This is a genomic window from Curtobacterium sp. MCBA15_013, assembly GCF_001865095.1.
Classification (GTDB): domain Bacteria; phylum Actinomycetota; class Actinomycetes; order Actinomycetales; family Microbacteriaceae; genus Curtobacterium.
The window spans coordinates 493,624-590,631 of the sequence record NZ_MJGQ01000045.1 but is presented as its reverse complement, the minus strand read 5'-3'; the positions used below and the strand labels follow the sequence as shown (position 1 = coordinate 590,631).

Below are 97,008 nucleotides of genomic sequence, written 5' to 3'. Positions count from 1 at the left end.
CCCGCTGCGCAGCGGGTACAGGAGCAGGTGGAGCGCGGCGTAGGGCTCGGCCGACTCGGCGAGGGTCCCCGCGGTCGAGAGCCGTCGGACGCCGAGGTCGGTCGCGTGGCGGACCAGGTCGGCGACCAGCGTCGACTTGCCGATCCCGGCCTCACCGTCGATGACGAACGCGGAGCCGCCGTCGTGGACGTCGCGGAGGGCGTCCCGCAGGGCGGAGCCCTCCCGCTCGCGCCCGATGACGGGCTGCGCCATCGTCATGCCGCCAGTATGGCAGCGGTGGGGCCGCCGGCGAAGGGCCCGGCATCGGACGGGAGGCGCGGTGCGGGCCGGCACCGCGCCTCCCGTCCGACGCGGTGCCGGACCACGGCACGGCGCGAGCGGGTCAGCGCGTCGCGTCGCGCGTGATCGCCCGTGCGCACGCGTGCAACGCGGGCACGACGGTGCTCGGCTCGGCGTGCCCGGTCGGCATCACGATCGAGAGGGCCGCGACGACGCCCGAGGCGTCCCGGATCGGCGCACCCGCCGCGACGAGGGCACGCGGGGACCGCTGCGAGCCGACGGCGGCACCCGTCCGACGGACGGCCGACAGGTACCGGCGGAGCTCGACCGCCGACGTCACCTCGTCGACCGAGGTCCGCACGTCGAACGTCGTGATCGCACGCTCCTGGACCTCGTCGGGCGCGAACGCGAGCAGGACGAGTCCGCCGCCGGTCGCCGCGAGGGGCATCCGGCCGCCGACCCGGTAGTCGACGCTCCGGGTCCCGCGCTTGGGCGAGACGCGCTCGACGAGGACCGCCTCGTCCCCCTCACGGACGCTGAGCATGGCGTGCTGTCCCGTCAGGTCGTGCAGGTCCTGGAGGTACGGCAGGGAGGCCTGGCGGAGCCCCACGCCCCGCAGGGCGAGGGACGACAGTTCGTACAGGCGCAGCCCGATCGTGAACCGGCCGTCAGCCCGGCGTTCGAGGGCGCCCTCGGCGACCAGGCTCCGCGCGATCCGGAGCGTCGAGTTGACGGGCAGGCCACAGCGACGCGCGAGTTCGCTCAGTGTCAGCATCGGGTGGCGGTCGTCGAAGCACCCCAGGATCGCGAATGCCCGACCGACCGTCCCCGTGCGAGTGTCGCCCACCGCTGCACCCTACCGCCGACGTCGTCTTCCGCTGAGTGGAAACCCACGCCGAACCGCTCTCGCGCCGTCCTACGCTCGGCCCCCGGACGAAGGAGCAGATCGTGGACGACGTCACCGACATCAGTCAGCTCGTGCTGCGCGAACGCCAGGGGCGGGACCGCGGGCTGTGGGACCGCATGCGTGACGCGTGGGAGCCGGACGGCCGCGTGCGCATCAGCTGGTTCGACGGCAACGCGCGGGACTTCGTCGCGGGGTCGATCGCGATGGCCGCCGGTGGGACGGCCGCCACACACCGGATGAGCCCGCCGGTCGTCGACCTCCTCGGTGACCGCGCGATCGTCGCCGCACCGGCGGTCATCGAGGTCCGCGCCGGACTGGGCGGCGCCGAGGTCGACCTGGCCTCGCGCGTCCGGCTGCTGTACCGCGCACGCCGGACCGGCACCGGCTGGCGGCTGGCCGCGATGACGTGCGTCTACGAATCCGACACGGTGACACCGACCGTTCCCGGCACCGTGCCGGACCTGTCCTCCGTCGCGGTCGACGACCGTCGGCCGTCGTACCGATGGCTCGCGACGGTCCTCGGGGCGAGCGGTCACCGCATCGCCGACGACCTGCCCGGCCCGGACCGGCCCGGGTCCGTCGAGGCGGTGGAAGCCGCCGAACAGGACTGGCTCGACGGCCACGATCGCGACGACCGGGACGGAGACCGCGCATGAGCCGCTACGTCACCGCACCCACCGCCGACCACGACGTCGTCATCCGCGACGTCACCGTCGTCGACCCGCTCGACGGGACCGCCACGGCCGGGCAGGACGTGCGGTTCACCGGCACGACCATCGCGTCGGTGTCCGCCACGTCGCAGACCGGGACGGCCGCGGGCCAGCAGGTCGTCGACGGACGCGGCCGGTTCCTGGTGCCGGGCTTCGCGGACATGCACGCCCACCCGCTCAACTCCCCGGACGACGTCGACGGCGCCTACGCACTGATGCTCGCGAACGGGGTGGTCGGGTTCCGCCAGATGTCCGGCTCGCCCGCCCTGCTGGCAGCCCGTGCCGCGGGTGCACTGCCCGCACCGCTCGGCGCTCCGGCACTCCTCGCCACGCCGGGGGACCTCCTCACCCCGGTGAACGCGTCGACCGCGGAGGCCGCCGTCGCGACCGTCCGTGACCAGCACGCCCAGGGTGCCGACTTCATCAAGGCGGCCCTCGTCGGGCGCGATGCGTTCCTCGCAGCACTCGCTGAGGCAGGTCGGCTCGGTGTCCCGCTCGCAGGACACCTCCCGAACGACGTGGACCCGCGCGAAGCGTCCCGAGGCGGCATGCGAGCGATCGAGCACCTCGGGCCCGGCGCGACCGTGTTCGCCGCGACGTCGTCCCGCGAGGCCGAGGTGCGATCCGCGGTCGGAGCGGCTCGCACGCCGAAGATCCCAACGGTCAGGCTGCCGGGCATGGACCGCGTCATCGGTCGCGTGATCCGCGGCATCGTGGTGAACCCGGCCACGAGGACCTCGGACTCGTCCGCCCGCGCGCTCACCCTCGCCGACGACACGTTCGACGAGGAGGCCGCCCAGGAGTTGGCAGCGCTCTTCGTCGAGCACGAGACCTGGCAGTGCCCGACCCTGGTCCGCCTGCACACGCAGCAGTTCCCGAACGCGCCGGAGCACCGACACGACCACCGTCGCCGCTACATCGCACCCGGGGAGCTCCGCTCGTGGGACCGGTCCGGCCGGAAGTTCGCCGGCCTCCCGACGGAGACCCGGGACGCCCTCGAGTCGCACTGGGCAGCGCAACTGCGCCTCGTCGGGCTCATGGCCGGTGCGGGCGTCCCGATGCTCGCCGGGACGGATGCCGACGGTGCCGCGGGGGTGATCCCGGGTTTCGCGCTCCACGACGAGTTCGGGTACCTCGCCGACGCCGGTCTGGGACCCCTGCAGATCCTCCGGACGGCGACGTCCGACGCGGCGCGGTTCCTCGGGCTCGAGACCGAGACCGGACGCCTGGCGCCCGGGTCACGGGCGGATGCGGTGCTGCTCGCCGCCGATCCGATGACGAGTCACACGGCGCTGGGACGCATCGACGGAGTGGTCCGGGCGGGGTCGTTCTGGGATCGATCGGCGCTGGACGGGATCCTCGAGCGGGTGGCGGGGGCGCCGGGGGCGCGCTGAGCCGACACCGCACGGCCGTGCGGCCGTGCGGCCGCCGAAGCGTGTCCCCGACAGAGGCACGCATCAGCGCGCGCGCTCCGTCAGGGTGATGGCATCGCCCGTCAGGAGTCTCAGTGCCGCGTCACGTTCTCGTTCACCCAGTCGCGCAGGTGCGCGAGCGGCGCGGCAGCACCGCGACCGAGCGGTGTGAGCGCGTACTCGACCCGCAGCGGGACCTCGGCGAACACGGTGCGGTCGACCAGGCCGGCCTCCTCCATGCGCTTCAGGGACGCCGAGAGGACCTTCGGGCTCACACCCTGCAGCTGGCGCCGGAGTTCCCCGAACCGCTGCGGGCCGTCCTCGAGCACACCGATCGCGAGCGCCGTCCACTTGTTGGCGAGCAGGTCGAGCATCTCGCGGCAGGGGCAAGCGGCTGCGTACACGTCGTTCCGGTCGCAGGCGTCGAGCACGTGCGCCGCTTCGAGAGGGTGGCTCGTCGAGGGGGTCACACCGGAACGGTAACGCGCGCCGCGGCCTTCGACAAGGGGTCGATTCCCTATGGGTACCGCCGCCCATCAGGTGTTCCATGGTTACCGTGGGGTTACCAGGGGCCCTTGCGGGTAACCACAGCACCGGGTGCAGAGTGCTGACATGACCACGACGAACGAGGTCCGAGCGATCGGACAGACCGCAGCTCTCCCGGTGACCAGCGCGCGCAGCCTGGTGCCGACGACCATCCCCGAACCGGTTCCCGGGCCCCACGACCTGCTCGTCGAGGTCCGCGCCGTCTCGGTCAACCCGGTCGACGTGAAGCTCCGGGGCGGTGCCGAACCCGACGGCGGCGTCCGTGTGCTCGGTTTCGACGCATCCGGCACGGTCCGCGCCGTCGGAGACGCCGTGACCCTGTTCGCTCCGGGCGACGACGTGTTCTACGCCGGGGCCATCGACCGTCCCGGGAGCAACGCCGAGCTGCAGGTCGTGGACGAGCGCATCGTCGGGCGGCGACCCCGCACCCTGTCGCACACCGAGGCCGCAGCGCTTCCCCTCACCGCGATCACCGCCTGGGAGAGCCTGTTCGAGAAGCTCCGCATCGGTGCTGACGCCACCGGGACCCTGCTCGTCGTCGGCGGCGCTGGTGGCGTCGGCTCGATGGCCATCCAGCTCGCCCGGACGCTGCTGCCCGGCGTGCGGGTCATCGCGACCGCGTCACGTCCGGCGAGCGAGTCCTGGGTCCGGGACCTCGGCGCACACGACGTCGTCGACCACCACGCGGACCTGGCCGCACAGGTCCTCGAGGTCGCGCCGGACGGGATCGAGTGGATCCTGACCACGAACTCGGCAGGACAGCTCCCCGTGTACGAGCGCGTGCTGCGTCCCTTCGGGGAGATCGTCGCGATCGACGATCCCGAACAGGTCGACGTCGTAGCACTGAAGTCGAAGGCACTGAGCTGGCACTGGGAGTTCATGTTCGCCCGTTCGCTGCACCAGGCCAACGACATGCATCGTCAGCACGAGCTCCTGGACACCGTCGCGGACCTCGTCGACTCCGGCCGGGTCCGGCACACGGCGACCACCGTGCTCCGACCGATCTCGGCCGAGACCCTGCGGGAGGCACACGCCCTCGTCGAGAGCGGTCGCGTGATCGGCAAGGTCGTCGTGACCGACGAGCCGGGGCTCTGACCCCGAGTCCCCCACCACCGAGTACGGAACAACGAAAGGAACCAGCATGACCATCACTCTCGCGCAGGCACAGGAGATCATCGCCGCCGCGGACGCCAAGGCCACCGAACTCGGCGTCCCGTCGTCGATCACCGTCCTCGATCGCGGTGCCCGCATGGTCGCCTCGGTCCGCCAGGACGGCGCCCCGCTCGTGTCCGTCGACTCGAGCTTCGCGAAGGCCCGGACGTCGGTGTACTTTGGTGGCGCGGCGACCGGGGACCTCGCAGCTGCGATCCAGCCCGGCGCCCCGCTCTACACGCTCGGCTCAGCGAGCACCGAGCCCCTCGCCTTCCTCGCCGGTGGACTCCCCATCACGGACGCGACCGGGACCGTCATCGGTGCTGTCGGTTCCGGCGGCGGTACGCCCGACGAGGACGCCGTCATCGCGCAGGCCGGCCTCGACGCCATCCGATGAGCACGCAGGGGTTGGACGGCACGACCGTCCTCGTCGTGGGCGCCGGATCAGGCATCGGCACCGCGATCGCGGAGGCGGCCGCGGGTGCCGGCGCGCGGGTCGTCGCTGCCAGCCGACGACTCGACACCGCGGAACAGGTCGCCGAGATCGTCGGACGCGGGACGGCGGCCGTCCGCCTCGATCTCGGCGACGAGGAGAGCATCATCGCCGCTGCCGACGTGCTCGGACCGGTGGACCACGTCGTGACGGTCGCGGCCGACCACGCCAACGGCCCCGTCACGACCCTGGCGGCAGCCGACATCGAGGAGGCGTTCCGGGCGAAGGTCCTCGGCCCGCTCCTGCTGACCAAGCACTTCGCGCCGCGCATGTCACCGCGGGGCTCGTTCGTGCTCTTCTCCGGGTACGTCTCCGCCCGGCCGCAGGGAGGGCTCGCCGTCATGGCGACGACGAACGGCGCGGTGGACGCGCTCGTCCCGGCCCTCGCGGTGGACATCGCCCCGATCCGGGTCGTCGGGATCTCACCCGGCATCGTGGACTCCGGGTCCTGGGACGGACTGGACGACAAGTCGGCGTTCTTCGACGAGGTCGCCCGGACGAACCCCGCCCGGCGCGTCGGAACACCGGCGGACATCGGGGACGCGGTCGTGTTCGCGCTCACCAACCCGTTCCTGACGGCGACCACCGTGCACGTCGACGGTGGCCAGCGCGTCGCCTGAGCCGAGGAGGAAGTCATGAGCATCGTCGTCATCGCGGAGATCGAACCCGCGCCGTACAACGAACCGGCCGTCGAGGAGGCCCTGCTCGCCGCGGTCGCGCGGGTCCGGTCCGAGGATCTCGGCTGCGAACAGTACGACCTCCACCACGACGCCCGAACGGGTCGGTTCGTGATGGTCGAGCGTTGGGCCGACCAGTCCGCCCTCGAGAGCCACGCAGCGGGCGCCGCGTTCGCGGCCCTCGGCTCGGCTCTCGAGGGGCGCCTGGCGGTCCCCATCGCGCTCCGGACGCTCCAACCGCTGGACGTGTGAGACGACGAACGGCCCGCGCGGACCCGATCAGGGTCCCCGCGGGCCGTTCCGTCGTTCACCGGAGGGCGTCGTAGCGTTCGTGGACCGGGGCAGCGAGGGATGACCGTGCCGCGCGCGTGAGGTCGTCGGCGAGGACCTCGTGCGCCCCTGCCTCGACGCCGTCCAGGATCGCGGCGACGACGTCTGCCGGGTCGTTCTTCGGCATGTCCCCCGGTGTCATCGGCGTGTCCGTGAACGCCAGGTACGCGCCGAGCACCTGGACGTCGTCGGGGGCGAGGTCCAGGCGCATGGAGTCCGTCGCCGACCACAGCGCAGCCTTGGACGCGCTGTACCCGTTGCCGATCGCGAGCCAGCTGAGCGCGGACGCGACGTTCACGACCGCACCGTGTGCGCGACGCAGTGCCGGCGCGAACGCCCTGGTGACCTGCACCGGTCCGAAGAAGTTGGTCTCCATCTGCTCCCGGACAGTGGCGATGTCGCCGTCCACCAGAGATCCGCTGCGCAGCACTCCGGCGTTGTTGACGACGATCGTCGCGTCCGGAACCGCGTCCGCGGCGGCCCGCACCGATGCCGGATCCGTCACGTCGAGCCGCATCGGGACCACGCGGTCGCCGACCTGAGCGCGTGGAGTCCGTGCTGCGGCGTACACCGTGGCCGCCCCGCGGTCGAGCAGTTGTCGGACGAACTCCTGTCCCAGGCCGCCGTTCGCACCGGTCACCACGACCACTGCTCCTGTGATCTCCGTCATGTCTGGCCTTCCTGTCGTCGTGCCGTCGATCGGGGGTGTGCGGGCATCAACCGACCGCGACGTCCGCGGCACGGAGCGCGGCACGGAGCGGCAGGTCGCCGGTGGTGATCTCGAGCTGCACCCGGCCCGGGTCCTGGCCGACGGCGACGTCGCACAACGCCGCTGCGACGTCCTCGCGAGCGATCCCGCGCCGCTCGACCCGGACTCCGGCCGAGAACCGTGCCGTGCCGGCGCCGTCGTGCAGCGCGTCGGGGCGGAGGATCACCCAGTCGAGGTCGAGCGTCCGGACGGCGGCGTCCGCGTCCGCCTTGGCCCGCAGGTAGACCTGGAACGGCTCGGTGGAGCCGCGTTCGTAGTCGTCGGCACCGGCGCCGGAGAGCACCACGAACCGCCGGACGCCGGCGACCACCGCGGCCTGGGCGAGGAGGATCGCTCCGTCCCGGTCCATCGCCAGCGAACGGCTGCTGGGACTGTTCTCCCCGGAGCCCGCTGCGAAGACGACGGCGTCCGCACCGGTGAGCACCGCCGCGACGTCGCTGACCGAGGCGTGTTCGAGGTCCAGCACGATCGGGATCACGCCCGCACGTGCGAGCTCCCCGCGCTGGTCGGGATTCCGGATGAGGCCGACGGGCACGTGCCCGCCGGCCCGCAGCTGCGCGGAGAGCAGCCGTGCGACCTTGCCGTGTGCGCCGGCGACGACGACTCGCATGGTGGGCCCGGTCACCCGACGACGACGTCGTCGATGCCGATGGAGACGATGAGCGGCTCCGGGAGCGCGTGGCCGTCTCCGTCGCGGACGAAGATGTTGCGCTCGGTGGCGAGCAGGAGGCCGTCGACCCAGGTCTGGCCGGTCATGTACTCGACGCTCGGCGAGGCACCGGCGATGTCGACCTCGTAGTCACGGCGACGCAGGACGCCGTCCGCATCGGCGTAGAGGGTCTGCGTGGGGGTGTGGGTCGCGATGCTGTCGGGGTAGGTGACGCGCAGGCGGTCCCACGTGGCTCCGTCCGGCTCGGTCCACGGGCCGACTTCCTCGACGCGGACGCCGGGGAACGTGAACGACCACGGCTCGGTGTTGTACGTCCACATGGCGTAGCCGGTGAAGTAGGCGAGCTGCAGCCGGTTCCACGGCGTCTCGAGCACGTGCCCGCGGAACGACGATCGCGGATCGGCGAGTTCCTCGACGACCTCGTCGCCGTGCGCGGTCGTGCGGACGACCGCGACGTGGTCGCCGGTGAACTCCGTACGGAGGTCGTCGGCGCCGAAGTGTTCGAGCGACGTGCGCTGGCGGCGGAGGTCGACGGTGAACCGACCTTCCTCGGCGATCCCCGGAACCTGCTTGAGGCCCCAGAAGGCGCCTCCGAAGTGTCGGTTCGCCGAGATGGTGGAGACGTCGGCCCAGCGGCTGCCGCCGTGGGCGTCGAGGATGCGGTCGAGCAGGGTCGTGGTGGTGGTCATGATCGCTCCGGGTCAGGCGGCGGTGGCCGCGGTGAGGAAGTCCTCGACGATGGCAGCGGCCTCGTCGGGGTACTGGAAGATCGACGCGTGGGCGGCGTCGGGGAACACGTGCAGGCGCGCGTCCGGGATGAGTCCGGCCAGCGTGTGGCTCCCGGGCGTCCGGATCATCAGGTCGTCGTCCCCCTGGAGCACCAGCGTCGGCTGCCGGATCCCGGTCAAGCGCTCGAGCTTCGAGATGTCCGGGACGCCCCAGGCGAGCACGGCGTCGTACTGCGCGTCGCGCACAGCGGGGGTGGTCGGCGCATCGCGGTCCTCGGTCCGAGCGCCCAACCGCCGGAGGAAGTCGACGCCACGAGCCCGGCTCGTGTCCGTGTGCGCGAAGAAGATGTACAGGAGGCTCTCCGCCGTGGGGACGTCGTGCCGTGATTCGCGCTCGATGTCCTCCCGCCATCCGTGCATCGACGGTGCACCGGCGGGGCCCGTCCCGGCGAGGACGAGCCTGCGGACCGCCCACGGTCGGAGGAGGGCCAGGTCCTGGGCGACGAACCCGCCGAGCGAGAACCCGAAGACGTCGAACCGACGGATGCCGAGGGCGTCGGTGAAGGCCAGCAGGTCGGTGGCCATCTGCCCCACGGTGGTCGGGACCGTCCCGGTCGACGCGCCGACGCCGGCGTTGTCCACGAGGACGACCTCGCGCCGAGCCGCGATCGGGTCGATGAGCGCCGGGTCCCAGTTGTCGAGGTTGCCGCGGAAGTGCATGAGGAAGACGAGTGGGACGCCGTCGGTGCTGCTCCCGAACCGGCGGTAGGCGTAGGTCGTGCCGTTCGCCGCGGTCACGGTGCTGGTCGGGACGGTGGTGGCGGTGTGACCGGCCGTGGTCTCCGTGGTGCTCATCGATGACTCCCTGGGTTCGACCGACCCGGGTGGTCGGTGGCGAGGTCGACGCTAGGAGCGGTGCGGACAGCGCCGCGTGCTCCCGTCAGGGACATGGTCCGGACACGGTCAGACACCGGCCGGCCGTCAGTCCACGTCGCCGGCGAGCGTCGCGCGGACCGCGGCTTCCTCGATGTCGAGGACGGTCAGCACCGCACGGACGGCGGTCTCCGCGTAGCGCCCCTCCCGGCGCGCGCGCAGGACCGCTCGACGTTCTTCGGCGATCGTGCGCATCCGCAGCTCCGCGTAGGAGGCCGCACGGTCGGCTCGGACCCCGTCGTCCCCGACGAACGTCTCGCCCAGCAGGGCGGCGTCGATCCGCACGCGTTCGACGGCCCGGTCGTCGTAGGCACCGTCGTCGAGGCCGTCGACGAGCTGCAGGCTCTCGGCGCGGGCCTCGGCGAGGAGCAGCTGGGTCTCCATCCGTTCCTGGTCGAGGTTCGGTGGTGGCAGCGCGACCCGGCGGATCACCCACGGCAGCGAGAGCCCGAGCAGGAGCGTCGCGACGACGACCACGAACGCGAGGAACTGCAGGAACGCCCGGTGCGGCGTCTGCTCGGGCAGCAGGAACACCGCGGCGAGGGTGACGACCCCCCGGACGCCCGCGACGGTGACCGGCAGGTCCAGGCGCCACTGCCAGCTCCGGCGTCGGAGCCGCGCCGGCCCCCATCGGTAGACCGCCGTCACGGCGAGGCTCCAGCCGAGCCGCGCGGCCACCAGCGTCACGAGGACCACGCTGATCACGAGCAGCGCGCGACCCAGCCCGATCCCGGACGACAAGGCCCCGCGCAGGATCGCCGGCAGGCTGAGTCCGATGAGCAGGAACACCGCGTTCTCGAGCAGGAACTGCACGGTGCGCCAGTTGAGCGACTCGGCCAGGCGGGCTTCGGCCGACTGCAGGACCGGCGCCCGGTACCCGAGGAAGAGTCCGGTGACGACGACGGCGAGTGGACCCGATGCACCGATGCCGTGCGCGAGCAGGAACGCGACGTAGGGCGTGACGAGGGACAGGCTCGTGTCGAGCACCGCGACGGAGAGCCGCCTCCGGACGGCGCCCATGACGAACGCGACCGACAACCCGATGCCGATGCCGCCGACCACCGCGAGGACGAACTCGCCCGCGGCGCGGACCGGGTCGAACACGGCGACGATGGCCACCACTGCGGTGTTCAACGCGACGAGCGCCGTCGCGTCGTTGAGCAGGCTCTCCCCGTCCAGGACCGAGGCGAGCAGCCTCGGCAGCGGTGCGCGCCGGGTGACGGCTGAGACGGCCACCGCGTCGGTCGGCGCCACGACGGCACCGAAGGCGAACGCCGCCGCCAGCGTCAGCGTCGGGACCACGGCCCACGTCACGACGCCGACGACCAGCGTGGTGAACGCGACGAGCCCGACGGACAGCAGCAACAGCGATTCCCGCCGGGCACGGACGTCCGACAGCGAGGTCTGCAGCGCCGCCGCGAACAGCAGGGGCGGGAGCAGGACCGACAGGACGAAGTCCGGTTCGACGTCCACGCGCGGCACACCCGGCACGTAGGACACGGCGACCCCGATGACGACGAGGGCCAGCGGGGCCGACCACCCCACGCGCCGTGCGGCTGCACTGACGGCGACCGTCACGACGAGGAACGCGACGACCCAGGTGAGGGTCTCGTCGATGCTCACGGCGCCGGCTCCAGGGTGACCGTGGCGCGGCCACGCGGCCCGGCACGGCGGGTGCCTAGCCTTCCTCCATGCGCAGCCGCCGTCGCGACCCCTCCGCCCCGGACACGCCGCCCGCGACCGGGCTGGTGTCGATCCCCCTCGCCCGGATCCTCGCGGATCCCGTCGTCCGGATCGGGGAACCGCACGGCGAGAGCGTCGTCGAGCAGGTCCGCTGACGACGGGCACGCCGTCACAGCTCCGCCAGGACTTCGGGGACCGGAGCGCCGAGTGCGATGAGCAGCTCCGCGAACTCGCGGTCCAGACCGTGGGCCACGGCGGTGATGCGCCCGACACCGAAGGAGCCGAACGACGCGCTCGGCACGTCGGCGGTGAGCAGGACCGGGTCCCCGGGCCGCTGCGAGATGGTCACGCGGAACGGCGCGAGCCCCATCACGCGCGGGTCGAACCGGTACATCCGTTCCGCGACGACGTGGTTCCCCACCAGGTACGAGACACACGACGACCGGTGCCCGGCGATGGCCATCAACGCGGTCGGTTCGTTCCGCCAGTACCGGATGAAGCCACGGGGTGCGTGCTGCTCGGTCCAGGTCTCGACCGTGTCCCAGTCGCGGTGCCGCGCCAGTGCTTCGGTCAGGCTCGTCTGGTCGAGCGGCGGCACGGCCAGCTCGAACGCCGCGACGACCTCGTCGAAGGGCTGCGCCATGGGGATGGAGAATCGGTCGGCGGTGTACTCGGTGATCTCGGTGTGCATGTCGGGACGGTAGATCGGCCGCCCCCGGACGTGCGTGTCCCCGCCCGGGCCAGTCAGCGCGGGCGGGGACACCGGTGGTTCAGAGCGCGGCGACCGCGGCTTCCGCGATCACGAGGTCCTGGTCCGGGGACCCGCCGCTCGACCCCACGGCACCGATGACGGAACCGGCTGCGTCGGTCACCGGGACACCGCCCGCGACGAACGTGAGCGGCTCGTGGCTGGCCGCCCCGAGCGAGTAGAGCGGTGCACCGGGCTGGACGGCGCCGGCCAGGTCGCCGGACGCGGCACCGAACGACACCGCGGTGCGGGCCTTCGCGGCACTGGCGTCGACGGACACCAGCGGTGCGCCGTCCTGCCGGGCGACCGCGACGACGCGTGCGCCCCGGTCCAGGACGGTGACGGTCGAGGGGACGCCGAGTTCGGCGGCCTTCGCCTCGGCGGCGGCGATGGCGGCGTGCGCCTGGGTGAGGGTGAGATCGGTCATGGGCTGGTTCCCTTCGTCGTGGACGCAGCCGACGCTAGGGACCGCGCACCGTCGCAGCGTGTCCCCGCCCGGGTCACCCGTGCGGTCGCACCGGAGGCCGTGGGTGGTCCCGACGGGGACACGCCCTGCCGCGCGCACCGCTCCTAGCGTGACGATCGCCGACGACCTTCGTCCGGCACCAGACCACGACGCAAGGAGCCTGCAATGCCCACGTTCACCACTCCCGACGGCATCGAGATGTACTACACCGAGCAGGGCGAGGGACAGCCCATCGTCTTCGCGCACGGCTGGCCGCTCAGCTCCGACGCCTGGCAGCCGGAACTGAAGTTCTTCAGCGACAACGGCTACCGCACCATCGCCCACGACCGCCGCGGCCACGGCCGTTCCGAGAAGACCGCCGTCGGCCACACCATCGACCAGTACGCGAAGGACCTCGCCGCGCTCATCGAGCACCTCGACCTGCACGACGTGATCGTCTTCGGACACTCCACCGGCGGCGGCGAGGTCGTCCGCTACGCCGCGCAGTACGCGAACGGCCGCGTCGCGAAGGTCGTCACGGCCGGCGCGATCCCGCCGATCATGGTGAAGTCCGACAGCAACCCCGAGGGCTCCCCGATCGACGTGTTCGACGGCATCCGTGCCGGCGTCCTCGAGGACGCGTCGCAGTTCTGGCTCGACCTCTCCGAGAGCTTCTTCGGCGCCAACCACGGCCGGGACGTCTCGTACGGCGCGAAGCTCGACTTCTGGCGCCAGGGCCAGAACGTGAACCTGTCCGCCGCGTACGACTGCGTCAAGGCCTTCTCCGAGACCGAGCAGAGCGAGGACCTGAGGGCGCTCACCGTGCCGATCCTCATCAACCACGGCGAGGACGACCAGATCGTCCCCATCGACGACGCCGCACGCAAGGCCATCGAGCTCGTCGCCGACGGCACCCTCAAGACCTACCCCGGCGCCCCCCACGGCATCCACGGCGACTACCGCGCGGTCCTGCAGCAGGACGTCCTCGCCTGGATCAAGGGCTGACGCGACCCACCACCGGACTGGAGGCGCGGCGCCAGCCCGCACCGCGCCTCCAGTCCGTCACCGCTCGCGCCACGGAATACGCAACCACTCTGGATGGTTACAGCGGCACCGCCACAGGAGGCATGATGAACACCACGGCCACGCACCACCCCCGGCTCCCCCTGAACACCTTCGGCATCGCGTTCGGCACCGCCGGACTCGCCGGTACCTGGACGGCCGCCGGCAGCCTGCTCGGTGCGCCCACGGCGATCGGCGAGGTCCTGTGGGCCGCCGCCGCGATCGCCTGGGCCGTCACGATCGTCCGGTACCTCCACCGCCCCGGCGGGCTCCGTGCCATCGGCGCCGACCTCCGACACCCCGTGCTCGGGCCGTTCGCCGCGCTCGTCCCCGCCGTCGGCTCGCTGCTCGCCGCCCACCTCGCGACCTGGGCGCCCGTCGCCGGTGCCGTCGGCGTCTGGACGATGCTGGCGCTCACGACCGCCTTCGGCGCCTGGTTCGTCACCGATCTCCTCACGTCTCCCCGCGAAGCCGCCTCCCTGCACGGCGGCTACCTGCTCCCGACCGTGGCCGGCTCGCTGCTCAGTGCGCAGTCACTCGCCGTGATCGGACACCCCGACCTGGCGATGGGGTACTTCGCGACCGGGGTGCTGTTCTGGTTGCTCGTGGGCGCGGTGCTCATCGCACGGTTCGCCACCGGCCCCGCCGTACCGCCGCCGCTCCTGCCGACGCTCGCCATCCTGTCCGCGCCGCCGGCGGTCGCCGGCAACGCCTGGTGGACCATGACGGGAGGCGCGGGTTCCGTCGTCGACACCGCCCTCGCGGGCACCATGGTCGCCTTCCTGCTCCCACACGCCTTCCTCGTGCGCCGGTACGTCCGGAGCGGGTTCGCGATCGGGTTCTGGGCGATGACGTTCACGACGGCGGCGAGCGCCACGTACGCGGTGCGACTGCTCTCCACCGCCGGCCTGGGCACCCTGGGGACCGTCCTCGCCTGGGTCGTCGTCGCGGTCGCGACCGGCATCGTCGGCAGCATCGCGGTCCGCTCGCTGGGGCTGCTCCGCAGGTCCGAGTCGAGTGGCTCCCGCCGCACCTCGGCCCCGTACCGACGCCTCGCCCTGATCGGCGTCGTCGTCGCGTCCGTCGCGGTGGCGTTCGGAGCGGGTGCCGGCAGCCCGCTGTTCGTCGTGTACCAGTCGGCGTGGGGCTTCCCCGACTGGCAGCTGACGACGGCGTTCACGGTGTACGCGGTCACCCTGCTCGGGACACTGCTCGTGGCCGGACGGCTGTCCGACCACATCGGGCGTCGTCCCGTCCTCATCGGGGCGCTCGTGCTCATGCTCATCGCGAGCGTCCTGTTCCTGCTCGCCGACTCGATCGGGTGGGTGATCGCCGCGCGGGCCGTGCAGGGGATCGCGACGGGAGCCGCCACCAGTACGTTCACGGCGGCCATCATCGAGCTGTCGAGCGAACGACACCGTCGCACGATGACCGTGCTGACCAGTGCCGCTCCCGTCGGCGGGCTCGCGCTCGGGGCGTTCGGAGGCGGGATCGCGGCACAGTTCACCCCGGACCCCACCGCCGCCGTCTTCCTGACCCTCGGGGTCGTCCTGCTCGTCGGCATCGCCGCGGTCCTCGCGGCCGACGAGACCGCCGACCGGCACGCCGGCGCACTCATGTCCCTGCGGCCGGTGCTCGCGGTGCCCGGTGCAGCGCGAGCGTGGTTCGCCGTGCTCGCCCCGCTGACGGTCGCCGGCTGGATGTTCTCCGGGCTGTTCCTCGGACTCGGCCCACGTCTCGACGACGGCGTGTTCGGCATCGACGGCGGGACCGCCAGCGCGGCCGTCGTCGCGCTGCAACCGGCGGCCGCCGCGGTGGCCGGCATGCTCTTCTCACGCGCCACCGCCCGGATCGCGACCGCGGTCGGCGCCGCGCTGCTGCTGCTCGGCGCAATCGGCGCCGGGTCGGCGATCCTCTCCGCGGACCTCCCGCTGCTCGTCGTGGCCGCCGTCGTCGGCGGGTCGGGCCAGGGCGCCGCGTTCGGCTCCTCCCTGCGGATCCTCGGACCACTCGCCGACAACGCGACCCGCGGCGGCCTCTTCGCCGCCGTCTACCTCGTCGCGTACGCCGCCTACGGGATCCCGGTGCTCGTCGCCGGGTTCTTCACCGGCGCCGTCGGACTCGCGGGCGTCGGCGCCGCGTACGCCGCGCTCGTGGCGATCGCGGCCGTCGCCGCCGGGATCGGTCTGACCGCGCGGTCCCGCAGGGAGCGCGCGGCAGTCCACACCGCGTGACCCCCCTCCCGATCACTCCACGGAAACGAACAGGACCACCATGACCACCACCACCGATCTCCACGGCGTCTCAGCCGCCGCCGCCGGTACCTTCCTGATCGGCGGGGACCTGCCCGTCGCCCGACTCGGGTTCGGCTCGATGCAGCTCGCCGGCCGGAACGCCTTCGGCCCGTCCCGCGACCCGGAGGGCGCCCGCGCCGTGCTCCGGCGCGCCGTCGAGCTGGGCGTGACGCTCGTCGACACCGCGGACGCCTACGGCCCCGAGGTCGCGGAAGGACTCATCGGCGAGGCGCTGGCCCCGTACCGATCGGACGTCGTCATCGCGACGAAGGGCGGGTTCGTCCGGGGACCACGGGGCGAATGGGTCGTCGACGGTCGCCCGGAGCACCTGCGAGCCGCCGTGCAGGGCAGCCTCCGTCGACTGCGACTCGAGCGGATCGACCTGTACCAGTTGCACCGCATCGACCAGCGGGTGCCGCTCGACGAGCAGCTCGGGACCCTCGCGGCACTCCGCGCCGAGGGACTCATCCGGCACGTCGGCCTCAGCGAGGTGAGCGTCCCGGAGCTCCTCGCCGCGCAGCGGATCCTGCCGATCGCCACGGTGCAGAACCTGTACAACCTGGTCGAGCGTTCCTCCGAGGACCTGGTCCGGGTCACCGCGGAACTCGGCATCGGCTTCATCCCGTGGTTCCCGTTGGCGACCGGCGGCCTCACGCGCGGCGCCGGAGCACTCGGGGCGATGGCGGCACGGGCCGGCGCCTCACCGTCGCAGGTGGCCCTCGCGTGGTTGCTGCAGCACGCTCCGAACGTGCTGCCGATCCCCGGGACGTCCAGCGTGGACCACCTCGAGGAGAACGTCGCGGCGGCGTCGGTCGTCCTGTCCCCGAGGGACGTCGCGGTGCTCGACGGCGCAGCCTGACGCCCGGTACGTCGGACGGCCCGGCCCCTCGGGGCCGGGCCGTCCGCCGTGCGCCCGGGTCACGGGGACGGGACGAAGAAGTCCCGGTACGACGGATCGTCGGGGAGCGACCGCTCCGCCACCAGCACGGCGATCTCGCGCGGGGACCGGAGTCCGCGTCGACGCCACTGGTCCGGGTCCGCCCTGAGCACGTGCAGGACCGCCCGCAGCGGGTTCACCGCCGGACTCCCGGCCGTTCGGTCGCGGGCGTCGGCACGGGCAGGAGCAGGGTCTGCACGGCAGGGGTGGCGGCTCCCGCTCCCACGTGCAGCACGGCGGGAAGGGGCGGGAACGAGATCGTCATCGCAGGTCTCCTCGGTCGGGGTCACGTCGTCGCGACACCGAGGACGCTACGGCCGGTGGGGTGCTCCGCACGTGTCCCCCCGAGGACCATCCCCTCGCAGGGACAGGCGGCGCGAGTGTGTCCCCGACGGAGCCACGCCGACCGGCCACGTGCGGACGTACCGTGCCAGCACGAGGCGATCCGCGCCTCCGGTCGGTCACCCGCCGACGCGACCCGCACGGAGGACCGCCATGACCGACACCGCCACACACCGAACCGGACGGGACGTCCCGACCACGACCCGTGCGTTCCTCGCCCAGGGCGGACGCTCGGTCCGCGACGAGGACGCGTTCGTCGTCCGCGACGTCCCCCTCCACCCGATCCGCCCGCGCGACCTGCTCGTCCGGGTCGAGGCGGTGTCGGTGAACCCGGTGGACACGAAGACCCGGCAGGGCCTGCGGTCCGGGACGAAGCAACTGGGCTGGGACGCCTCCGGCGTCGTCGAGGCGGTCGGCTCGGAGGTCACCCGGTTCTCCGTCGGTGACGCCGTGTGGTACGCCGGCACCCTCGACCGCCCGGGGACGAACGCCGAGCTGCACCTCGTCGACGAACGCCTCGTCGGTCGCCGCCCCGCGACGCTGGACCACGCCGAGGCCGCGGCGCTCCCGCTCACGGGGATCACCGCCTGGGAGACGCTGTTCGACCGGTTCCGCCTGACGGAGTCGAGTACCGGCACCCTGCTCGTCGTCGGAGCACCCGGCGGTGTCGGGTCGGTGCTCGTCCAGCTCGCGAAGGCGCGCACCGGCCTCACGGTGCTCGGGACCGCCGGCCGCTCCGAGAGCCGCGACTGGGTGTCGTCGATGGGAGCCGACCACGTCGTGGACCACCACGACCTCGTCGGCGGCGTGCGGGCGGTCGCGCCGGACGGGGTCGACTACGTCTTCACCGCGCACTCGGCGGGCAACGTCACCGCCTTCGCCGATCTGGTCCGCCCGTTCGGCCAGATCACCGCGATCGACGACCCGCGCGGACTCGACCTCTACCCGCTCAAGCGGAAGTCGATCGCCTGGCACTGGGAGCTCATGTTCACCCGATCGGCGTTCGGGACGCCGGACATGGGCGAGCAGGGCCTGCTCCTCGATGCGCTGGCGGACCTCGTGGACGCGGGTCGCGTGCGGACCACCGCGACGTCGGTCGTCCGGGGGCTCGACCCGGCCGGCCTCCGCGAGGCGCACCGTCAGGTGGCGGGCGGGACCGCGATCGGAAAGGTCGTCGTCGCGCGCTGAGGCGTGTGCGGTGGGCCGGGTCCGGCCGGCCGGACGGGACCGGTCAGCCGGGCCGGGTGGGGTGGCCGCGGCGGGGACTGTCAGTCGGCGAGGCTGTCAGTCGGCGAGGCTGTCGGCGAGGCTCGAGAGGCGGCGGGCGGACGGCTCGTCCGCACCACGCCACAGCAGCAGCGTGTCGCCGTCCGGGCCGGGCACCGCGAACCGGTGGTAGGCGAGGGCCAGGTGACCGACCACGGGGTTGTCGAAACCGACGACCCCGTCCGGATCCGCAGCGTCCGGCCCAGCCCAGAGTCGAGCGAAGGCCTCGCTCCGGGCCGCGAGCTCCCCGACCAGTTCGACGTACCCGCGGTCCTCCTCGTGCTCGTCGAGGGAGCGCCGCAGCTCCGCGACGACGCGGGCGCCGAGCGGCACCGCCTCCGCCGTCTCCGACGACGCGCGGAAGGCCTCGTCGCCCTCAGGCCGCAGGAACGTCGCCCGCGCGAGGTTCGCACCGGACCGGAACGTCGGGTGCACGGCCCCGGCCAACGCGTTCGCCACCCGGACGGTCAGGTGTCGGTCGTAGACGACCGCGGGGACCGTCCGCCACGGCAGCACGAGCCTGCCGAGCAGTGCTCGTGGGTGGTCGACCCCGTCGTCCGTGCTCACGGACGGAGCGTACGGCCCGGTCGTCGACGGCATCGTGTCCCCGGCGGGGACACCATCGGCGCGATCCGGTCGAGCCGCCGACATGTGGTCATTCGACCGATGCCCGGAGGGGACGACCAGCGGCAACGTGGAGCACGGTTGCCGGACGTCCCGGGAACGCTCGCCACGACCCGGGAGACACGATGCCCGCTCAGACCTCCTTCCTCGGCGAGTACCTCCGCGCACGCCGGGCCCTCGTCCGACCGGCCGACGTTGGCATCGACTCCTCACGGGCCCGGCGGGTGCCGGGACTCCGCCGCAGCGAGGTGGCGGGACTGGCCGGGATCAGCCAGGAGTACTACCTCCGGCTCGAGCAGGGCCGGGACCGGAGGCCCTCGCACCAGGTGCTCGGCGCGATCGTGCGGGCCCTGCGCCTCGACGACGTCGCGCTCGAGCACATGCACCGGCTCGCCCGACTCGACGAGGGCGGCCCGACCGGGAGCACCACCGACGACGGGGCGGGACCGCCCGCACCGGTCGAGCCCGCACTGCTCGAGCTCGTCGACGGGCTGTCCGGCGTGCCCGCGATGCTCATGAGCGCCGAGCAGGACGTCCTGGCATCGAACACGTTGGCCCGGGCGATCAGGCCGCGGCTGCTGCCAGGGACGAACTTCCTGTTCCACCTGTTCACCGACCGCGCGCGCGCCGAGGTCATCGACTGGGAGGACGACGCCCGACGGGCGGTCGCCAACCTGCGGTTCCACGGTGATCCGAGGAACGCCCGTCACCGCGAGGTCGTCGGGACCCTGGCGATCCGGGACGCGACCTTCCGAGAGCTGTGGGCCCGGCACGACGTCGAGCAGCAGGTCACGTGGGTCGCTCGGATCCGACTCGGCACCGCCGAACCGGTCGAGCTCACGTGCCACTCGCTGGCCGTTCCGGGCGGCAGCGGGCGGTCGGTGATGACCCTGACCGCCGAACCGGGGACGGCGGCGGCCCTGGCGTTGCAGCGGTTCACCGCGATGCGCCGCGGTCTCGGCGCTCACTCGGCCGCCAGCGAGGTCGGACGCGTGGCGTGACCGTCTGCTCGCGCCCTCAGTCGGAACGGTCCGAGGGCCGCAGCGCACCGGCCAGCTGGGACCGTCTGCTGATGCCGAGCTTCGTGAACGCCCGGGACAGGTGCGCCGCGACCGTCCGGTGCGAGAGGTAGACCTCGTCCGCGATCTCCTTGTTGGTGCGCCCGGTCGCCGCCATGCGCGACACGAGGAGCTCCTGCGCGGTGAGGAGTCGAGCCGGCGCCCGGTCCGTCGACGTCCGGTCCGTCGACTGTCCACCGGTCGCCCGGAGTTCGGACGCGGCGCGCGCGGCCCAGTTGCGGGCGCCGATGCGGTCGAACAGCCGGGCCGCCTCGGACAGGTGCTGACGTGCATCGACGATCCGGCGGACGCGCCGCAGCCGTTCACCCAGGTGCAGTCGCGCGACCGCGAGGTCGAACGGTGTGTCGATCGCCGAACCGAGGTCGACCGCCGCGGCGAGGTGCCCGAGGGCCGTCTCATCGTCCGGTGCCAGGAGACCGCGCGTCCGCTCGACGAGCAGCGCGAGGTGCGGCGAGCCGGTCGTGGCGGCCGCCGCGGCGGCGTCCGTCAGCCAGGCGCGGACCGAGTCGGTGTCGCCCGCGCGGACCGCCGACTCGACCACGTCGGCGCCCGCCCACAGCGCCACCGCGCCGTTCGCCCGCGTGCGCACATGGTGTGCCACGGCGTCCTCGTGGCGTCCCTCGTCGACGGCGATGAGTGCTGCCGCCCACGCGGCGGTCGCGACGATGCGCGCGAAGGCGCCGGCCACCGGGATCTCGTCCAGGGCCGCGAGTCGTGTCCGGGCCGTGGCCGTGTCCCCGGCGCGCACGAGGGCCCGCGCCGCCTCGGAGAGCGCCATCCCGGCGACCACCGGGAGGTCGAGCTCGCGGCTGAGACGCTCCGCGCGATCGGCGTCGGCGAGTCCGTCGGTGAGGTGGCCCGCCGTGACGCGGGGTGAGGCACGTCCACACAGAGCGGTGGTCTCGTCGCTCGTGCGTGCCGCGTCGTGGAACAGCCGGACGCCAGCGGTCCAGCACCGGTCCGACGTGGCCATGTCGCCGGACTCCTCGGCGGCGAACGCCAGGCAGTTCACGATGACGCCGTCGGTCGCCTGTGCACGGGCGAGGAACCGGTCCACGGTGCGCTCGTCGAGACGCTGCCCGGGACGGACGAGGGCGAGTGCCACCTCGGCGAGCACCGCGTCGTCGGCGTCCCCGCGTCCGCCCGGAGCGTGGTCGACGTCCTCCACCGTGTCGGCCACGAGCGCTCGGACGGCGTCCGCCTCCTGGTGGATGTAGCACTTCGCCGCCGCCCACAGCAGGACCTCGGCACGCTCGGTCGGATCTGCCCGGGTCGTCGCGAACGCCACGAGCTCCTCGGCCGTCCGACCGCGGTGGTCCGCGGTCATGCTCAGCATCCACTCCGCGCGCGCGAACCGGTGCTGTGCGCGGCCGTCCGACAGATCGGTGAGCGGCTTGGCACGTTCGAGCAAGGCGGACGCCTCACCCGAGGCGCCGGCGCGTCGGGCTGCCTCGGCGGCCTCCACCAACCGGTTCGCCTGCTGGGTCGGGTCGGGCGAGAGGTCGGCGGCTCGCCGCCACGCCGATGCCGCCTCGGCGGGGGCGCCTTGCCGGAGCGCAGCACTCGCCACGGCGTCGAGTTCGGCGGCGACCGCCTCGTCGAGGCCGGTCGTCGCCTCGGCCCGGTGGATCGCACGGCGACTGGGCGAACGGACCGCCAGTGCCAGGGCGTGGTGGACCTCGCGCCGACGGATCGGATCGGCGGCGTCGTAGTGCGCCGACCCCACCAGCGGGTGCCGTGGCACGAACCGGTCGCCGTCACGCCGCAGCAGACCCTCGCGCTCGAGGGTCGCCAACTCGCCCGCGCCGAGTCCGACCCCCACGAGTGCCTGCTCGAGCTCCCGAGCGGTGGCGTCCTCTCCGGCGACCGCGACGAGCAACGCCCGCTGGGTCGTCTCCGGGAGCAGCAGGACACCGGCGAGGAACGTCCGCTCGAGTCGGGCGGACATGCGTTCGGACAGTGGTCCGCGCGCGGTGCCGGCGACGGGCGCGGAGAACTCGAGCAGGGCGAGCGGGTTGCCGTACGACTCCCGACGCACCCGTGCCCGTTCCCCGGTCGGCAGGTGGTCCGCGACGTCGGTGAGCAGCCGGTCCGCCGCGGCGTCGTCGAGCGGACCGACGTGGAGCACGGTCGGGAACGCGTCCTCGTGGTCACCGACAGGGGTACCGCTCCGGGTCGTCGCGACGAGGAGGACGGGGAGTCCGCGGACCCGCGATGCGACGAAGACGAGCGCCTCGAGCGAGGTCCGGTCCGTCCAGTGCAGATCGTCGACGAGTGCCACCACGGTCCCGTGGCTGCTCGCCTCCTCGAGCAGCCCGAGCACGGCGATGCCGAGCAGGAGCCGGTCGGGGGCCGGTCCGTCACGACGGCCGAAGGCGACGTCGAGGGCCGAAGCCTGACGATCGGGGAGGGCAGCCGCGAAGGGCAGGAGTGGGTGGAGCAGTTCGTGCAGGCCGCCGAACGGGATCTCGGTCCCGCTGCGCACCCCACGGGCACGGAGGACGAACCGGACGTCCGCGGTGGCGTCCGCGGCGACGGTCTCGAGCAAGGCGCTCTTGCCGATGCCGGGATCGCCGTCGACCAGGACCGCGGTACCGTGCCCCCGCCGGGCGTGGTCCAGGGCACCGGCCAGGACGAGGAGTTCGGCGTCGCGGCCGACCAGTTGCGAGGCGCGTTCGGGCACGGTGTGAGCATACGTTGCCGTCAGTCGCCCGGCGAGGTCCTCCTCCGTGTCCGCCCCGGCACGGCCGGCAGGAGGGACGACAGCACGACGAGAGCCGTGCACAGCGCGCCGATCGCCACCAGGACCGCGACGGGGACGATCGGCCTGGTCGACGGGTACCGCCCGACGAGCACCGCCCACTCCGCGATGACGGAGACGCCCACGGTGGCCGCGGCGATGAGCGTGCCGCTCACCCCGAGGACGACACCCTCGAGTGCCGCGACGGCCACCGGCAGGGCCGGGGTCGCGCCGACGGCCAGGAGCTGCTCGCGCTCCTGCGCGCGGTCCCGAGCCGCCATCGCCGCCGTCGCCGCGGCCCCGACGGCGGCGAGCAGGACCGGGCCGCTGAGGACGAGGACGGTCGTCACCGCTGAGCCGCTCCTGGTCGCGTCGTCTCCGATCGCTGTCGCCGCCGTCCGCTGACCCCCGACGAGCGCCGTGGGCAGGGCCACGGCCACCAGGAGCGCCGCGAGCGTCGTGTCGCTCCGAGCCGCAGCCCGCCGGACAGCTGCGCGCGCGAGAGCGAAGGACACCGACGCGCTCGCCGGCACCGCCGCCGTCCAGAGCCGGACGACGGGTGCACCGACCGACCTGCCGAGGACGGCGACCGCCGCGACCAGCACCGGACCGATGAGGAGTGCCGACGCCGCGCCGTCCGGTACGGACGCCGGGAGTCCGGCGAGCATGCTCGCCGCGAGCGCCGTCAGCAGTGCCGCGACCAAGGCACGGAGGATCGGCGGTCGACGTCCGCGCACACCCGGTCCGACACCGAGCAGCGGCGGGGTCGTGGCGGCGCGGCGGCTCCCCGAGAGCCCGGCGACGACCGCGGCGGTGACCGTCACCCCGACGACGACGACGGCCTCGGCCCAGGAAGCGGCCACCCGGACCCCGTCGAGTCCGGAGGCTCCGGCCAGGGCGGCGTCGACGGCGGCCGGGACGACGACGCCAGCCGCGGCCGCTCCGACCACGGCGCCGAGCACGGCGACGAGTGCGGTCTGGACGAGCACGGTCACACGGACCCCTCGAGGAGTGACGCCGGCCAGCTGCCAGAGGGCGTACGTCCGCTCCAGGAGCCCCGCGGTGAGCCGCACCACGGCGGACACCACCACGAGGATCGCGATGAGCCCGAACGCGGCGGTCGTGCCCGCGATCGACAGCAGCGCCAGCCCCCGGACCCCGGGTGTCCGCAGGCCGCCGACCACGAGCACACCGGGGACGCTGCCGGCCAGTGCGGCGACCGCGGACACCGCGCACAGGCCGGCCCAGACGCGCCACGACGTGCGGAGATCGGCTGTCGCCAGGCGGACGAGGATCATGCGCGTACCGACGCACGCTCGATCGAGTCGAAGAGCGCGTCGACGTCCGGTGCGACCAGCTCCGCGTGGACGACGCCGTCCCGCAGGACGATCGCGCGGTCGGCCCGCGCCGCGGCCGCGAGGTCGTGCGTCACCATGACGACCGAACGCTGCCCCGAGGCGGTGTGCCGCAGCAGGTCGAGCACCGCGCCGCCGGCCACCGTGTCGAGCGCCCCGGTCGGTTCGTCGGCGAACACCACCTGCGGCCGTGCGACGAGCGTCCGGGCGATCGCCACGCGCTGCTGCTGTCCGCCGGACATCGAATCCGGGTACCGGTGTGCGGAGTCGAGCATGCCGACGGCGTCCAGGGCGGCGTCGACCGTCCGGCGATCAGCGGGGCGTTTCGCCAGGCGTGCCGGCAGCGCCACGTTCTCCCGGGCGGTGAGTGCCGGGAGCAGGTTGTACGACTGGAAGACGAAGCCGACCCGACCGCGTCGGAACCGGGCCGACCGCTGCCGCGAGAGCGGGCCGATGTCGGTGCCGTCGATCTCCACGGTGCCCCGGAGCGGGCGTTCCAGACCCGACAGGCACGCGAGCAGCGTGCTCTTGCCGGAGCCGCTCGGGCCGACGACCGCCAGCATCTCGCCGCGCTGGACGTCGAGCGACACCCCGCGCAGGACCGGCTCGGCCGCGCGACCGGGATAGGCGTGCTCGACGTCGCGGGCGCGCACGATGGGTCGGTCATCAGGGTCTCGCTGCACCGTCGCAGGCTAGCCAGCGAGGAAGGCCGTGCGCCTGTCTCTGCCGGGGACAGGCTCCGCTCAGGGCGCGCGGCCGTCGATCCGCTCGAGCAGCGCGCGGAGCTCGCCGAGCACCGCACCCGCCTGGGCGTCCGCCCGATCGGCGTCGACCAGGGCGATCCCCCGCTCGGCGTCGCGTCGGGCTCCATCGGCCTCCCCGGAACCGAGCAGCGCCTCGGCACGCTGTCGGAGCGCGCGAGCAGCACCCGTGTCCCACGACAGCGCCGACGCCGCACCGAACCCCGCGTCCGCCGCGTCCCGGGCGTCGTCCCATCGCCCCAGCGCGTTGGCCGACTTCGCGATCTCCTCCAGCGCGACCACCCGGGTGAACACCGCCCCTGGGTCGCCCTCCCCGACCCGCTCGAGGTCGCGGAGGACCGCTCGGAAGGACGCGATCGCCTCGGCGTGCCGGCCGAGCAGGTGGAGTGCTGCGCCCGCCATCGAGCGACACTGGACGAGCGCGGCGTCGTCCCCGGTCCTCGTGTTCCCGTCGATCGCGGCGTCGATGTGCGGCAGCGCGAGCTCCGGCTGTCGGAGCGCCAGGTGTGCCCACGCAACGTGGTACTCGGCGCTCGCGGACACGGCGTCGTCGTCTGCCGCACGGGCGTCCGCCAGACCCCTCGTGGCGAGCTCGAGCGCACCGGTCCGGTCGCCGCGCTCCATGAGGGCAGCCCACGTCTGCAGACCGAGGAGCCGCGCTGCCGACGCTCGGTCGTCGGCCGCGTGCGCGGCGTCGACCGCGTCGCCGAACAGCTCGTACCAGTGCCCCCATGCCGGCCACAGGTTGGAGAACCACTCGAGACCGGCCGCGGTCCGGATCACGTCGCCGTGCAGCCCGTCCGACACCGCGGCGCGGAACGCCGCCCACCAGTGGTCGACCTCACCGGTGATCCACCGCTTCGCCGCTGCCGGGTCGGCGAACTCCGGATCGGCCTGGTCACGGCGGGCGGACTCGGGAGCGAACCGCCGTGCCGCTCGATCGAGGGACGAGAGGACCGACCGGTGCAGTCGCTCCCGCAGCGCACGGGACGCGCCGGGACCGTCCTCGGCGTCGATCCGATCGGCGCCGAACGCCCGGAGCAGGTCATGCACGTGGTACCGGTTCCCACCGCGTGGCTCGACGAGACCGAGGTCCACCAACTCCTCGAGGGCGTCCTCGGCGGTCACGTCGTCGAGTCCGAGGGGAGCGCCGCCGGTCCGTGCATCGAAGCTCGTCCCGTCGATCACCGCGAGCGAGCGGAACACCTGCGCCGTGACGGACGGGAGCCGCTCGTAGGAGACGGCGAACGCGGCCTCGACCGAGCGGTCACCGTGCCGGAGGGCGCCGAGCCGTTGCTCCTCGGCGCGCATGGCACCGAGGAAGCCGTCGACGTCGTCCGTCCGTGCCGCGATGCGGCTCCCGGCGATCCGCAGCGCCAGCGGGATCCCCGCGCAGTGCTCGGCCACCGCCGCCAGGGCCGGCTCGCTCGCCGCGTCGGGCACGATCCGCTCGAGCAACGCGAGGCCATCGGCGAGCGGCATCGGCTCGACCTGGAGGCGGAGTCCGGCGTCGAGTCCGGCCAGCGGACTCCGGCTCGTCACGACCACCGGCACCCCCGGTCCCGCCGCGTCGACCACCGGACGCACCTGCGCCTCGCTGCCGGCATCGTCGAGCAGGACCGCGTGCCGGTGGTCGGCGCTGAGTTCGCGCCACCGTGCTGCCGCCGCGTCGAAGACCGCCGGTGCCTCTTCCGCGCCGTCGGTGGCGAGGGAGACGAGACGGCGGAGGACGTCGAGCGCCGACAGCGGGGCGGCTGTCTGCCCACCGAGGTCGACGTGGATCCACGGGACACCGCGGACGCGGAGCGCCTCGGCAGCGAAGGTGCTCTTGCCGACACCGGGGCCGCCGGACACGATCACCGCTCCCGTGTGTGCGCCCCGGAGGCGGTCGAGCACCCTGCCGAGTTCGCGGTCGCGTCCGGTGAAGTCGCCGACGAGGTCCGGGGCGCTCGCCGGCGTCGACGGACGGGCCCGACCGATCGACAGCAGCGCGTCCCGTTCTGCCGACGTCACGCCGAGTGCCGCCGCGATCGCCTCGATCGTCGCGCGCTGCGGGCGCCGCGCGACCCCTCGCTCGATGTCGCTGAGGGTCCGCACGCCGACGTGGGCGGCGTCGGCGAGGTCGGCCAGCGTCCGGCCCGCCGTGGTGCGCAGCCGCCGGAGGAGCTCGCCGTCGGGTCGTTCCTGCACGTGCTCCTCGATTCCTGCCTGCGTTCTGCATGGTGCCGACGCCGGGTGCCTGGTGGGCTGGTACCCGACATCATGCAGCACCGTTCACGACGGTGCAGCGAGGACGAGCGGGAGCGATGCCATGCCGACTGCGATCACGCCTCTGGGTGAGTACCTCCGCGCACGACGAGCACTCGTGCAGCCGCAGGACGTCGGCATCGTGTCGTCGACGCCGAGGCGGGTCGTCGGGCTGCGACGGGACGAGGTGGCCCGCCGCGCCGGGATCAGTCAGGAGTACTACCTCCGACTCGAGCAGGGCCGCGACCGCCAACCGTCGGACCAGGTGCTGCACGCCCTCGGCCGTGCGCTCCGCCTGGACCAGGACGCGGTGGACCACATGGACCGCCTCGTCCGGATCCAGACCGGCGAGGCTCGTTCCGACGACCACACGACGCCGGCTCGCGTCATGGACACGCTGAGCGGCCTCCTCGACCAGTGGACCGGGACGCCGGCGTACATCATGGACGGCAACCAGGACGTCCTGGTCGTGAACCCGCTGGCACGGGCGATGACGGGCGGCGGGCTGACACCCGGGGTGAACCTGCCGCTGGCGGTGTTCTCGCCGTTCGGCCGCGCGGTGATGGAGGACTGGCCGGAGGCCGCCGCCCGGACCGCGGCGACGCTGCGGTACGGGAGCGATCCCCGCGATCGGCGGCTGCAGGAGATCATCGGCACCCTGTCCGTCCGGGACCCGGATTTCCGGCGGCTCTGGGCACGGCACGACGCCCGCCCGTACCTCAACGGCTCGATCGACCAGGACGTGCACGGCCACGGCCGGGTGACCCTCACGTGCCAGACGCTCGAGGTCCCGGGCCCGCAGCGGTACGTGCTCACCGCCTTCCACGCGGCGGACGGCACGGACGGTGCGCGGGCGCTGGCGGCGCTGCGAGACGAGGTCACGACCGCTCCTGGACGACGCGCCGTCGAGGTCTGACCGCCGGGCGACGCCCTCGTCCCGCGGGCCCTCAGCCGCTCGGGCCGGTGAGCGAGTCGCGGAGCGCCGCCAACTCCCGTTGCAGGGCGTCCAGGCGGGCGGGACGAACGCGTGCCGGCAAGGCACGGAGCGCGCGGTCCACGTCGGCCAGCGCCTCGGTGGGTCGTCCGAGCTCCACCAGCACCGCCGCCCGCGAACGGAGCAGCAGCCCGATGGACGTCCCGGTGTCGTCCGGCAGCGTCCGGAGCCCGGCGTCGAGGACGTCGAGCGCTTCGCTCGGCGCACCGGACTCGAGGAGCGTGGTGGCGAGCGCCGCGCGGGCCAGCGCCTGCGCGTACCGAACGCGTTCGTCGACGGGGTCGAGCCCCTCCACGATGCCGTCGACCGCCGCTCGGAGCGCGGCGACCGCTTCGTCGTACCGACCCTGTGCCTGCAGGGCGAGGCCCAACATGCCCCGCGCCTGGTGCAGGAAGACCGGGTCGTCCTCGCTCTCGAACCCCGCGACCGCAGCGAGTGCGTGTACTTCGGCGGTGACCGGATCCCCGCGGTCGAGTGCGCTCCAGGCGACGTGGTAGTGCCCCCATGCGATCAGATCGACGGCACCGGTACGTTCCGCCGCGGCGAGCGCCTCGTCCGCGTGCTGCGTGGCCAGTCCGTGGTCGGCTCGTTCGACGTGCGCGGCCCAGGCGAGATGTCCCGCCACTCGTGAACGCGCGGCATCGTCCGCGAGCTCGTCCGCTGCTCGCTGTGCCACGAGGTCGAGCTCGTACCACCGTCCCCAGTCCGGCCAGAGGTTCCCGAACCACTGCAGCACGGTCGTGAGTGCGACCACGATCTCGTGCCACCCGAGCGCGGCGGCCCGACGGAAGGCCGGCCACCAGTGGTCGACCTCTCCGATGATCCAGTCGCGGGCGATGTCCTGATCGGCGTCCGGTTGTGCGACGGGGGCACGGCCGGGCACCACGAACGCGGACCCGGCCGCGAGGAGCCGGTCGAGCAACCACCGGGTGAGCCGCTCGCGTGCAGCTGCCTCGGTCCGGGCGTCTTCGCGGAGCCGCTCGAGCGCGAACAGCCGGATGATGTCGTGCACGCGGTACCGCGTGCCCCGGGGTTCGACCAGGCCGAGGTCGACCAGTCCCTCGAGTCGGGCCTCCGTCTCGTCTGGGCTCGCGCCGACCGCCGCCGCGACGACGTCGGCGCCGAACGTGACGCCGTCGAGTGCCGCGGTCGCCCGGAACACGGCGGCCGTCGCCGGGTCGAGGTCGTCGTAGGAAACCGCGATCGCCGCCGCGACCGAGACATCGCCGGCCACGAGCAGCGTGAGTCGGCGATCGGTCGACCGCATGCGGGCGACGAGGTCCGCCACGCTCGTGGCCGGACGGCTCGCGATGCGGTTGGCGGCGACGCGGAGCGCGAGGGGGAATCCGTCGCACAGCGCGATGAGCTCGTCGACCGCAGCAGGATCGCGCTGCTCGGCCGGCACGATGCGTTCGAGCAGGCGACGACCGTCCTCCGGTCCGAGCACGTCGAGGACGATCCGGTCCGCGTCGAGACCCGCGAGCGTCCGACGCGAGGTCGCGACGACGGTCGACCGTCCTTCGACGAGCACGGGTCGGACCTGGTCCTCGCCTGAGACGTTGTCGAGGTGCACCAGCACCCGTTCAGCCGAGCACAGCTCCGACCACCGCGCCCTCGCTGCCGCCAACGTGCCGGGCGGATCGTCCGGGTCGCACTGTCGGAGGACGCGTTGGAGCACCTCCAACGCGGTCGTCGCCGGTCGGCCGTGTCCGGCGAGGTCCACGAACACGCGGCGCTCGGCGGCGGACGCTCGTCCGATCGCCTCCGTCACGAGCGCGGTCTTCCCGATGCCGGGTGGTCCGGAGACGACGACGACCGGCGGGCCCGACGGCCGGTCGAGGTCCGCGACGAGCCGGTCGAGTTCACCCGAGCGCCCGGTGAAGTCCGCCACGCGCGGCGGGCGGAAATCGGTGCGTCCGGTGTCCGGCCCCGCGCCCACCAGCGGCGCCCGGAGCCATCGGCGTGCCGCGTCGTCGAGCCCGAGTCCGGAGACCAGCGCCTCGATCGTGCGGGGCTGCGGGTGGCGACTGCGGCCGCGCTCGATGTCGCTGATGCCCCGGACGCTCACGCCCGATCGTTCCGCGAGGGTCTCGAGCGTCATGCCGGCTGCGAGCCGGAGTGTCCGGAGCCGCGCTGCGAGGTCCGTGTCGCCCACGACGCTCCTCCCGGTCGGGGACAGCGTAACCTGAGTCGCGTCTCAGACGAGGTCCGTCGGCTCGTCCGCCTCGTCCTGCGGACGACGCGGGAGCAGGTCCGGCAACTCGGCCTCCGATGGCGGGGGGCCCATCGTGTACAGGGCCACCGCGGAGGCCTCCAGCGTCGATCGGTTGCCGAACCGCGGCCACCGCCGGAGCATCTCACCGACGAACCCACCGGCATCACCGTGGTCCGCGAGCACCGTCTCGACGTCGCCGAGGTACCTGCGGAGCGCGGCGACCTGCGGTCGAGCGGCGTCGGAACGGGAAGCCGGGTGCCGGTGACTCGCGATCACCCATGCCGGACGCAGCGCCTCGACGAGGTCGAGTGCCCGTGCCCAGCTCCGTCGGGAATCCGCGTCCGTGCCGACGAGCCACGGGTGCACGCGGTTGTAGACGAGGTCGCCGCCGATCACCGCGTCGAGGTGCCGGACCGACACCAGGCTCGTCGGCCGGTCGCCGATCCGTCCCACGTCGAACAGCTGCAGTGCATGGCCCTCGAGGTCGACGACCCCGGCCGGGTCGGGGGTCGGAGCGGTGAGGGATCCGGGGAGCCGTCCGGGGAACAACGACTCCCACCGGGAACGGTGTGCGGGCGCCGTCTGGTCGAGCGCACGCGTGGCGACGTCGGCGACGGCCGTCGCGACCGCGTCGGGGAACGCCCGCAGGACGCGACCGAGGCCGAAGAAGTGGTCTGCCTGGCCCTGGGTGACCACGACGGTCCGGAGCCGTTTCCCGCTGCCTCGGATCCACTCGACCAGGGCGTCGGCCTCGTCCGCCGTCATCAGGGCGTCGACGAGGACGGCGTCGTGTTCGCCGGAGACCAGGGTCGCCGTCGTGGGCGACCACGTCGCGGTGCCCGTGCCGTCGAGACCGGTGCGGGCGACGTCCCGGTAGCCGCCGAGCCACACGTCCATGGTGAGGGGGGCGAGGACCGTGCCCCCCGCGGTCCGGAGCCGATCCGCCAGCCACTGCCGGACGCGCTCGCGCTCGGACGCGGACGGGGCGGTGACCGCCTCGGTCGTCCACGTGACGAGGCTCCCCTCTGCCTCCTGGGACACGCGGACGACGCCGTCCACGTCGTCGACCGCCGAACCGCCGGGGACGCGAGCGCGATAGGCGACGACGCCGTCCTCGGTGCGGGAACGCTCCTCGACGACGCCCAGGTCGCCAGGGAGCCGCCGGATCCAGCGACTCGTACCGGGCGCGAGGAGCTCGGTCGCACCGTCGGGACCGACGTGCCCGTCGGCGAAGTCGACGAAGCGGGACCACGTCGCGCTCGGCGAGCAGTCGAAACGGGCGGCGACGGTGACGTGCGCCCGGCGGACCGGTGGATCGTGCACGGCACTCCCTTCGCACTGCGCCGACGGTACGGGTCCGAGCAGGCGCGAGGGTGTCCCCGTCGGGGACACCTGGCGCATCCCGGGACCGGGACTGCGCCAGGATGGAGGAACCACGGCGCCGGACGCGCCGGCAGGGAGGGAGGACGGGTCGTGATCGCGACAGGGACACCGCTCGGCGACTACCTCCGAGCGCGTCGGGCGGCGACCCGCCCCGAGGACGTCGACGTACGGTCGCACACGCGCCGCCGGGTCCCGGGGCTCCGTCGCGACGAGGTCGCCGGGCTCGCGGGGATCAGCCAGGAGTACTACCTGCGGCTGGAGCAGGGTCGCGACCGCGCACCGTCCGAACAGGTCCTCCACGCGTTGGCCCGGGCACTGCGGCTCGACGATGCCGGCGTCCAGCACCTGCTGCGGCTCAGCACGGTGCAGCCGCTGGACGTGGCGGCGGCCGAGGCCGCGGTCTCGATCGAGGCGATGTCCGCCATCCTCGACTCCTGGCCGAACACACCCGCGTACATCATCAACTCCCGCCACGAGGTCGTGCTCTCGAACGCCCTCGCGCGTTGGGTGGTCCCGCTCGGGCTCGAGGTCGGCAGGAGCATCCCCGAGGTGGTCTTCACCTTCCCGGAGGTCCGAGCGCTGCCGACCTGGCCGGCGCTCGCCGACCGGACCGCACGCCGCATGCGGTTCTACGGGCACCCGTACGACCCCCGGCTCCACGAGACCGCGGCGAGGCTCGCCGAGGCGGACCCGGTGTTCCGCCGGCTCTGGGAGCGCCACGAGGTCGACCCGTACTACGACGGGGATGTCCGGCCCTCGGTCGACGGGTACGGACAGATCACGCTCCGCCACCAGACGTTCGTGGTCCCGAACACACCGGGGTACCTGCTCTGCGCGTACCACGCCGTGCCGGGGTCCGACAGCGCCGCCGCGCTCGCGGACCTCGCGGACCGCATCGCGGGCGCCGTCGCCCTCAGCTGAGCTCCGCGGATGTCCGCGACACGTCGAAGTTCTGGTCGAACAGGTCGTCGGGGTCCCACCGGGCCTTGAGGTCCCGCAGCCGCGCGAGCGTCGCCGGCGGGAACGCCTCGGCCACGGCGCTCGGTGCGTGATCGGTCTCGAAGCTCAGGTACATGCCGTCCATCCGAGGGTGCACGGACTCCCACGCGTCGTGGAACGCGTCGCCGCCCCGGACCGACACCGCAGTCACCGAGAAGTTCTGGTGCCGGTGCGCGTAGGCGGTCGCCGCCGGGTCGACGTCGTTGATCGCGCCGCCGACCGAGCGGATCTGGACCATGTCCACGCCGGCGCTGCGGAGCAACACCGCGATCCGGTCGGACAGGTCTTGGTCGAGGTGCACGGCCAGCCCGGTGTGGGTGGCAGCACGCTGCTGCCCGGTGTGCGGCGCACCGCTCGTCAGCGGTACCGCCGCGTACGGCGTCACGGCGGCCCGCTGCCCGGCCAGGCCCGGGATCCGCAGGAAGCGTTCGATCTCCGGGGCCGCCGCCTCCAGGTCGTCGCCGGCGTACACGATGGTCGCCTGCGCGAACGGCGTCGGCCCCGCCCCCAGGTAGAGGAAGGCTGACACCGGACGCGCCGCGGTCTCCACCGTCCGGCCCCAGGCTTGCAGGAACGCAGCGAGGTCGATCGGCTGGTACACCGCGGTGGTCTGCACGACGTCGGCGGTCTCCGAGGCCTCGAAGTCGAACGCCGTGACGATCCCGAAGTTCGCGCCGGCGCCACGGATCGCCCAGAACAGGTCTGGTTCCTCGTCGCCGGAGACGCGCCGTGCGGTCCCGTCCGCCGTGACGATCTCCGCGCCTCGCAGGCGGTCGATGGTGAGGCCGTGCGCACGGCCCATCAGGCCGATGCCACCGGTCGTGGCGAGACCGCCGACCCCGACGTCACCGGAATCGCCGGAGCTGATCGCGAGGCCGTGCGGGGCGAGCGCCCACGCCACGGCGCCCCAGCGCGCGCCGGGCCCGATGCGGACCGACCGGCCTCCCCGGGGCTCGACGGACGCGAGGGCACGGAGGTCGATCACGTCGCCACCGGTGTTGGTGGCGATGCTGCTGATGCCGTGCCCGCCGCTGCGCACCGCGAACGGGCGCCCCGACGCGCGCACGATCGCGAGCGCCTCGGCGACCTCGGTCGTCGTGCGCGGGAGCAGGATCGATCCCGGTCGGCCGGTGCTCGAGTAGACGTGCTGCAGTGCGGCGTACCCGGTGTCGCTGGGTCGGACGATGTCCATGGTTCCTCGGTTCAGCGCACGGTGGACCCGGGACGCGGGCCCTCGGCTCGATCGGTGAAGTACTGCAGGGCGGTGCGGGCGAGCGGGCTGCTCCCGGCGACCAGGTGCGCGACGTGGTCGCCGACCTGGGTCGCGTCGATCCACCGCGGGTCGTCGATCCCGGCGGCCTGCCGGGCGCGGGTCCGGACCACCCCGAGCACGAGCTGCGCGACGCGTGGACCGCGTCCGCCGAGCTCGGCGTCCAGCGTCAGGGAGAGGGACTTCGTCGCCGCGGCGCTCAGCGCGACCCCGGCACTCCCGGGGAACGGGATGTCCGCGCTCATGCCGTTCAACTGCATGAGCACTCCGGTCCCGGTGATCCGCGGCAGGAACGCCCGGAAGACCCGGAAGACACTCGTCAGGTTGCCGTCCAGCAGGCGCTGCCACTCGTCGTCGTCGAGCGCCAGCGCCGGCTTCCGGCCCTGGTCGCCCCAGGATGCGAGCGACACGACCACCCCGTCGAACGCCCCGAACTCCTGCGCCATCGCGGTCACGTCGTCGTCCAGCCCGGGGTTCATCGCGTCGAGCACCCTCGTGTGCAGGGTGCCGGGGAGCCCGGCCGTCGCGAGCCGTGCCGCGACGGCATCGAGTCGCGCGACGTCCCGTCCGGTCGCGATCACGGTCGCGCCCGCGGCGAGCATCGACCGGACCACGCCCTCCCCCACGCCGCCGCTGCCGCCGACCACGACGACCGTCCGTCCTGTCAGGTCCGCAGTGGGTGTCGTCCATGTGTCGATGGTGCTCATCGTCCGTGCTCCTCGTGTTCGTCTGCTTCCGGACGTCCGTCGTCCGGTCCGTCGCCGTCCAATCGGCGCATGTGCTCCTCGAGCGCGCGCAGTGCGCCGTCGAGCCCTGCCAGTGCTGCGTCGTCGAGCGCGTCGCCGAACCACGTCGCCGCAGCACGGAGGTGCGACCCGACGGCGGCCCGGTGGGCGGACCGCCCGGAGTCGGTGATCACGATCGACGATCCGCGCGCGTCCCGGAGGCCTCCGCGCCGTTCGACCAGTCCTCGTCGCTCGAGCCGGCGCAGCTGGTGGGCGAGGCGACTGGAGTCCCAGCCGATCGCTGCGGCGCACGTCGTCGGCCGGGCGTCGCCGCCCATGTCGACCAGGTGCGCGAGCACCGTGAACTCCGCCTCCGACAGGTCGGCTCCGTCGCGCAGGTCGGCGCCGACACGGCGGCGCAGCCGCTCCGTCACCACCTGGAGCCGTTGCCACGTGGCCAGTTGTCGCTCGCTCAGTCGCTGTTGCACAGCGGCTACAACTACCTGACGCGTCAGGTATTCCCGTCACGACCGCAGATCGGACGGGAGGCGCGGGTCGGGCCCGCACCGCGCCTCCCGTCCGCCGTCTCACGCGTCGGCGACCCGACGTCGAGCGGCCGCTCCGATGAACTCACCGAGTTCGAGTTCCAGGGCGAGCAGCTGGTCGTCGTCGAGACGCGCAGCACCGGCCGCCGCCCGTGCGCGGTACGACGGGCTCGCCACGCGTTCCTCGAAGGTGCGGTAGGCGGACTCGAGGTCGGCCTTCGGCGGGAGGGTGGCACGGTTGACCATCGCCTTCGCGGTCGCGAGCGCGTCGCCGTCGAAGGAAGCGAGGCGCCCGATGACGCCGGCCACGTACTCGTCGAGCTGGTCGTCGTCGAGCGCACGCGTCACCCACCCCCAGCGCTCGGCGGTGTCTGCGTCGTAGTCCGCGCTGGTCAGGATGACCTCCAGCGCGCGGTCACGTCCGATCTGACGGGGTAGTCGCTCCGTCCCGCCACCACCAGGGACGACCGCCGTGCCGACCTCGGGCTGTCCGAAGCGGGCGCGCTGCCGGCTCGCGTACCGCAGATCCAGTGCGAGCGCGAGCTCGTTGCCGCCGCCGCGCGTGCGCCCACGGATCACCGCGATCGTGATGTACCGGGCCTCCGACAGCGCGACGACGAGATCGAGCCAGGCCGCACCTCCGGGGAAGTCGTCGATCCGCGCGAGGTCGAAGTGGTTGAGGAAGAAGTCGTCGGTGCTGCTCTCGAAGACGAGCACCTTGAGGTCCGAGTCGCCCGCGAGCCCCGCGACGACGTCGGCCAGGCCGTGAACGGTCGCCCCCGTCATCAGGCCGACGGGTGGATCGGAGACGACCACGCGTCCGACCTCGGGTGACTCGCGGGTGAACTGCACAGCGGGCATCGGATCTCCGTTCGGTTGGTGCCAGCGACCGTACGGAGGCGACGGCCCGGGAGCGTGTCCCGGTCGGGGGCAGGCTGCCGGGCCGCGCGACCGGCGAAGATCTGGTCAGCGGAACGCAGAGGGCGCATCGCGGAGAGGAACACCCATGTCGACCGCCGAGAACACCGAGACCGTGGTGGGCTTCTACACGCAGTCGTTCAACGACGGCGAGCCCGAGGCCGCGGCATCGCGCGCCCTCGGCACGAGCTACGTGCAGCACAACCCCTCGGCCCCTGACGGTGCGGAGGCATTCATCGCCTACGTGCACTCCATGCGCACACGGTTCCCCGGACTCCACGTGGACGTCAAGCGGACCGTCGCCGAGGGCGACCTCGTCGTCACCCACAGTGCGTTCCACCTCGCACCGGGCGACCGCGGCATGGCCGTCGCGGACGTGTGGCGGCTCGAGGACGGACGCATCGTCGAGCACTGGGACGTGATGCAGCAGGTACCGGAGCAAGCGGCCAACGCGAACACGATGTTCTGATCGAGCCGAGCTCCGCCTCCAGGATTCGAACCCGGACCTAACGGCACCAAAGGCCGTCGTGCTGCCATTACACCAAGGCGGAACGCGCACGGAGGCGCCCGGCCATCCTCCCACGACCGACGAGTCCGACGGCGCACTCCTGGGCAGGGTGTCCGCGCCATGGACACGCTCGGCCTCCCGAGAACTGCCTACGGTGCAGGGACGGGGAAGCAGTCCTCGCCGGCCACAGGAACGGAAGCACCATGTCGAACGCGATCGTGATCTCAGCCTTCGGAGGTCCGGAGGTCCTGCAGTGGCGCTCAGTGCAGCCGCCGGTGGTCCGGCCGGGCGAGGTCCTCCTCCGTGTCCGGACGGCGGCGGTCGGCCCGACCGACCTGCACATCCGCGCCGGCAACCTCACGTCGGTCTTCCCGCAGCGCCCCGGCGACGTCCTGGGATTCGAGGCGGCCGGTGTCGTGGAGGAGGTCGGAGCCGGGGCCGATGCGCGCGTCGGGGACGAGGTCGCCGCGCTGTTGCCGGCCCAGGGCGGGTACGGCGAGCTCGTCGCCACCCCGGTCTGGTACCCGAAGCCCGCTTCGGTGCCGTGGGACGCCGCGGCCGCCTTGCCCGCCTCGGCCGACGCCGCCGTCGGCACGATGCGCGCCGTCGGGATCGAGCCCGGAGGGACGCTCGTCGTGCTCGGTGCCGCCGGCGCGGTCGGGAGCATGGTCGTGCAACTGGCGCGGACCCGGGGCATCCGGGTGATCGGCGTCGCGAGGGAACCCGATGCCGCGCTCGTCCGCGACCTCGGCGGCGAGTTCGTCGCGTCCGGTCCCGGTGTCTTCGACCACGTCGACACGACGGTGGACGCGGTCATCGACGCGGCCGGTCGCGGCGGCCTGGCCGAGGCGGTGTCCGTGGTCGGTGACCCCGGCAGGGTCGTCACCCTCGTCGGGGGCCCGGAGGTCGCCTCGTCCGGAGCGCTCCTGTCCCACCCGAGCCCCGACCGTGCGCCGGACGCGCTGGCGGTCACGATGCCGTTGCTCGCGTCCGGAGCGCTCCGCCTCAAGCGACGCCTGACGCTGCCGGTCCGGGAAGCCCGCGAGGCGCACCGGCTCCTCGAGTCGGGCGAGACCCGGGACAAGATCGTGCTCGCGTTCGACTGATCCCCGGGCACGGGCCGCGGCGGCTGGCCGTGCAGCCCCTGCTTCCGCCAAGATGGTGGGATGCCGCAGGAGGACGAGGTCGACCGCATCGTCGCGGCGTGGGGTCGCGAGCGCGCCGACCTGGACTTCGGCCCGCTCGAGGTCCTGTCCCGCGTCGACCGGCTCGCCCGACACCTCGACCGTGCACGACGGGCGGCGTTCGACGCGAGCGACGTCGAGCCGTGGGAGTTCGACGTCCTGTCGGCACTGCGGCGGGCGGGTGAGCCGTACGAGCTGAGCCCGAAGACGCTCCTCCAGCAGACGCTGGTGTCGAGCGGCACGATGACGAACCGGGTGGACCGGCTGGCTGCCCGCGGGCTCGTCGCGCGTCGGACCGACCCGAAGGACGGCCGGGGCATCCTCGTGTCGTTGACCGCCGACGGGCGCGCAGCGGTCGACGCCGCGATCGCGGACCTGCTCGCCGCCGAGCGGGCCATCCTCGCGGGGGTGTCCGACACCGAGCAGGACCAGCTGTCGGGGTTGCTCCGACGCCTCATCCTCGGGCTCGGCGACTGACCCGACCGCCGCGCGGCTTCATCCGTTCGGCCGAGTCCACGGGCCGGGCTTCGGTCGTCGGGTCGATGTGCGACGAAGCCGGCTCCGGCGACGATGATCGACGTGCCCAGACTCCGCGCCCTCATCCGTCACCGCCGCTCCACCCTGCTCTTCGTGCTGGTGCTCCTGCTGCTGGCGGCGGGCATCACGGCCACGACCTCGGCCATCGGTGCGCAGCGCCAGGCGAAGGCGGCGGGCGAGCTCTGCACCGCGGACGACCTCGCCGCCCGCTGGCACCACGGTGCGCTGTTCCTCGACGCGCGATCGGTCCGGACGGGGAAGACGGTCCTGACGCACCGTGGTGACGAGCCGACGCAGACCGGCAGCACGATGAAGGTCGTCACGGCAGCCGCGGCGGTGTCCGCGCTGGGACCCGACCACCGGTTCACGACCCGGGTCGTCGCCGGCACCGATCCGGGCGCGGTCGTGCTGGTCGGCGGCGGTGACCCGACCCTGAGCCGGCTGCCGTCCGGTCAGGACAGCGTCTACCCGCACGCACCGCACCTCGACGACCTCGCGCGGCAGGTGCTCGAAGCTCGTGCAGGGCAGCCGGTGACCTCGGTGCAGGTCGACACCAGCCTGTTCGACGGGCCGGCGTGGCACCCGAGCTGGCCGGAGAGCGCCCGGACCAGCGGCAGCGTCTCGAACATCACGTCGCTCATGGTCGACGGCGACCGCGACGACCCGACCGAGTCGTACTCGCTGCGGAGCGCCGGGGCGGTCGGGCGCGCTGCGACGGCGTTCGCGGCACTCCTCGGGCCGGACGTCCGGGTGGACACGACCTCGGTGCCGGCGCCGTCCGGCGCGCAGGTGCTCGGGACCGTGCGGTCGGCGACGGTGTCGGAACTGGTCGGGATGCTGCTCACGGACTCCGACGACACCCTCGCCGAGGTGCTCGCCCGCCACGTCGCCATCGCCGAGGGTGCCGGCCGCTCCTTCGACGCCGTGCAGGCCGGGAGCACGAAGGCCCTGGTGCGCTACGGGGTGCCGACCGGAGGCTTGCGCCTCGTCGACGGCTCGGGCCTCAGCCCCGACAACCGGGTACCCGCCTCGGCGCTCACCACGCTGATGCGCGCCGTCGCTGCGAAGCAGGACGGCCTCGGTCCGGTCGACGCCGGGCTCGCGGTCGCGGGACGGACGGGCACGCTCGGCGACGACGGCCGCTTCACCGGTGCCGCGGCGGACGCCCGCGGGCACGTCCGCGGCAAGACCGGGACGCTCGACGACATGTACGGCCTGACCGGGGTGACCGACGAGGTCGGCGGGGACCGCGTCGTGTTCACGGTCTTCGCCGAGGGCACGAGCGACCCGGGCGCCCGGAAGGAGATCGACGCCCTGGCAGCGGCGTTGTGGCGGTGCGGCGGACACGCTCCGGTGCTGCGGGGGTAGCCTCCGGCCCATGCACGCGATCACCCTGGCCGTCGCCGACGTCGCACGCTCGGCGGAGTTCTACCGCGCCCTGCTCGGGATCGACGGCAGCGGGGTGATCGGCACCGAGTACCCCGCGACCGACACCGAGGCGGGCGGCACCACGGCGATGTTCACGCTCGACGACGGACTCATCGTCAGCGTGTACGGCCGCGACGACATGGCGAAGGACTCCGGGGTCGCCCTCGCGACCGCGCCGAGCAGCACGATCGGGCACTTCGTGGACAGCCAGGCCGACGCCGAGGCGTTCCTCGACCGCGCGCGGGCCGCCGGTGCGACGATGCTCGCGCCGCCGTACACACGCCCGTGGGGCATGTGGTCCGGGTTCTTCCAGGACCCGGACGGACACCTGTGGGAGGTCGTCGCGAACCCCGGCGGCGGGGCCCCCGAGGACGCGAAGCCAGTCGAGTAGACCCCCGGAGACCGCTCAGACTCCGAGCTGCTCCGCGACCTCGAGCCAGCGCTCCTCGAGCTGGTCCACCTCGGCCTCCAGACCGGCCAGGCGAGCCTGCAGCTCGCCGAGCCCGGCGTAGTCCGACTGGTCGTGCGTCGCGAACTGGTCGAGCAGCTGCTTCCGGTCGGCACCGACCTTCGCGATCTTGCGGTCGAGCGCCGACATCTCCTTCTCGGCCGTCCGACGCTCCGCGCCCGACAAGCCCGAGGCGGCCGCGGCCGACGCGCCGGGACCGGCCGTGGCGGTGGACCCGGCCACGGCGCCGGCCGAGCCGGTCCCGCCAGCCGTGTCGGGCCTCCCGGCAGACGCGGCGGCAGCCGCTGACGCGGTCCCGCCACCGGTGCCGGCCGCACGGAGCCGCATGTACTCGTCGACGCCGCCGGGCAGGTGCCGCAGGTGCCCGCCGAGCACGGCGTACTGCTGGTCGGTCACGCGCTCGAGCAGGTACCGGTCGTGGCTCACGACGAGGAGGGTGCCGGGCCAGGTGTCGAGCAGGTCCTCCATGGCGGCGAGCATGTCGGTGTCGAGGTCGTTCGTGGGCTCGTCGAGGATCAGGACGTTCGGCTCGTCGAGCAGGATGAGCATGAGCTGCAGGCGGCGCTTCTGGCCACCACTGAGGTCCTTCACCGGCGTGGAGAGCTGCGCCGAGGTGAAACCGAGCCGCTCGAGCAGCTGGGACGGCGTCATCTCCTTGCCGTCGGCGACGTAGCTCGTCTTCTTGCGGGCGACCACCTCGCGGACGCGGTCGTCGGCGAACTGCGCGAGGTCGGCGAGCTGCTGGTCGAGGACGGCGACCTGCACGGTCTTGCCGGTCTTCACGCGGCCGCTCGTGGGCTGCAGGCGTCCGGACACGAGGCTGAGGAGCGTCGACTTGCCGGCGCCGTTCGGGCCGAGGATGCCGGTGCGCTCCCCCGGCGCGATCCGCCACTCGATGCGGTCGAGGATCTCGGTGCCGTCGAACGAGACGCTGACGTCGAGCAGGTCGACGACGTCCTTGCCGAGGCGGGCGGTCGCGGTCTTCGCGAGGGCGACCGTGTCGCGGATCGGCGGCACGTCGTCGATGAGGGCGTTCGCCGCGTCGATGCGGAACTTCGGCTTGCTCGTGCGGGCCGGGGCGCCGCGGCGGAGCCATGCGAGCTCCTTGCGGGCCAGGTTCTGCCGACGCTGCTCGCTCGCGGCGGCCTGCCGGTCACGCTCGACGCGTTGGAGGATGTACGCCGCGTAGCCGCCCTCGAAGGGGTCGACGACGCCGTCGTGGACCTCCCACGTGTCGGTCGACACCGCGTCGAGGAACCACCGGTCGTGCGTCACGACCACCATGCCGCCCTGGTTCGCGGACCACCGGCGGTTGATGTGCTCGGCGAGCCACTGGATGCCCTCGACGTCGAGGTGGTTCGTGGGCTCGTCGAGGAACAGGACGTCCCAGTCGCCGACGAGCAGGCGCGCGAGGGCGACACGGCGGCGCTGGCCACCGCTCAGCTCGTCCACCGACACGTCCCACGGGATGTCCGACACGAGGCCGCCGATGATGTCGCGGATCTTCGGGTCGCCGGCCCACTCGTGCTCGGCGAGGTCGCCCACGACGACGGTGCCGACCGTCTCGCCCGCAGGCAGGATGTCGCGCTGGTCGAGGTACCCGACGGTCAGGCCACGGCGGTGCGTGACGCGGCCGCCGTCCGGTTCGAGGCGCTGGGACAGCAGGGCGAGGAGGGTCGACTTGCCGTCGCCGTTCCGGCCGACGACGCCGATGCGGTCGCCCTCGTCGATGCCGAGGGTGACGTTGTCGAAGACGACCTTGGTGGGGAACTCGAGATGCAGGTTCTCGGCGCCGAGGAGATGAGCCACCCGTCAAGGGTAGGCGGCGTGGCCGGGTGGTCGGTGCGGGGGGTCCGCAGTGTGCGAGGTTCCGCGCTCCGTGGGACGGGCTGCGGATCGCACGGCGGGCGGGACCTCGCACCGTGCGTCCGTCAGGGGTGCGGCGCGGGTCGGGAGGCGCGGGTCAGGTCCCGGTGGTCGGCTCGCCCTCGCCTGCGGCTTCCTTCGCCCGCTTGAGGCGCGCCTGGGCCTCCCAGTACTCGATCTCGCGCTCGAGCTCGGCGAGCTCCTGCTCCGTGCCGCTCACCCGCTTGTCGCCGTGGGCGTTGCGGGCATCGCCGAGCGTGGCGTACCGGTCTTCGTGGCGAGCCGGCTCGAGGTACCGGCCGTGGTTCCGCTCGCCCGGCGCCCAGTCGTGTCCGACGGCGAACCAGACGATGCTGCCGACGACGGGGACGAGGACCACGAGGAGCACCCAGGCGAACTTCGGGAGCCCACGGATCTGGTCGTCGGTCTTCGTCAGGATGTCGATCAGGGCGAAGACCAGCAGGACCACGCCGGCCCCGTACAACAGCACGCTCATGGTCTCGGATTCTATGGATCGGCTAGGAACCGGCGCTACGCCCCGAACGCGTGCCGCGGTTGCGATCCGGCAACGGTCCGCTGCGGGGATCCACAGGGTCGTCCGTCAGAGGGCAGCGACCCACTCGTCGGAGCCGTCGGTGAAGCGCTGGTGCTTCCAGATCGGCACCCGCTCCTTCACGAGGTCGACGAGCGCACCGCAGGCAGCGAACGCCTCGGCCCGGTGCGGGGACGACACGGCTGCGGCGAGCGCCACGTCCCCGATGCCGAGCGCTCCCACGCGGTGCAGCACGGCGATGCGGACCTCGGGGTGGGCGACCGCGATGGTCCGGGCCACCTCGGCGATGACGTCGCCGGCGCTCGGGTGCCGTTCGTACTCGAGCGCGGTCACGCCCTTGCCGCCGTCGTGGTCGCGGACGACCCCGGCGAAGGTGACGACGGCGCCGTCCTGGTCGGTGGCGACGACGGCCGAGACCTCGTCGACGGTGATCGAGCGGTTCACGACGTCAGCCACCACGACCCGGTCGCCGGCCGTCGCAGCGTCCGTCACGAGGCGCTCCGCGGGGCGTGGCCCTCGCCCGAGACCTGGGCGAGGACGTGGTCGAGCAGGCCGTCGAGGACCGCGAGTCCGTCGGCGACACCGCCGCGGGACCCGGGGAGCGTGACGATCAGGGTGCCGCCGCCGGCGATCCCCGCGATGCCACGACTGAGCAGCGCGGTCGGTCCTGCTCCGGCGAGTCCGCGGCGCCGGATCTCCTCGGTGATGCCGGGGAGCTCGAGGTCGATGAGCGGTGCGATCGCCTCGGGCGTGCGGTCGGTCGGGGTGACGCCGGTCCCGCCCGTGGTGATCACGACCCGGGCGTCCGACAGGAGTTCGGCGGAGACCGTCTCGGCGATCGGGCCGCCGTCGGGCACGATGACCGGCTCGGCCACGGTGAAGGCTCGCTCGCGGAGCCAGCCCGCGATGACGGGACCGGTCCGGTCGAGCGCGGGGTCGACGGACGCCTGGGTCGACACCACCACGACGGCCGCCCGGCCCCTGGTCGGCTGCGAGGTCATCGGTTGCTCCAGTCCCCCGAGCGTCCGCCGTGCTTCTCGAGCACCCGGACGTCCGTGATCGTGGCCGTGCGGTCGACGGCCTTCACCATGTCGTACACGGTCAGGGCCGCGATGCTCGCGCCGGTCAGCGCTTCCATCTCGACGCCGGTCCGTGAGGTCGTCCGCACGGACACCTCGACGACGACGCGGTCGTCGTCGCCGGTGATGTCGACCTCGACCCCGGCGATCGGCAGCGGGTGGCAGAGCGGGATGAGGTCGGAGGTCTTCTTCACCGCCATGATCGCCGCGATGCGGGCGGTGCCGATCACCTCGCCCTTGGGCAGCGAGCCGTCGAGGATGCGGGCGACGACGTCGGGGCGGGTGACGAGGGTCGCGGTCGCGGTGGCGGACCGCGCGGTGACGTCCTTCTCGGAGACGTCGACCATGTGGGCGGTGCCGTCGGCGCGGACGTGCGAGAGTTCGTCGCCGCCGGGCAGAGTCGGGTCGGTCATCGGAGGCTCCAGACGGTCAGCGGGTCACCGGGCGCCACCGTGGCGGTGCCGATCGGGACGTGGACGAGGTGCGTGGCGGTGGCGTAGTGCGCGAGCAGGTGCGAGCTGGGGCCCCCGACGAAGTGCACGCGGCCGTCCTCGACCCGGCCGCGCCGGACCTGGTGCTTGCCCTCGGGCGAGGTGGCGGTGTCCGCAGCGGGCAGCACCGCGGCGACGCGGTCGTCGGGGATCCCGGCGTCCGCCGCCAGGAGCGGGCGGAGGAAGACCTCGAACGAGACGAGCGCCGACACGGGGTTGCCGGGGAAGGACACCACGGGGACCGGACGCCCGGCGAGTTCGACGGTGCCGAACGCCTGCGGGCCGCCGGGCTGCATCGCGACGGGGGTGACGGCGAGACTCCGCGGTTCGAGGGCCTGCCGCACGACCTCGTACGCCCCGGCGCTGATGCCACCCGTGGTGAGCACGAGGTCGGCCCAGTCCCCCACCGCATCGTCGAGGGCCGCGACGAAGGTCGATTCGTCGTCCGGCACCCGCACCGACCGCGAGGCCACTCCGACCTCGGCGAGCGCCGCCCGCAGTGCGATCCCGTTGGCGTCGCCGATCGTGGCGTCACCGGCGCCCTGGAGTTCGGAGCCGGTGGACACGACGAGGACGCGGAGCTGCCGGACGACGTCGACCGTCGAGACCCCGGCCGCGGCGAGCGTCCCGAGCACCGCGGGTGTCACGGCAGCACCGGCAGGAGCCAGCTCGCCCCCGCTCGGCAGGTCGGTGCCCGTCGCCCGGACGAAGGTCCCGGGGGCGAGGTCGTCCGGCACCGTGACCTCGGCCAAGGCCAGCGCCGCGGGGAACGCCCCGGGGTCGGTGGCCTCGACCGGGAACACCGCGTCGGCGCCGAGCGGGATGCGCGCCCCCGTCATGATCGGCGCAGCGGTCCCGGGGTCCAGCGCCGGTGGCATCGTCCCCGCCGGGATCGGGGCGACCACCCGCAGCACGCGACCGGCGTCGGCGGCACGGACGGCGAAGCCGTCCATCTGGCTGTTGTCGAACGGTGGGAGCGGCACGGGTGCGACGACGGCACGTGCGAGCACGCGGTGCCCCCGTCCGCCGCCGGCACCGGTGGCGAGGTCGTCGATGTCCCGTGCCTCCGGAGCCGCGGAGCGCCTGGCGGACAGGACCGGCGCGACCAGGGCCGCGATCTCGTCGCGGTGCTGACCGATCGTTCGCACGTGCGCCTCCGAACAGGTGAGAAGTGTGCCCGCTCCCGGTCCGGCCGGGGGCGGTCCCAGTAGCGTAACGAGCGCGCAGAACGCGCCGAGGACCATTCGGAGGACCTGTGGATAACGACGTGACCACGACCGGGGCTGTGGACGAGACGCGCATCGGGGTGATCGGCGGTTCGGGCCTCTACGAGCTGTTCGAACCCGGCACCGCGGACGAGGTCGACGTCGACACCCCGTTCGGCGCCACGTCGAGCCCGATCAGCATCGGCACGATGGCCGGCAAGCGCGTCGCGTTCCTCACCCGGCACGGCCGCGCGCACTCCGTCGCCCCGCACCGCATCAACCACCGCGCGAACCTGTGGGCGCTGCGGTCGCTCGGGGTCCGCGCCGTGGTGTCGTCGAGCGCCGTCGGCGGGCTGCACCCCGACTACGCCCCGGGGACCTTCGTCGTGACCGACCAGCTCATCGACCGCACGTGGGGCCGCGCGGACACGTTCTTCGAGGACGCCGTGCAGCACCTCTCCTTCGCGGACCCGTTCGACCCGGTGCTCCGACGCGTCGCGATCGGTGCGATCGAGGGCCTCGACGTGCCGTTCCGCCCGACGGGCACGTGCGTGGTGATCCAGGGGCCGCGGTTCTCGACGCGTGCGGAGTCCATCTGGATGCGCGAGGCCGGCGGCCACACGATCAACATGACGATGACGCCGGAGGTGCCGCTCGCGGCCGAGCTCGGCATCGGGACGGTGAACCTCTCGTTCGTGACCGACGCCGACGCCGGCCTGGCCCCGTCCGAGGCCGAGGCGGAAGCGCAGGCAGCCGCCGGAACCGGCGAGGCCCCGGTCACGCACGGCATGGTGATGGAGCGCCTGGCCCGCGCGAACGAGGTGATCGTCCGCGCGATCGGCTCGATCGTGGCGGCGATCCCGGACGACTACACCCCGCGCGAGCTCGTCCCGGCCGAGGCGAGCGCAAGCGCCATGACGAGCGCACGGCCCGCAGCAGCGACCACGGGAGCCACCGCGTGACCCGCCTGCTCGTCACCGGCGGCGCCGGCTTCATCGGCTCCGCCATCGTCCGCCGCGCCCGGGCCGAGGGCCACGAGGTGCGCGTGCTCGACTCCCTCCGCGACGACGTGCACGGCGACCCCGCCGAGGTCGTCACCGCCCACCAGCAGCAGGGCATCGAGTTCGTGCACGGCGACGTCCGCGACCGGGTCGCCCTCGACGCGGCCCTCGACGGCGTGGACGTGGTGTGCCACCAGGCCGCCAAGGTCGGCCTCGGCGTCGACTTCCAGGACGCCCCGGACTACGTCTCGACGAACGACGCGGGCACGGCCCACGTCCTCGCCGGCATGGACCGCCACGGCATCGGCCGCCTCGTGGTCGCGAGCTCGATGGTCGTCTACGGCGAGGGGGCGTACACGACCGCCGCCGGCGAGCCCGTGCGCCCGCCCGCCCGTCGCCGCGCCGACCTCGACGCCGGTGAGTTCGACCCGATCGGGCCGGACGGCACGCCGCTCCTGCCCGGCCTGATCGACGAGTCCGCCGCGCTCGACCCCCGCAACGTGTACGCGCAGACGAAGGTCGCGCAGGAGCACCTCGCGTCGTCGTGGGCCCGTGCCACCGGAGGCCGCGCGGTCGCCCTGCGGTACCACAACGTCTACGGGCCGGGCATGCCCGCGAACACGCCGTACGCCGGGGTCGCCTCGCTGTTCCGCTCGGCGCTCGCACGCGGCGAGGCCCCCCGCGTCTTCGAGGACGGCCGCCAGCGTCGCGACTTCGTGCACGTCGACGACGTCGCCGGCGCGAACGCCGCGTCGATCGCCGCGACGGCGGAGCTCCCGGCGGAGACCTTCCGTGCGTACAACGTCGGCTCCGGCGTCGTGCACACCATCGGCGAGATGGCGGCCGCGATCGCCGGTCCCGAGGGGCCGCGACCGGTCGTCACGGGCGAGTACCGCCTCGGGGACGTCCGGCACGTGACGGCGTCGTCGGACCGGATCGCCGCCGAGCTCGGGTGGCGTGCCGAGGTCGACTTCGAGCGCGGCATGCGGGAGTTCGCGACGGCGCCGCTGCGCGCCGCGGTGCAGTAGGCCGCGGGCCACTCGCCGGCGCCGCCGCGAGCGGGCGCGGCCGCGAGCGGGCGCGGCCGCGAGCGGGCGGAATGCGTCGCCCGGGCTGAGCGGCCGAGGGGGCACGACTCGCCGCTCGCGTTCGGCGAGCGGGCGGAACCGGCCGCACAGCGGCCGCGAACGCGACGTTTCGTGCCCGCTCGGCGACCAGGCAGGCAGGCAGGCGGGCCGGCAGGCGGGCAGGCGGGCGGGCAGGCAGGCGGGCAGGAGCGCGACCGCCTGGAGGCGCGGCGCCGGTCCCCGAAACCGGCACCGCGCCTCCAGGCCGACACCTCCACCGCGTGACGCGTCCGCCGGACGCCCCACCGGCGTGTCCCCCGATCAGGGGTGACCCGCCACCGAGAGTGCGCGGAACGTCCATCGGGGGACGCCGATCCTGTACCCCGACCGCTCATCACGTGTTGTGTCGTAGGCATGGAACGACAGCCGGCCCACGAGACCGACCGCCCCGCCCCGCCGACGCGCGCGGCGGGAGCCGACACCAGTCGTTCCGACGCTCCGCACCGAATGGGCGACATGAACGTCGACGTCATCCTCCCCTGTCTCGACGAGGCCGATGCCCTCCCCGAGGTCCTGGGCCGACTCCCGCGCGGCTACCGCGCGATCGTCGTCGACAACGGCTCGACCGACGGCTCCGCCGACGTCGCCCGTGCCCACGGCGCCCTGGTCGTGACCGAACCGGTGAAGGGCTTCGGCTCGGCCTGCTCCGCCGGGGTCGCCGCCGCCACGGCCGAGTACGTCGCCTTCTGCGACGCCGACGCCTCGATGGACCCGGCCGAGCTCGTCCCGCTCGTCGCCCGCGTGGCCACGGGACACACCGACCTCGCCCTCGGACGCCGCGTGCCGACCACGCCCGGCGCCTGGGCACCGCACGCCCGGTTCGCGAACCGCGTGCTCGCGGTCCTCATGCGTCGCGCGACCGGGTACCGGCTGCGCGACCTCGGCCCGATGCGCGTGATGCGTCGCGCGGACCTGGTGTCCCTCGACCTGCGGGACCGCCGCAGCGGCTACCCGCTCGAGATGGTCCTCGCGGCGCACGCCGCCGGGTGGCGCGTCGACGAGTCCGACATCGGGTACGCGCAGCGCATCGGCGACAGCAAGGTCACCGGCACGCTCCGCGGCACCGTCAACGCCGTCAAGGACATGTCGCGTCTGCTGCGCGAGTACCGCCGGGAGGCGCGACCCACCGTCGTCGCACCCGCTCCGGTCCGCCACGTGGCTGGCCCCACCCACTCCGAGGAGGTCCACTCATGACGACCGACATCACCGTCGCGGTGGTCGCGAAGGAGTGCCTGCCCGGCCGGGTCAAGACCCGCCTGACGCCGGCGCTCACCCCAGAGGGTGCCGCACGGGTCGCCGCCGCGAGCCTCGCGGACACGCTGGCGACCGTCCGTGCGCTGCCCGCCGCCCGACGGGTGCTGTTCTACGACGGCACGGTGCTGCCGACCGGCGCCGAGGGCTTCGACGTCATCCACCAGACCACGGGCGGCCTCGACGAGCGGCTCGGTGCACTGTTCGACACCGTCGAGGGCCCGACGCTGCTCGTCGGCATGGACACGCCGCAGTTCGGGCCGGCCGACGTCGCACCGGTGTTCGACGAGCCGCAGCGCGACGCCTGGTTCGGCCCGGCCGAGGACGGCGGCTTCTGGTCCCTCTACCTGCGCGACCCGGACGGCGACCTGCTCCGCGGCGTGCCGATGTCGCAGGACGACACCGGTGCGGTCCAGTTCGAACGCCTGACCGACGCCGGGCTCGACGCGGGCACCCTCGGGGTCCTGCTCGACGTCGACACCGTGCCGGATGCCGAGCGCGTCGCCGACCTCGTACCAGACTCCGCGTTCGCCGCCGCACTGCAGGCCGAGACCACGGGGGCACTCCGATGACCATGGAAGCACCCGTCTCCTTCGGGGCCGGCGGTGGCGAACCGTACGCGCGTGCGCTCCGCACCGACGGTCGCATCCGGCTGACGGACACCTCCCGACCGGACCGGGCGGTCACGCTCGACGTCGGCCGCTGGAGCGCCGCGGCGGACCGCATCGACCGGTCGCTCCTCGACGGTGCGGACGGCCCGGTGATCGACATCGGCTGCGGGCCGGGGCGGATGCTCGTCGCCGCGCGCACCCTCGGCATCCCGTCGCTCGGCGTGGACGTCTCCGCCGACGCCGTGGCGATCGCCCGACGCTCCGGCGGGACGGCGATCCAGGGCTCGGTCTTCGACCCGGTCCCCGACGAGGGGCACTGGGACACGGCGCTCGTGATCGACGGGAACATCGGCATCGGCGGCGACCCGGCGGCCCTGCTCGCCCGGTGCCGCGAGATCGTGCGCGTCGGCGGCCGCGTGGTCGTCGAGACCCACGTCGACCGCACCGCCGACCGGGTGTACACCGCCCGCGTGGTGGACGCCGACGGCCACCAGAGCGCGGGCTTCCCGTGGGCCGAGGTGGGCGTCGACGCCCTGCTCGACCACGCCGAGACGGTCGGCCTCGTGGCGAAGCAGAGCTGGACCGCCGAGGGCCGGACCTTCTGCGAGCTGCTCGCCTGAGCATTCCTTCTTTTGTGTCATGCAAAAGAAGGAGGTAGTGTGGTGGTCATCAAGCCGACGGCGTCGCGGTCGCCGGCCCGGTGACCGACGACCCTCGGCACGACGACGAGGAGCATCCATGCAGAACCGTCAGAACCCCCTGGGCGGCGCGTACGTGACCGGCCTCGAGAACCGTGACGAGCTCGGCGCCTACGCGGTGGACGCCGCCTGGCGACCGATCGGCACCTACACCGGAACCGGGATCGGTCGCGCGCTCGGCCGCTTCGTCGACACGCAGTCCCGTCGGCCCGGTACCGCGACGTCCTCGACGCGCACGGCCACCGGTTCGCTGCGGACCGCGACGGGCTCGTTCCGCACGGCCTGACGCCGTCCCCGTACCGCGAGCGGTCGTCCACCCGGGGTGTCCCCCTTTCTCCCCGGTGCGGACGGCCGCTCGCTCCTCGTCCACAGGCGCGCTCGTCGTCCACAGGCGCGACGTTCCTGGGCGTGCCGACCCGTGCGATGCCAGGATGGACGCATGAACGACCGCGCCGGCACCCCCGCCACTGCAGACGACCTCGTCGACCTCGACGCCCTCATCGCCGCGTACCACGAGCGCGTCCCGGACGTCTCCGTCCCCGAGCAGAAGGTCGTCTTCGGCACCTCGGGCCACCGCGGCTCCTCGCTGGACTCCGCGTTCAACGACACCCACATCGCCGCGATCACGCAGGCGATCGTCGAGTACCGCACGTCGCAGGGCACCGACGGCCCGCTCTTCATCGGCCGTGACACGCACGCGCTGTCCGGCCCCGCCGAACGCACCGCGCTCGAGGTCCTCGCCGCCAACGGCGTGCACGTGCTCGCCGACAGCGAGAACGGCTACGTCCCCACCCCGGCGCTCAGCCACGCGATCATCGCGTACAACCGTGCCGGCAACGCGGACACGGCGGACGGCATCGTCATCACGCCCAGCCACAACCCGCCCCGCGACGGCGGCTTCAAGTACAACCCGCCGCACGGTGGCCCGGCGGACAGTGACGCGACGAGCTGGATCGCCGAGCGCGCGAACGCGATCATCGCCGGCGGCAACGCCGAGGTCCAGCGCACCGAGCACGCCTCGCCCGACCGCTACGACTTCCTCGGCGCCTACGTCGCCGACCTCGAGAACATCATCGACATCGACGCGATCAAGCGTGCCGGCGTGAAGATCGGCGCCGACCCGCTCGGTGGCGCGTCGCTCCCCTACTGGAACCGCATCCGCGACCACTACGGGCTCGACCTCACGGTGGTCAACCCCGACGTCGACCCCACCTGGTCCTTCATGACCCTCGACTGGGACGGCAAGATCCGGATGGACCCGTCGAGCCCGAGCGCGATGGCCTCGGTCGTCGCGCGCAAGGACGACTACGACGTCCTCACCGGCAACGACGCCGACTCCGATCGGCACGGCATCGTCACGCCCGACGGCGGCCTGATGAACCCGAACCACTACCTCGCCGTGGCGATCGAGTACCTCTACGCGCACCGTCCCGCCTGGCGCGACGACGCCGCGGTCGGCAAGACCCTCGTGTCGTCGAGCATCATCGACCGCGTGGCCGAGTCCCTCGGTCGTCGCCTGTGGGAGGTCCCGGTCGGCTTCAAGTGGTTCGTCCCGGGCCTGATCGACGGTTCCGTGGCCTTCGGCGGCGAGGAGTCGGCGGGCGCGTCGTTCCTCCGCAAGGACGGTACCGCGTGGACCACCGACAAGGACGGCATCATCCTGGCGCTCCTGGCGTCGGAGATCATCGCGGTCACCGGCAAGACCCCGTCGCAGCTCTACGACGAGCTGACCGAACGCTTCGGCGCCCCGGTCTACCAGCGTGTCGACGCCGCCGCGAGCAAGGAGCAGAAGGCCCGCCTGTCGAAGCTCGACGGTGACGCCATCACCGCCGAGACCCTCGCGGGCGACCCGATCACGGCGAAGCTGTCGAAGGCTCCGGGCAACGACGCAGCCGTCGGCGGCGTGAAGGTCGTCACCGACAAGGCGTGGTTCGCGGCCCGCCCGTCCGGCACCGAGGACGTCTACAAGATCTACGCCGAGAGCTTCGTCGGGCAGGAGCACCTCGAACAGGTGCAGCGCGAAGCCAAGGAGATCGTCGACGCCGCACTCGGGGCCTGAGGTCCCGCGCGGATGGGGTGGTTCGGCCGGAAGCAGGACGATCGGCACGACGAGCCCGCCCCGACGCTCGTGGTGCTCGCGCAACGAGCCCTCGCCGAGCGCGGCATGGAGACCACGGTCGAGGTGCCGGCCGGTGAGCAGGCTCGCCTGGTCGGTACCGACGGCCGGGTCTTCCTGCTCGAGAACCTCGCGGCGCAGGTGCACGGCGAGACCCCGGACGTGCAGGCCGACATGGTCGCCGAGCACTTCGACCGGATGATCCAGGCGTACAGCGAGCCGGCACCCGAGGAGCTCGGCGCCGACGAGCTGCGGCAGCGCATCCGACTGCGGATCCTGCCGGACCCCAGCGCGGACGGCGGCACGGGCCTCGGCGCCGGCCCGTCCGACCCCACCGACCTCGACTACGCCCGACCGTTCGCTCCCGGGTTGGTGCTCGGGCTGTGCGTCGACTACCCGACGATGGTGAGCACGCTGTCGGGTCCGACCCTGCCGCGGCTCGCCCTCGGCATCGACGAACTCTTCGCCTTCGGGCAGCTGGGCACCGACGACGAACCGGTGGACGAGCACGCCGAGATCGCCCCCGGGGTGTTCATCGTGGAGGGCGAGTCCCTGTTCGTCGCGTCGAAGGCGGTCAACCTCCCGGCGCTCTTCGGCGCCGCCGGGTTCGGCACGGTGTTCGCGATCCCGCACCGGCACCTCCTGCTCGCCGTCCCGATCCGTGACGAGTCGAGCATCACCTCGGTGCAGATGCTCGCCGGCCTGGTCGTGCAGGTACTCACGGACGGCGAGCACGGCCTGCCCGGCGGGGTGCTGAGCCCCCTGCTGTACTTCTCGCGCAACGGCCGGGTCAGCGCGGTGTCCGGCTTCGACGACGAGACGGGTGCGATGCGCATCGAGGTGGACGAGCGGTTCCAAGAAGCCCTCGAACAGGCCGCCGCAGCGTCCTGACGCACCGCTCGCCACGCTCGGGCGTACTGTGACGGCGTCGGGAGCGCTCACGAGGGCGTTCCGACAGGCACCACCGAAACCGGTGCCGGTGCTGCCGATCCACTCAGGAACCCACTCCGGCGCGACCCTTCACCTTGCGGCAGATGTAACTTTGCAGCCAGCGCAAAGTTTCCGGGAGACCCTGCACATGACCCAGACCGCGACCGCACCCGCGGCACCCACCACCTCGTCCAACGCCGTGATGAACCACCGGCAGATCCTGCTGGTCATCTACGGCCTGATGGCGGGGATGTTCCTCGGCGCCCTCGACCAGACGATCGTCGGTACCGCGATCCGCACGATCGGCGACGACCTGCACGGCCTCGACCAGCAGGCCTGGGTGACGACCGGTTACCTCATCGCGTCGACGATCACAACGCCGATCTACGGCAAGCTGTCCGACATCTTCGGCCGGCGTCCGCTGTTCCTCACCGCGATCGGCATCTTCATCGTCGGGTCGTTCGCCGCGTCGTTCTCGACCTCGATGCTCATGCTCGCCGGCTTCCGCGCGCTGCAGGGCCTCGGTGCCGGCGGTCTGATGTCCCTGCCGCTCGCCATCATGGGCGACATGCTCGCCCCGCGCGAGCGCGCCAAGTACCAGGGCTACTTCCTGGCGGTCTTCGGCATCTCGAGCGTCATCGGCCCGCTGGTCGGCGGTGTCTTCGCCGGGGCGGACCAGCTGCTGTTCATCGCCGGGTGGCGCTGGGTGTTCCTGATCAACGTGCCGATCGGCATCATCGCGCTCTTCATGGTGCTGACGTTCCTGCACCTGCCGAAGTTCGGCGACCGCGGCAAGCCCCGGATCGACTGGTGGGGCGCGACGCTCGTCATCGTGACCCTGGTGCCGCTGCTCCTCATCGCCGAGCAGGGCCGCGAGTGGGGCTGGGACTCCCCCGGCGCCTTCGCCTGCTACGCGATCGGTGCGCTCGGGCTCATCGCGTTCATCATCGTCGAACGCGCGATGGGCGACGACGCGATCCTGCCGCTGAAGCTGTTCGGCTCGCGGGTGTTCTCGATGTCCGCGATCCTGTCGGTCCTCGTCGGCTTCGGCATGTTCGGCGCGATGCTCACCATCCCGCTGTACCTGCAGATCGTGAAGGGCGTCACGCCGACCGAGTCCGGGTTCGCGATGCTCCCGATGGTGCTCGGTCTGATGATCTCGTCGATCGCCTCGGGCCAGATCATCTCGCGGACCGGCAACTACCAGGTCTTCCCGATCACCGGCACGGCGTTCACGGCCATCGGGTTCACCGTCCTGACGTTCCTCACCGCCGATCGCCCGCTCTGGTTCCTGATGCTCGGTATGTTCGGCATCGGCCTCGGGCTCGGGCAGCTCATGCAGACCCTGACCCTGGCGGCGCAGAACTCGGTCAGCCCGCGGGACATCGGCGTCGCGACGAGCGCCGCCACGTTCTTCCGCCAGATCGGCGGCACCATGGGCACCGCCGTGCTGCTGTCCGTCCTGTTCACGCTCATGCCGACGAACATCACGACGGCGATGCAGAACGAGGGAGACCTGAAGAGCGCCCTGAACGCCGCACTCACCCCGTCGGTCGCGAACGCGTCGGACAACAAGGGCGTGATGGACCAGATCTGGAACAAGATCGTCGACCCGGTGCAGCAGAACGTCCAGGACGGTCTCGACAAGGGCGCCGCCCAGGCCAAGGAGGCCGCGGACGCCGCCGTCACGAAGCAGGTCACCGCTGCCGTCCAGCAGCAGGTCGCGGCCGGCACGGTCCCCGAGGCCTCGGCGGACACGGTCATCGCCCAGCAGGTCGCCGCCGCGAAGCCCGCCGCCGAGCAGCAGGCACTCGAGACCGCCGCGTCGAAGGCGAACGCCGAGGTCGTGGACGGCACGCTGCAGGTGGACTACTCGAACGCCGACCAGCGCCAGAACGTCGTCGACGAGGTCGCTCCGACGCTCGTCAAGCAGCTCAAGAGTGGTGACTCGAGCGCGAGTTCCTCGACCAGCTCGTCGACGAGCGACACGTCGTTCCTCAACGGCGCGGACAAGCGCCTCACCCGGCCGTTCCTCGTCGGGTTCAGCGACTCCGCCGTGGTCGTCTACTACGTCGGCCTCGCCGTGATCCTGCTGGCCTTCGTGCTCACCTGGTTCTTCCGCGTGCCGCCGCTCCGCAAGGTCTCGGCGCTGCAGGAGCAGGCGAACACCGAGCGCGCGGACAACGAGCGGGCGACCGCCGACGCGGACCGCCTGACCGTGGACGCCCAGCACGCGGCCGCCCGGACGGGATCACTCGTCTCGCCGGACACCGGCTCGATGGCGGTCGTGCCGACCTCGCCGGACGTGGTGTCGCAGCCGCGCTCGGCCGGTTCCGCGGTCGGTGTCGGTGTCGGGCAGTCGACGACCCGGTCGGGCGGAGCAGCCGGCGGTGCCTCCACCGTCTCCCTCGACGGCACTCGCGCACCGCTGCCCGACGCGACCACGCACGGCGCGCACTCCGCCGCCGTGCCGGTCGACGAGCCGCCCACCACCACGGGCGCGATCCGCACCCGAGCCGCGCACGCCGCGACGGACGTGACCACGGACACCACCGGCGGCGACGCTGCGGAGGCGAGCCGCGCCTCCAGGCCCGACGAGCACGGGCACGGGCGTCACTCAGCCGAGTAGCGACGTGGTCAGCCCGTCGATGTGGTCGACGGGCTGACCACGTCGAACGACGCCCCCGGCAGCCGTCGACGCATCACGTCGACCGCGACCGGGTTGTCGTCCACGAGCACGAACCGCCGGCCGAGCGCCCGCGCCACCGCACCCGTCGTCCCGCTGCCGGCGAAGAAGTCGAGGATCCAGTCACCCTCGCGGGAGGACGCCTGCACGATGCGGCGGAGCACGCCCTCGGGCTTCTGCGTCGGGTAGCCGGTCTTCTCCTTGCCGGTCGGGGACACGATCGTGTGCCACCACACGTCCGTCGGGAGCTTGCCGCGCTCGCGCTTCTCGGGTGTGACGAGCCCCGGTGCCATGTAGGGCTCACGATCGACCGCCTCGGAGTCGAACCAGTACCGTGACGGGTCCTTCACGTAGACGAGGATCGTGTCGTGCTTCGTCGGCCACCGTGACCGGGACTTCGCACCGAAGTCGTACGCCCAGACGATCTCGTTGAGGAAGGACTCCCGGCCGAACAGGGCGTCGAGCAGGACCTTGGCGTAGTGCGACTCGCGGTAGTCGAGGTGGAGGTAGAGGGTGCCGTCCTCGGCGAGGAGCCGCCACGCCTCGAGCAGCCGCGGTTCGAGGAACGACCAGTAGTCCTCGAACCGGTCGTCGAAGCGCATGAGGTCGCCGCGGACGCGCTCGTAGGAGCTCCCCCGGAAGCCCGTCACCCGCTCACGTCGGCGATCGGCAGCTGTGGCCTCGTCGCCGACCGTCGGCTCGCGGACCGCGGCGCTCGCGTGCCGACGCTGGTAGCGGCCGGTGTTGAACGGCGGGTCGAGGTACACGAGCGTGAACGAGCCGTCCGCCAGGGTCGGCAGGACGTCGAGGTTGTCGCCGAGGACCACCCGGTCCGGGCCTCGATCGTCGCCGCTGTGCACGTGCACCATTCTGGTCCACGCGGCGTCTCGTCCCCGCGGAGCCCGCGGGCCGGGCTCAGCCGCAGGTCACCTGGGAGATCGTCGCGTCGTCGTCCGGCAGCCACGCGCCGCCGGCCCAGACGTCCACCGGTTCGCCCGCTCGCAGTGCCGTCGCCACCACGAGGTCGTGCGGACCGGGCAGCGTCGCGACCTCCTCGTCCACGGAGAACTGCACGGTCGCCGAGTCGCAGGACGCCTCGGGGGTGACCTCCCACCCGGCGCAGCCGTAGTCGACGCAGCCGTCCGGCCAGGAGCCGTCGGCGTCCTCGGCGTCGGAGTCGAGCGGGCTCCGGGTCAGCGCCACGGCGTGCTCCGGTGCGGTGGAGCAGGTGACGTCGCGGATGCCGCCCCACTCCTCGGACCCCTGCTCGGTGAGGACGAGCGGTCGCCCGGAGGTCAGCACGACCGTGCGGGTGTCGGTGCGCACGTCGTCACCGCTCTCGGTGGCGGAGAACCCGACCGTGACCTGGGCCGGCCCGTCGCACTCGCTGTCGATCTGCCACGCCCAGCAGCCGTCCGCGAAGTCGATCGCTCCGCAGGTCGCATCCCACGTCTCGTCGTCGCCGATGAACGACGCGGTGACCGTGCCGTCGTCCGAGGTCCACGGCGCCGGGTCCCCCGCGTCCGGTGCGTCCTGGTCCGGTGCGTCGTCGTCCGGGCCGCTGTCGTCCGGGACGCTGCCGTCGGGTGCGGTGTCCTGGAGTCCGTACGCGAGCGTCTGCCCGTCGCTCTGCAGCGCACGGACGACGGGGTCGACGGCCGTCGTCGCGCCGACGACGAGCAGGAGGGCGGCGGCACCCGCGGTCACGGCGACGACCGTACGGGTGCGGTGGCGCAGCGGCGAACGCTCCGGTGCTGTGTCCGCCACGGCGAACGGCCGCACGGCGGGCAGCCCCCACGCCGCCGCCTCCCAGGCGGCCACGGCTCGGTCCTCGTCGAGCTCCGGGAACGCCGCCCGTGCCCGCGCCGGGACCTCCGTCCGACGCCACTCCGCCGCATCGTCCCGGATCGAGGCCGCGGTCCGGTCAGCGAGCTCGCCCGCCCGCGCGGAGCACACCACCAGCACCGCGATCCCGGCCACGAGCGGCAGGAGTCCGACCACGGCCAGACCACCGAGCGCCGCGACGACGATGACCGCGGCGAGCGCGAGGAGCGCCACCACGAGGCCGATCCACTGCGCGACGCGGAGGCGGCGGGCGGCGGCCGGCACGAAGCCCCGGAACGACCGCGGGACCGGGGCCCAGGAGCGCCAGCCCTCGGGTGCGGGCGGGATCCCCGGTGCGGGCGACCACCCCGGTGCGGGCTCGGCGGCCTGGTGCAGTTCCACCCACTCGGCGGAGAGCGTCGGCCACCCGGGAGGCGTCCGGAAGCGGAACGGCGGGGTCGTCTCGTGCTGCACGATCAGACCCTAGCCCGGCGTCCAGCGCGCACACAGGCCCTTCTTCGGGAGGGGCGTAGCGTCTGCTCCATGGCGACACCCGAGGTCCGGAACGACACCGACAAGCAGCAGTACTCCCTCGTCGAGGACGGCGAGGTGATCGGCTTCGCGGCGTACGAGGTCGACGGCGACGAGATCCGCTTCGTCCACACTGAGGTGGACCCCGCGCACCGCGGCGGTGGTCACGCCTCGATCCTCGTCGAGCACGCGCTGGACGACGTCCGCTCGGGGTCCTCGCGCCGGGTCGTCCCGCAGTGCAGCTACGTCGCGGCCTGGATCGAGCGGCACCCGGACTACCAGGAGCTCACGACCCGCTGACGCGGCTCGCGCGTTGCCGGCTCCCGCCAGGACGAGTCGTCAGTACGACCGGTCGTGCGTCCCGGCCCGCACCGCGTGCCGACCGGCGCTGCGCACCGCCGGCACCTTGATCAGGACACTCCCGCTGAGCAGGTCGTGGTCGTCGTCCGCCGGCGTCGGTGCCTCCCTCGGGAGGCGCGACTGCCGTTCGTACTCCGCTTGCGTCTCGTGACGGGTCGGCGCGAACACCTCGTCCATCATCGAGACCACACCGCCGGATCCGCCGCTGCGCGTGGCCTTGTTCGACAGGTCGATCCACCCCACGCGATCGGCGATCCACATCACGACGGCCGCGGCGGCCACCGCCCCCAGGAGGATCAACCAGTTCACGCACACGACGCTACGTCGGCGATCGGACGGGGACATCCGCCGCGCGGAGGATTCTCACGATCCACATGGCTCGTTCTTCAGGACGACACCCACACTGGTCCTGCGGCCGCCCGGAACCCCCCTCTCCGGGCGGCCGACCACGTGCGGCAGGAACCCCACAGTGCCCCCGACCGCCCGGGCGGTCGGCCACGTTCCAGCGCTGCGTGCCAGGATGGCGACGTGCTCGACGACGCAGACCGCGACCTCATGCGGGCGTTCGCCCGCTACATCGAGAAGGCGAACGAACTCGCCGCCGCGGAACAGCAGGCGGTGACCACACCGATCGGTGAACGGATCGGCGCCCACCTCGGCGTCGACCCGCAGTCGGTCCCCGTGGTCACCGAGGAGTTCCCCGACCACCGCCTCGTCGACGCGGACATCGCCCTCGAGGAGCTCGCCGGCACCGACCCCGACGCCCTCGTCGGCATCGCGGGCGACGACAGCCGGTTCCACAGCTCCGTCAGCGAGTTCATCGCGAACCCCCACATGCGGTGGGCGCCCGGCCCCGTGAGCTACGCCACCCGGGCCACCGGTGCCGACACCACCCGTCGGGTCGTGTCGTTCGGCCTCCGGTTCCTCACCTTCGACGGCGCTCCGGTCGCGGTCGTCCAGCGGTCGGCCAAGCCGGAGTACGGCCGTGGCCGCGCCAGCCTCGAGATCCTCTCCCCCGACCAGGACGCCGCCACCGCGTTCCTGCTCCGCCTCCGTGCCCTGATGATCGAGCGGAGCGTCCTGCGCGGGCAGGTCCTCTCGTTCGTGCAGTCCGAGTACGGGTCCGATGCCGGGGCGACGTTCCTCCGCCGGCCCGAGGTCGACGCCGACGACGTCGTCCTCGGCGCGGGCGTGCTCGACGAGGTGGTCGACCACGTCGTGGGGATCGGCGAGCAGCGTGCGGCGCTCCTCGCGGCCCGACAGCACCTCAAGCGCGGTGTGCTCCTCTACGGCCCTCCCGGGACGGGCAAGACGCTCACGATCCGGCACCTCCTCACCCGGACGACCGGGGTCACCGCGATCCTGCTCACCGGCTCGAGCATCGCGGCGATCGGTGCCGCGGCCGAGATCGCCCGGACGTTCCAGCCGTCACTCGTCGTGATGGAGGACATCGACCTCGTCGCGATGGAACGCCACAGCTCCCCGCAGCCGCTGCTGTTCGAGGTGCTCGACGCCCTCGACGGGCTCGACGGCGACGCGGACGTCGCCTTCGTGATGACCACGAACCGGGTGTCCGTGCTCGAACGCGCCCTCGCGGACCGTCCCGGCCGGGTCGACCTCGCCGTGGAGATCCCGCTCCCCGCCCTGCCCGAGCGCGTCCGGCTCTTCCGTCGGTACGCCGGCTCGCTGCCCTTCTCCGAGGCCGCCCTCGCCGAGGCGGCCGAGCGTGCCGAGGGCACGACGGGCTCCTTCGCCAAGGAGCTCATGCGGCGGAGCGTCCTCGGTGCCGCCCTGCGCGGTGCCGAACCCGCCGACCTCGACCTGCGTGCAGCGCTCGACTCGCTGCTCACCGAGCGGAGCGCCCTGACCCGGAAGCTGCTCGGCACGCGCTCCGCCGACGACACCGGCGAGCCCGACGACATCGACGAGGACGACGACGCCGAGGACGAGGACGAGCACGAGGTCACCTTCAGTGGCTCGTACGTCGCGCCGGTGAACCAGGCCTTCCTCCGCCCGGGCCGGTCGTCGGGCGCCATCGACCTCGTCCTGCGCGCCCCCGCCGACGACGACGACGAGGACGAGGACGATCAGCCCAGGTCGTAGGTCCGCTGTCCGGCCTCGAACCCCTTCGGCACGACGCCCACGTACCAGTACGTCACCACGTCACCACGTCGGACCGCCTCCGGCGCATCGCTGAGCGGTCGCGCCCGGAGCGTCAGTCCGCCGGGCTCCGGCACGGTGATCGACATCCGCGTCGTGGCCCCGCACGGAGCGTCCGTCCGCCCGAGCACGTCCGCGACGTCGGCTCCGGCCGTCGCGCGGAAGTACTTGCCGTCGACACCGTTGCACGCGAGCAGCAGGTCCCAGTCGCCGGCCGGGACGTTCTCGAGGGTCACCATGCCCTCGCCGGAACCCCCGGCCCCACCGCGACCGTGCTCGGGGTCGGTGATCGCCGTCTCCATCAGCGACGTCCACCGCTGCAGCCCGGACTGTGCGTCGCTCGAGGCGTCGTCCGGAGCACCGTCCGAGCACCCCGCGAGGGCGGTCGCGACGAGGCCGACTCCGACGAGTACCGACAACGGACGGGGTGATCTGCGCACCTGCCGACCCTAGGGGGTGCCGCGCGTGGTCGACAGCCGCCCGATCAGGGGACGCGCTCGAGCCACTCCCGCGTCGCGAACTTCGACGCCACGAGCTCCTGCGCCCGCCGCCGCTCGTCCGCGGTCACGTGCCCCTCGTGCGCCCCGTACAGCTTCGTGAAGGTCGCGATGAGCCGGTCGATGATCTCCGCACGGGTGAGTCCGGTCTGCGAGCGCAGCGGATCGACGCGCTTCGCAGCCGAGGTCGTCCCCTTGTCGCTCATCTTCTCGCGACCGATGCGCAGCACCTGCACCATCTTCTCGCCGTCCATGTCGTAGCTCATGGTGGCGTGGTGCAGCAGCGATCCGGTGCCGAGCCGCTTCTGTGCTGCGCCGCCGATCTTGCCCTTGGTCGACGAGATGTCGTTGAGCGGCTGGTAGTAGGCCTCGATGCCGAGGGACTTCAGCGCCTCGATCACCCACTCGTCGAGGTACGCGTACGAGTCGGCGAAGGTCATGCCCTGCACGAGGTCGGTCGGCACGTACAGCGAGTACGAGATGATCGCGCCGGCGTCCATGAACATCGCGCCGCCGCCGGAGATCCGACGGACGACCTCGACGCCGTACTTCGCGGCACCCTCGGGGTCGACCTCGTTCTTGAGGGACTGGAACGACCCGATGACGACCGCCGGCTGGTCCCACTCCCAGATGCGGAGGGTCGGGCCGCGGCGTCCGGCCCCGACCTCTTCCGTGAGGACCTGGTCGAGCGCGAGGTGCTCGTTCGGGCTGATCGGCCCCTCGTGGATGATCTCCCAGTCGTACTCACGCCAGGTCGACGCGCGCGACAGGGCACGGCGGACGGCGACCCCGACGGACTCGGGCGTGAACCCGAGCAGGACGGCGTCCTCCGGCAGGGCGGCACGGACGGCGGCGGCGATGCCCGCCGCGTCGGTCGTGGCCGGCAGCCCGTCCACGGCGGCGTCGATGAGCGGCAGCGCGTCGTCCGGTTCGAGGAAGAAGTCCCCGGCGAGCCGGAACTGGTCGATCACCCCGTCGACGACCTCGAGGTCGACGACGACCAGCTTGCCTCCCGGGACCTTGTACTCACCGTGCACACCACGAGCCTACGCCGCGGCGGACGGGAGGCGCGGGGCGGCGCCGCCCCGCGCCTCCTGGCCGTCAGCCGGTACCGTCTCAGGACGTGCGCGCGACCGCCCGGTCCAGCCACGCGACCAGGTCCGCGACGACCTCGTCGCGGTTGGTCTCGTTGTAGACCTCGTGCCGCGCCCCCTCGTACACCCGCACGGTGACGTCGGAGAGCCCACCGCGCCGCCGGTACGCCTGCGCGAGGCGCTCGACCGATCGCGGGCCGCCGAGCGAGTCCTCGGACCCGACCTGCAGCAGCATCGGCAGGTCGTGCGCGATGCCCCGACGCGGGACCCCGAGCAGCCGGAGGGCGTCCCGCAGCCCGAAGAGGCCGATGACGTCTGCCTCGACCGCGAGCGGGTCGGCCGCGACGGCCTCGATGACCGCCCGATCCCGGGTGAGCCACTCGAACTTCGTCGGCCCCGAGCCCGCGTGCCGGGCGTTCAGGTCGCCGCTGTTCATCCACCCCGGCAACCGGTACGCGCTCGCGGAGAGGACGACCCCGTCGTAGGACCCGGACGACGTGTTCACGATCCGCTGGGCCATGAGCGAGCCCCACGAGTGGCCGAGCAGCACGAGCGGGACGCCGGGGGTGTCCTCGCGCGCGACGGCGCTCATCTGCTCGACGGCCGCGATCGCGGCGCGCAGGCCTCCGGGGCCGAGCCGTCCGAGCTTGGCGTGGTCGCCGTCCCACTGCGCGAGGCCGGTCCGACCGTGCCCGCGGTGGTCGTTCGCGTGCACGGTCCAGCCCGCGCGGACGAGGTCCTGCGCGAGCGGCTCGTACCGGAGTCCGTGCTCGCCGACCCCGTGCGCGATCTGCACGATGCCCTTCGGACGCGCCGCACGCCAGGTCGAGTAGACGATCTCGACGCCGTGCGCGTCGGTGAACGAGGCGTCGCCTCGCGCTGCGGAGAAGGTGGGCACGTGAGCATCCTCGCAGACGGGTCGGACGCAGCCAGGTGGCCGCCGGTGTTCACCCGGCGTTCACGCAGCGGGTTCGGAGCAGGCCTAGCGTCTCGCGCATGGACGTCCTCGTCACCGTGGTGCTGGTGATCGTGGTGGCCCTCGTGTTCGACTTCACGAACGGCTTCCACGACACCGCGAACGCCATGGCCACCTCGGTCGCCACGGGTGCCCTCAAGCCCCGCACCGCCGTGCTCATCTCCGCCGTCCTCAACGTGGTCGGCGCGTTCCTGTCCACCGAGGTCGCGAAGACCGTCTCGCAGGGCATCATCCGCGAGGGGCAGGACGGCATCCACATCTCGCCGACCATGATCTTCGCGGGACTCGTCGGCGCCGTCCTCTGGAACCTCGCCACGTGGTACTTCGGCCTCCCGTCGTCCTCGACCCACGCGCTCTTCGGCGGGCTCATCGGAGCGTCGATCATCGGCGCGGGCCTGAACTCGGTCGACTGGGCGACGGTCGTCTCGAAGGTCGTCCTGCCGGCCCTGCTCTCCCCCGTCATCGCGGGCGTCATCGCCCTCGTCGCGACGTACATCGCGTACACGCTGACGAAGAACGCGACCACCCACGGTGCGGCGACGGGCTTCCGGCACGGCCAGACGATCTCGGCGTCGCTCGTGTCGCTCGCCCACGGGACGAACGACGCGCAGAAGACGATGGGCGTCATCACGCTCACGCTCATCGCCGCGAACTACCAGTCCGCCGGTACCGGCCCGGCGCTCTGGGTGATCCTGGCGTGCGGCCTCGCGATCGGCCTCGGCACCTACATGGGCGGCTGGCGGATCATGCAGACCGTCGGCAAGAAGATCTCCGACGTGCAGTCCCCGCAGGGCTTCGCGGCCGAGACCAGCTCGGCGGCGACGATCCTCGTGTCCTCGCACCTCGGCTTCGCACTCTCGACCACCCACGTCACGAGCGGCTCGGTGATCGGCTCCGGCCTCGGCAAGAAGCTCGCCGACGTGCACTGGTCGGTCGTCGGTCGCATCGTCGTCGCGTGGGTGATCACGCTGCCCGCGGCCGCGGTCGTCGGTGCCCTCGCCACCTGGGTCGCGTCGACGTCCACCATCGGGCTCGTCCTGGTCGCGGTGCTCGCCCTGGCCGCCGGCCTGGCGTTCTACGCGCTGGCCAAGCGACGCCCGGTCTCGCACGAGGACATCACCGCGGACGAGGCCGAGCGCGAGCCCGTCGCGGCCCGGAACTGAAGGGGACGACGATGGACATCGACTTCACCAGCATCGGCACCGTCGCGGGGGTCGGCTTCGTGGCCGCGGTCGGCGTGGTGCTGCTCTACACGCTCGGGCTGCGGCTGCTCGGCACCGGCCAACCGGTCGACGCCGGGGGCGAGCACACCCAGTACGCGCAGGAGACCCCGAGGTCCGGCCACACGCCCCCGCTCGCGCTGGCGGGTGCCGGGCTGTGCTTCGCGGTCTGCATCGCTGCCGTGCTCTTCGGCATCTGGATGACGATCCCGCAGTTCCACTGAGCGCCGCGCGGGCGGGCGCGCGGCCGCGCGGGTGCGCGGGCGCGCGGGCGCGCGGGCGCGCGCTTGGTGAGCAGAAATGGTCGGGTCCGCACGCCGGACCCGACCGTTTCTGCTCACCATGCGTGACGGGAGGCGCGGCTCGCGTGGGCAGACCCGCTTACGCCCGCCGCGCCTCCCGTCCGACGGCCCGGGGCACGCGAACGCCCGCGCACCCCGCAGGCGCGCGCATGGTGAGCAGAAATGGTCGGGTCCGCACGCCGGACCCGACCTCTTCTGCTCACCATGCGTGACGGGAGGCGCGGCTCGCGTGTGCAGACCCGTTCACGCCCGCCGCGCCTCCCGTCCGACGGGCCCGGGCGCGCGAACGCCCGCGCACCCCGCAGGCGCGCCCAGGCGCGCACTCGGTGAGCAGAAGTGGTCGGGTCCGCACGCCGGACCCGACCATTTCTGCTCACCATGCGGCGCCGGCGCCGGCGCCGGCGCCCGCGCCCGCGCACGGACGCAGCGCCTCAGTGGGCGCTGTAGCCGCCGTCGACCAGGTGGTAGCTGCCGCTGATGAAGGACGCCTTGTCGCTGAGCAGGAACAGCACCAGGGCCGCGACCTCGGCATCGGTGCCGAGTCGCTTCGCCGCGTGCTCGGCCTCGAGCGCGGTGAGCGCGTCGGGCGAGAGCGACGCGCGCACGAGCGGCGTGTCGATGAAGCCCGGGCCGACCGCGTTCGTCCGGACGCCCTGCGCCGTGTACTCGAGGGCGGCGACCTTCGTCAGGCCGACCAGCGCGTGCTTCGACGCCACGTAGGCGGCGTTCTGCGCGATGCCGACCGAGCCGAGCACCGACGACATGTTCACGATCGCGCCACCGCCGGCGGCGACCATCGCGGGGATCTCGTAGCGGAGGCCGTAGAACACCCCGTCGAGGTCCACCCCACGCACGCGGTCCCACGCGGCGACGTCGTACTCGCCGATGGGCTGCGGTGCGGCGCCGATGCCAGCGTTGTTCACGGCGAGGTGCAGGGCTCCGTAGGTGTCCACGGCGAACTGCACCATGCGCTCGTTGTCGGCGGCGACGGCCGAGTTGGCCTCGAACGCACTCGCCGTCCCGCCAGTTTCCTCGATCGACGTCACGACCCGCTGTGCGGAATCGAGCTTGATGTCGGTGACGACGACCGTCGCGCCCGCAGCGGCGAGCTCCTTCGCGACGGCCTCGCCGATGCCGCTGCCGCCACCGGTGACGATGGCGACCTTGCCCTCGAACTCGGACATGATTCCTTCTCTCTGGACAACACCTGTTGTTCAACAGCACGATACACCCGAAAACCAGTTCGTTCGCTGAACTAATTTGCTAGGCTAACGACCTGTGACCGACGCCACCGACCTCCGCATCGCGGTGAACCGCCTCTCCCGTACGCTCCGTGCGCAGAAGGCCGACACCACCGTCAGCGATGCCCAGTTCTCCGCGCTCGCCCGACTGCACCGCGACGGCCCGATGACCCTCGCCGAACTCAGCCGGCAGGACGGCGTCACCCCACCGTCGATGACGAAGACGATCGCCGGCCTCGTCGAGCGCGGCCTCGTCTCGAAGGGCGACCACGGCGACGACCGCCGCAAGGTCCTGCTCGGGGCGACCGGCGCCGGTGCCGCGTTCGTCGAGGAGACCCGTCGTCGTCGGGACGGCTGGCTCACCCCGCGGCTCGCCGAGCTCACCGACGCAGAACGGCGGACCCTCGCGGACGCCACCGAGATCATGAGGAGGCTCGCCCAGCAGTGACCGCCATGTTCCGCTCCCTGTCCGGCCGCAACTACCGCATCTGGTTCGCCGGCGCCCTGGTGTCCAACGTCGGCACCTGGATGCAGCGCACCGCCCAGGACTGGATCGTCCTGACGAAGCTGTCCGACAACGACGCCATCGCGGTCGGCATCACGATGGCCCTGCAGTTCGGTCCGCAGCTGCTCCTCCTGCCGCTGACCGGGCTCGCCGCCGACCGGTTCGACCGGCGAAAGATGCTCATGCTGACGCAGGGGTTGATGGGCGCCCTCGGCCTGGGGCTCGGCATCATGGTGTTGACCGACACCGCCACGATCTGGTCGCTCTACGGGTTCGCCCTCGCGCTCGGCATCGTCGCCGCGTTCGACACCCCGATCCGCCAGGCCTTCGTGTCCGACGTCGTGCAGGGCGAGAACGTCGCCAACGCCGTGGCGCTCAACTCGGCCTCCTTCAACGCCGCCAGGCTCATCGGCCCCGCGGTCGCCGGCGTGCTCATCGCGGCGATCGGCTCCGGCTGGGTGTTCGTCATCAACGCCGCCTCGTTCCTGGCCGTGCTCATCGCGCTCCGCTTCGTCGATCCCGCACAGCTCGCCGAACGGATCCGGCCGAAGCGCGGCAAGGGGCAGATCCTCGCGGGCTTCCAGTACGTGCGGACGCGGCCGGACATCATCGTCGTGCTCTGCATGATCTTCGTCGTCGGGACCTTCGGCGTGAACTTCCCGATCTTCACGTCGACCATGGCCCGCGTCGAGTTCCACAAGGGGGCGGGCGAGTTCGGCCTGCTCAACTCGGTCATGGCGATCGGTTCGGTCGCCGGCGCCCTGCTCTCCGCACGCCGCGACCGCCCGCGGATGCGCACGCTCGTCATCGCCTCCGCCGGGTTCGGCCTGGCCTGCGTCGCGGCCGCCGTCGCCCCGACGTACTGGTCGTTCGCGATCGTCCTGGTCTTCGTCGGGCTCGCGTCGCTGACGTTCATGACGACCGCGAACGCCCTCGTCCAGACCACCACGAAGCCCGCGATGCGCGGACGGGTGATGGCCCTCTACATGGCGATCTTCGCGGGCGGCACCCCCATCGGCGCCCCGATCGTCGGCGCCGTCGCCGACGCGTGGGGTCCGCGCTGGGCCATCGCCGTCGGCGCGGCATCGGGGTTCGTGGCCCTGGCGATCGCGCTCGTGTGGCTCATCCGGTACGAGCGCTTCCGGGTGCGGTACGACGCGGACACCCGGCTGCACCTGGCGATCACGCACGCGGTGCCGGTCGTGGGGACCCGCGCGTCGCGCGCGGCGCTGCGGCAGGACCTGGAGCGCGACGAGGCGGTCGCGGACCGGTCCAGCGCGGTCTGACGTGACCGCCTGACGGACGGGAGGCGCGGGTCGGCCCCGCACCGCGCCTCCCGTCCGTCGTCAGGTCCGTCCAGGGCGCGGTCCGGCACACGGGTTCGGGCGCGGCTCAGCGCGCGCGTTCAGCGCGGCTCAGCGCGCAGGTTCGGGCGCGGCTCAGCGCGCGGGTTCGGGCGCGGCGAAGACGCGTTCGTCGAGGGCCTGCACCACCAGGTCCGCCGCCGCCGCGAGCCGCTCCCCCGCGGCGCGGGCTGCCAGCACCGCGCCGTCGCCGGACACCGACTCGAGGCCCGCTCGAGTGTCCGCGAACGCACGCACCTCGTCGGCGACGCACGACGGCGCCACGTCGGCGAGGCACTCGTCCGCCCGCCGCGCGAGGAACCGCAGCGACCGCGGACTGTGCTCGTCCAGGAGCAGGAACGCCGCGGCGTCCTCCGGCCCGGGCGTGTGGTGGTCGCGGCCGCGCTGGAACGCCTCGCCGGCGCCGCACGCCCGGAGCGCCGTCGTCCAGGACGCACCCGACTCCGGGTCGAGCAGCCCCGACGCGAGCAGGCGCGCCGTGGCCGAACACCGCTGCAGCGCACGGCCGAGCGTGAAGAACTCCCAGACCTCGTCGTGACTCGCATCGGCCTCGACGACCCCGATCGCCAGGGCGCTGCGCTCCCGCACCCACGCCAGGAACTCGTGGGCACGATCGGGTGCGACCTTGCGGGGCATCCGCGACCGGGTGACGTTGAGGCAGTCCCACAGTTCGGTGGAGACGACCTCACGGGCACGCCGGGCGTTGTCCCGCGCGACCGCGACGGCCGACGCGATGGACGCCGGTTCGTGCCGGTCGAGGGCGAGGGAGTCGATCGTCGAGGCCCGGTCCGGGTCGTTCGCCGGTCCCGCGGCCCCCACGACCGCCCGGAGCTCGGCGGCGACCGCCCGGTCGTGCTCGACCCCGGCGGGCTCACCGCGGGCGACGTACACGTCGAGCATGCGCGCGACGACCTCGGCCCGTTCCACGGCGCTCCCGACGTGGAACACGCTCCCCGCGAGTCGGCTCAGCACGTCGGCTCCTGCATGCCGTGAACCTACTGACCGGGGATTGCGAGGGTGTTTCGTCGCCGCGTCACGGGTGTTGCGGCTCGGCGCGGACCCCGCTGGTGCGCCCGTGTGCCGGGTCCGATCCTGGACGTCCGGCGTGCGTCCCCGGTCCACTCTCCGCGCTCGCTAGACAATCTAACTAGAGCGTCTAGCATTGTGACCATGAGTACCGAGGTGACGACGAGCGCCGCGGGGTTCTGGTACGGCGAGGATTCCCGGGTCGACGCGGTGGACGTGCTGAACGCACTCCGCAGGTACCGGAGCGCCGAGAGCGCGGCACAGCGACGCGCGCGTGAGGCACTGGGCATCGGCGAGAACGCCCTGCTCGCCCTCCGCGCACTCCTCGACGCGGAAGAGGCCGGCCGTACGGTCAACGCGAAGGACCTCGCCGAACACCTCGACATCACTCCGGCGTCGACGTCGGCACTCGTCGACCGGCTCGTCCGGAGCGGGCACGTCGAACGCCACCCGGACCCGAACGACCGTCGCGGCGTCATCCTGACCGCGTCCGGTGGCTCGATGCGCCAGGTGCTCCGGGTGATCGACCAGCTCGACTCCCGCGCGGTCGAGGCGACCGAGCACCTGTCGACCGACGACATGGCCGTCATCGTGTCGTTCCTCGACGAGATGGTCCGCGTCGTGGACGGCGTCGACGTCGCCGGTCGTGGGCACCGCGTCAGCCGGTCCGCGTAGCCTGCTGGCATGGCAGACACGGGCACCGACGGCACCGCGACGCCCGCGCCGCACGACCCCGAGGACGACATGCCCGTGGCGGAGCTCGACGCCCGGGCCCGCGCGGACGCCGCACTCCGTCGGATCCAGGCCGGGGCCGATCCCGCGCGCGAGGCGTTCGACCTCGCCAACACGATGAACGACGAGACCGTGGGGCGCCTGACGAACGCGCTCCGACGGTTCCTCGGACGGGACGGGCGCCGCACGGCCCGGCGTGACGACCTGCGCTAGAACGCCGTGCCGACGGCCGCGATGTCGTCGCCGCCGTGTCCCGCAGCGCTGGCGTCGGCGTAGACCCGGCCCAGTGCGTCGAGCAGGACCGTCGACACCCCCGTGCTGCGCGCGGCGTCGGTGATGAGGCCGATGTCCTTCCGGAGACCGTCGAGCGCGAACTGCGCCGGGAACGATCCCTCGATGATCGACCCGCCCTTGGTGTGCGCGTAGGCCGAGTCGCTGGCGCTGCCGTCGATCGCCTCGAGGAAGAGCGCCGGGTCCAGCCCGAGCGACTTCGCGACCGCGAGCGACTGCCCGGTCGCGGCCGTGATCGACGCGATCCAGGCGTTCGCCGCGAGCTTGAGCGCGGTCCCGGCACCGACCTGGTCCCCCGCACGCACGGTCTTCGCGCCGATCGCGTCGAGCACCGGGTCGATGCGGTCGAGCACGTCCGCGGGTCCGGCGGCGAGCATCGTCAGCGTGCCCTGCTCGGCGGGTGCCTTCGTGCCGAGCATCATCGCCTCGACGAGGGTGATCCCGTACTTCGCGGCGAGCTGCACGACGGTCTCGGTGCCGGCGACGCCGATCGTGGAGCACTGCACCCACACGGCGTCGGTCGGGGCGTCGCCCGCGGAGGCCTCGAGGACGTCCACCACCGCGTCCGTGTCGAAGAGCGTGAGCAGCACGACCTCGGCATCGGCCACCGCTGCGCCGGGGTCGTCCGCCACGGTCGCACCCTGCTCACCCAGCGGAGCGGCCTTGTCGGCGCTCCGGTTCCACACGGTCACCGTGTGGCCCTCGCGGAGCAGCGACCCAGCCACCCCGGCACCCATCGCCCCGGTCCCCAGTACCGTCACCCGCACGCGCGTCTCCGTCCCTGCGCCGCACCGTGCGGTCGCCCGTTCGACGGTACGCGCCGTCGATCAGAGCAGTCCGCGGTCCCGGAGCCACACCGCCGGGTCGACCGCCACCCCACCGTGGAGGACCTCGAAGTGCAGGTGCGACCCGGTCGAGACGCCGGTGTTCCCCACGGCACCGATGCGCTGCCCTGCCGTCACGGTCTGCCCCACCCGGACACCGATCTGGGAGAGGTGCCCGTACCGGGTCTGGGAGCCGTCGGCGTGCTGCAGCAGGACCTGGTTGCCGTACCCGCCGACGACCCCGGCGGACACCACGCGTCCGGACATCGCCGCCACGACGGCCGTCCCCTCACGCGCGGCGAAGTCGAGCCCCTGGTGGTTCGTCGAACAGGCACCGCAGCCGCTGACCCACCGCGAGCCGAAGCCGCCCGCTGCCGGGATCGTCCCCGCGACGGGCCTGGCTGCCGAGGCGCCCGGAGCCGGCTCGGACGACGGGGCCGCTGCCGCGCGACGCTCGGGTGCCCGGCCGATCGCGAAGCCGTCCCGCTCGGCGCGGGCGGTCGACGTCGCCGAGGTCGTGTACTCCTGCACGTCGAGCGCCGGGAGCACCGACGTCACGCTCGCTGCGGTCGCCGTCTGCGGTGTGGCGACGGTGACGAACAGGCACGCGGCGACGGCGGTCGCGGTGAGCGGGACGGCCCGTGCGGACGCGAAGGCCGAGCCGATCGAGCGGAGCGGCAGCGTGATCGCCTGGGTGACGGCATGCCCGAGGGCAGTGGGGCGGATCGCGGGCGTCTCGGTGCGCAGCGTCCGTCGCGACGGCAGGGGCTGCGGGTTCCCTGCGCTGGTGGAGACCGGGGCGGCGGGAGGGGACACCGCCGCCCCGGTGGTCGAGTGGGTGACGGCTCCGGTCGTCACGGTCGGGGACACGACCGGGACGGCCGGCGGGGCCGACGCAGCCCGCCGGGCCGACGGTCTGGCTGCCGGTGGGGTCGACGGCTCGGACGCCGGGGGTGTCGGCGCGGGCGACGCCGCGGGGAGATCGGGATGCCGGAGGCTGGCGGTGCCCGGAGTGTCGACGCCTGGCACCTCGATGCTCGGAGCAGCGGCGCGCGGCGTCGTGGTGAGAGTGTCGGTGCCGGGCGCGGTGGTCGGGTCCGCCGCCGCACGCTCTGCCGCACGGCGAGCACGACGGGTGGGCAGCGGCTCGACCCCGGCCGGGGCGTTGGCCGCGTGGCGAGCGGCGCCCCGCGGGCGCATCGGCAGGCGGTCCGTCGTCGTGGACATCGGCTTCGTCGAGGGCCGGCTCAGGCGCGGACGACGCCGTCGCGGGCGATGCGGTCGAGCTCGGTCACGACGGCGTCCACCACGGCGCGGGTGATCGCGTCGGCGACGGCCTCGACCAGGACGAGCTGCTCCGGAGCCACCGCGTGGGCGGTCGTCGCGGCGACCACGCGCGTCGGGATGGCCTCGATCGCGGCGACGAGCGACGCCGGGACGAACACGGGGCCCTGCGGCTCGGCCGGGGCGGTCATCGGCGAGGTCGGCGCGGGGGCGAACGTGGCCCGGGAGATGGTCGGCGCGCTCGGAGCTGCCGGTGCCGCCGGAGCGGGGGTCGGCCGTTCGGCACGGCGGGCGATGGAGTCGAAGAGCGGCGTGGAGGACATGCTGCTTGCCTTCCGATCAGGTGGTCGGGCGTCCCGTTCTCGGGCGGGACGCGGTCGGAGTGTGCCCCTGGGCACGACTCCATTCAACCACCAGTATTTCAGATGTGCAATAGCATGTTTCGTGTATGCGCTCGTCAGTCGGGCTCGACCGCGGCCGTCGGGTCGTCGCGTCTGAGGACCTGCCGCACCCGTTCGACGATCGTCGCCGGCGGGTTGTTGTAGGCGTTCGCGGGTTCCTGTCCGCTGAGCTCCTGGATCGCCGCCATCACGGCGTCCGTCGCGTGACGACGAGCCCGGCCGGACGAGGCCTCTCCGAAGCCGGAGAGGTCGAGCGGCGTCCCGAACTCGACCGTGACCTTCGCGAGCTTCGGGACGCGCGACCCCACCGGCTGGACGTCCTGGGTGCCGGTGAGGGCGACGGGCACCACGGGTGCACCACTCGTCAGGGCCAGCCAGGCCACTCCGGTGCGGCCCCGGTAGAGACGGCCGTCGAGGGACCGGGTGCCCTCGGGGTAGATCGCGAACGCATCGCCGGCCCGGAGCCGCTCGAGCCCGAGGTCGAGGGCCTCCTGCGCGGCCGAACCCGCACCCCGCTCGACACCGATCGCGCCGATGCCCTCGAAGAAGCCCCGCGTCACCGAGCCCCGGAAGCCCTTGCCCGTGAAGTACTCCTTCTTCGCGAGGAAGAACACCTTCCGCGGGGCGAGGAGGCCGATCGTCGGGGAGTCGATGAACGAGCGGTGGTTGCTCGCGAGGATCACCGGGCCACGCTTCGGGATGTTCTTCCGCCCGATGATCCGCGGCCGCCAGATCATGCGAGCGAGCGGCGCCACGAAGGCACGGCTCAGCGTGGTGTACTTCGACGATCCGGACACACGGGCCTCCTCGTGACGGGAGTCTCCGAGTGTAGTGATCACGACCCCGATCGCATGCCCGCCACGGAATGTGTCGCGATCACTCGGCCGCGGCGACGACGTCGAGCACCGCACGGCCGTAGCGCTCGAGCTTCGCCCCGCCGACGCCGGAGATCTCGGCGAGCTGGTCTTCGTCCGACGGCTTCACCGCCGCGATGCCCCGCAGCGTCGCGTCGTTGAAGACCACGTACGCCGGGACGCCCTGTTCGCGGGCCTGGGCCGCACGCCAGGCGCGCAGGGCCTCGAACAGCCCGAGGGCTTCCTGGGGCATGTCGGTCACGACGGTCCGACGGTTGCGGGAGGCCCGGGGAGCCTTCACCGGGTCGCGCCGCATCCGGACCTGCACGCGGCCCCCGAGGACGTCGGCGCTCGTCGGGCTCAGGACGACCGTGCCGAACCCGTCGCCGGACACCGCCGCGTAGCCCTGCGCGAGGAGCTGTCGGGCGACGGTGCGCCACTCCGCTTCGCCCAGGTCGCTGCCGATGCCGAACGTGGCGAGGGACTCGTGCCGGAGCTCCTGCACGCGGGGCGACTGCTTGCCGACGAGGATGTCCACGAGGTGCGAGACGCCGTAGCGCTGCCCGCGTTCACGGTCGAGCCGGACCACGGTGGAGAGGAACTTCTGCGCCGGGACCGTGCCGTCCCACGACTCGGGCGGGGCGATGCAGGTGTCGCAGTTGCCGCACGCCGTGCTCTCCTGCCCGAAGTACGCGAGCAGTCGAACGCGCCGGCACTCGATGGTCTCGCACAGGGCGAGCATCGCGTCGAGGTGCGCGCTGAGCTGCCGTCGGTGCGCGGCGTCGCCCTCGGACTGGTCGATCATCCGGCGCTGCTGCACGACGTCGTTCAGGCCGTACGCCAGCCAGGCGGTCGAGGGGAGCCCGTCGCGCCCGGCACGACCGGTCTCCTGGTAGTAGCCCTCGACCGACTTCGGAAGGTCGAGGTGCGCCACGAACCGGACGTCCGGCTTGTCGATCCCCATGCCGAACGCGATGGTGGCGACCATGACGACGCCGTCCTCGCGCAGGAAGGCGGACTGGTTCCGTTCCCGCACCTTGGCGTCGAGACCGGCGTGGTACGGCAGCGCCGGGATCCCCTGCTCGGACAGCGCGGCCGCGGTGCGCTCGACCGAGTTGCGGGAGAGGCAGTACACGATGCCCGCGTCGCCGCTGTGCTCGGTGCGGATGAACGTGAGGAGCTGCTGCAGCGCCCCGGTCTTCGGTTCGATGCGGTACTGGATGTTCGGCCGGTCGAAGTCGGCGACGAAGTGCGCGGCGTCGTCGAGGCCGAGCCGGGCGGAGATCTCGCGGTGGGTCTGCGGCGTCGCGGTGGCGGTCAGGGCGATGCGCGGCACGGTCGGCCAGCGCTCGTGCAGGACACTGAGCTCGAGGTAGTCCGGCCGGAAGTCGTGGCCCCACTGGGCGACGCAGTGCGCCTCGTCGATGGCGAACAGGGCGATCTGCGCGCGGTCGAGCAGTGCGCGCGTGGACTCGAGCCGGAGCCGCTCGGGCGCGAGGTAGAGCATGTCGACCTCGCCCGAGACCACGGCGCGTTCGACCCGGGCACGTTCGTCCGGCCCCTGCGTGGAGTTGAGGAACGCGGCCTTGACGCCGTTCGCCGCGAGGGCGTCGACCTGGTCCTGCATGAGCGCGATGAGCGGCGACACGACCACGCCGACGCCGTCCCGCACGAGCGCCGGCACCTGGTAGCAGAGCGACTTGCCACCGCCGGTCGGCATGAGGACGAGCGCGTCGCCCCCGGTGACGATCTGGTCGATGATCGAGGCCTGTTCGCCCCGGAAGTCGTCGTAGCCCCACACGCGGTGCAGGACGTCGAGCGCGGCGGCTCGGGAAGCAGACACGGCGGCGGGCGCGGGCGTGGTGCTCATGCCACGAGCCTACGGCCGACCGGCGACACCCACGGCGTTGTCCACAGGTGCTGCGTCCGCCCCGTCGGCCGAGCCGGCCGTCTCGTCGAGGCGGGCCGGGGCGCTCGCCCAGCCCGTGCCTCCTGGACCGAACCAGCGCCCGCCACCCGCCCAGACCGGTGTCGGACCACGGAACCGCGGTGCGGCCGCGCCCGCGAACCGGCGGTCGAGGTGGCGCCACCGGGCGAGCACCTCGACCATGCCCCAGTAGAGCAGCGAGGTACCGAGGGTGACGAGCCAGCCCTGCCAGGTCCCGTTGGCGTCCTGCGACGAGAGGTCGATCCGCGACCACCCCGGCGCCTGCAGCACGAAGATCATGATGTTGTTGAAGGCGTGCTGCAGCACGGTCGCCTCGAGACCGCCGGTCCGCAGCACGATGATCGCGGCGATGAGGCCGAACGACCCGACGTCGAGGATGCCCCAGACGTTGTAGCCGTTCGGGATGTGCAGCAGGGCGAACACGACGGTCGACACCGCGACGGCGAGGACCGTGCCCACGATGCGGACCGGGATCCACGAGCCGATGGTCTGCATGAGGAAGCCGCGGAAGATGTACTCCTCCGCCGCGCCCTGGAACGGCACGAGCACGATGACGAGCACGAGCGTCGTGGTGAGCGTGCCGAGGGACACCGTCGACTGGCCGATCGCGGCGTGGTTCCAGGCGAAGCCACCGTCCGTCGTGATCATCCCGCCGTCCCAGAAGAGCCCGGTCTGCACGACGAACATGATCGCCGCGATGACGAGCGTCGGGATGAGGCACCAGGCCGTCCAGCCCCAGCGCACCCGGAACCGCGTGGACGACAGGATCCCGGCGGGACCGACGCGCGCGATCTTCACCGCGAGCAGGATGCCCGGCAGCAGGACCACGAGGGACACGAGCGACAGCGACAGCACCACCGGGTCGGTGGGGTCGAGCGCCCCGCTCGCGAGGTCGTTCTGCAGGTCGATGACCCCCTGCGGCCCCTGGTTCGCGCCGATCGGCACGAAGTACGCGACGGCGATGATCACCTGCGAGACGAAGTACCAGCCCGCGAGGAACGCCAGCGCCACGAGCGGGCGCCACCACCTCCAGCGTGCGTCGACGCGGGGCAGGCGGTGGTAGGGAACGCTCACGCCACGCAGGCTACCGGGCCGGGCAGGATGGGAGCCGTGCTCACCGTCGTCCTCGGCCTGTCCGGCGCGCTCGTCTACGGGTTCGCCGACTTCCTCGGCGGCCTCGCGTCACGTCGTGTCCGTGCGGTGGCCGTCGCCGCCGTCGCCGCGGCGGTCGGGATCGTGCCCCTGCTGGTCGGGCTCGTCGTGGTCGGGGGTGCGTTCGGTGCGGAGTCCGTCCTGTGGGGAGCGGTCGCGGGGGTGTCCGGAGGCGTCGGCGTCCTCCTCCTCTACCGCGCGCTGGCGATCGGCCCGATGAGCGTGCTCTCGCCGCTGACCGCCGTCTTCGCCGCCGTCGTGCCCGTCCTGGTGGCGGTGCTGCGCGGTACGGCGTTGTCGCGCCTCGCGGTCGTCGCGCTGGTGGTGGCGGTCCTCGCGGTGGTCCTGGTGGCATCGGTGCGGGACACGTCGGGTGCGCGGGTGACCGCCGTGGGGCTCGTGACGGCAGCGGTCGCAGGGTGCGGCTTCGGCGGGATCGTGCTCGCGTACGACATGACGCCGTCGGACTCGGGGGTGGTGCCGTTGGTCGTGTCGCGGGTGCTGCAGGCGGTGCTGCTCGGGACGGCGGCGGTCGTGGTGACGCGGCGGGCCGCGGTCGCGGGGCGGGGCCCTGGAGGCGCGGCAGACCCCGCGAGGTCGGCCGACGCTCCGGGGTCTGCCGCGCCTCCCGGCATCCGTGGTGGCGGACGCTGGCCGGCTCGCCTGGTGTGGACGGTGGTCGCCTGCGGCGTCCTCGACGCCGCGGCGAACGTCTTCATCCAGGCGGGGCTGCACTCGAGTGAGGACCCGGCGACCCTGCCCGTGGTGAGCGTGCTCAACGCGCTGTACCCGATCGGGACGGTCGTGCTCGCCGAGATCGTGCTCCGGGAGCGGCTGACGGCCGTGCAGTGGGCCGGGATCGTGCTGGCGTTCGGTGCCGCGGTGGGGTTGGCGCTCGCGTAGGGGGTCGCTGGGGTGACGTTTCGCGCTGCGCGACAGTTCACGGGTCATCGAGCCCGTGAGGTGTCGCCCAGCGCGTGGAGTCGTCCGGGCCGGTCGGCGCGCGCCGGGCGTCAGGCGTCGGGGATGAGCCGCTTGCCGAGCGAGACCGTGCGGTCGTCGGTGTAGCCGAGTGCCTCGTAGAAGCCGATGACCTGCTCGTTGCCGGCCCGGACCTGCAGGTTGAGCTTCGGGCAGCCGAGGTCCGTCAGCAGTCGCTCGAACTCCGCCATGAACGCGCGCCCGAGCCCCGAGCCCTGCAGGTCCGGCCGCACCGCCAGGTAGTTCACCCAGCCGCGGTGCCCGTCGAACCCGGCCATGCCCGCTCCGACGACCGGATGGGCGGGGTCCTCGGCGTCCTCGGCGACCAGGAACAGCTCCGGCTGCACGGTCAGCTTGCGGGCGATGTCGCGACGGGGGTCGTTCCACGGACGGACGAGACCGCAGGCCTGCCACAGGGCGACGACGGCTTCGGTGTCGGCCGGGTCGAACCGGCGGAGGACGTGCTGCATCACTTCACCGTAACGGTGCTGTGGACAACCTCGTCACGGGGTCGTCGTCGTGATCTGATAGACCTGTCCGACCACCCCATCCGGATCAGGAGCCCCGTGACCGCACACGAGACACTCCCGTCGCGCCGAGACCGCCGCGACGGTGCTGCCGGTGCTGCACGACGGGCACCGCGTCGCCGCCAGACCGTGGGTGGCGCCATCGTCTCGCTCATCGCCGAGCTGCTCATCATCGCGGGCGCCGGCACCGGGCTGTACGTGGTGTGGACGGCGTGGTGGACGGACGTCGTCGCGGTCAACGAGCAGACGAAGCTCGTCGACGGCCTCGGGCAGAAGGACGTCTCGGGGACGGGCACCGAGCACCGCGGGCCCGCTCCCGTGCTCGCCGAGCCGCCGAACGTCACCGATGTCTTCGGCACGATGCAGATCCCCCGGTTCGGCAAGGACTACGAGCGCCCGATCGGCGAGGGCACCGACCGCGAGAAGGTCCTCAACACGATCGGCCTCGGCCACTACCAGGACACCGCGATGCCGGGCGCCGAGGGCAACTTCGCCGTCGCCGGGCACCGGGTGACCTACGGCAAGCCGCTCAACCAGATCGCCGAGCTCAAGACCGGCGACGACGTCGTGGTGCGGGTGACCGACGCGAAGACGAAGTTCGACGTCTGGTACGTGTACAAGGTCACCGACTCGCAGATCGTCACGCCCGACCACGTCGAGACCATCGCCCCGGTGCCGAACAAGCCCGGGGTCGAGCCGACCGCCGACGACCGCTGGCTCACCCTGACCGCGTGCCACCCGATGTGGTCGGCGAAGGAGCGGTACGTCACGCACGCCAAGCTCGACTACTGGATGCCCGCGTCGGAGGGCACCCCGAAGGAACTCTCGGAGACGTCGAAGTGATCTTCCCGTTCGTCTGGCGCATCCTGCCCGGCCCCGCGGCGCTCAAGGTGATCGAGTTGCTCGTGCTCCTCGCGGCGATCGTGTGGGTCCTGTTCACGTTCGTGTTCCCGTGGGTCGCTGCGGACATCCTGCCGCCGCCGGACGGCACGGTGGACGTCTCGCCGTCGCCCTGACGCGCGGGGTTGCGCAGCGTCCTGGATCCGCACCGTGCGAGGTTTCGCTGACGGTGGGACGTCGGGGGCCCCGCACCGAGCGCGGGACCTCGCACGGTGGCGGGCGCGGGTGCGTGCGCGGGCGCGGCGGGCGCGGGCGCGGGCGCGGGCGCGGGCGCGGGCGCGTCAGACCGTGGTCGTCACCCGGGATCCGCCGTCGGACGTGCGCCGCACGGCGATGCGCTCCGGGATCCGCTGCTTGAGCTCCTCGACGTGACTGACGATCCCGACCTGACGGCCGCCCGCGGTCAGGCGCGACAACTGCCCGACCACGTCGTCGAGCGTCTCGGGGTCGAGCGTGCCGAACCCCTCGTCGACGAACAGCGTGCCGAGGGAGACCCCGCCCGCCTCGGCCTGGACGACGTCGGCGAGACCGAGCGCGAGGCACAGCGACACCGTGAAGGTCTCGCCGCCGGACAGGCTGCGGGGGTCGCGCACGGTGTCGGTCGTCTGGTCGTGCACGGCGAGCGCGAGGCCCGTGCGCCGTGCGCGTGAGCCGGACTCCCGCTCGTCGGAGGTCTCGAGCGTGAACCGGCCCGCGAGCATCGCCCGCAACCGGTCGTTGGCCGCGGCGACGACGTCCTCGAACCGGCGCATGAGCACGTAGGTGCCGAGGGTGATCCCGGTGGGGTTGGCTGCTGCGACCCCTGCCGCGACGTCGGCGAGCCGCACCACGGCCCGACTGCGCGCAGAGGTGTCGTCGCGAGCACGGACCGCGGCGTCCAGCTCGGCTGCGCACCGTTCGGACGCGACGGCCTGGTCGACCGCCGACGTGGCCGCGCGGACGGCTGCCTCGGCCGCGGCCGCGGCTGCGGTGGCGTCCCGTGCTGCGCGGGCTCCGTCGAGGTCGAGTGCTGCCGGGTCGTCGTCGGCCGCAGCGACGACCGCCGGTTCGGCGAGTCCCGCGTCGACGACCGCCCGTGCCTGGTCGGCACGGGCGACCTCGGCCCGGAGTGCTTCGGCGTCCGCTCGGTCGAGGACCCCGGCGCGGGCGGAGGCGACGTCGTCGAACCCCTGCTCGGCGAGGACCCGGTCCACCTCGGCAGCACGTTCGCGGACGTCTGCTGCTGCCGAGTCCGCGCGGCTGTCGGCCTGGAGCACCGCGTCGAGTCGACCGACGAGCGCGTCGAGCGACTCGACGCCCTGGCGCAGGGTCTCCGGCGCAGCGTCGAGGTGTTCGGCCACGCGTTCGATGGCGGCCGACACCGCCGACTCGTCCTGCTCGAGGCGCTCGGCATCGGCTGCGGCTGCTCCGGCGAGGACGGCGCGTTCGGCGTCGACCTCGTTCCGCTGCCGTTCGAGGGTGCGCGTTCCCTCGTCGTGTGCGGCCCGCTGTTGTTCGAGGTCGCGCACGCGGACGGCCGCGTCGTGCGCCGCCGTGACGGCTGCGTCGGCCGCAGCCGCGAGGGCGTCGACGGTGTCGTCGTCGACGTCACCGAGGACCTGCACGAGCCGGGCGAGTTCGGCCCGTTCGAGTGCGAGGGCCGTCGCGGCGTCGCCGAGGGCTCGCTCGGCACGCCGGGCACGTTCGGCCGAGGCCTCGATCGCCTCGGTCGTGGGGTGGTCGTCCTGCGGTGTCGCGACGACCGGGTGCTCCGTCGCCCCGCACACCGGGCACGGGTCGCCCGGCAGGAGTGCGGCGCCGAGCTCTCCGGCGAGTCCGGCGATGCGGCGCTCCCGCAACTGCTGCTCGACCCGGACGAGCTCGTGGGCGGTGGCGCGGGCGGCGACGACGGTCTGCTCGGCACCCTGCACGCGCCGTTCGGACGCGGCCCGGGCGACGAGGTCGGCCCGGAGTGCACGGACACGCTCGACCTCGAGCCGCGCGGCCTCGGACCCGGCGGCCAGCGCGGCGGCGGCCCGGGCGTCCTCGACGATGCGGGCGCGTTCGGCGGGGCGGGCATCGAGCGCGGTGTCGAGGTCGGCGAGGCGTTCGGTGAGCAGGGTTCCGCGAGCGACGGCGTCGGTGATCGCCCGACGCCTGCCGGGGAGCGCCTGCTCGAGGTCGATGCGGTGCCGGACCGCGGCGAGGCACTCGGTCACGGCGGTCCGCTGGTGGGCGAGGGCGTCTCGGTCGGTCGTCACGCCGTGCTGTGCGCGGAGGGCGTCCGCCGCCGCGGCGGCGTGGTCGGAGCGGGCGCGTGCGGCGTCGAGCCCGTCGGCGACGACCGCGACGCGGGCAGCGCGTTCGCCCGACGCCAGGCGCACGCGGGCCGCGGCGACCCCGTCGGCACCCGCGTCGAGTTCCGCACGACGTGCGACGAGGACGGCACGGCGGTCCAGTGCGGCTGCACGAGCAGTGACCGACTGCTCGTGCGCCGCCGCAGCAGCGGCCGCGTGCGACGCGGTGGCGCGAGCGGACTCGGCAGCGTCGGCGGTCGCTCGGAGTGCCGCGACGGTCGCGGGGACGTCGGTCTCGTCCGGCTCGTCGACACCCGCAGCCTGGGCGAACCGGTTCAGGGCGTCGCGGACCCGGGCGTCGGCGCCCTCGACCTCGGCCAGGACGGCGCGACGGCGGACAGCGAGTTCGTCGGCCGTCCGGTCGTAGACCTGCGTGCCGAACAACGACTGCAGCAGCTTGCGGCGGTCTTCGCCGGGAGACCGCAGGAACCGGGCGAACTCGCCCTGGGGCAGGACGACGGTCTGCAGGAACTGCGCCTTGTCGAGGCCGATGATCCGGGCGATCTCGACCGCGACCTCGGGGATGCGCGAGGACATCGGCTCACCGGCCACGTCGGCCGGCCCGGCGAGGCGCAACAACTGCGCGGAGGCCTGCTGCTTCACGGTGCCGGTCCCCCGCTGCTTCGGGCGCTGGTACTGCGGCGTGCGTCGGACGCGGTACACACCGGCACCGGTCTCGAACACGAGCTCGACGAAGGGCTCGACCGCGGGGTCGGCGTGCTGGCTGTGCAACCGGTCGTCGCTCGCGTCGGCACCGGCCAGTCCACCGTAGAGGGCGAACACCACGGCGTCGATGATCGTCGACTTGCCGGAACCCGTCGGCCCTTCGAGCAGGAACACCCCGGAGGCGGCGAGCGCGGCGAAGTCGATCGACACGAGATCCGGGTAGGGGCCGATCGCGCGGAGTTCGAGCCGGTGCAGGTACATCAGCGGTCCCCCTCACGCTGGAGGGCCAGGGCGGCCGCTTCGTACGCCTCGGTCAGGATCGCGCGGTCATCGTCGTCCGGCACGGTGCCGGTGGCGAACGACACGAAGTCGGCTGCCACCTCGACCGGGTCGGACGTCGCCGTGACCGCACGGGCGGCGGCACGCTCGGCGCGGTCGGCCGGCTCGTGCGTGATGGCGAGGGCGTGGGGGAAGTGGTCCTTCACCCGGGCGTACATCCGTTCCGGGTGGACGGTGTCCGTCACGGCGACGCGGACCCAGGCGTCCGCCGCCGACCGGTGCGCCCCGGACTCGATCTCGTCGATCGTGGCCCGGACGTCGACGAGCCGCCGCGGCACGGGCGCCGGCACGAGCTCGGCCGTCACCTGCCCGGAGTCGTCGAGGTCGACGACCGTGACGGACTTCTGCTGGTGCCGCTCGCCGAACGAGAACGCGAGCGGCGAACCGGCGTACCGCACGCGGTCGCCGTCCCCCACGCGCTGCGGCCCGTGCAGGTGCCCGAGCGCGACGTAGTCGATGCCGTCGAACACGGCACGCGCCACCCGGTCGACACCGCCGACGCGGATGTCCTGCTCGCTGTCGCTCGGTTCGGTCCCGCCGACGAACGCGTGGGCCACGACGACGCTGCGCGTACCGGGCCGCTGGGCGAGATCGGCGCGGACGCGGTCCATCGCCGCACCGACGACGGCCTGGTGCGAGCGGGCGAGCGGCTCGTCGGGCACCGCCGCGAGGGCGTACCGGGTGAGGTCGGGGTGCAGGTACGGGATGCCGTACACCGCGACGGGCCCGTCGGCGTCGTCGACGAGGACCGGGGTGGCGATGCCTGCGGGTTCGGCGAGGATCCGCACCCGCGGGTCCATCACGCCGGCACCGAAGCCGAGTCGTGCGGCGGAGTCGTGGTTGCCCGGGGTGATGACGACCGTGGCCGTCTCGGCCAGCCGTTCGAGCACCCGGGACAGCATCCGGACGGCGTCGACCGGCGGGATGGCACGGTCGTAGACGTCCCCGGCGACGACGACGAGGTCGACCGCACGCGCCCGTGCCTGGTCGACGAGCCAGTCGAGGAAGGCCGCCTGGTGCTCGAGCAGGTCGGCACCCAGCAGTGTGCGGCCGAGGTGCCAGTCGCCGGTGTGCAGGATGCGCATGCGGTCACGGTAGCGCCGGCCGGGGACATCGCCGGGTGCCCCGCGGCGACCTGTGGAGAACTCAGGCGCAACTGAGGTTGGTACCGATGAGGGCCGTCTGGATCCGGGCGGTCGCGGTGCTCGTCGACGTCCAGTTCCCGAGGTAGTTCACGCGGACGGTGACGGTGTACACCTGGCCGAGGTTGAGGAGACCGGAGCCGACGACGCGCACGGGCGAGGTCGACTGGGTGGCGAGCGCGGTCGTCCCGTTCATCACGGAGAACGAGGTCGCGGCCGGCCCACCGTAGGTGAAGCCGATGTTCACGGAGCCGTCGCCGTTCGGGGTGCAGGCGAGCGCGGTGGCCTGCGGGACGGTGAGGGCGTCGAACGAGGTGGACGTGACGGTGGTCCGCGACCACGGCCCGGCGACGGCCTCCGCCGGCAGGAGGAACCCGGCACCGCCCGCGAGCACGAGGACGGCGGCCGCGCCGCCGAGCCGGCGGAGCCGACGCGCTCGGCGGTCCGCGCGACGGAGGGTACGGCGGCTCACGACGGCGGTGGGGGCGGTGGTCGGGGCCGTGGCGACGCGCGGGGCGGGGTCGACCCGCGCCTCCTGGCCGTCACCGGCGCCGGCGCTGTCACCCACGCCGACGCCCACGCCGACACAGACACCGTCACGGACACGCACGCCGCCAGCGCCACCGTCCGGCCCGCCACCCCCGCCGCGCGACGCATCCTCGTCCGACGAGCGCCCCGCCGGACCGACCAGCCGCCGCAGCGATCCGTCGATCGTGCAGAGCGCGAGCACCGCGACCAGACCGAGTGCCAGCATCCCGACCTTGCCCCACTCCCCCGCGCGGAGCCACACGATCGGCGCACCGACGAACGGGACCCGCAGGAACGCGATTCCGTGGACGGCCGAGGGTTCGACGGGCGTGGAGTCCTGCCGGGGGTTCGCATCGCCCTTCGTGACGATCGTGCCGCGCGGACCGTCCTCGACGTAACGGTGCATGCGGAGGTGCCCGGGCTGGTCCGGGTCGTCGACGAGCAGGACCTTGCCCATCCGGACGTCCCCGGCCGACACCGGGCGGGAGACCACGACGTCGCCGGGGGTGAGCCGCGGCTCCATCGATCCGGTCATCACCGTCGTCGGCTGCCAGCCGATGACGGCGGGAGCAGCCGCCCAGAGCGCGAGCCCGAGCAGGGTCGCGACGACGCCGCGGGCGAGCGTTGCCACGACGACGCGCCCCCAGTCGACGGCGTCACGGAGCGCGTCGTGCGGCGTGGGACCGCCGTGCACTTCGATGCTGACCATGACTGCCTTCGACCGGGGGCGCGTTGTCGGACGGTGACGGACGGGCCCGCATCGGGCTCGGTCCCGGACGTCACGCGGTGGACACGGGAGCGTCGATCACGCTCCCGTGTCGCCGGCTCAGCTGTTCTGGGCCTCCCAGGTGAAGCCGAGGGCCGCGGTGCCGCCCTGCACGGTGTTCGGTGCGGTGCTCGAGACGGTGTAGGTGAAGCGGTAGACGCGCGACTCCGAGCCGCTGCCGGTCGGGGCCCAGCTGCCGACACCCGTGGCGAAGTTGGTCGAGGCCGTGCCGAAGCCCGCGACGGTGCCGCTGTAGAGCGTGCCGTTGGTCGACGCCGCGGTGAAGCCGGTGCAGGAGCCGAAGCCGCCGCCCGTGCCCTGCTCGACGGTGAGGTTGATGTTCGACGCGAGGGCGTTCGTCGTGGCCGCGTTCGTGCCGTAGAGCTTCACGGTCGAGGGCAGCGTGCCGGTCGAGGTGACCGTGATGCAGTTCGCACCGGTCGAGCCGGGCTTGAGGCCGGTCGCGTTGAACAGCGCGGTGTTGTTGTCGTCGTCGGTGAGGGCGACGCTGCCGGCCGTCCAGTTGCTGGTCGGGTTGACCGTGGTGGCCGAGAAGGCCGAGTAGGACGCGGTCGAGACGACGACACCCGAGGCCACGAGAGCGGCGGGGATGGCGATCCAGGCGGCGAGACGCGCAGCGCGCGGGGTGACACGGGACATGACGGAGCTCCTGATCCAAAGGGGCGCCGGGGTTCCGCGGTGGTTGGTCGCGACGGCGCCGTGGTTGCTACGACGATCAAGCTACTTGAGCGCCGTGTGGCTCACAAGGGAAGCTACACCCCCAAGGTTGGGGGTACTTCAATCGGTGAGATACTTGTTCAATGAGCAGCACGACGGCATACCCGTGCCGTCCCGCCGATCGCGCAGGCGATCACCCTCCCGAGAAGAGCCGCCCGATGACGGACACCACCACCGCGCTCGCGCGACCCCTGGACGCCGCGCAGCTCCCCCCTGCCCCCGTGTCGCCGACCGTCAGCATCCCCGAGGTCGACCCGGACGGCGACGTCGCGAAGCTGCTGACGGCGTTCCGCGTGCTGCAGATGCAGCACGCGCGCGTCCTGCACCACGAGAGCTCCACCCGCGGGCTGAACGCCACGGACGCCCGGTTCGTGTTCTTCCTCGCGTCCGCCGACGGCGAGGGCATCACCCCGAAGCAGGCCGGCGAGTACCTCGAGCTCTCCACGGGTGCCATGACGAGCCTGATCGACCGGCTCGAGAAGCGCGGCCACATCGAGCGTCGTCCGAACCCCGACGACCGCCGCAGCATCCTCCTCCACCTCACCCCGTCCGGGTCCGAGGTGGCGCGGGAGATCGGCGCCGTCTACTCGTCGGCGTTCCGCGAGGTCATCGCCCCCGGCGACCGCGCCGGCCTCGCCGACGCCTTCGACCGGCTCGGCGCTGCGCTCGAACGCCACTCGCGATCAGTCTCCGTCGCGGGGACGATCGCCGGCCTGCAGCCGTGACGAACGGTGTCGGACACCGCGCGTAGCGTTGCCGGCATGACCCCCTCAGAACTCCTCATCGAAGCGTTCTCCCGCGTCCCCGCCACGGTCGAGCGCGCCGTCAGCGGGCTGTCGGAGGACCAGCTGGCCGCACGTCCGGCCGCCGGTGCGAACACCCTCGCCTGGCTCGCGTGGCACATCGCGCGCGGGCAGGACGCCCAGATCGCGGACCTCGCGGGCACCGAGCAGGTGTGGACGGCGGACGGCTGGGTGGAGCGGTTCGGACTGCCGTTCCCTGCCGAGGCGCTCGGCTACGGCATGTCGCGGGACGACGTCGGACGCGTCCGCGCCTCGGCGGACCTGCTGGTCGACTACCTCCGCGCGGTGCACGACCGCACGGTCGCCTACGTCGGCACGCTCGAGCCGGCGGACTTCGACCCGGTGGTCGACGACGCGTGGGACCCGCCCGTCACGCGGGGCGCGCGGCTCGTCAGCATCCTCGACGACTGCACGCAGCATGCCGGGCAGGCCGGGTACGTGCGCGGGTTGCTCTTCTTCACCCGCTGACGCGGCGCATCGTGAGCAGAAAGGGTCGGGTCATCGGCGGCGACCCGACCATTTCTGCTCACCATGTGACGGACGGGAGGCGCGGTGCCAGCTGGCACCGCGCCTCCCGTCCTGCGTCGGCTCGCGACTACCGCGCGGCGAGCTCCGCGACGATCCCGTCACCGGGGGCGGCGTCGACGAGGTCCGCCTCGATCTCCGCGTGCTCGAGGATGCCCTCGATCTTGCGGCGACGGCTGCGCGGGACGATCGTGACGACGGTGCCCTCCTTGCCGGCACGACCCGTGCGGCCCGAGCGGTGCATGTACGCCTTGTAGTCGTCGGGCGCATCGGCCTGCACGACGAGCGACACGTCGTCCACGTGGATGCCACGGGCGGCGACGTCGGTCGCGACGAGCACGTTCACGCGGCCGCTCGTGAGGAGCTGCAGGTTCCGCTGCCGGCGCGACTGGTTCAGATCGCCGTGGAGCGAGGTCGCGCGGATGCCGGCGTCCTCGAACTGGTCGGCGAGCCGCTCGGCGTAGGCACGGGTGCGGGCGAACACGATGGTCTTGCCGGCGCCGGCGACGAGCTCCTCGAGGAGCTGGTCCTTCTGGCGCTGCTCGACCACGAGCACGCGGTGGTCGATCGTCGACGAGGCCTGGTCCTCACCGGCGACCTCGTGGACGGACGGCTCGTGCAGGAACTGCTCGACGAGCGACGCGACCTGGGCGTCGAGCGTCGCGCTGAACAGGAGCTTCTGGGCGCGGTTGCCCTCGGGGGTGACCTCGGCCGTGGCGGAGAGGATCTCCTGCACCGGCTCGAGGAACCCGAGGTCGCACATGTGGTCGGCCTCGTCGAGCACGGAGATGACGACCTCACTGAGGTCGAGCGTCCCCTTGTTCATGAGGTCCTGCACGCGCCCCGGGGTGCCGACGATGATGTCGACGCCGCGCTCGAGCGCACCGACCTGGCGGCCGTACGGGACACCACCGTAGATCTGCGTCGTGAAGAGGCCCACCGAGCGGGCGATCGGCTGCACGGTGCGGTCGATCTGCAGGGCGAGCTCACGGGTCGGCGCGAGGATGAGCGCACGCGGGGCGCGGCCCATCTTGCGCTTCGTGCCGCCGCCGTTCTCCATGAGCTTCTCGACGAGCGGGGCGCCGAAGGCGATGGTCTTGCCGGAGCCCGTGCGGCCACGGCCGAGCACGTCCTTGCCCGCGATCACGTCGGGGATCGTCGCTGCCTGGATCGGGAACGGGCTCGTGGCGCCGAGTTCGGCCAGGGCGCGGGAGATGTTGCCGCCGATGCCGAGGTCGGCGAAGGTCACGCCCTCGACGTCGGCCGCGAGGGTTGCCTCGGCCTGGAGCTTCTCGAGCTTGACGTCGTCGGCGGGGACGAAGGGCTTGCGCTCGGTGTCGTCGCGGTCGAACCGGCGCGGGGCGCGGTCGTCGCGGTCGAAGTTCCGGCGCGGACGGTCGTCGGCGTCACGGCGGGGAGCGCGGTCGTCGCGGTCGAACCGGCGCGGGGCACGGTCGTCACGGTCGAAGTTCCGGCGCGGACGATCGTCGTTGTCACGGCGCGGCGCACGGTCGTCACGGTCGAACCGGCGGGGAGCGCGGTCGTCGTCACGACGGGGCGCACGGTCGTCACGGTCGAAGCGACGGGGAGCACGATCGTCGCGGTCGAAGCGACGGGGGGCGCGGTCGTCGCGGTCGAACCGGCGCGGAGCGCGGTCGTCGTCACGACGGGGAGCGCGGTCGTCGCGGTCGAAGCGACGCGGGGCACGATCGTCGTCACGACGGGGAGCGCGGTCGTCGCGGTCGAAGCGACGCGGGGCACGATCGTCACGGTCGAAGCGACGCGGGGCGCGGTCGTCACGGTCGAACGAACGACGCGGACGGTCGTCGTTGTCACGACGGGGCGCACGGTCGTCGCGGTCGAACCGGCGCGGGGCGCGGTCGTCGCGGTCGAAGCGACGGCCACCACGGTCATCACGCTGCGGGCGGCCCTGGCCACCGTCGCGCGGCTCCCAGTTCGGACGGCTCGGGCGCTCGCCCTGCGCCGCGCGGCCGCGACGCTCCTCGGCATCCCAACGCTGCTTCTGCCGCGGAGCGGACGGGTCGGCGGCGCGGAAACCGCGGTGCTTGCTGCTGCGAGCGGCGGGGGTGCCGTTCGGGTGACGGACACGGTCGGAAGCGCGGTTGTCCGCGCCGCCCTTGTTATACGGGGCCATGGCTACTTTCTCGGGGTGCAGACGTACCGCAGCGCCCGGCAGCGACATCGGCGGGGGCTTGCGTGCGGAGAGGGGGTTCTTCCCGTCGCGGATCGACGTGAATCCAGCCCTCGAGCAACACACACCCAAACGAAAACTCCGTGATCGCAATGTCACGGCGTCGAAGGCCGACCGAGCGAGTCTACGCGATCGGACCGTCGCTGGCCAGCCCACCGCCCGGCCGGGGCTGCGAGGCGGGGGCGATCCGTGCCTCCTGGACCGTTCGCGGGTCAGGACTCGGCGAGCCGCTGCCGCTGCTCGGCCACGTCGAAGTCCGCTGCGGGCCAGGTGAGCTGCATGTCCTCGAGCGTGCGGAGCAGGAGCTGCTGCACGGCGAGCCGGGCGTACCACTTGCGGTTCGCCGGGATGACGTACCAGGGGTTCGTCGCGGTCGAGGTGCGGTCGAACACCGTCTGGTACGCGTCCTGGTAGTCGTCCCAGAGCAGGCGCTCGTCGATGTCGCCGGGGTTGAACTTCCAGTGCTTGTCGGGTCGGTCGAGGCGCTCACCGAGTCGTTCGCGCTGCTCGTCCTTCGAGATGTGGAGCATCACCTTGACGAGGCTCGTGCCCGACGCGGCGAGCTCGTCCTCGAAGTCGACGATGGCTCCGTAGCGGCGCTCGATCTCCTCCGGCGGGGCGAACGCGCGGACCTTCTGGATGAGGACGTCCTCGTAGTGGGAGCGGTCGAAGACGCCGAGCTGGCCGGCACCCGGGAGCTGTCGCTCGATGCGCCAGAGGAAGTCGTGCTCGCGTTCCTCGGCGTTCGGCGCCTTGAACCCGGCGTAGTGCACGCCGTTCGGGTCCACCGCGCCGACGACGTGCGAGACGATCCCGCCCTTGCCCGCGGTGTCCATCGCCTGCAGCACGAGGAGCACGCGGCGCTGGTCACCGGCGGTCGAGGCTGCCCAGAGTCGCTCCTGCAGCGCGGACAGTCGGGAGGCCCCGGCGGCGAGCGCCTCGAGCCCGTCGATCTTCCGCCCCGGGAAGCCCGGGGTGCCGTCGGGGTCGACCCGGTCGAGGCGGAACCCCTCCTCGACGCGGAGCAGCGGTTCGGGGTCGGCGTTCCAGGCCTTGCGACGGCTCACGGGTCCTCCTGCGGGGTCGTCACCATCCTGGCACCGCCGGGCGGGTTCGTCCGGCGGTGGTCCTCGGGGCGGGTCGGTTCCTCCCGTGGGTGGACGACGGCGTGCGGGGACCGGGTTACCGTTGATCCGATGAGGTCAGGCCGTCGCACGCTGCTCGCGCTCGTCGCCGCGGTCGTGGCGCTCGGCGCGGTCGCGTCGTGCAGCACGGACCCGGTCGGTGACGAGAACCGCACGGTGACCGCCGGACCCGTCATCTACCCGCTGTCGCTCCGGTACCACGGCATCGACGTCGTCGCCGACGTGCCGTACGGGTCGGACGCGCTGCAGCGGCTCGACGTGTGCCTGCCGGCGGACAGTGCACCGGACACCACGAGGACCCCGACGCCGACGCCGGGCGGGACGGCTTCCGCGACGCCGGACGATGTCGGGGCCGACGCGGCCGGTGTCGACGCGGCCGGGGACGGGAGTGCGAGTGGTGCCGGGACTTCCGGGACTGCCGCGGCCGGCGTCGCCGCTGCGGGGGCCGGGGCAGCCGACGACGGGACCGGTGCTGGTGCTGGTGCCGGCGACGCCGCCGTCGCCGAGGCGGCCAGCGGCACGCGTCCCGCCGTCCTGATGATCCACGGCGGGAGCTGGTCCCACGGCGACAAGGCCACCGCCGCGTACCGATCGGTGTGCAAGTACCTGGCCTCCGAGGGCTTCGTCACCTTCAACGTCGACTACCGGCTCGCCCCGACGGACCCGTTCCCGGCCGGGCTGGACGACGTCCGACGGGCACTCGACTGGGTGTTCCGTCCGACGACGCTGTCGACCTACGACGTCGACAGCAAGCGGGTCGGGGTGTTCGGGGGCAGCGCCGGTGGGAACCTCGCGGCGATGCTCGCCGTGACGGACCACGACTCGACCGCCTACGCCGAGGGGGACCGGATCCGGGCCGTCGTCGACCTGAGCGGCCCCACGAACCTGACGACCCGCTCGACCGAGGCCGACGGCGTCTCCGCCGCGTTCCAGCGGAAGCAGTTGCTGTACCTCGGCTGCCGGACCTACTCGGACTGTCCGGCCGCGACCCGGGCGTCGCCGGAGTACCACGTGACCTCGGACACGGCGCCGTTCTTCATCGGCCACTCCACCGACGAGTTCATCCCGCTGTGGGAGTCGCAGGAGTTCGCGGCGACGCTCCGACGGCATGACGTGCCGGTGACGTTCGTCGCGGTCGAGGGGTCGGCGCACTCCATCGCGCAGCTCGACGAGGCGATGAGCAAGCGCGTGGCGAGCTTCCTGCGGGAGCACCTGGACTGAGCCGCGGCCGGGGCCGCGCGTGGCTGGTGGCCGCCGCGGCCCCGAGTCTCGGTTCGGCGGACGTTCCTCGGGCGGTGCGGACGCGAAAGTGTCCGCGGGGCCGAGACTCGGGCACCGGAACCGGCACCGGCACCGACACCGGACGCACGTGCCCCGGCCGGGTGGCACCCGGAGTCGGGACTGCCGCTCGGCGCCCGCGCACCGCAGACTTCGGGGGTGACCGACACCTCGATGCGCCCTGCACACGCGACTGCCTCCCGCTGGGAGCGGCACTCCTCGCTGCAGACGTTCGCCGAGCTCCTGCTCGGTCTGTCGTTCACCGCCGCGGTCGCCTTCGGCGGGTACGCGGCCGTGACGGGACGGATGACCGTGCTGTCGCAGGGCGCCGGCGTGGTGTTCCTCGTGACGCTGACGTGCGTCCTCGTGTCGTGGTTCCGTGCCGTCGAGCGCGAGGAGGCACCCGTGGCGGCGCCGGCTGCCTCCGTCGTCGACCCGATCTCGGCGATCGACGCGGAGTACCGCCGCTAGTCCTCCCCCGCCGCGGCCCCACGCGCAGCGGCATCCCCCGCAGTGGCCTCACGCGCAGTGGCCTCCCCCGCCGCGGCCTCACGCGCCGCCCGCCGATCGGCCCGCCGCTCGAAGAGCCCCTCGACGAGGGCGTACAGCGACGGCAGCACCACGAGGGTGAGCAGCGTCGACGACACCAGCCCGCCGATGACCACGAGCGCGAGCGGCTGCGAGATGAACCCGGACCGGCCGGTCAGCCCGACGGCCATCGGGAGCAGCGCGAAGATCGTCGCCAGGGCGGTCATCAGGATCGGCCGGAGTCGTCTGGTCGCACCCTCGATCAGGGCCTCGTGCACGCGGAGCCCCCGGCGCCGGTACTGGTTGACGAGGTCGATGAGGACGATCGCGTTCGTCACCACGATGCCCACGAGCATGAGCAGGCCGATCAGCGACGCCACACCGAGCGGGATCCCCGTCACGATCTGCAGGAGCAGCGCGCCGGTGACCGCGAACGGCACCGACACGAGCAGCAGCAGCGGCTGCCGCAGGCTCCGGAACGTCGCGACCATGATCACGTAGACGATCAGGACCGCGACGAGCATGGCCAACAGGAGCTGGCTGAACGCCGACGACTGGCTCGAGGCGACACCGCCGATCTCGGCGGATGCGCCACGCGGCAGGTCGAGCGCGTCGACGGCCGCCGTCACGTTCTGCACGGCGGCGCCGAGGTTCGTCGAGTCCGGGGTCACCGTGATCGTGGCCGTCCGGACGGCGTTCGACGTCGTGATGGACGTCGGCCCCTCGGACTGCTCGACGGTCGCCAGGTCGGACAGCGGCACCGACCCGGTCGAAGTGGGGATGGACAGCGACCGCAGTGCCGCGACGGTGGTCGGCGGCTCGGGGTCGGCGATGTACACGTCGAGCGTCGCGTCGTCGATCTCGATCGTGCCGGTGTCACGCGGTGAGACCGCCGCGGCGACGATCCCGCCGACCTGCGTCTCGGTCAGCCCGCGCTCCGCGGCCGCCTGCCGGTCGACCCGGACGGCGAGGTACGGCTCGGACGCCGACAGGTTGCTCGTCGCGCCGGTCGTGCCGTCGACCTTCCGCATCTCGCGCAGCACCGACGCCGCCGCGGTCCGGAGCTCTGCCTGGGTCGGCGCGGTGACGTCGACCTCGATGTCGCTCGAGCCGCCGAAGCCGCCACCGGCCGACGAGAGGCTGACCTCGCCGACGCCGTCGATCCGGTCGATGCGGTCGCGCGCGGTGGACTGGATGGCGGTCTGGTCGTCGCCGGCGTCCGTCGTCACGTTGTACTGCACGGAGGCCGACGCCCCGCCCCCGAAGGCCGCCTGGATCGACTGCCCGCTCGTCCCGATGGTGGTCTGCACGGTCTGCACACCCTGGACACCGCGGAGCACGCGCTCCACCTCCTGCGCCGCGTCGGACTGCTCGTCGAGGCTCGTCCCCGGCTCGAGGTCCTGCGTGACGGTGAAGGTGTTCTGCCCGGAGTCGCCGAGGTAGTTCGTCTTGACGAACGGCACGGCGGCCGCGGTGCCGCCGAGCACGAGGACCGCCAGGACCACCACGAGCGCCGGCCGTCCGATGGCCCATCGCAGCACGGGCTGGTACCCGCGCCGGAGCCGGTCGGACGTGCCGGCGTCGTGCAGGTCCTCGGCGGACGACAGCGCGGCGGTCGCAGCGGACCCGTCGGCAGCAGCGCCACCGGCAGCAGCACCGCCGGCAGCAGCGGCGGCAGCGCCACCAGCGGCGGCAGCGCCACCAGCGACGGTGCCACCGGCGGCGGCAGGCGTCCGGAGGAACCAGTACGCGAGCACCGGGACGATCGTCAGCGACACCAGCAGCGACGCCACGAGCGCCATGGTGACGGTCAGGGCGAACGGCCGGAACAGCTCGCCGACGAGCTCCGCGACGAACGCGACCGGCAGGAACACGGCGACGGTGGTGAGGGTCGACGCGGTGACGGCGCCGGCCACCTCGCGGACGGCGTCGAGCACCGCTCGGGTCCGGTCCACCCCGGGTTGCAGGTGCCGCTTGATGTTCTCGATGACCACGATCGAGTCGTCCACCACGCGCCCGATCGCGATGGTGAGCGCGGCGAGCGTGATGACGTTCAGCGTGTACCCGGTCGCCCGCATGCCGATCGCGGCGAGGAGCACCGAGGTCGGGATCGAGATCGCGGTGACGATCGTCGACCGCACCGACAGCAGGAACAGCAGGATCACGACGACGGCGAACCCGAGGCCGAGGAGCCCCTCTTCGGCGAGGGAGTCGATGGACTGCTGGATGTAGGGCGCCTGGTCGAACACGACGGTGAACCGGGGGTCGCCGGCGACCTTCGCCTCGATGCCGGGGAGGGCGTCGCGGACCGTCTTCGAGACGTCGACGGTGTTCGCTTCCTGCGTCTTGGTGATCGCGATGGTCAGTGCCGTCTCGCCGTTCACGCGGCTGATCGAGGTGCGCGGCGACTCCTCGATCGCGACCTTCGCCACGTCGCCGATGGTGGTCGGCGTCGTCGCGGCGGCCCCGGCACCGGCGGTCGCACTGGAGGCGCTGCCCGCCCCCGCCGCACCGCCAGCCGCCGTCCCACTGGTCGCGTCCACGGCCCCGGTCGCGCCCGCCCCGCCGGTCGCGCCTGCCCCGGCGTCCGCCGCACCGCCGGACGAGGAGCTGCCGGAGGATCCCGCCCCGGACGACGACCCGCCGCTCGACGACGCGGTCAACGGCAGCCCCTCGATGTCCTTGATCGACGCGATCCGCTCCCCCGTCTGCACCGACAGCGTCGTGCCGTCCTGGGTGATCGTGCCACCGGGGACGAGCGTCCCGTTGTCGTCGAGTGCGTCCGCGATGGACTGGGTGCTCAGGCCCCGCGACGCCAGCTCGTCGGTGTCCGGGGTGATCACGACGCGGCGCCCCGGGTTGCCGAAGACGTCGGCCTGCCGGACCCCGTCGAGCTTCTCGATGTCGGGGATCGCCGTGGCGTTCAGCCGGTCGACCAGCTGTTCCTGGTCGCCCTTCCCCGTGACGGCGAGCTGCAGCACGGGCAGGTCGTCGAAGGACCCGGTGACGATCTGCGTCTGCACGGTGTCCGGGAGCGACAGGGCGTTCACCGCGGTCTGGATCTTGTCCTCGGCGCTGGCGAGGTTCGATCCGTAGTCGAACGACGCCGAGACGACGCTCTGCCCGGTCGACGACGTCGCGGTGGTCGACTCGAGGTTCGGCACGACCTGGATCGCCTGCTCGATCTTCGTCGACACGTCGTTCGACACGACCTCGGGCGTGGCACCGGGGTACGCGCTGACGATGGCGACCTGCGGGAACTGGACGCTGGGGATGAGCTCCTGCTTGAGGCTCGTCAACGCGATGCCGCCGAACACCGCGACGACGACGGTGACGAGCGCGATGAGCGCCCGGTTGCGGAGGCTGAAGACCGAGAGGAGGTGCACACCCTGATCCTTGCAGGGCGTCCCTCGACGCGCTCAGCCGCCGAGGAGCAGGTACGCGCCGAGCACGCCCACGGTCCCGAGCACACCCGTGGCGAGCGCCACGATCCGGCCGAGCGGGGTCCGTGCCGTCACGACCGCCACGACGAGCACCGCCAGACCGACGACGATCTCGACCACCCAGGTCACCGGCCCCGTGGTGTCCGCGACCTGCAGCAGGGCCCGGACGCCCTCGCCGACGAGCACGGCGGCGGTCGCCCCGAGCGCTGCCCCGCGCCACCCGACGTCCCGGGACCGGAGTGCCACCGCGACCGCACCCGCGAGCACCCCGGCGGGGATGCCCATCAGGACCCAGAAGTTCGTGATCGACAGGACGTCCGGGTAGCCGCGCAGGTTCGTCGTCGCCCAGTACCCCACGTGCATGAGCTCGAGGAGCACGACGCCGAGCACCATCGCGACCGGCGACGCCCAGCGCCCCGACCGCACACCGGCGAGCAGGCACAGCGCAGCCGCGACGACGAACCAGGGTCCGGCGGAGTTCGCGACGGAGGAGAGTCCGGGCACCGCCTGCCCGAACGAGGTCAGCACCCCGGCGAGCAGTGCCCCCGTGAGCGCCATCGAGACCCGGGCGGCGGCGGGCACCGCGTGGGTCGGAGCGGGCGCCGGACGGGCCGTCGTGCCGGCGTGCATGGTCGTCTCCATGGGACCAGGATCCCGGTGGCCGGGCGTCGCACGCATCACTCCGCAGAGCCAGATCGCACGAGGGGCGTCACCCCGGAGGATGACACTGCCGAGCGAGGAGGGCGCGTCACACCACCGCGGCGAGCGACCCCCGCACGCCGGCGGCGTCGCCACCGATCCGTGCCCACGACCGTTCGAGCACGTCGACGAGCCGCACCCGGTCGGCCGGGGACATCGTGAACGGCACCCGCAGGAACCGCTCGAACCCACCGTCCGGGCCGAAGACCCCGCCGGACGCGAGCACGACGCCCTCGGCGCGCGCGGCGAGCACCAGCGCGCTCGACACCGGGCGCCCGAGCCCGACCCACGTCGTCAACCCGCCCGCCGGCGACGGCACGTCCCACTCCGGGAGCCGCGCACGCAACGCACCCACGACGTCGTCGCGACCCTGGCGCAGGTACTCGCGCCGCGCCTCCAGGACCGCCGCCGTCCGCGGGACGAGCTCCCGCGCGACCAACTGGTCGAGCACGGGCGTGCCGAGGTCGCCCGTCGGCCGGGCGAGGAGCAGCCGCTGCAGGAGCGCCGGTGCGGCGCGGATCCAACCGATCCGCAGGCCGCCCCAGAACACCTTGTCGGCCGACCCGATCATCACGACCGATGCCCCGGACGGGTCGGCCGCTGCCATTGGCAGGGACGGCGAGCCCTCGATCCGCAGCTCGCCCATGGTCTCGTCCGCGATGACCGTCGTCCCGGTCGACGCAGCGACGGACAGCAGGAGCTCCCGGGTGGACGCGGACATCGTCGCTCCGGTCGGGTTGTGCAGCTCGGGCATGACGTACGCGACCGCCGGCGCCGTGCGGCGCATCGTGGTCTCGAGCGCCGTGGCGTCCCACCCGGTCCGTGCGTCGACGGGCACGCCGACGAGTCGACCGCCGACCTCGCGGAAGGCCTCGTGCGCGTGCGGGT

96 protein-coding genes, 1 tRNA gene and 1 pseudogene (1 of these 98 only partly in view) are annotated in these 97,008 nt (G+C 73.0%); 43 read left to right on the top strand and 55 right to left on the bottom strand.

All coding sequences use genetic code 11. The annotated features are described in order from the left end of the window. Together BIV01_RS16715 and BIV01_RS16710 are read right to left on the bottom strand one after the other, a co-directional pair. A partial coding sequence (locus BIV01_RS16715) for an ATP-binding protein (protein ID WP_139199478.1) occupies positions 1-258 on the bottom strand: 258 nt, incomplete at its 3' end. Positions 259-382: 124 nt separating this feature from the next. Next, positions 383-1,126, bottom strand: coding sequence for an IclR family transcriptional regulator (locus tag BIV01_RS16710; RefSeq protein WP_071303565.1), 744 nt, complete (start codon positions 1,124-1,126; stop codon positions 383-385). A gap of 101 nt (positions 1,127-1,227) precedes the next feature. On the opposite strand from BIV01_RS16710, the gene BIV01_RS16705 reads away from it, so the two are divergent. Both BIV01_RS16705 and BIV01_RS16700 read left to right on the top strand, forming a co-directional pair. Next, positions 1,228-1,842: a nuclear transport factor 2 family protein gene (locus BIV01_RS16705; protein ID WP_071303564.1), complete on the top strand. Its 615-nt coding sequence runs from the start codon at positions 1,228-1,230 to the stop codon at positions 1,840-1,842. Continuing rightward, on the top strand, positions 1,839-3,290 hold the full coding sequence (locus BIV01_RS16700; protein WP_071303563.1) for an amidohydrolase family protein: 1,452 nt from the start codon (positions 1,839-1,841) through the stop codon (positions 3,288-3,290). The genes BIV01_RS16705 and BIV01_RS16700 overlap by 4 nt, the downstream gene beginning before the upstream one ends. A gap of 110 nt (positions 3,291-3,400) precedes the next feature. Here the strand turns inward: BIV01_RS16700 and BIV01_RS16695 are convergent, their stop codons facing one another. Further along, complete coding sequence (locus tag BIV01_RS16695) at positions 3,401-3,778, bottom strand: winged helix-turn-helix transcriptional regulator (RefSeq protein WP_254791863.1); 378 nt, start codon at positions 3,776-3,778, stop codon at positions 3,401-3,403. Positions 3,779-3,920: 142 nt separating this feature from the next. On the opposite strand from BIV01_RS16695, the gene BIV01_RS16690 reads away from it, so the two are divergent. From BIV01_RS16690 to BIV01_RS16675, 4 genes are read left to right on the top strand one after another with little or no spacing between them, the layout of a single operon-like run. Further along, positions 3,921-4,949 carry a zinc-binding alcohol dehydrogenase family protein gene (locus BIV01_RS16690; RefSeq protein ID WP_071303561.1) on the top strand — a complete coding sequence of 343 codons (1,029 nt, stop codon included), beginning with the start codon at positions 3,921-3,923 and terminating at the stop codon, positions 4,947-4,949. Between the two features lie 46 nt (positions 4,950-4,995). Then, a complete protein-coding gene (locus BIV01_RS16685) occupies positions 4,996-5,403 on the top strand; it encodes a GlcG/HbpS family heme-binding protein (RefSeq protein ID WP_071303560.1) in 408 nt (135 codons plus the stop codon). After that, the gene (locus BIV01_RS16680; RefSeq protein WP_071303559.1) at positions 5,400-6,119 is read left to right on the top strand and encodes an SDR family oxidoreductase; all 720 of its coding nucleotides are present in this window, start codon (positions 5,400-5,402) and stop codon (positions 6,117-6,119) included. Before BIV01_RS16685 ends, BIV01_RS16680 begins: the two co-directional genes overlap by 4 nt. Positions 6,120-6,134: 15 nt before the next feature. Then, positions 6,135-6,428: a putative quinol monooxygenase gene (locus BIV01_RS16675; protein WP_071295139.1), complete on the top strand. Its 294-nt coding sequence runs from the start codon at positions 6,135-6,137 to the stop codon at positions 6,426-6,428. 55 nt (positions 6,429-6,483) lie between these two features. Here the strand turns inward: BIV01_RS16675 and BIV01_RS16670 are convergent, their stop codons facing one another. The 5 genes from BIV01_RS16670 to BIV01_RS16650 all read right to left on the bottom strand — a co-directional run bounded on the left by BIV01_RS16670 (position 6,484) and on the right by BIV01_RS16650 (position 11,229). After that, positions 6,484-7,176 carry an SDR family oxidoreductase gene (locus BIV01_RS16670; protein WP_071303558.1) on the bottom strand — a complete coding sequence of 231 codons (693 nt, stop codon included), beginning with the start codon at positions 7,174-7,176 and terminating at the stop codon, positions 6,484-6,486. 46 nt (positions 7,177-7,222) lie between these two features. Further along, positions 7,223-7,885, bottom strand: a complete 663-nt coding sequence (locus BIV01_RS16665; protein ID WP_071303612.1) for an NAD(P)H-binding protein — start codon at positions 7,883-7,885, stop codon at positions 7,223-7,225. Between the two features lie 11 nt (positions 7,886-7,896). Next, positions 7,897-8,634 carry a hypothetical protein gene (locus tag BIV01_RS16660; RefSeq protein WP_071295137.1) on the bottom strand — a complete coding sequence of 246 codons (738 nt, stop codon included), beginning with the start codon at positions 8,632-8,634 and terminating at the stop codon, positions 7,897-7,899. A gap of 12 nt (positions 8,635-8,646) precedes the next feature. Beyond that, the gene (locus BIV01_RS16655) at positions 8,647-9,528 is read right to left on the bottom strand and encodes an alpha/beta fold hydrolase (protein ID WP_071303557.1); all 882 of its coding nucleotides are present in this window, start codon (positions 9,526-9,528) and stop codon (positions 8,647-8,649) included. 126 nt (positions 9,529-9,654) lie between these two features. Further along, the gene (locus BIV01_RS16650; RefSeq protein WP_071303556.1) at positions 9,655-11,229 is read right to left on the bottom strand and encodes a cation:proton antiporter; all 1,575 of its coding nucleotides are present in this window, start codon (positions 11,227-11,229) and stop codon (positions 9,655-9,657) included. Between the two features lie 68 nt (positions 11,230-11,297). On the opposite strand from BIV01_RS16650, the gene BIV01_RS20010 reads away from it, so the two are divergent. Further along, positions 11,298-11,444, top strand: a complete 147-nt coding sequence (locus BIV01_RS20010) for a hypothetical protein (RefSeq protein ID WP_175473760.1) — start codon at positions 11,298-11,300, stop codon at positions 11,442-11,444. Positions 11,445-11,458: 14 nt separating this feature from the next. Here the strand turns inward: BIV01_RS20010 and BIV01_RS16645 are convergent, their stop codons facing one another. Beyond that, entirely contained in the window at positions 11,459-11,980 is a 522-nt protein-coding gene (locus tag BIV01_RS16645; RefSeq protein WP_071303555.1) for a hypothetical protein, read from the bottom strand. A gap of 79 nt (positions 11,981-12,059) precedes the next feature. After that, positions 12,060-12,464, bottom strand: a complete 405-nt coding sequence (locus BIV01_RS16640) for a GlcG/HbpS family heme-binding protein (protein WP_071295133.1) — start codon at positions 12,462-12,464, stop codon at positions 12,060-12,062. A gap of 204 nt (positions 12,465-12,668) precedes the next feature. Here BIV01_RS16640 and BIV01_RS16635 point away from each other — a divergent pair, with 204 nt between their 5' ends. The 3 genes from BIV01_RS16635 to BIV01_RS16625 all read left to right on the top strand — a co-directional run bounded on the left by BIV01_RS16635 (position 12,669) and on the right by BIV01_RS16625 (position 16,697). After that, positions 12,669-13,487, top strand: a complete 819-nt coding sequence (locus BIV01_RS16635; protein ID WP_071295132.1) for an alpha/beta fold hydrolase — start codon at positions 12,669-12,671, stop codon at positions 13,485-13,487. A 122-nt stretch (positions 13,488-13,609) separates the two neighbouring features. Continuing rightward, positions 13,610-15,778, top strand: a complete 2,169-nt coding sequence (locus BIV01_RS20120) for an MFS transporter (protein WP_083414102.1) — start codon at positions 13,610-13,612, stop codon at positions 15,776-15,778. A gap of 40 nt (positions 15,779-15,818) precedes the next feature. Continuing rightward, positions 15,819-16,697: an aldo/keto reductase gene (locus BIV01_RS16625; RefSeq protein WP_071303554.1), complete on the top strand. Its 879-nt coding sequence runs from the start codon at positions 15,819-15,821 to the stop codon at positions 16,695-16,697. Positions 16,698-16,756: 59 nt separating this feature from the next. On the opposite strand, the gene BIV01_RS20000 is transcribed toward BIV01_RS16625, so the two are convergent. Continuing rightward, the gene (locus BIV01_RS20000) at positions 16,757-16,915 is read right to left on the bottom strand and encodes a hypothetical protein (RefSeq protein ID WP_175473759.1); all 159 of its coding nucleotides are present in this window, start codon (positions 16,913-16,915) and stop codon (positions 16,757-16,759) included. Further along, positions 16,912-17,040 (bottom strand): hypothetical protein, encoded by a 129-nt coding sequence (locus BIV01_RS20380; RefSeq protein ID WP_261645759.1) that lies wholly within the window; start codon positions 17,038-17,040, stop codon positions 16,912-16,914. The genes BIV01_RS20000 and BIV01_RS20380 overlap by 4 nt, the downstream gene beginning before the upstream one ends. A gap of 230 nt (positions 17,041-17,270) precedes the next feature. Here BIV01_RS20380 and BIV01_RS16620 point away from each other — a divergent pair, with 230 nt between their 5' ends. Next, on the top strand, positions 17,271-18,305 hold the full coding sequence (locus BIV01_RS16620) for a zinc-binding alcohol dehydrogenase family protein (RefSeq protein ID WP_071303553.1): 1,035 nt from the start codon (positions 17,271-17,273) through the stop codon (positions 18,303-18,305). Between the two features lie 96 nt (positions 18,306-18,401). On the opposite strand, the gene BIV01_RS16615 is transcribed toward BIV01_RS16620, so the two are convergent. Beyond that, positions 18,402-18,950 (bottom strand): MmyB family transcriptional regulator, encoded by a 549-nt coding sequence (locus BIV01_RS16615; protein ID WP_139199477.1) that lies wholly within the window; start codon positions 18,948-18,950, stop codon positions 18,402-18,404. 182 nt (positions 18,951-19,132) lie between these two features. Between BIV01_RS16615 and BIV01_RS16610 the strand changes: the two genes are divergently transcribed. Beyond that, positions 19,133-20,008, top strand: coding sequence for a helix-turn-helix domain-containing protein (locus tag BIV01_RS16610; RefSeq protein ID WP_071303551.1), 876 nt, complete (start codon positions 19,133-19,135; stop codon positions 20,006-20,008). 16 nt (positions 20,009-20,024) lie between these two features. Here BIV01_RS16610 and BIV01_RS16605 read toward each other — a convergent pair whose 3' ends face one another. Genes BIV01_RS16605 through BIV01_RS16590 form a run of 4 tightly spaced genes read right to left on the bottom strand, consistent with a single transcriptional unit; the run spans position 20,025 to position 27,132 of the window. Then, positions 20,025-22,769, bottom strand: coding sequence for an ATP-binding protein (locus BIV01_RS16605; protein WP_175473758.1), 2,745 nt, complete (start codon positions 22,767-22,769; stop codon positions 20,025-20,027). Between the two features lie 20 nt (positions 22,770-22,789). Then, positions 22,790-24,124: a hypothetical protein gene (locus BIV01_RS19995; RefSeq protein ID WP_071303550.1), complete on the bottom strand. Its 1,335-nt coding sequence runs from the start codon at positions 24,122-24,124 to the stop codon at positions 22,790-22,792. Beyond that, positions 24,121-24,864, bottom strand: a complete 744-nt coding sequence (locus tag BIV01_RS16595; RefSeq protein ID WP_071303549.1) for an ABC transporter ATP-binding protein — start codon at positions 24,862-24,864, stop codon at positions 24,121-24,123. Before BIV01_RS16595 ends, BIV01_RS19995 begins: the two co-directional genes overlap by 4 nt. 60 nt (positions 24,865-24,924) lie before the next feature. Beyond that, positions 24,925-27,132, bottom strand: a complete 2,208-nt coding sequence (locus BIV01_RS16590) for a helix-turn-helix domain-containing protein (protein ID WP_071303548.1) — start codon at positions 27,130-27,132, stop codon at positions 24,925-24,927. 121 nt (positions 27,133-27,253) lie between these two features. On the opposite strand from BIV01_RS16590, the gene BIV01_RS19495 reads away from it, so the two are divergent. Next, a complete protein-coding gene (locus BIV01_RS19495; RefSeq protein WP_071295124.1) occupies positions 27,254-28,105 on the top strand; it encodes a helix-turn-helix domain-containing protein in 852 nt (283 codons plus the stop codon). Between the two features lie 31 nt (positions 28,106-28,136). Here the strand turns inward: BIV01_RS19495 and BIV01_RS16580 are convergent, their stop codons facing one another. Further along, positions 28,137-30,338, bottom strand: coding sequence for a helix-turn-helix domain-containing protein (locus BIV01_RS16580; protein WP_071303547.1), 2,202 nt, complete (start codon positions 30,336-30,338; stop codon positions 28,137-28,139). Between the two features lie 42 nt (positions 30,339-30,380). Then, complete coding sequence (locus BIV01_RS16575) at positions 30,381-31,721, bottom strand: MBL fold metallo-hydrolase (RefSeq protein ID WP_071295122.1); 1,341 nt, start codon at positions 31,719-31,721, stop codon at positions 30,381-30,383. Between the two features lie 150 nt (positions 31,722-31,871). Here BIV01_RS16575 and BIV01_RS19990 point away from each other — a divergent pair, with 150 nt between their 5' ends. Then, entirely contained in the window at positions 31,872-32,702 is an 831-nt protein-coding gene (locus BIV01_RS19990) for a helix-turn-helix transcriptional regulator (RefSeq protein ID WP_175473757.1), read from the top strand. On the opposite strand, the gene BIV01_RS16565 is transcribed toward BIV01_RS19990, so the two are convergent. The 4 genes from BIV01_RS16565 to BIV01_RS16550 all read right to left on the bottom strand — a co-directional run bounded on the left by BIV01_RS16565 (position 32,695) and on the right by BIV01_RS16550 (position 36,181). Then, positions 32,695-33,972, bottom strand: coding sequence for an FAD-binding oxidoreductase (locus BIV01_RS16565; protein WP_071303546.1), 1,278 nt, complete (start codon positions 33,970-33,972; stop codon positions 32,695-32,697). The genes BIV01_RS19990 and BIV01_RS16565 overlap by 8 nt on opposite strands. Positions 33,973-33,983: 11 nt before the next feature. Next, positions 33,984-34,757, bottom strand: a complete 774-nt coding sequence (locus tag BIV01_RS16560; protein ID WP_071303545.1) for an SDR family oxidoreductase — start codon at positions 34,755-34,757, stop codon at positions 33,984-33,986. After that, positions 34,754-35,209 (bottom strand): MarR family winged helix-turn-helix transcriptional regulator, encoded by a 456-nt coding sequence (locus BIV01_RS16555; RefSeq protein ID WP_254790778.1) that lies wholly within the window; start codon positions 35,207-35,209, stop codon positions 34,754-34,756. Before BIV01_RS16555 ends, BIV01_RS16560 begins: the two co-directional genes overlap by 4 nt. Before the next feature lie 153 nt (positions 35,210-35,362). Continuing rightward, positions 35,363-36,181 carry an enoyl-CoA hydratase/isomerase family protein gene (locus BIV01_RS16550; protein WP_071303544.1) on the bottom strand — a complete coding sequence of 273 codons (819 nt, stop codon included), beginning with the start codon at positions 36,179-36,181 and terminating at the stop codon, positions 35,363-35,365. Positions 36,182-36,326: 145 nt separating this feature from the next. On the opposite strand from BIV01_RS16550, the gene BIV01_RS16545 reads away from it, so the two are divergent. Beyond that, positions 36,327-36,707, top strand: a complete 381-nt coding sequence (locus tag BIV01_RS16545) for a nuclear transport factor 2 family protein (protein WP_071303543.1) — start codon at positions 36,327-36,329, stop codon at positions 36,705-36,707. A gap of 10 nt (positions 36,708-36,717) precedes the next feature. Here the strand turns inward: BIV01_RS16545 and BIV01_RS16540 are convergent. Next, positions 36,718-36,789, bottom strand: a tRNA-Gln gene (locus tag BIV01_RS16540). A gap of 160 nt (positions 36,790-36,949) precedes the next feature. Between BIV01_RS16540 and BIV01_RS16535 the strand changes: the two genes are divergently transcribed. The 4 genes from BIV01_RS16535 to BIV01_RS16520 all read left to right on the top strand — a co-directional run bounded on the left by BIV01_RS16535 (position 36,950) and on the right by BIV01_RS16520 (position 40,286). After that, positions 36,950-37,852, top strand: coding sequence for an NADP-dependent oxidoreductase (locus BIV01_RS16535; RefSeq protein WP_071303542.1), 903 nt, complete (start codon positions 36,950-36,952; stop codon positions 37,850-37,852). Between the two features lie 60 nt (positions 37,853-37,912). Next, positions 37,913-38,407, top strand: a complete 495-nt coding sequence (locus tag BIV01_RS16530) for a MarR family winged helix-turn-helix transcriptional regulator (protein WP_070416944.1) — start codon at positions 37,913-37,915, stop codon at positions 38,405-38,407. Positions 38,408-38,509: 102 nt separating this feature from the next. After that, complete coding sequence (locus BIV01_RS16525; protein ID WP_254791862.1) at positions 38,510-39,835, top strand: D-alanyl-D-alanine carboxypeptidase/D-alanyl-D-alanine-endopeptidase; 1,326 nt, start codon at positions 38,510-38,512, stop codon at positions 39,833-39,835. A gap of 10 nt (positions 39,836-39,845) precedes the next feature. Next, positions 39,846-40,286 (top strand): VOC family protein, encoded by a 441-nt coding sequence (locus BIV01_RS16520; RefSeq protein WP_071303540.1) that lies wholly within the window; start codon positions 39,846-39,848, stop codon positions 40,284-40,286. A 15-nt stretch (positions 40,287-40,301) separates the two neighbouring features. Here the strand turns inward: BIV01_RS16520 and BIV01_RS16515 are convergent, their stop codons facing one another. The 7 genes and pseudogenes from BIV01_RS16515 to BIV01_RS16490 all read right to left on the bottom strand — a co-directional run bounded on the left by BIV01_RS16515 (position 40,302) and on the right by BIV01_RS16490 (position 45,501). Beyond that, positions 40,302-41,648, bottom strand: a complete 1,347-nt coding sequence (locus BIV01_RS16515; RefSeq protein ID WP_374115129.1) for an ABC-F family ATP-binding cassette domain-containing protein — start codon at positions 41,646-41,648, stop codon at positions 40,302-40,304. A gap of 56 nt (positions 41,649-41,704) precedes the next feature. Then, a pseudogene (locus BIV01_RS20480) lies at positions 41,705-42,173 on the bottom strand (ATP-binding cassette domain-containing protein); the annotation flags it as partial. A gap of 154 nt (positions 42,174-42,327) precedes the next feature. Then, positions 42,328-42,726 (bottom strand): PLDc N-terminal domain-containing protein, encoded by a 399-nt coding sequence (locus tag BIV01_RS16510; protein WP_070416948.1) that lies wholly within the window; start codon positions 42,724-42,726, stop codon positions 42,328-42,330. Between the two features lie 105 nt (positions 42,727-42,831). Further along, positions 42,832-43,275 carry a molybdenum cofactor biosynthesis protein MoaE gene (locus tag BIV01_RS16505; RefSeq protein WP_071303538.1) on the bottom strand — a complete coding sequence of 148 codons (444 nt, stop codon included), beginning with the start codon at positions 43,273-43,275 and terminating at the stop codon, positions 42,832-42,834. Then, complete coding sequence (locus BIV01_RS16500; protein WP_071303537.1) at positions 43,272-43,784, bottom strand: molybdopterin-binding protein; 513 nt, start codon at positions 43,782-43,784, stop codon at positions 43,272-43,274. The genes BIV01_RS16505 and BIV01_RS16500 overlap by 4 nt, the downstream gene beginning before the upstream one ends. After that, positions 43,781-44,275: a cyclic pyranopterin monophosphate synthase MoaC gene (gene moaC, locus BIV01_RS16495; protein WP_070416950.1), complete on the bottom strand. Its 495-nt coding sequence runs from the start codon at positions 44,273-44,275 to the stop codon at positions 43,781-43,783. The genes BIV01_RS16500 and moaC overlap by 4 nt, the downstream gene beginning before the upstream one ends. After that, complete coding sequence (locus BIV01_RS16490) at positions 44,272-45,501, bottom strand: molybdopterin molybdotransferase MoeA (protein WP_254791861.1); 1,230 nt, start codon at positions 45,499-45,501, stop codon at positions 44,272-44,274. The genes moaC and BIV01_RS16490 overlap by 4 nt, the downstream gene beginning before the upstream one ends. 119 nt (positions 45,502-45,620) lie before the next feature. Between BIV01_RS16490 and BIV01_RS16485 the strand changes: the two genes are divergently transcribed. From BIV01_RS16485 to BIV01_RS16445, 9 genes are all read left to right on the top strand, one after another. Next, entirely contained in the window at positions 45,621-46,520 is a 900-nt protein-coding gene (locus tag BIV01_RS16485) for an MTAP family purine nucleoside phosphorylase (RefSeq protein WP_254791860.1), read from the top strand. Then, positions 46,517-47,587: an NAD-dependent epimerase/dehydratase family protein gene (locus BIV01_RS16480; RefSeq protein WP_071303535.1), complete on the top strand. Its 1,071-nt coding sequence runs from the start codon at positions 46,517-46,519 to the stop codon at positions 47,585-47,587. The genes BIV01_RS16485 and BIV01_RS16480 overlap by 4 nt, the downstream gene beginning before the upstream one ends. Before the next feature lie 546 nt (positions 47,588-48,133). Beyond that, positions 48,134-48,880 (top strand): glycosyltransferase family 2 protein, encoded by a 747-nt coding sequence (locus BIV01_RS16475; RefSeq protein WP_071303534.1) that lies wholly within the window; start codon positions 48,134-48,136, stop codon positions 48,878-48,880. Further along, a complete protein-coding gene (locus BIV01_RS16470) occupies positions 48,877-49,509 on the top strand; it encodes a TIGR04282 family arsenosugar biosynthesis glycosyltransferase (RefSeq protein ID WP_070416954.1) in 633 nt (210 codons plus the stop codon). The genes BIV01_RS16475 and BIV01_RS16470 overlap by 4 nt, the downstream gene beginning before the upstream one ends. Beyond that, positions 49,506-50,168: a class I SAM-dependent methyltransferase gene (locus BIV01_RS16465; RefSeq protein WP_070416955.1), complete on the top strand. Its 663-nt coding sequence runs from the start codon at positions 49,506-49,508 to the stop codon at positions 50,166-50,168. Before BIV01_RS16470 ends, BIV01_RS16465 begins: the two co-directional genes overlap by 4 nt. 118 nt (positions 50,169-50,286) lie before the next feature. Beyond that, positions 50,287-50,532 carry a hypothetical protein gene (locus BIV01_RS16460; RefSeq protein ID WP_071295066.1) on the top strand — a complete coding sequence of 82 codons (246 nt, stop codon included), beginning with the start codon at positions 50,287-50,289 and terminating at the stop codon, positions 50,530-50,532. Positions 50,533-50,685: 153 nt separating this feature from the next. Then, complete coding sequence (gene pgm / locus BIV01_RS16455; protein ID WP_071303533.1) at positions 50,686-52,305, top strand: phosphoglucomutase (alpha-D-glucose-1,6-bisphosphate-dependent); 1,620 nt, start codon at positions 50,686-50,688, stop codon at positions 52,303-52,305. A gap of 12 nt (positions 52,306-52,317) precedes the next feature. After that, on the top strand, positions 52,318-53,253 hold the full coding sequence (locus tag BIV01_RS16450; protein ID WP_083414098.1) for a hypothetical protein: 936 nt from the start codon (positions 52,318-52,320) through the stop codon (positions 53,251-53,253). 187 nt (positions 53,254-53,440) lie between these two features. Continuing rightward, entirely contained in the window at positions 53,441-55,921 is a 2,481-nt protein-coding gene (locus BIV01_RS16445) for an MDR family MFS transporter (RefSeq protein WP_071303532.1), read from the top strand. Positions 55,922-55,929: 8 nt separating this feature from the next. Here the strand turns inward: BIV01_RS16445 and BIV01_RS16440 are convergent, their stop codons facing one another. Together BIV01_RS16440 and BIV01_RS16435 are read right to left on the bottom strand one after the other, a co-directional pair. Continuing rightward, complete coding sequence (locus BIV01_RS16440; protein WP_071303531.1) at positions 55,930-56,847, bottom strand: DNA-methyltransferase; 918 nt, start codon at positions 56,845-56,847, stop codon at positions 55,930-55,932. Between the two features lie 46 nt (positions 56,848-56,893). Continuing rightward, positions 56,894-58,276, bottom strand: a complete 1,383-nt coding sequence (locus BIV01_RS16435) for a hypothetical protein (RefSeq protein WP_071303530.1) — start codon at positions 58,274-58,276, stop codon at positions 56,894-56,896. Positions 58,277-58,345: 69 nt separating this feature from the next. Here BIV01_RS16435 and BIV01_RS16430 point away from each other — a divergent pair, with 69 nt between their 5' ends. Then, positions 58,346-58,633 (top strand): GNAT family N-acetyltransferase, encoded by a 288-nt coding sequence (locus BIV01_RS16430; RefSeq protein ID WP_070416961.1) that lies wholly within the window; start codon positions 58,346-58,348, stop codon positions 58,631-58,633. Between the two features lie 39 nt (positions 58,634-58,672). Here the strand turns inward: BIV01_RS16430 and BIV01_RS16425 are convergent, their stop codons facing one another. Beyond that, positions 58,673-59,002: a hypothetical protein gene (locus BIV01_RS16425; protein ID WP_139199469.1), complete on the bottom strand. Its 330-nt coding sequence runs from the start codon at positions 59,000-59,002 to the stop codon at positions 58,673-58,675. A 219-nt stretch (positions 59,003-59,221) separates the two neighbouring features. On the opposite strand from BIV01_RS16425, the gene BIV01_RS16420 reads away from it, so the two are divergent. Next, positions 59,222-60,796 carry an AAA family ATPase gene (locus tag BIV01_RS16420; protein ID WP_071303529.1) on the top strand — a complete coding sequence of 525 codons (1,575 nt, stop codon included), beginning with the start codon at positions 59,222-59,224 and terminating at the stop codon, positions 60,794-60,796. Here the strand turns inward: BIV01_RS16420 and BIV01_RS16415 are convergent. The 3 genes from BIV01_RS16415 to BIV01_RS16405 all read right to left on the bottom strand — a co-directional run bounded on the left by BIV01_RS16415 (position 60,781) and on the right by BIV01_RS16405 (position 63,342). Next, positions 60,781-61,293, bottom strand: a complete 513-nt coding sequence (locus BIV01_RS16415; RefSeq protein WP_139199467.1) for a hypothetical protein — start codon at positions 61,291-61,293, stop codon at positions 60,781-60,783. The genes BIV01_RS16420 and BIV01_RS16415 overlap by 16 nt on opposite strands. Before the next feature lie 44 nt (positions 61,294-61,337). Continuing rightward, entirely contained in the window at positions 61,338-62,387 is a 1,050-nt protein-coding gene (locus BIV01_RS16410; RefSeq protein WP_070416964.1) for a lipoate--protein ligase family protein, read from the bottom strand. Positions 62,388-62,466: 79 nt separating this feature from the next. Further along, the gene (locus tag BIV01_RS16405) at positions 62,467-63,342 is read right to left on the bottom strand and encodes an alpha/beta fold hydrolase (RefSeq protein WP_071295057.1); all 876 of its coding nucleotides are present in this window, start codon (positions 63,340-63,342) and stop codon (positions 62,467-62,469) included. 98 nt (positions 63,343-63,440) lie between these two features. On the opposite strand from BIV01_RS16405, the gene BIV01_RS16400 reads away from it, so the two are divergent. Further along, positions 63,441-64,583: an inorganic phosphate transporter gene (locus tag BIV01_RS16400; RefSeq protein WP_071303527.1), complete on the top strand. Its 1,143-nt coding sequence runs from the start codon at positions 63,441-63,443 to the stop codon at positions 64,581-64,583. Between the two features lie 11 nt (positions 64,584-64,594). Then, complete coding sequence (locus BIV01_RS16395) at positions 64,595-64,864, top strand: hypothetical protein (RefSeq protein ID WP_071303526.1); 270 nt, start codon at positions 64,595-64,597, stop codon at positions 64,862-64,864. A gap of 509 nt (positions 64,865-65,373) precedes the next feature. Here BIV01_RS16395 and BIV01_RS16390 read toward each other — a convergent pair. Next, complete coding sequence (locus tag BIV01_RS16390; RefSeq protein ID WP_071303525.1) at positions 65,374-66,126, bottom strand: SDR family NAD(P)-dependent oxidoreductase; 753 nt, start codon at positions 66,124-66,126, stop codon at positions 65,374-65,376. A gap of 94 nt (positions 66,127-66,220) precedes the next feature. Here BIV01_RS16390 and BIV01_RS16385 point away from each other — a divergent pair, with 94 nt between their 5' ends. Next, positions 66,221-66,631 (top strand): MarR family winged helix-turn-helix transcriptional regulator, encoded by a 411-nt coding sequence (locus tag BIV01_RS16385; RefSeq protein ID WP_071303524.1) that lies wholly within the window; start codon positions 66,221-66,223, stop codon positions 66,629-66,631. A 5-nt stretch (positions 66,632-66,636) separates the two neighbouring features. After that, the gene (locus BIV01_RS16380; protein WP_071303607.1) at positions 66,637-67,974 is read left to right on the top strand and encodes an MFS transporter; all 1,338 of its coding nucleotides are present in this window, start codon (positions 66,637-66,639) and stop codon (positions 67,972-67,974) included. 153 nt (positions 67,975-68,127) lie between these two features. Here BIV01_RS16380 and BIV01_RS16375 read toward each other — a convergent pair whose 3' ends face one another. After that, positions 68,128-69,024: an alpha-E domain-containing protein gene (locus BIV01_RS16375; protein WP_071303523.1), complete on the bottom strand. Its 897-nt coding sequence runs from the start codon at positions 69,022-69,024 to the stop codon at positions 68,128-68,130. A gap of 198 nt (positions 69,025-69,222) precedes the next feature. On the opposite strand from BIV01_RS16375, the gene BIV01_RS16370 reads away from it, so the two are divergent. Both BIV01_RS16370 and BIV01_RS16365 read left to right on the top strand, forming a co-directional pair. After that, entirely contained in the window at positions 69,223-69,753 is a 531-nt protein-coding gene (locus BIV01_RS16370) for a MarR family winged helix-turn-helix transcriptional regulator (RefSeq protein WP_070419236.1), read from the top strand. Positions 69,754-69,762: 9 nt separating this feature from the next. Continuing rightward, positions 69,763-70,023 carry a hypothetical protein gene (locus BIV01_RS16365; protein WP_071303522.1) on the top strand — a complete coding sequence of 87 codons (261 nt, stop codon included), beginning with the start codon at positions 69,763-69,765 and terminating at the stop codon, positions 70,021-70,023. On the opposite strand, the gene BIV01_RS16360 is transcribed toward BIV01_RS16365, so the two are convergent. From BIV01_RS16360 to BIV01_RS16335, 6 genes are all read right to left on the bottom strand, one after another. Beyond that, positions 70,020-70,868: an NAD(P)-dependent oxidoreductase gene (locus BIV01_RS16360; protein WP_254791858.1), complete on the bottom strand. Its 849-nt coding sequence runs from the start codon at positions 70,866-70,868 to the stop codon at positions 70,020-70,022. The two genes, BIV01_RS16365 and BIV01_RS16360, sit on opposite strands and share 4 nt — an antisense overlap. Positions 70,869-70,928: 60 nt before the next feature. Next, positions 70,929-71,783, bottom strand: a complete 855-nt coding sequence (locus BIV01_RS16355) for a M23 family metallopeptidase (RefSeq protein ID WP_217642566.1) — start codon at positions 71,781-71,783, stop codon at positions 70,929-70,931. Positions 71,784-72,172: 389 nt separating this feature from the next. Beyond that, the gene (locus BIV01_RS16350) at positions 72,173-72,532 is read right to left on the bottom strand and encodes a hypothetical protein (protein WP_071295050.1); all 360 of its coding nucleotides are present in this window, start codon (positions 72,530-72,532) and stop codon (positions 72,173-72,175) included. 134 nt (positions 72,533-72,666) lie between these two features. Further along, positions 72,667-73,407, bottom strand: coding sequence for a lysophospholipid acyltransferase family protein (locus tag BIV01_RS16345; protein ID WP_070416975.1), 741 nt, complete (start codon positions 73,405-73,407; stop codon positions 72,667-72,669). A gap of 79 nt (positions 73,408-73,486) precedes the next feature. Beyond that, positions 73,487-75,334 (bottom strand): DNA helicase RecQ, encoded by a 1,848-nt coding sequence (gene recQ, locus BIV01_RS16340; RefSeq protein WP_071295049.1) that lies wholly within the window; start codon positions 75,332-75,334, stop codon positions 73,487-73,489. A 9-nt stretch (positions 75,335-75,343) separates the two neighbouring features. Further along, positions 75,344-76,486 carry a CPBP family intramembrane glutamic endopeptidase gene (locus tag BIV01_RS16335; RefSeq protein WP_139199465.1) on the bottom strand — a complete coding sequence of 381 codons (1,143 nt, stop codon included), beginning with the start codon at positions 76,484-76,486 and terminating at the stop codon, positions 75,344-75,346. A 36-nt stretch (positions 76,487-76,522) separates the two neighbouring features. Here BIV01_RS16335 and BIV01_RS16330 point away from each other — a divergent pair, with 36 nt between their 5' ends. Beyond that, positions 76,523-77,467, top strand: coding sequence for an EamA family transporter (locus BIV01_RS16330; protein ID WP_083414094.1), 945 nt, complete (start codon positions 76,523-76,525; stop codon positions 77,465-77,467). 110 nt (positions 77,468-77,577) lie between these two features. Here the strand turns inward: BIV01_RS16330 and BIV01_RS16325 are convergent, their stop codons facing one another. After that, the gene (locus tag BIV01_RS16325) at positions 77,578-78,015 is read right to left on the bottom strand and encodes a GNAT family acetyltransferase (protein ID WP_071303606.1); all 438 of its coding nucleotides are present in this window, start codon (positions 78,013-78,015) and stop codon (positions 77,578-77,580) included. A gap of 96 nt (positions 78,016-78,111) precedes the next feature. Here BIV01_RS16325 and BIV01_RS16320 point away from each other — a divergent pair, with 96 nt between their 5' ends. Beyond that, complete coding sequence (locus tag BIV01_RS16320; protein ID WP_229087447.1) at positions 78,112-78,915, top strand: class E sortase; 804 nt, start codon at positions 78,112-78,114, stop codon at positions 78,913-78,915. Next, positions 78,912-79,088, top strand: coding sequence for a hypothetical protein (locus BIV01_RS19985; protein WP_156794771.1), 177 nt, complete (start codon positions 78,912-78,914; stop codon positions 79,086-79,088). The genes BIV01_RS16320 and BIV01_RS19985 overlap by 4 nt, the downstream gene beginning before the upstream one ends. 165 nt (positions 79,089-79,253) lie before the next feature. Here the strand turns inward: BIV01_RS19985 and BIV01_RS16315 are convergent, their stop codons facing one another. The 4 genes from BIV01_RS16315 to BIV01_RS16300 all read right to left on the bottom strand — a co-directional run bounded on the left by BIV01_RS16315 (position 79,254) and on the right by BIV01_RS16300 (position 85,409). Continuing rightward, a complete protein-coding gene (locus BIV01_RS16315; RefSeq protein ID WP_071303517.1) occupies positions 79,254-82,235 on the bottom strand; it encodes an AAA family ATPase in 2,982 nt (993 codons plus the stop codon). Next, positions 82,235-83,398, bottom strand: coding sequence for a metallophosphoesterase family protein (locus BIV01_RS16310; RefSeq protein WP_071303516.1), 1,164 nt, complete (start codon positions 83,396-83,398; stop codon positions 82,235-82,237). The genes BIV01_RS16315 and BIV01_RS16310 overlap by 1 nt, the downstream gene beginning before the upstream one ends. 61 nt (positions 83,399-83,459) lie before the next feature. After that, positions 83,460-84,692, bottom strand: coding sequence for a S24/S26 family peptidase (locus tag BIV01_RS16305; protein WP_071303515.1), 1,233 nt, complete (start codon positions 84,690-84,692; stop codon positions 83,460-83,462). Between the two features lie 117 nt (positions 84,693-84,809). Next, complete coding sequence (locus BIV01_RS16300) at positions 84,810-85,409, bottom strand: hypothetical protein (protein ID WP_070416983.1); 600 nt, start codon at positions 85,407-85,409, stop codon at positions 84,810-84,812. 236 nt (positions 85,410-85,645) lie between these two features. Between BIV01_RS16300 and BIV01_RS16295 the strand changes: the two genes are divergently transcribed. Together BIV01_RS16295 and BIV01_RS16290 are read left to right on the top strand one after the other, a co-directional pair. Then, a complete protein-coding gene (locus tag BIV01_RS16295) occupies positions 85,646-86,212 on the top strand; it encodes a MarR family winged helix-turn-helix transcriptional regulator (RefSeq protein ID WP_071303514.1) in 567 nt (188 codons plus the stop codon). Between the two features lie 36 nt (positions 86,213-86,248). Further along, the gene (locus tag BIV01_RS16290; RefSeq protein WP_071303513.1) at positions 86,249-86,758 is read left to right on the top strand and encodes a mycothiol transferase; all 510 of its coding nucleotides are present in this window, start codon (positions 86,249-86,251) and stop codon (positions 86,756-86,758) included. A gap of 127 nt (positions 86,759-86,885) precedes the next feature. On the opposite strand, the gene BIV01_RS16285 is transcribed toward BIV01_RS16290, so the two are convergent. Then, complete coding sequence (locus tag BIV01_RS16285; RefSeq protein WP_071303512.1) at positions 86,886-88,970, bottom strand: DEAD/DEAH box helicase; 2,085 nt, start codon at positions 88,968-88,970, stop codon at positions 86,886-86,888. Between the two features lie 269 nt (positions 88,971-89,239). Beyond that, positions 89,240-90,094, bottom strand: a complete 855-nt coding sequence (locus BIV01_RS16280) for a PPK2 family polyphosphate kinase (RefSeq protein ID WP_071294488.1) — start codon at positions 90,092-90,094, stop codon at positions 89,240-89,242. Positions 90,095-90,223: 129 nt separating this feature from the next. Here BIV01_RS16280 and BIV01_RS16275 point away from each other — a divergent pair, with 129 nt between their 5' ends. Both BIV01_RS16275 and BIV01_RS16270 read left to right on the top strand, forming a co-directional pair. Continuing rightward, entirely contained in the window at positions 90,224-91,393 is a 1,170-nt protein-coding gene (locus tag BIV01_RS16275) for an alpha/beta hydrolase (protein WP_071303511.1), read from the top strand. Positions 91,394-91,609: 216 nt separating this feature from the next. Continuing rightward, a complete protein-coding gene (locus tag BIV01_RS16270; protein ID WP_139199463.1) occupies positions 91,610-91,921 on the top strand; it encodes a hypothetical protein in 312 nt (103 codons plus the stop codon). Here BIV01_RS16270 and BIV01_RS16265 read toward each other — a convergent pair. From BIV01_RS16265 to yczR, 3 genes are all read right to left on the bottom strand, one after another. Further along, complete coding sequence (locus BIV01_RS16265) at positions 91,918-95,364, bottom strand: efflux RND transporter permease subunit (RefSeq protein ID WP_083414092.1); 3,447 nt, start codon at positions 95,362-95,364, stop codon at positions 91,918-91,920. The genes BIV01_RS16270 and BIV01_RS16265 overlap by 4 nt on opposite strands. A 33-nt stretch (positions 95,365-95,397) precedes the next feature. Then, entirely contained in the window at positions 95,398-96,063 is a 666-nt protein-coding gene (locus BIV01_RS16260; RefSeq protein WP_071303510.1) for a DUF6518 family protein, read from the bottom strand. 106 nt (positions 96,064-96,169) lie between these two features. Further along, on the bottom strand, positions 96,170-97,008 hold the 3' portion of the coding sequence (gene yczR / locus BIV01_RS16255) for a MocR-like transcription factor YczR (protein WP_071303509.1). The gene runs 613 nt beyond the window's last position; only the last 839 of its 1,452 coding nucleotides appear in the window; the start codon falls outside the window, past its right edge — the gene reads right to left on this strand; the stop codon is at positions 96,170-96,172.

What these genes read in the sequence shown, in the direction of transcription:
- BIV01_RS16700 (WP_071303563.1), top strand. Translation starts at nt 1,839, where the DNA reads ATGAGCCGCTACGTCACCGCACCCACCGCCGACCACGACGTCGTCATC.
- BIV01_RS16690 (WP_071303561.1), top strand. Translation starts at nt 3,921, where the DNA reads ATGACCACGACGAACGAGGTCCGAGCGATCGGACAGACCGCAGCTCTC.
- BIV01_RS16685 (WP_071303560.1), top strand. Translation starts at nt 4,996, where the DNA reads ATGACCATCACTCTCGCGCAGGCACAGGAGATCATCGCCGCCGCGGAC.
- BIV01_RS16680 (WP_071303559.1), top strand. Translation starts at nt 5,400, where the DNA reads ATGAGCACGCAGGGGTTGGACGGCACGACCGTCCTCGTCGTGGGCGCC.
- BIV01_RS16675 (WP_071295139.1), top strand. Translation starts at nt 6,135, where the DNA reads ATGAGCATCGTCGTCATCGCGGAGATCGAACCCGCGCCGTACAACGAA.
- BIV01_RS16670 (WP_071303558.1), bottom strand. Translation starts at nt 7,176, where the DNA reads ATGACGGAGATCACAGGAGCAGTGGTCGTGGTGACCGGTGCGAACGGC.
- BIV01_RS16665 (WP_071303612.1), bottom strand. Translation starts at nt 7,885, where the DNA reads ATGCGAGTCGTCGTCGCCGGCGCACACGGCAAGGTCGCACGGCTGCTC.
- BIV01_RS16660 (WP_071295137.1), bottom strand. Translation starts at nt 8,634, where the DNA reads ATGACCACCACCACGACCCTGCTCGACCGCATCCTCGACGCCCACGGC.
- BIV01_RS16655 (WP_071303557.1), bottom strand. Translation starts at nt 9,528, where the DNA reads ATGAGCACCACGGAGACCACGGCCGGTCACACCGCCACCACCGTCCCG.
- BIV01_RS20010 (WP_175473760.1), top strand. Translation starts at nt 11,298, where the DNA reads ATGCGCAGCCGCCGTCGCGACCCCTCCGCCCCGGACACGCCGCCCGCG.
- BIV01_RS16645 (WP_071303555.1), bottom strand. Translation starts at nt 11,980, where the DNA reads ATGCACACCGAGATCACCGAGTACACCGCCGACCGATTCTCCATCCCC.
- BIV01_RS16640 (WP_071295133.1), bottom strand. Translation starts at nt 12,464, where the DNA reads ATGACCGATCTCACCCTCACCCAGGCGCACGCCGCCATCGCCGCCGCC.
- BIV01_RS16635 (WP_071295132.1), top strand. Translation starts at nt 12,669, where the DNA reads ATGCCCACGTTCACCACTCCCGACGGCATCGAGATGTACTACACCGAG.
- BIV01_RS20120 (WP_083414102.1), top strand. Translation starts at nt 13,610, where the DNA reads ATGATGAACACCACGGCCACGCACCACCCCCGGCTCCCCCTGAACACC.
- BIV01_RS16625 (WP_071303554.1), top strand. Translation starts at nt 15,819, where the DNA reads ATGACCACCACCACCGATCTCCACGGCGTCTCAGCCGCCGCCGCCGGT.
- BIV01_RS20380 (WP_261645759.1), bottom strand. Translation starts at nt 17,040, where the DNA reads ATGACGATCTCGTTCCCGCCCCTTCCCGCCGTGCTGCACGTGGGAGCG.
- BIV01_RS16620 (WP_071303553.1), top strand. Translation starts at nt 17,271, where the DNA reads ATGACCGACACCGCCACACACCGAACCGGACGGGACGTCCCGACCACG.
- BIV01_RS16610 (WP_071303551.1), top strand. Translation starts at nt 19,133, where the DNA reads ATGCCCGCTCAGACCTCCTTCCTCGGCGAGTACCTCCGCGCACGCCGG.
- BIV01_RS19995 (WP_071303550.1), bottom strand. Translation starts at nt 24,124, where the DNA reads ATGATCCTCGTCCGCCTGGCGACAGCCGATCTCCGCACGTCGTGGCGC.
- BIV01_RS19495 (WP_071295124.1), top strand. Translation starts at nt 27,254, where the DNA reads ATGCCGACTGCGATCACGCCTCTGGGTGAGTACCTCCGCGCACGACGA.
- BIV01_RS16565 (WP_071303546.1), bottom strand. Translation starts at nt 33,972, where the DNA reads ATGGACATCGTCCGACCCAGCGACACCGGGTACGCCGCACTGCAGCAC.
- BIV01_RS16560 (WP_071303545.1), bottom strand. Translation starts at nt 34,757, where the DNA reads ATGAGCACCATCGACACATGGACGACACCCACTGCGGACCTGACAGGA.
- BIV01_RS16550 (WP_071303544.1), bottom strand. Translation starts at nt 36,181, where the DNA reads ATGCCCGCTGTGCAGTTCACCCGCGAGTCACCCGAGGTCGGACGCGTG.
- BIV01_RS16545 (WP_071303543.1), top strand. Translation starts at nt 36,327, where the DNA reads ATGTCGACCGCCGAGAACACCGAGACCGTGGTGGGCTTCTACACGCAG.
- BIV01_RS16535 (WP_071303542.1), top strand. Translation starts at nt 36,950, where the DNA reads ATGTCGAACGCGATCGTGATCTCAGCCTTCGGAGGTCCGGAGGTCCTG.
- BIV01_RS16530 (WP_070416944.1), top strand. Translation starts at nt 37,913, where the DNA reads ATGCCGCAGGAGGACGAGGTCGACCGCATCGTCGCGGCGTGGGGTCGC.
- BIV01_RS16520 (WP_071303540.1), top strand. Translation starts at nt 39,846, where the DNA reads ATGCACGCGATCACCCTGGCCGTCGCCGACGTCGCACGCTCGGCGGAG.
- BIV01_RS16515 (WP_374115129.1), bottom strand. Translation starts at nt 41,648, where the DNA reads ATGGTGGTCGTGACGCACGACCGGTGGTTCCTCGACGCGGTGTCGACC.
- BIV01_RS16510 (WP_070416948.1), bottom strand. Translation starts at nt 42,726, where the DNA reads ATGAGCGTGCTGTTGTACGGGGCCGGCGTGGTCCTGCTGGTCTTCGCC.
- BIV01_RS16500 (WP_071303537.1), bottom strand. Translation starts at nt 43,784, where the DNA reads ATGACCTCGCAGCCGACCAGGGGCCGGGCGGCCGTCGTGGTGGTGTCG.
- moaC (WP_070416950.1), bottom strand. Translation starts at nt 44,275, where the DNA reads ATGACCGACCCGACTCTGCCCGGCGGCGACGAACTCTCGCACGTCCGC.
- BIV01_RS16475 (WP_071303534.1), top strand. Translation starts at nt 48,134, where the DNA reads ATGGGCGACATGAACGTCGACGTCATCCTCCCCTGTCTCGACGAGGCC.
- BIV01_RS16470 (WP_070416954.1), top strand. Translation starts at nt 48,877, where the DNA reads ATGACGACCGACATCACCGTCGCGGTGGTCGCGAAGGAGTGCCTGCCC.
- BIV01_RS16465 (WP_070416955.1), top strand. Translation starts at nt 49,506, where the DNA reads ATGACCATGGAAGCACCCGTCTCCTTCGGGGCCGGCGGTGGCGAACCG.
- BIV01_RS16460 (WP_071295066.1), top strand. Translation starts at nt 50,287, where the DNA reads ATGCAGAACCGTCAGAACCCCCTGGGCGGCGCGTACGTGACCGGCCTC.
- pgm (WP_071303533.1), top strand. Translation starts at nt 50,686, where the DNA reads ATGAACGACCGCGCCGGCACCCCCGCCACTGCAGACGACCTCGTCGAC.
- BIV01_RS16450 (WP_083414098.1), top strand. Translation starts at nt 52,318, where the DNA reads ATGGGGTGGTTCGGCCGGAAGCAGGACGATCGGCACGACGAGCCCGCC.
- BIV01_RS16445 (WP_071303532.1), top strand. Translation starts at nt 53,441, where the DNA reads ATGACCCAGACCGCGACCGCACCCGCGGCACCCACCACCTCGTCCAAC.
- BIV01_RS16440 (WP_071303531.1), bottom strand. Translation starts at nt 56,847, where the DNA reads ATGGTGCACGTGCACAGCGGCGACGATCGAGGCCCGGACCGGGTGGTC.
- BIV01_RS16430 (WP_070416961.1), top strand. Translation starts at nt 58,346, where the DNA reads ATGGCGACACCCGAGGTCCGGAACGACACCGACAAGCAGCAGTACTCC.
- BIV01_RS16400 (WP_071303527.1), top strand. Translation starts at nt 63,441, where the DNA reads ATGGACGTCCTCGTCACCGTGGTGCTGGTGATCGTGGTGGCCCTCGTG.
- BIV01_RS16395 (WP_071303526.1), top strand. Translation starts at nt 64,595, where the DNA reads ATGGACATCGACTTCACCAGCATCGGCACCGTCGCGGGGGTCGGCTTC.
- BIV01_RS16390 (WP_071303525.1), bottom strand. Translation starts at nt 66,126, where the DNA reads ATGTCCGAGTTCGAGGGCAAGGTCGCCATCGTCACCGGTGGCGGCAGC.
- BIV01_RS16380 (WP_071303607.1), top strand. Translation starts at nt 66,637, where the DNA reads ATGTTCCGCTCCCTGTCCGGCCGCAACTACCGCATCTGGTTCGCCGGC.
- BIV01_RS16370 (WP_070419236.1), top strand. Translation starts at nt 69,223, where the DNA reads ATGAGTACCGAGGTGACGACGAGCGCCGCGGGGTTCTGGTACGGCGAG.
- BIV01_RS16365 (WP_071303522.1), top strand. Translation starts at nt 69,763, where the DNA reads ATGGCAGACACGGGCACCGACGGCACCGCGACGCCCGCGCCGCACGAC.
- BIV01_RS16350 (WP_071295050.1), bottom strand. Translation starts at nt 72,532, where the DNA reads ATGTCCTCCACGCCGCTCTTCGACTCCATCGCCCGCCGTGCCGAACGG.
- recQ (WP_071295049.1), bottom strand. Translation starts at nt 75,334, where the DNA reads ATGAGCACCACGCCCGCGCCCGCCGCCGTGTCTGCTTCCCGAGCCGCC.
- BIV01_RS16325 (WP_071303606.1), bottom strand. Translation starts at nt 78,015, where the DNA reads ATGCAGCACGTCCTCCGCCGGTTCGACCCGGCCGACACCGAAGCCGTC.
- BIV01_RS16315 (WP_071303517.1), bottom strand. Translation starts at nt 82,235, where the DNA reads ATGTACCTGCACCGGCTCGAACTCCGCGCGATCGGCCCCTACCCGGAT.
- BIV01_RS16310 (WP_071303516.1), bottom strand. Translation starts at nt 83,398, where the DNA reads ATGCGCATCCTGCACACCGGCGACTGGCACCTCGGCCGCACACTGCTG.
- BIV01_RS16305 (WP_071303515.1), bottom strand. Translation starts at nt 84,692, where the DNA reads ATGGTCAGCATCGAAGTGCACGGCGGTCCCACGCCGCACGACGCGCTC.
- BIV01_RS16300 (WP_070416983.1), bottom strand. Translation starts at nt 85,409, where the DNA reads ATGTCCCGTGTCACCCCGCGCGCTGCGCGTCTCGCCGCCTGGATCGCC.
- BIV01_RS16295 (WP_071303514.1), top strand. Translation starts at nt 85,646, where the DNA reads ATGACGGACACCACCACCGCGCTCGCGCGACCCCTGGACGCCGCGCAG.
- BIV01_RS16290 (WP_071303513.1), top strand. Translation starts at nt 86,249, where the DNA reads ATGACCCCCTCAGAACTCCTCATCGAAGCGTTCTCCCGCGTCCCCGCC.
- BIV01_RS16285 (WP_071303512.1), bottom strand. Translation starts at nt 88,970, where the DNA reads ATGGCCCCGTATAACAAGGGCGGCGCGGACAACCGCGCTTCCGACCGT.
- BIV01_RS16275 (WP_071303511.1), top strand. Translation starts at nt 90,224, where the DNA reads ATGAGGTCAGGCCGTCGCACGCTGCTCGCGCTCGTCGCCGCGGTCGTG.
- BIV01_RS16260 (WP_071303510.1), bottom strand. Translation starts at nt 96,063, where the DNA reads ATGGAGACGACCATGCACGCCGGCACGACGGCCCGTCCGGCGCCCGCT.